Source organism: Streptomyces zhihengii, from assembly GCF_016919245.1.
Classification (GTDB): domain Bacteria; phylum Actinomycetota; class Actinomycetes; order Streptomycetales; family Streptomycetaceae; genus Streptomyces; species Streptomyces zhihengii.
The window spans coordinates 681018-792960 of record NZ_JAFEJA010000001.1; the positions used below are offsets into that span (position 1 = coordinate 681018).

Below are 111943 nucleotides of genomic sequence, written 5' to 3' on the forward strand. Positions count from 1 at the left end.
GTCCACCCCTCGGACGTCCCCGCCCGGCTGCCGGCACAAGGCACCGCGTCGTCAGATCCGGCCCCGCGAGAGCCGGGTGATCGGGCCCATCTGCGGCTTGGCCGTCGAGCGGCCCACGGCGAACGCCGCACCGGCCACACCCGCGACACCCGCCGCCGCACCCGCGGCGATGGCCTTGCGGTTCTTGATGACCGTCCACGCGGTGCCCGCGACCGCGGCGACCTTGGCCGCGTTGGCGGTCACCGCCTGCTGCCCGCTCTGTATCCCGGCGGCCGCCATACGGGAGACGCGCTGCGTGGCGTCGCCCGCCGACTGCGCGGTGGCGGCGGTGGTCTTCTTCGCCTCCTTCGCCGTGCTCTTGGCGTCCCCGGCCGTCGTACGGGCCGCCGACGCGGTGGACGCCGCCGCCTTCTTGGCGGTCGTGGCGGACGAATTCCTGGTGTTCTTGCTCTCGGTACTCATGATGCTCCTTCTGTCCTGTCGCTCTGCGATGAAACGAAATTGACGCGTTCTCAGTTGTCGCGCGGCAGCAATGACCCCAGCGGGCCGAGATCCAGATTCAGGTCGTCCATCGTCAGGCCGTACCGGTCGCACAGTTCTTCCATGCGGTCCTGGAGAATCATCAGCGTCATACCGATGCGTTCCTCCTGGTCCTCGCTGAGGTCGCCCTGGTCCACCCGGTGTATCGCGGTGCGTTCCATGAGCTGGCGCAGCAATTCGACGATGGTGAGGACCAGTTTGATGAGATCCCGTTCCACGGTGTCGGGGTCCGTCGCCAGCCGCTGGTGCAGATTCGCGTTCCCGTTCGCCTTCCCGCTCGCGGGTCCGGCGGCCATGGTCACGGCATCGCGGACATGGGCGGCGAGATCGCCGGCGGTGGTTTCTTCCGGCATGGTTCAGAGCTCCTCGGGATGCGACCGCACGGGCGCGCAGAGGGGTGCGGGCTCGTCGGACGTGATGGAGCGGATGACGGCCCGGAGATTGATGTGCACCAGGTCGACGTCGGCGATGCTGAGGACGAGGTCGCCGGTGAGCACCGCCCCGCCGTTCAGCAGCCGGTCCAGCAGGTCGATCAGCGCGATCTGCGGCCCAGGCACGGGCTCCGTCCCGTCTCCGCCGTACACGGTCATACCGCCGCCCCGCCCGTGGCCGCCTCGGTCGCGAAGGAGTACGGGGCCCACGGCCCCGTCACCTCCAGGGCGACACCGGGTGTGTCCCCCGCGAGGGCGCCCACCTCCGCGCGGAACCGCTCCGCCTCGGAACGCGGCACCAGATAGGCCTCGTTGGCCACGTTCTCGCCCCGGCCGCCGGACCACTCGCCCTGCTGGGGCCGGTGGACGCTGCGGGCCGACGCGATCGCGCTCGCCAGCCGCGCCGCGGCCTCCGCCGTGGCGGCCGCGGCGCGGTAGCTGTCCTGGGTGGAGCGCCGCGCGGCCCGGCGCCGTTGCAGATAGGCGCGGCCGGGGCTGCCGGCCTCCCCCTCCGGGGGCTCCGCCGGCGCCGGTGCCGCCTGCGGCACCGCGTACACCTTGACGCCCAGTTCGACGTGTCCGTCGAGCATGCGCAGCAACGCGTCGAAGGCGGCGTGGCGTTCCTCCAGCACGGCGGCGACGCGTGCCTCGTCCCGGTACACCGTGGCCAGCCGCATCGGCAGCACGGTGGTCTCGGCGAAGGCGGTGTCCACCACCGTGTGGTGGGCCCGGGCGACGGCCTCCAGCCTGCCCAGGTCCTCCAGCTGCGCCGCGAGGCCCTCCTCGCCGAACCGCTCCCGCGGGACGGCGGAGACCAGCGCGGTCAGCCCGCGGTGGCTGCTGACCGGCCGCAGGGCACCGCCGTCGACGCCGGCCGTCAGCGACGTCACCCGGTCCAGGGCGTTCCCGTCGAAGCCGACCACGTAGACGTACAGGAGCGGCTCCTCACTCATCGCCGCTCCTCTCCCGCGACCCGCGGGACGCCGTGCCCGGGGCGGACTCCGCCGGCGCGGCCTCCCGCGGGGCGCCCGCGTCGGCGTCCGCCGGCGGCAGCCCGGCCGTCTCCCGCAGCCGGGCTATCTCGGCCCGCAGCCGCTCGTTCTCCTCGCCGAGCGAGCTGTCGGCGGCGGGGGCGCGCCCCGGCGGAACGGCGCGCGACGACAGGGAGGGATCGTGCTCCCACCAGTCGATGCCCATCTCCTTCGCCTTGTCGACGGAGGCCACCAGGAGGCGGAGCTTGATGGTCAGCAACTCGATGTCGAGCAGGTTGATCTGGATGTCGCCCGCGATCACGATGCCCTTGTCGAGGACCCGCTCCAGGATGTCGGCCAGGTTCGCCGTGGATCCCTGGCCGCCGTAGGACGGCGCGGTGCGCGGAGGGGCCGGCATACGACCGGCGAGTGAATCGGACACGTTGTCATCCCTGTCTTCCGGGTCTTCCGGGTCTTCCGGGTCTTCCGGCCTGCTCCCGGCTCACGCCCGGGCGCGGGCGGTGCGCCGGCGGCGGGAGGAGCGGGGAGCCGGCTCCTCGTCGGCCTCGTCCTCGGGGGCGTCCTCCTCCGGGGCCTCGTCGGCCTCGTCCTCGGGAGCGTCCTCCTCCGGGACCTCGTCGGCCTCCTCCTCGGGAGCGCGGTCGTCGTCGGCCGCCTCGGCGTCCTCGTCCTCGTCCTCGTAGGGCTCGTCGGCGTACTCGTCCTCATAGGACTCGTCCGCCTCGTCGGCCTCCTCGGCCTCGTCGGAGGGCTCCTCGTACTCGTCCTCGACGTCCTCGACGGCCTCTTCGTCCTCGGGCTCGCCGGGCTCCCCGGACTCGTCGTCCTGCGCCTCGGTCTCGTCCTGCTCGTCGTGCTCGTCGTGCTCGTCGGTGTACTCGCCGGCTTCGTCCTCCGGTCCGTACTCCTCCTCGCCCTCGGCCTCCGCCTGCTCCCGCTCGACGGCCTCGTCGTGCTCGACGACCACCTCTCCGTCGCGGATCTCGCCGCGCCAGCCGTCGGTGGCCTCACCGCGCATCATGATGAACTTGCGGTAGAGCTTGAGGTCCAGCCGGGCCCGGCGGCCCTGGGCGCGCCAGATGTTGCCGGTCTTCTCGAAGAGCCCCTTCGGGAAGTACTCCAGCACCAGCAGGACCCGGGTGAGGTCGTCCGTGACGGCGTGGAAGGTCACGACGCCCTTGACCGTCCCCTTGGCGCCCTCGGTCGTCCAGGTGATGCGCTCGTCGGGGACCTGCTCGGTGACGTTCGCCTTCCAGCTCCGGGTGGACTTGGCGACCTTCACCTTCCAGTTGCTGGTGGTGTCGTCCGCCTTCTCGACGCTCACCACGCCCTTGGCGAACGTGGAGAACTCCTGGAACTGCGTCCACTGGTCGTACGCCTCGCGCACCGGCACGCCGACGTCGATGTCCTCGACGATGGTGACGCTCTTGGACTTGCCGCCGCCCGACTTCCGGCCCTTGCCGAACAGGCCCTTGACCTTGTCCTTCATGGTGTCCTTGACGTGGGAGGCCGCCGCGCTCATGGCGGCCTGGGCGGGGGACTTCCCCTCCGAGAGCGCCTGGCCGCCCTTGGTGAGGCTCTTGAGGGCGCCGCCGGCGCCGTCGCCGGGCTGGGCGAGCTTGCTGACGCCCTCTCCCAGGCGGTGCCCCAGCCGGGTGACCGTGTGTTCGGCGCGGGCCCGGAGGTAGTTCTGGAGCTCGTCCTTCAGGCGGTCGGCGGCCGGGCTGCCCAGCACGTCGTTCCTGACCTTGCCCAGTGCGGAATCAGGCATTGCCGTCACCGCTCTTCTTCCGGGCCGGCGCCGTCCGCTTCTTCGCGGTGCCGGCGCGCGAGGAGGCCGACTTGGCGGCGCCCGACGCGGCGGAGCCCGTCCGCTTGCGGGCGGGGGCGGAGGCCTTGCGGGCGCCGTCCGAGCCGGAGCGGGCCTGCTTGGCGGGGGCGCGCCGGGCCCCGGAGGACGCGGCGCGCTTCTTGGCGGCGCTCGCCCGTGCCGGTGTCCGGCCGCCGCCGTCGCCCGCGTCGTCCCCGCGGTCCTCGGCGTCCTCGGCGTCCCTGACGTCTTCGGCCCGGTCCGCCTCCTCGGGCTCCTCGGCCTCGTCGCGGCGGTCGTCCGGCGCGTCGAGCGCCTTGGTGCGCTGCGCCAGGGAGTCCGCCAGGCCGGTGGCGCGCTGGGTGAGCGCCTGCGTGGCCGCCGACTTGGTCGCCTCCACCAGCTCCTTGCGGACCTGGTCGCTCAGGCCGCCCAGGGCGGGCGTCTCGGCGATCAGCTTGCCGATCCGCCGGGGATCGAGGTCGAGCTTCTTGCCGGCCAGGAACATGCCCAGCCCGATGGCCATCTTGGCCTTCTTCGTACGCCCCAGCAGGTATCCGCCCACCAGAGCCACGGCTATCTTCGCGTTCTTCGTCATGCTGTGTGCACCTCGGTCTCTCCCCGCCGTCGGTCGCTGTGCTCGGTCATGTGGTGCCGCCGCTCCCCTGCCGGTGGTTCTCGATCTCCTCCAGCCGGTCGAGCAGCTCGTCCTCCCGGCGGTCGTACTCCTCCTCCGAGATCCGGCCGCTCGTCAGCTCGCGTTCGAGTGCGGCCAGTTCCCGCATCACGGGCTCCGGGTCGTAGTACTCCTGCTCCGCCGCCGTCAGCACCTGGTCGACGACCCAGGCGGTCCCTCGGACGGGGGCCAGCGGGAAGGTCACGATGCTGGTGATGAGGCCCATGGCTCTCCCTTCCGCCGGGAGCGTGCCGGCGTGCCGCCGGTGCTCGCGGGCGTGTGGACTCCCGGAGGCCGCGCGTCAGACGAAGCTGTACGGCGGCAGCGGTCCGGTGAGGGTGAACGTGTAGGCGTCCCCGCGCAGGTCGGCCTCGCGCTGGACGGCGCGGGCGAAGGCCTGCGCGTCCTTCTCGGGGACGAGGAACGACAGGCTGGCGATGTGGTTCGCCGCGGCCTCGCCGACCGACACCCGCTTCGCCGACGGCGCCAGGGCCGCGGTCAGCAGCTCGGCCTCGGCGCTGCGGCGCGCGGACACCTCGTGCGAGATGACCTCGCCGAGCGCCACGCGCTCGTCGTGGGCGCCCGGGTCCGCGATCGTCCGCTCGCGGAGTTCGCGCACCTGCTGGGACTCGGTCACGATCTCGCGCAGCAGGTCGTCCTCGTCGCGGGCGACCTTGACGTTGTACTCGACGTGGCCGTCGAGGTCCGCCAGGCGGGCGCGGTAGGTGTCGTCCCCCGCGTCCAGGGCGGTGGCGACCTGGTCGTCGTCGGGGGCGAGGAGCCCGAACCGCATGGGAAGGGTGGCGCCGTCGGCCATCAGGGCCTCCAGCACGCCCTGGTGGGCCCGGACGTCGCGGCGCTTGGCCCGCAGGCCCTCGGGCGCGTCGCTGACGACGGCGGTCAGGGAGCCGGTGCGGACCGCGCGCAGCGGTGCGGCGGGCTCGCCGACCCCGTGGACGCCGTCGAGGCGCAGGGGGTGGTCGGCGGCGGTGATGCCGTAGACGTAGGTGGACACGGGCTACTCCTCGCGACGCTGGGCGGACTGACGGCTGGAGGTCGACTTGCGGGCCGTGCGCTTGCGCGGCTGCTCCTCCTCGGGCTCCTCGCGCTTGCCCTGGAGGGAGTCGGTGAACGCCTCGACGGCGCCGGTCAGCGCTCCTTTCGACTTCCCTTTGGCACCGCTCTCGGTCATGTCGCCGACGAGGTCGGTGAGCTGGCTGGGCGCCTTGCGCCCAGCCTCCAGGTCGAGGCGGTTGCACGCCTCGGCGAAGCGCAGGTAGGTGTCCACGCTGGCGACGACGACCCGGATGTCGATCTTGAGTATCTCGATGCCCACCAGGGAGACGCGGACGAAGGCGTCGATGACGAGTCCGCGGTCGAGGATGAGTTCGAGGACGTCGTAGAGGTTTCCGCCACCGCCACCACCCGTGCGGGAGGGGGCGGCGCTGCTCTGCTGGACGATGGTCATGATGAGCTCTTTCCGTTGATCCGTTCCGGGCGCCCGGTCCCGTGGGGGCCTCGGGCGCCCGCCTGATTCAGCGGCGGTCTATCTGGCCCCTGGCGTATCGGCGCACGCGTTCATAGGCGACGAGTGAGCCTTCCGAGTCCAGTTCCACGTGGTAGGAGGCCATGACGCTCATGGTGTCCGGAACCCTTTCGAGTTCGAGCACTTCCACGTCGGCGGACCACCCGTTCTCGTTGGCTTTGATGGCGGAAACCGCACCCACTTCGCATTGCACCAGATCGGCGAGTTGTTCACTTGCCTGCCGCATCACGGCCGGAAGACTCAGGCGTTTTCCGGAGCCTTCCCGGCCGTTGCTTTCTCTGCTGTCATCGCTTGTGCTCATGATCTCCGCCCGTCACGCCGGAATTCCCTGAGAAAATTTCTTCGTCCGTCATCGACGGCTGCGCTTCGCCTGCCCGAGGGGCCGGGACGTATGCATGGACGCCGTAATCCGGCAAGGGCGTTGTGATCGGCCTTTCTTGAGCGCCGCGCCACCGGCTCTTGAGCGCCGCGACACCGGGCGGATCCCGTCGCGGCGCCGCCGGCAGGGCGGGATCCGCACGCGGGGCACGCACGTGGGCTCCTGCCGCGACGGGGGAGACACGGCAGGAGCCCTGCCATCCGTCTGCCCCGGCCGTCGCGGCTCACACCCCCGATCCGCGCCGGGTTCCGACGCGTTCCCCTCGGCCTCCCGCCGGCTTGCCGCCGCCGGCCGGCGGCGCTGGATCGGGCGGTGGCGGGTAGGCGGTAGGAAGAAGAGACCGGACGGCCGGAAGCAGGCGGTATGCGAAGCGTGGGTGTGGAAGAGGAGCTGCTGCTGGTGGACGCGGACAGCGGCGCGCCTCTGGCGGTCTCGGGAGCCGTGCTGGCCGCGGCCGACCGGAAGTCCTGGCAGCCCGGCGGGCCGGGTGTGCAGGATCACCGGTTCGAGTCCGAACTCCACAAGGAGCAGCTGGAGTTCGCGACCCGACCGGTGACGGAGATGGGCCGGCTCCAGGAGGAGATCAGCCGCAGCCGCCGGGAGGCGGCCCGGCACGCGGACACCGTCGGCGCCCGGGTGGCCGCGCTGGCCACCTCCCCGCTGCCCGTGCAGCCGTCGCTGAACACCGGTACGCGCTACCGCTGGCTGGGCGAGCAGTTCGGCTTGACCACACAGGAGCAGCTCACCTGCGGCTGCCATGTGCACGTGTCGGTGGACTCGGACGAGGAGGGGGTGGCCGTCCTCGACCGGATGCGGCCCTGGCTGTCCGTGCTGACGGCGATGAGCGCCAACTCCCCCTTCTGGCAGGGCCAGGACAGCGAGTACGCGAGTTACCGCAGCCGGGTGTGGAACCGGTGGCCGTCGGCCGGGCCGGTCGACGTCTTCGGCTCCGCCGACCGGTACCACGAGCAGGTGGACGCGATGGTGGCGACCGGCGTCCTGCGCGACGAGGGGATGATCTACTTCGACGCCCGGCTCTCCGCCGCCTACCCCACCGTGGAGGTCCGGGTCGCGGACGTGTGCCTGGACGCCTCGACCCCGGTCCTGCTGGCCGCGCTCGTCCGCGGCCTGGTCGAGACGTCGTCCCGCGCCTGGCAGGAGGGGGTGCCGCCGGCCAGGGTCGGCACCGGGCTGCTGCGCCTCGCCTCCTGGCGGGCCGGCCGCTCGGGACTCGACGGCCCCCTGCTGCACCCGGAGACCATGCGCGAGACCTCCGCCGCCGACGCCGTCCGGGCGCTGTGCCGGCACGTCGGCGACGCGGTGGCCGACCACGGCGACGACGAGCTCGTCCGGGAGGGCGTGGCACGCCTCCTGGAGACCGGCAACGGCGCCCGCGTCCAGCGCCGCCTGCTGGCGGAGGAGGGGAGCCTCGGCCGGGTGGTGACCCGCTGCGCCCTGATGACGACGGGTGGCCTCCACCAGCCCCGCTGACACCGGTCCCGGGGCGCGGCGGTCTCCGGCGCCCGCCCCCACGGCCCCTCCGGCGGTGGCGTCCGGCGTGCCGGGCGTGAAAGTTACCGGCGCGTCCGGCCGTCTTCGCAGCTCCGGGGAGACGCCAGAGGTCTGTACCGGCGGGAGTTCCTGGAAGCCCTTTACGCCTCGCACGGCCCATGCGTTACTCGTGACGTGTCCATGACCCGACGCGGTCGGCCGGGCACCCCCTCACGTCCCCCCACCCCCAGCCGGAGGCAGCCATGTCCTTACCCCGCCGCGCATCCGTCCGCCGTGCAGGGACGAGGGCGCTCACGCTCCTGGGCGCCCTGTCCGCGACCACCGCACTCCTCCTGACGGGCGCGGGCACGGCCGCGGCCGCCCCGCCGCCCGCCGGCGAGACCGTCAGACCGGGCCAGGCCTGGATGGGCGCGGGCACCCGCATCGAACAGCCCGCCGCGGGCCGCGCGGCCGTGACCCCCCTCGACACCAGCGGCGTCCAGGGCATCGACGTCTCGCACTGGCAGGGCGCCATCAACTGGAACTCGGTCAAGGGCGCCGGCATCGACTTCGCCTACATCAAGGCGACCGAGGGCACCACCTTCAAGGACTCCCGCTTCAGCGCGAACTACCTCGGTTCCTACAACGCCGGGCTGGTCCGCGGCGCCTACCACTTCGCCCGGCCGAACGCCTCCAACGGCGCCACCCAGGCCAACTGGTTCGCCTCCAACGGCGGGGCCTGGTCCCGGGACAACCAGACGCTGCCCGGCGTCCTCGACATCGAGCACAACCCCTCGGGGGCGATGTGCTACGGACTGTCGTCGGCCCAGATGCGCACCTGGATCAACGACTTCCACGCCACCTACAAGGCGCGCACCGGCCGTGACGTCGTCATCTACACGACCGCGAGCTGGTGGAACTCCTGCACCGGGAGCTGGACGGGCATGGCCGCCAAGGCGCCGCTGTGGATCGCCCACTGGGGTGTCAGCAGCCCCAGCATCCCCGCCGGGTTCCCCACGTGGACCATCTGGCAGTACACGGCCACCGGCCGCGTCGCCGGTGTCTCCGGGGACGTCGACCGCAACAAGTTCAACGGCTCGATGAGCCGTCTGCTGGCGCTGGCGAACAACACCGCCTGACCGGCTGCCCGTGCCCGTGTGGTCCGGCCCGTGCCGGGTACCCGGCACGCGGCGCCCGCTCTTCGGGGCGCCGCCATCGGACCGGAGGTGACGGGCACATGGAACAGGGCAGCGTGATGGACACACCGGCGGCCGGGGGCCCGCACGGGCGGGCCGCGGTGTTCGACGTGGACGGAAGCCTCGTCGACACCAATCATCTGCACGTGGTCACCTGGTGGGAGGCGTTCCGGCAGGCCGGCCACCGGGTGTCCACCCACGCGATCCACCGCGCGATCGGACTCGCCTCGGGCGATCTCGTCGCGCATCTGCTCGGCGGGGAACGGGCGCGCGAGGAGGCGGACGCCGTCTCCGCGGCCCACAAGGCCCTCTACGGCCAGTACCTGGAGCGCCTGGCCCCGATGCCGCACGCCGGGCGGCTGCTGCGGCGGCTGGCCGGCGACGGCTGGAAGGTCGTCCTCGCCACCTCGGCGGGCGGCCACGAGCTGTCGGCGCTGCGCCGGGCCATCGACGCGGACGACGCCATCGCCGGGACGGCGAGCGCCGACGACGTCTCCGAGGGGAAGCCCGCGGCCGAACCGGTCGAGCGGGCGCTGGAGCTCGTGGGCGTCGCCGCGGAACACGCCGTGTTCGTGGGGGACACGGTGTGGGACATGCGGGCGGGCCGCAACGCCGGGGTGCGGTGCGTGGGCCTGCTCTGCGGGGGCATCCCCCGGGCCGACCTGGAGGACGCGGGCGCGGACTCCGTCTTCGACGACCCCGCGCACCTGCTCGCCTCCCTGACCCGGGACCCGGCGGGGTGAACCGGGACCCGTACGCGGCACACGGCCACCCCGGCGGAGTGAGCCCGGACCCGTAGGTGACACACGGCCGCCCGCCCCTCGGTCGAGGGGCGGGCGGCCGTGTGGCGCGGTTCCCGCCGGGAAGCGGGCACGGGTGTCAGCAGAACCGGCCCCGTGACCTGCGGGAGGCGCGTGACCTGCGACCCAGCAGCAGGGCCAGCGCGAGCACGGCGACGCCCGCGCCGACGACCACCGGCTTCCGGTTGCGGTTCGCCGCGGACACCGCGTGGGACGCCGTCTCGCGCACGGGCTCGGGCGTGCCGTCCCTGGCGGAGCGCAGCAGGACGGCCGCCTTGTCCTGCGCGCGGTGGGCGGCGTCGGCCGCCTTCTCCTTGGCCGCGGCCGCCTTCTCCTGGGCCTGGGCCTTCACGTCGGCCTTCGCCGCCAGCGCCTCGACCGTGCGCCCGAGCTCCTCGCGCGTCCCCTCGATCCGCTGCCGCAGCTCCTCGGGGGTGGCGTCGTGCCCGTCGTCCCCCGGAGTCTGCGGCGGCTGTCCCGTCTGCCCTGTCATCGGTGCGCACTCTCCTTGATCTGTGCGATGTCCGCCTGGACACCACGGACGGCCTGCTGGGGAGCCATGGGCGTGGCCGCGCCGACCTCCTTCCTGCCCAGCGCCGCGAGGACGCCCGCGACGACGAACAGGACGGCGGTGACCACCAGGGCGGACAGCCACAGCGGCCACACCAGGGCGAGGGCGATCACCGCGGTGGCGACCAGCGCCTGGAGCGCGATGATCCCGATCAGGCCCGCGCCGCCGAAGAGCCCGCCACCCCTGCCGAACCGCTTGCCCTTCTGCTTCATCTCGGCCTGTGCCAGCGCCAGCTCCTCGCGCAGCAGTCTCGATATCTGCTCGGACGCCTGCTTCACCAGCTCGCCCACCGGCTCCTGGTGTTCGGACGTCCTGGGGTGGGATGAGTCCATCGCTCCGCTCCCTTTCCGGCCTTCGTGGCGTCGTGGCCTGTTGGGGCGCGAGTACCCGAGGTCGCCCGTGACATGCGTCGCGTGACCGCGCGCCGGGGCTCTCCGGGCCGCCCCGGCCGCCCCGGCCGCCCCTCACGGCGGTCCGGGAGGCAGCCGGAGGCAGGCGGGGGCAGGCGGGGGGCTGCTCTGATCGTGCGCCGCGGCAGCGCGTCACGGCGGCCTCGGACACCGCGGCGGCGGCCCTCCGTATGATCCGGCCATGGCTGAGCGATCTTCCCCTCCCCCCGACGACCTGGTGCGGCTCCAGCGCGACGCGGACGCCGCCCGGCACGAGGCGGAACGGCAGGGCCACGCCCCGGAGGCCCGGCGGGTGTGGCAGGAGGCGACGGCGGTGGTGAAGAACGCCGTGGCGGAGCACGCGGCGGCCGGGAACCTGGACCCCGTGGAGCTGGAACGGGACGTGCAGCGGGCCGCGCGCGAGGCGGACGGGAGCGGCGGGGACTGACGGCGGCCGGCCGCGCGCCGCCCGCGGCGGAGCGGGGACGTCAGAGCAGACCGGGGACGGTCGGCTCCGGGTCGTGCGGGGGACGCCACTCCACCAGCAGGATCGTCGCGTCGTCGGTGAGCTGGTGGTCGTGGTGCTCCAGGATCGCGTGCATCAGCCGGCGCAGGGCCTCGTAGGCGGGCTCGCCCGCGGCGGTCGCGCGGATCAGGAACTCGGTGAAGGTCTCCAGGCCGAACCGGGTCCCGGCCCGGGTGCGCGCGTCGGTGACGCCGTCGGTGTAGAGCAGGACCCGGTCGCCGGGCCTGAGCTGCTCGTGGTGGACGGTGGGCACCTGGCCGGACAGCCGGGCCAGCCCGAGCGGGAGCTGCACCGGACGCTCCAGGGCGTCGGGCAGGATGCGGTGGCCCCGGATGAGCAGCGGGGGCGGATGTCCGCAGTTCGTCCAGGTCAGCTCCCCGCTCTCCAGGTCGAGGTGCAGGAAGACACCGGTGCAGTACCGGTCCGGGAACGCGTCGGCGATGGCGTGGTCGACCAGCGTGGTCAGATGGCTGAGCCCGGCACCGGTGCGCCGGGCGTTGCGGCACCCGGCGAGCGCCACCGACGAGGTGAGCCCTGCGGGCAGGTCGTGGCCCATGGCGTCGAGGACGGCCGCGTGCAGCGTGCGGTCGAACAGGGTGTGGTCGAAGGCGTCGCCGCCGACCTGGTACGCCGGCTCCAGCACGGCCGACGAGGTCACCTCCGGCGCCCGCAGGGTGCGCGGCGGGAGGAACGCCCACACCAGCTCGGCGGGGAGGTCCATCGGCCGGGCGCGCTGGACACGGGTGTAGCTGTCGCTGTGGGCGCCCTTGGTCAGCACGATCAGTGTGAGCAGCGCGGCCAGGGAGCGGCAGAACCGGAGCAGCGCGGCGTCGAGCCGGTCGCAGGAGAGGCCGAGGACGCCGACGCGCTCGATGCCGTCCTGGAGCGGCAGCCACACCGCCATCCCGCCGTCGTCCGCCTCCGCGACCCGCAGGGAGCTGGTGCGGTACGCCCACCCCGGCAGGCTGTGGTCGATCGGCCACACCGGCTGCTCGGGGGTGCTCGTGTCCGGCAGCGGTACCAGGACCTCCTGCTGGACGTCGGCGAGGTACAGCGTCACGCTGCGCAGGCCGAGGGACAGGGTCACCTCGTTGACCAGTTCCGGGAGGCGGGCCGGGTCCACCGTCTCGGCCCGGCGGAGGATCTCCTCCAGCGCCTGCTGCCCGGCGGTGCTCATCTCGTCCACGGCCACTCCCCCACGGGGACCCGGAGGCGTCCGGGGGCGACGGTGCCGCCGGGAGCCGCCACGGGGCTGACGGGCCGGAACGGACGGGGCATGCGCACACCTCCACCGTGATCGCCGGGCACAGCCAGCCTACGAGCGCGGGTGTCCGTCGGCACCCGGCGCACACCCGCCCCGCGCCCCGGGCGCGGTCCGGTGTCCTGCGCGGGTGTCCGGCGGGACTGCGTGCAGGATCCCCGGCGGGTTCGCGCGCGGGGGTGTCCCGAGGGCTCGCGTAAGGGGGGTGCCCGGCCGGTTCACGTGCGCGGGTGTCCCGGGGGCTCATCCGGGGTGGTCGTCCGGGGGCAGGGCCGTGTGGTCGGGGTGGTTCCTGGTGCGGCGGGCCTCCTTCATCCCGGCCTCGTACAGATGGTCGCGGCCGTCGGCCAGTTCCCCGCGGATGTCCGCCTCCAGCTCCTGGAAGGGCCGGTAGTAGGTCGCGTTGTACGCCTCGACGATCTGGAAGGTCCAGTGGCCGGGGATGACGTTGCGACCGAGGATCTCCCGTTCGACGCGCTCCGCCTGTTCGTGGTGGCCGGCTTCGCGGAGCAGGCGGACGGCGTCGTCCAGGGTGAGGTCGGCGCCGCCGGTGAGCTGGTGGAAGGTGTAGAGCGCGCCGCGGGCCCGCTCGACCGTCTCCAGGGCCTCGGAGAGCGCCCCCAGGGCGCGGACCGTTGCGTCGGACACGCCCTCCGGACGCCGGTGTGCCTCGTCGGGCGGCTGCGGGTCGGATGTCATGCCTGCTTCTGTTCCCCCGGACACCGGTCCGCAGACTGCGGCATCCGGGTCGGCGCGCGCCCGGCCCGCGGACCGGGCGTCCGCGTCGCCGACGGCCGTTCCGCCGACCGGCGGATCCGGTCGCCGCGGAGCCGGATCGCGCCGACAGGCGTAGCCCGCCGTGGCGCGGGAAAACCTCAACTGCCCACCGGGCAGCATGAGTTCACCGACATGCTCCCTCCCACGCGCCCGGATCCGCATCGGACCCGGGTCCCCCCACCAGCGAAGGGACAGCAATGCCGAACCGCACATGGACGACGTGGACCGGCGCCGCGGCGGCGATCGTGCTCGCCGTGGCACCGGCCGCGGACGTCGCGGCCGCGCCACAGCAGGAGCAGAACGCCGCGGCCGTCGTGACCTTGCGCTACGACGACAGCCGCGCGGCGGGCTGGGAGGCGGCGATAGCCGCCGGAGTCGCCAACTGGAACGCCTCCGTCAGCACCGTCCGCCTGGTCGAGGCCGCGCCCGGCACCACGGCCGAGATACAGATCGTGGCCACCACCGGCTGGCCGCAGGCCACCCTCGGCCCGGTCCGCCCCGGCGGGCGGGCCCGGGTGGAGCTCGGCAGCCAGGCCGTCACCGACGGGCACGACAAGACCCGGATCGCCGCCCACGAGATCGGCCACAACCTGGGGCTGCCGGACACCAAGCCGGGGCCGTGCTCCCAGCTCATGTCGGGCTCCAGCGCGGGCACTTCCTGCCGCAACGCGGTGCCGAACGCGACCGAACGGGCCCGCGTGGCGGCGTTCTACGCCCAGAGCCTCGCACGGACACCGGCCGACGGACGCCTGCTGGTGGACGCGCCGTAGGCCCGTGGCGCACCCGGCCGGCCGCCGTCCGCACACGGGCGGCGGCCGGCCTCCGTCCTTCCACGGCGGCCCGCCGCCACGGGAGTTCACGGCCCCGTCACACCCGCCTCTTGCCGCCCGCTCGGGCGGTCGTTCATGATCTGCGCCATGTCAGCAGACGCCCCGGCCGCTTCCCCCCGGCCCGTGCCCGTGCCCCTGCCGCGCCGGGTGCGGATCGGGTACGGCCTGGGATCCCTGTGCACCGGCACGTTCGCCACCGTGCCCGGGCTCATCCTGCTCTACTACCTGACCGATGTGCTGGCCGTCCCCGCGGCCGTCGCCGGCTTCGCCGTCTTCCTGCCCAAGGCGTGGGACGTGCTGGTCAACCCGCTCGTGGGGGCGCTCTCCGACCGCAGCAGGCTGCGCGGCGGGCCGCGCCGGCCGTTCCTGCTCGCCGGGGCCTGCACCCTGCCGCCGCTGTTCGCGCTGATCTTCGCCGCGCCCCCGCTGCGCGGAGCGGCCGCGGCCGGGTACGTGGCGGTGCTGTTCCTGCTCGCGGCCACCGCGTACGCCGTCTTCCAGGTGCCGTACGTGACGATGCCCGCGGAGATGACCGAGGACCCGGCCGAACGGGGCCGGGTGCTCGGCTGGCGGGTCGGCTTCCTCGGGGTCGCGATCCTGCTCTCCGGCGCGCTCGCGCCGGCGATCGCCCACGCCGACGGCGGCGGGCCCGGCGGCTACCGGCTGATGGGGGCCGCCGTCGCCGTGCTGCTGGCCGTGGGCATGTTCGGCGCCTGGTTCACCACCCGGTGGGCCCCGGCGGTCGCCCGCAGCGAGGCCGAGCCCTCGCTCCGCGCGCAGCTCGCCGCGGCCCGCTCGAACCGGCCCTTCCTCTTCCTCGCCGGCATGTGGACCCTCCAGGCGCTCGCCGTGGGCGTGATGCTCGCCGGGGTCCAGTACTTCGCCACGTACACTCTGGGCTCGCCCGCCGCGGTCACCCCGCTGTTCGCCTGTCTGATCGGCCCGCTCGTCCTGGTGATGCCGCTGTGGCACCGGCTCGCGGACCGGCTCGGGGTGAAGGGGGCCCAGTGGTGCGCCTCGCTGCTCTTCCTCGCCGGTGCGCTGCTCCTCGCGCTCACCCGGACCGCCGGTCCCGTCGTGGGCTACGCCGCCGTCGTGCTGATCGGCGTCGCCTACGCGGGGCTCCAGCTCCTGCCGCTGACCATGCTCGCGGACACCCTCGCCGCCGACGTGGTCCGCACCGGGCGGCGGCGGGCCGCCACCTTCACCGGGCTGTGGACCGCCGCCGAGACACTGGCGTTCGCCCTGGGGGCGGGGGTGTTCGCGGCGGTGCTGGCCGCGACCGGGTTCCGCTCGTCGGACGCGGAGCACCGGGTGGCGCAGCCCGCGGCGGCCCTGGACGGCATCGCGGCGGGCATGAGCCTGCTGCCGGCCGCGCTGGCCGCGGCGAGCCTGTGGCTGCTGCACCGTTACCGCGAGGACGGCGGCGGGCCGGGAGCCGGCGGCTCATCCGTACCGGCCGTGCCGCACCAGGCGGCACGGCGGCAGGAACCGAAGGGCGACCATGCCGACTGAACCCACCCGCGCCCCGGGCGCCGGGCAGAGCGCCGACGCGATCCTCGCCGAGCTGCGCGGACTGCGGGAGGCCGACGCCCCCACCCGGGGCGGGCGGACCTTCGCCTACGTCTACGACGCCGGACTGGACGGGCTCGACGAGCTGGCCGCCGCCGCCTACACGGCGTTCGCCACGGTCAACGGCCTGGACCCGACCGTCTTCCCGAGCGTGGCCAGGCTGGAGAACGACGTGGTGGGCGCCGTCGCCGCGCTGCTCGGCGCGCCCGGCGCGCAGGGCACGTTCACCAGCGGCGGCACGGAGAGCATCCTGCTGGCCGTCAAGACCGCCCGTGACCACGCCCGGGCCGAACGCGGCGTGCGGGCACCGGAGCTGGTCCTGCCGTCGACCGCGCACGCGGCGTTCCACAAGGCCGCCCACTACCTGGGCCTGGAGACGGTCGTGGTCCCCGTCGACCCGCTCACCTTCCGCGCCGACGCGGCGGCGATGGCCGCCGCGATCACCGACGACACCGCGCTCGTGGTCGCCTCGGCCCCCTCCTACGCGCACGGGGTGATCGACCCGGTGGCGGCGATCGCCGCGGCCGCCGCCGCCCGCGGGGTGCTCTGCCATGTCGACGCGTGCATCGGCGGCTGGCTCCTCCCCCATCTGCGGCGGGCCGGACGCGCGATCGAGCCCTTCGGTCTGTCGGTGCCCGGCGTCACCTCGGTCTCCGTCGACCTCCACAAGTACGGGTACGCCGACAAGGGCGCGTCCGTGGTGCTGTACCGGGACGCCGGGCTGCGGCGCCACCAGTACTTCGCGCACGCGGGCTGGCCCGGGTACCCGGTGGTCAACCCCACCGTCCAGGGCACCAAGCCGGGCGGGCTGCTGGCGCAGGCGTGGGCCGTGCTCCGGTACGTCGGCGACGACGGCTACGCGGCGCTGGCCGCCCGGGTCGCCGAGGCCTCGGACCGGCTGCTGGCCGGGCTGGGGACGATCGGCGGCCTGCGGGTGCTGGGCGACCCGGTCCCCGGGCTGGTCGCCGTCACCGCCGTAGGCGGGACGGGGGCGGACGGGGGCGGCGAGCCGGATCTGAGCCTGCTGCTGCACCTCGCGGACGAGATGCGCGAACGCGGCTGGTACCTCCAGCCCCAGCTCTCCTTCGACGGCCTGCCGCCCAATCTCCATCTGACGCTCACCCCGGCCACCGCGGACCGGGTGGACGACCTGCTGGCGGACCTCCGGGCGGCGCTCGGCTCGGCCCGCGCGCTGCCGCCGGTGTCCGTCGATCCGGGCCTGGCCGAACTCGCCGCCGGACTCGACCCGGACACCCTCGGCCCGGACGAGGTCGCCGCCGTGCTGGCCTTCGCCGGACTCGGCGGCGACGGCGGCCTGCCGGCCCGTACGGCCCCCGTGCTGGCGCTGCTCGACGCCCTGCCCCGGGCGCTGAAGGAGCGGCTGCTGACGGAGTTCATCGGCTCGGTCTTCCGCATCTGAGGCCGGTCCGCGCGGGTGCGGCAGGTCCGCGCGGGTGCGGCAGGTCCGCGCGGGTGCGGCAGGTCCGCGCGGGTGCGGCAGGTCCGCGCGGGTGCGGCAGGCCGGGCCGGCCTGCCGCACCCGCACCCGCACCCCGACGCCCCACACCCGGCGCCGCACCCGCGCACGCCCGCACGCGCTCGCGCGCCACCACCTCGCCTCCGCACGGCCGCCCGGACATCGGGGACCTCGACGCGCCCTGATGTCGGGGGTGTTGCAGTCGTACGGCGAACCCCGCGCGAGGGCTCCTCGCCGGGCCCGCGGGCCACTACTCTTCCCGCGCCCCCCACGGTCCGTTCCGGTATCCCTTCGTCGAAGAGGCCACGGTGACCCCTCCCCCCGTACCACCCCCGCCACGCCGCCGCCGGGCGAGGCTCCGCTCGGCGCTGGTGAGCGTGCTCGCGGCGTCCGCCCTGCTGGCCCCGGCGGGCGTCGCGGCCCCCGCGCACGCCGCCGCGGGCACCGATCCCGTGCCGGCGGCGGGCGACCCCTGCCTCGGCCAGTGCCAGGACATCCTCCCGGCGGGCCAGAACGGCCACGCCACGCTCGCCGGCATCCTGCTGCACCAGACGGTCGGCACCCGCCCCAAGCACTCGGCCGACCAGATCGAGCCGTACGACAACCTGCTGCACGACTACTCCGGGCTGACGCCCGATCAGCTCGCCGACTACTTCAACGACGCCTCCCTGGGCGTGCCCGCCGGGCAGGCGGAGAGCACCGTGTCCCCGCGCGCGGACGTCACCATCACCCGCGACAAGGCCACCGGCACCCCGCACGTCAAGGGCACCACCCGCGCGGGGACCGAGTTCGGCGCCGGATACGCCGCCGGCCAGGACAAGCTGTGGCTGATGGACGTCCTGCGGCACGTGGGGCGCGGCGAGCTGTCGTCGTTCGCGGGCGGCGCGGCGGGCAACCGGGCGCTGGAGCAGAGTCTGTGGGCGGTGGCCCCGTACACCGAGGCCGATCTGACCGCCCAGCTCGACCGGGTCCGCGCCTCGGGCCCGAAGGGCGCGCAGGCGTACCGGGACATCGGGGACTACGTCGCCGGCATCAACGCGTGGATCGACGACACCCTCGCGGCGGGCTCCTACCCGGGCGAGTACGAACTGACCGGCCACGGACGGGCGATCGAGGACTTCACCGCGACGGACGTGGTGGCCATCGCCTCGGTCGTCGGCGCCATCTTCGGCGGGGGCGGCGGGGGCGAGGTCGAGAACGCGCTGGTGAAGCTGGAGTTCCGGCAGCGCTACGGCGCCGCCGCCGGTGACGCCGCGTACACCGCGTGGCGGGCGCAGGACGACACCGAGGCGGTCACGACCCAGCACAGCGGGACGTTCCCGTACGCCAACACCCCCGCCTCCCCCTCGGGTACCGCGCTTCCGGACCGCGGCTCGGTGCGGGCCTTCGCCCATGCCCGCAACGGGACCGGCACCGGCGCGACCGGCTCCGCGACCGCCGCCTCGACCGCCGCCGAAAGGGCCGAAAAGGCCGACGGCGTGCTGCCCGGTGACCTGATCACCGCCAGGAAGGGCATGTCCAACGCCCTGGTGGTGTCGGGCGAGCACACCGCCTCGGGCCACCCCGTCGCCGTCTACGGGCCCCAGACCGGGTACTACGCCCCCCAGCTCCTGATGCTCCAGGAGCTGGACGGCCCCGGCCTGCGCGCCCGCGGGGCCTCGTTCCCCGGGCTGAGCTTCTACGTGGAGATCGGCCGCGGCCTCGACTACTCCTGGAGCCCCACCTCGGCCAACCAGGACATCACCGACACCTTCGCGACCGAGCTGTGCGAGCCGTCGGGCGCGACGCCGACCACCGCGTCGGACCACTATCTGCTGCGCGGGGTGTGCACCCCCTTCGAGACGCTCACCCGGCACAACTCCTGGCAGCCCACCACGGCCGACTCCACGGCGGCCGGATCGTACGACCTCGTCACCCGGCGCGGCGCGTACGGACTCGTCACCCACACGGGCACGGTGGGCGGCAGGCCGGTCGCGTACAGCGCGCTGCGCTCGACCTACCACCACGAGCTGGACTCGGTGATCGGCTTCCAGCAGTTCAACGACCCGGCCGAGATCACGTCCGCGCGGTCGTTCCAGGCCGCGGCTCAGAACGTCGGCTACACCTTCAACTGGTTCTACGCCGACGCCGACCACACCGCGTACTACAACTCCGGGACCAACCCCGTGCGGGCCGCCGGGACGGATCCGGACCAGCCGGTCTGGGCGCGCCCCGCGCACGAGTGGCGGAACTGGGACCCGGCCGCCAACACCTCGGACGTGACCCCGCCCGCCGCGCATCCGCAGTCGGTCGACCAGGACTACTACATCAGCTGGAACAACAAGCAGGCGAAGGGGTTCGCCTCGGACTGGGGCAACGGGGCGGTCCACCGGGCGGACATCCTCGACACCCGGGTCGCCGCCCTGGTGGCGGCCGGCGACGTCACCCGCACCGGGCTGGTGAAGGTCATGGAGGAGGCCGCGACCGTCGACCTGCGCGCCGACACGGTGCTGCCGGTCCTGCTCGACGTCATCGGCACCGCCGAGGTGACCGATCCCGCGCAGGCCGCGGCGGTGGCGAAGCTGCGCGCCTGGCTGTCCGACGGGCCCGTCCGCCGGGAGACCGCGAAGGGCTCACGGGTCTACGCCCACGCGGACGCGATCCGCGTCCTGGACGCCTGGTGGCCGCTGCTGGTCGAGGGCTCGTTCACGCCCGCGCTCGGCGACGACCTCTACCGGGCCCTGACGGCCGTCGCGCCGATCAACGAGTCCCCCTCGGGCGGCCAGAACGGCAGCGGGGCGGCCGGCTCCGGCATCGCGGCGGGCGAGGCGCACAAGGGGTCGGCGTTCCAGCACGGCTGGTGGGCCCAGGTCCACAAGGACCTCCGGTCCGTGCTCGGCCGGCCGGTGAGCAGCCCGCTCGACCGGACGTACTGCGGCGGCGGCTCGCTCGCCGAGTGCCGCCGGATCCTGCTCACCACCCTGGCCGCCGCCGCGGCGACGCCCGCGAGCGCCGTCTACCCGTCCGACAAGCACTGCGGCGCGGGCGAGCAGGTCTGCGCCGACTCGATCGTGCACCGGGCGATGGGCGGCATCACCGTGCCGCGCATCGCGTGGCAGAACCGCCCCACCTACCAGCAGGTGGTCGAGTTCCCCGCCCGCCGCACCGACGACCTCACCGACCTCGCCGCCGGCGCGAGGGCCACGGCCTCCGACCACCAGGACGCCGTCGTCGTCTCCTATCCGCCGCGCAACGCGGTGGACGGCGATCCGTCCACGCGCTGGGCGAGCAGGACGGTCGCCACCGCGTGGATCTCCCTCGACCTCGGGGCGGTCCGCCGGGTGGGCCGGGTGACGCTCCGCTGGTCGGACCAGTACGCGCGGAGGTACCGCGTCGAGGTGTCGTCGGACAACGCGGTCTGGCGGACGGTGCACACGACCACGGCGGGCCGGGGAGGTGTGGAGAACCGCGCCTTCGATCCGGTCGACGCCCGCCATGTACGGATCGTCTGCCTCGAACGCGGCACCGAGAACCGGTACTCGCTGAGCGAGATCGGGGTCTTCGGGCGCTGACCGCGCCGCGGGTCGCCGGGGTGGCGCGGGCGTACGGCGTGTCCGGCGCCGCCCGTGCCGCACCCGGACGTGCGGGGTGCGCGGCCGCCGGCCGCCGGGCCCCCGTACGCTCGGTGCGGCGACATGGAGTGCCGGTGGGTGTGCGCCGCGGGGCGCGCTCCGCCGGCCGCGGTGCGAGCGGGAGAACGACGATGACCGAGCCGTCCGGGCACGGGGCGGGTCCGTACGCGGGCCCCGGTGCGGACACCGAGCGGCGCGCCGCGACGACCCGGGTCTTCATCGCCCTCGCCCCGCCCGACGAGGCCAAGGACGAACTGGCGCGGGCGCTGGCCCCCGCCTGTGCGGCGTACCCGAACATGCGCTGGAACCGCATCGAGGACTGGCACATCACCCTGGCGTTCCTCGGGGAGCTCCCGACGGCCGCCGTGCCGTCGCTGCGCCCGCCGCTCGCGGAGCTGGCGGCGGCGCGCCCGCCGCTGGAGCTGTCCCTGCGCGGCAGCGGCCACTTCGACGACCGGGTGCTGTGGAGCGGCGTCGACGGGGACCTCGACGGGCTGCGGCTGCTCGCCGCCGAGGTCCGCGCCGCGGTGGAGGACGGCGGCGTCCCCTACGCCGGCCGGCCGATGCGCCCCCATCTCACGCTCGCCCGCGCGCGCCGCGCCGACACGGCCGCCGTGCCGGACGCGGCGGCCGGCCTCGCCGCCTTCACCGGCGGCACCTGGCGGGCCGCCCGCCTTCACCTGGTCGGCAGCGACTTCGGCCGCGGCCCGGGGCCGATACGGTACGGCGACATCGCGTCGTGGCCGTTCGAGGGCGCCTGACGCCGGCGCCCTCGGCGCCCCTCCGCCGCCTTCCACGGCACGGAACGCGGATGTCCGCATGATGGACCGCTGTTGTCGGTGCGGTGGCACCGCCGTCAGGATGCGGGCATGCGCCCCGAGCTCGTCCGCCGCCGCCCTGTGGACCTCATGCGTGTCGCGGGGATGCTCTGTCGGTCCGGCCGCCCGCACGCCGTCTGCCGCTGACCTTCCGCGCCCCGCCGGGCCGGCCCCCGGACACCGGTTCCGCCGTCCGGGACGGCCGCCCGCGCCGCGGTGGTCACCCCGCCGTGTCCCGACTCCCGTGAGGTGGCTCCCCGCATGCCCTCGTCCGCCGCGCCCGTACTGCACTGGTTCCTGCCGACCGGCGGGGACGGCCGCGACCCCGGCGGTGTCACCGCCGTGCAGGGACGCACCGCCGCCGCCACCCGGCGCCGGGCCGATGTCGGCTATCTCGCCCAGGTCGCGCGGGCGGCCGAACGGGCCGGGTTCGACAAGCTGCTGACGCCGGTCGGGCTGGGCTGCGTCGACCCCTGGGTGCTGACCCCGGCGCTGGCCGCGCAGACCGAGCGGATCGGTTTCCTCGTGGCCTTCCGCGCCGGGCTGTCCCAGCCCACCCTGATCGCCCAGCAGGCCGACACGTTCCGGCGTCTGTTCGGCGACCGGATCGCCCTCAACATCGTCACCGGCGGCGACCCGGCCGAGCAGCGCGCCTACGGCGACCTGCTGCCGAAGGACGAGCGGTACACGCGCAGCGGTGAACTGATGCACGTGGTCAGGGAGTTGCTGGCGGGCCGGCAGGTGGACCTGGCGGGCCGTCATGTGCGGGTGGAGAACGCCCGGCTGCACGAACCTGCCCTCGACGCGCCCGTCCCGCTGTACTTCGGCGGCGCGTCACCCGCCGCCGAGGAGGTCGCGTCCCGGCACGCGGACGTGCAGCTCCTGTGGGGCGAGCCGCCGGCCGCCGTGGCCGAGCGGATCGGCAGACTGCGCGAGAAGGCGGCCCGCCACGGCCGTGCGCCGCGCTTCGGGCTGCGCCTGCACGTCATCAGCCGTGACACGGCCGAGGACGCCTGGCGGGAGACCGAGCGCATCCTCGCCGGACTGGACCCCGAGGCGGTGCGCGCCTCCCAGGAGCGCTTCGCCCGGATGGAGTCCACCGGACAGGCCAGGATGACGGCGCTGCACGGCGGCTCGGCCGGCCGGCTGACCGTCGCGCCGAACCTGTGGGCGGGGATCGGCCTGGTCCGCGAGGGGGCCGGCACCGCGCTGGTCGGCTCGCACGACGAGGTCGCCGCACGGCTGTGGGAGTACCGCAATCTGGGCGTCGAGGAGTTCGTGCTGTCCGGCTATCCGCATCTGGAGGAGGCCTACCGGGTCGGCGAGGAGGTCGCGCCCCGGCTGCGCGCCCTGGCCGCGGCCGCCGCGTCCGTCCCCGCGTCCGCATCCGCTTCCGGTCCCGTCCCCGGACCCGCATCCCCCGCGGCATCCGCCCTCTGAACTGCCCGTTCGTCCCTTCCGTTCCCTTGACGGAGATTTCCCGTCCGGGCCCGGGAGGCGTACCGTCTGGTCGGACGGGGGTGTCCGAGTGCACTGGGCGAACAGGGGGAGCACCGTGATCGAGACACTCGCCTTCCACAGCAATCGGCTGGACGTGACGGAGGACTTCCTCTGCCGCGCGTACACGCCCATGCGGATCGGCGGCCGGCCGCGGAAGACCGGGGCGCGGATCGAGCGGAGCGCGGCCGACGGGCTGCTGGTCGACAAGCTGGACTTCGACTACACCCTGTCGTACGACGCGGGGCCGCTGGACAAGATCTGTCTGATCACCATGCACCGCGGCGTCGTCCGGGACACCACCGGCGGCCGCGACGAGCTGCACGGCCCCGGTGACACCTTCATGGTCGCGCTGCCGGACCGGGCGTACGCGGGCGAGGTGCGCGCCGCCCGGTACACGATCACGATGTTCGACACCGCGCTGCTGGACGAGGTCGCGGGCACCGCCGGCGGGCACGACGTCCCCGTCCGGTTCACCGGGCAGAGACCCGTGGACGCCGAGGCGGGCCGGCGCCTGGGCAGAACGGTGGCCTTCCTGCGCGACACCGTGCTCGGCGGTCCCGCGCCGGCGGTCGACGGCCTGGTGGTGTCCACCGCCGCGCGGCACCTGGCGGCGGTCGCCCTCGCCGCCCTGCCCAGCACGCTGCGGGACGACGGGCCGCGGCCTGCGGACAGCCGGGACGCGGGGACGGCGACGCTGCGCCGGGCGATGGCCTTCATCGAGGAGAACGCGCACCGGGACATCGGCCTCGCCGACATCGCCACGGCCGTGTGCGTGACCCCCCGCGCGGTCCAGTACGCGTTCCGGCGGCACGCGTCCACCACTCCGCTCGGCCATCTGCGCCGGGTGCGCATGGCCCTCGCCCACGGCGACCTCAGGGCGTCCGCGGCGGACGCGTCGAGCGTCCAGGGCATCGCCACCCGGTGGGGCTTCGCCCACCGGGGGCGTTTCGCGGCCGCCTACCGGGACGTCTACGGGGTGTCGCCGTCCGACACCCTCCGCACGTACCCCTGACCTGCCGGGTCGCGGGGCGGCGGCATGCGTGGCGCCGGGCCCCGGGGGTACCCGCTGTCATCGGACGGGGCCGTGGCACCGCGGGGTCCGCGGGTGTGCGGCCGGCACGCGACGGCACAGACGGCGGTACGGGCATGAGCACCGAGAAGCGCATCCGCGCGGGGCGGCGCACGGTGGCCGTCAGCCGTCCGGACAAGATCCTCTTCCCCGACGACGGGATCACCAAGGCCGGGCTGGCGGAGTACTACCGGCGGGTGGCCGGTGCGATGGTCCCCCACCTCGCCGGGCGCCCGCTGATGCTGGAGCGCCGCCCCGACGGTGTCACGGGGCAGGTGTTCATGCAGAAGGAGGTGCCGGCGTACTTCCCCGAGTGGTTCCACCGCGTCGAGCTGCCGAAGGAGGGCGGCACGGTGGTGTACCCGGTGTGCGACGACGCGCCCTCGCTGGTCTACCTCGCCGGGCAGGCCTGCATCACCCCGCACCGCTTCCTCTCCCGGGCGGACCGCCCCGACCACCCCGACCGCATGGTCTTCGACCTCGATCCGGCGGACGAGGGGTTCGGCCCCGTCCGCGTCACCGCGCTCCGGCTGCGGGAACTCCTGGACGGCATCGGCCTGCCCTCGGCCGTGATGACCACCGGGTCGCGGGGCCTGCACGTCGTCGTCCCGCTGGACCGGCGCGCCCCGTTCGACGAGGTGCGGCGGCTGGCACGGGCGGCGTCCGAGGTGCTCGTCGCGCGCCATCCGGACGAGCTGACCACCGCCGCCCGCAAGGAGGCCCGCGGAGACCGGCTCTATCTCGACGTCCAGCGCAACGCCTACGCCCAGACGGCGGTGGCCCCGTACGCCGTGCGCGCCCTCGACGGCGCGCCGGTGGCGGCGCCGCTGCGGTGGGCGGAGGTGGCGGACGGCGGGATCGACGCCCGCAGCTTCACGATGTCGGGCGTCCTCGACCGGCTGGACGACGGCCCCTGGCGGGGCGCCTTCCGGCGTCCCCGTTCCGCGCGCGCCGCGCTGGGGCGGCTGGAGCGTCGTGAGCCGTCCGCGCGGGACGACGGCGGCCGGTGACCGGGCGCGCCGCCCCCGGACCGCCCGCCCGCCGGCCGGGCCGGGGGCGGACCGGGCGGGCCGTCACGAGGCCAGGGCGTCCGTCACCGGGGACCAGTCGAGGTGGGCGCTCTCGCCGCCGAGGTCGACCAGGGCGTACGTCTCCCTGAGCAGTCGCACCAGCGGGCCGCGTTCCATCATGATCAGCGCCAGGTGCCCGTCCCGTTCGAGGCTCAGCAGGACGTGGTCGGCGTGCGCCGGGGAGACCCGGACGTCCCCCGTTCCGGCGGGCGCGTCGACGCCCGCGTGCAGCATGCCCCGGTCGACGTACCAGACGACGTCCATGCCCCGTGCGACGTGGAAGGTGAACTCGATCGCGTACGGGTCGCGGGTGTCGTAGCGGAGCGTGGTGGACACCGGGATCCGGCGGCCCTCCCGGACCTGATGGGCCATCACCCGCCGGGCGACCCACCGGCGGTCCGGCAGCACGCCGTCGCTGAACGTTGTCATATGGCTCTCCCTCGACGGTGGATCACAACGGCTGTCGGCCCGTCCCCCGGTCTCCTCACCCTGAATCCCCGCGGCACACCTGCTGTTCGTCCAGCGGCCTGCCGGGGCCCGCGGTGCGGTCCGGGCGGCCGCGGAACGAAACACGGAACGAAACACGGGACGGAGCACGGAACGAACGCCGCGGCGTCGACGGCGCGGTGGCACGTTCGGCGGGGACGGTGCGGCGGGAGGGCACGGCGGCACCCGGCGGGGCAGGGGACGCACGTCGCGACCGGGCACCCGGCGGGGCGGGGGAAGCGCGGCGCGACCGGGCACCGCAGGGGCCCGGAAATCCCGGTGACGTGCCGCGGGCGAGGGTGCAGACTCGCCCCATGGCTGATGTGCGCGCGTTCCGGGACGCGGTCACCGAGTGGGCGGCGGCCGGTACGGCCCCGCGGGCCGCGGAGTGCGCCGCGCGGGCTCGTGAACTGGCGGCGCGCCTGCGGGTGCGGACGGTGGTGCTCCTGGAGGGGCCGAGCGACTTCGCGGCCGTGGAGACGCTGGCCCGGCGGCGGGGGCGCGACCTCGGGGCCGAAGGGGTGTGCGTGCTGTCCATGGGCGGGGCGATGAGCGTGGGCCGCTACGCGGACATCCTCGGGCCTGCCGGACTGGACCTGCGCCTGACCGGGCTGTGCGACGAGAACGAGCGCCCGTACTACGGCCGCGCCCTGGAGCGGGCCCGTGCCCCGCGCCGGGACGTGTTCGTGTGCGCGAAGGACCTGGAGGACGAACTCATCCGCGCGCTGGGCACGGCCCGGGTCGAGGAGATCGTCCGGACCGAGGGCGATCTGCGCCCCTGGCTGACCTTCACCCGGCAGTCGGCCCAGCAGGGCCGGCCCGTGCACGAGCAGCTCCGGCGCTTCCTGGGCACGAAGAAGGGCCGCAAGATCCGCTACGGCCACCTCCTGGTGGACGCCCTCGGCCCGGGGCCGGTCCCCGCACCGCTCGACGAGCTGTTCGCTCGCGTGTGACGTACGGGCAGCGGCCCCGCGGGGCTCGTATTCGGGCCGCGCGCGGCGGGCGGCTCACCCCCTGAGTGCGTGCTCCCGCACGGCGATCCTGGCCAGCTTGGTCAGCATCATGCCGTTGCGGATGGCGACGAGGTAGTCCACGGGCAGGCCGTGCATCCGGGTGCCGGGGCCGCGGAGCGCGTGCCAGTCGAGGGTGAAGAGGGTGTTCCCGCCCCAGGGGAGCAGGCGCATGGCGATGCGGGCGGCCCCGAAGGGGTCGGCCTTCGCCTCCAGTTCGAGCCGCCGCTCCGGCTCGCTGATGCGCACCACGCAGGTGTCGTCCAGTGTCAGCGGCCCGACGCCCACCCGTACGCTCAGCCGCGCACCGACGTCCGGCCAGTGCGGGTCCGCGCGCGTCACCTGGCGGGTGCCGGTGACCCACTCGCCGTAGCGGTGGCCGTCGGAGAGCAGACGCCAGACCTCGGCGGGCGTGCTGAGGATCAGACGGCGGGTACGGGCCATGCCGCTCACGCTCCTTGCGGGGACGGGGGCTCGGACGGCGGCGCCGCGCACGGCGCACCGGGTGCGCCGGCCGCTCCGGCATCCGCCTCGGTGCCCTTGGCACCCTACGCACCGCCGTTCCCGCCCCGGCCGCGACACCCCGGGCCGGGGCGGCGGGGCGGTGGCTTCAGGAGCGGGGTGCGTCGCGGCTGCCGGACCAGGCGCGCCAGAGCGTCGCGTACGGACCGTCCGCCGCGCGCAGTTCGTCGTGGGTGCCGCTCTCGACGACGCGGCCCGCCTCCATGACGACGATCCGGTCCGCGGCGGCGGCCTGGGTCAGCCGGTGGGCGACGACGAGGGCGGTGCGGCCGGCCAGGGCCGCGGCGGCCGAGCGCTCCAGGTGGCGGGCGCCCGCGCTGCCCGCCTCGGCGGTCGCCTCGTCGAGCACGGCGACCTCGGGGTCGGCCAGGACGAGGCGGGCGAGGGCGAGTTGCTGGGCGCGCGCCGGGTCGAGGCGGTGGCCCCCCTCGCCGACGGCGGTGGCGAGCCCCCCGGGCAGGGCCTCGGCCCAGGCGAGGGCGTCCACCGTGGCGAGCGCGGCCCGCAGTTCGGCGTCGGTGGCGCCGGGGCGGGCGAGCCGGAGGTCGTCGGCGAGCGTGCCGGTGAACACATGGACCTCCTGCGTCACCAGCGCGACGGAGGCGGCGCCCGCGGTGCCGGCGGTGACGGTGCCCGAGGTGGGCCGCTGCACGCCCGCGACGAGCCGGGCGAGTGTGGACTTCCCGGCGCCGCTGGTGCCGACCAGGGCCACGTGCTCCCCGGCGGCGAGGGTGAGGGAGACGTCGTGCAGCACGGGGCGGCCCGCGCCGTACGCGTGGCCGACGGCGTCCACGGTGACGGCCACGGACCGGGGCGCGGGTTCGGAACCGGGAGCGGCCGCGGACCGGGGCGCGGGCCCGGGAGCGGACGCCGCCTCGGGTCCGGGGCCGGTGCGCTGCGCGGGGACGGCGGCGGGGGCCGGGCCGTCGCCCGGGGCAGAACCCTCACCCGGGGCCGAGCCATCAGCCGGCGCGGAGCAGCCACCCGGGGCAGCGCCGTCCCCGGCGGCCCGGCCCAGGTCGGTGACGCCGACCAGGCGGGCGAGGCAGGCGGCGGCCGACTGCGCGTCGTCCAGGAGCACCAGCGCCGCGTTGACGGGGCCGAAGAGGCTGTGGAAGTACAGGGCCGCGGCCGTCGCCGTGCCCACCGAGACGGCTCCGTCGCCGACCAGGAGGTATCCGGTGACGAGCACGGCGGCGAGACCGATGTACTCGGCGACGTGCAGACGGCCGTAGAAGCCGAGCACCAGGTTCACGCTGCGCATGGTGAGGCCGACGGCCGTGCGCGAGCGCGCGGCGCTCCGCTCGGTGTGCTCGTCCTCCAGCCGGTGGCCGCGAACGGTGGCGGCGCCGCCGATGGTCTCCAGCAGTTGCTGCTGCTGGGCTCCGTTGGCGACGCGCTGGTCCGCGTAGAGGGTCAGGGCCCGGCGCACGTACCAGCGGGCGGTGAGGAGCTGGACGGGCACGGCGAGGAGCGCGGCGAGCAGGAAGCGGACGTCCAGCAGGGCCATCGCCACCAGGGTGAGGACGATGGTGAGGACGGAGCGCGCCATCTCGGGGAGGGCGGAGCGGACGGCTTCGGCGACACGGGCGACGTCCCCGGTGACACGGGCGGTCAGATCGCCCGCTCCGGCGCGTTCGAGCCGGTCCGCGGGCAGGTGCAGGGCGCGTTCGACGAACTGCTCGCGCAGCCGGGCGAGGACGGTCTCGCCGAGGCGGGCGACCTGGGTCAGCCCGTAGGTGGTGGTCGCGCCCTGGGCGACGGCCACCAGCAGCAGGAGCACCACCGGGAGGGTGAGCGCGGCGGCGGGCCGGCCGTCCGCGACGATGTCGACGACGCGGCCCAGCAGCGGCTGGACGAGCAGGCCGACCGCGGTGGCCGCGACCAGCACGCCGAGGCCGGCGGCGGCGCGTGCGCGGTCCGGCCGGACGAGGTCGCGCAGCGCCGCCCGGGTGCGGGCGGCCGTGGCGACGGGCAGCAGTTCCCTGCCCTCGCCGGCGGGCGTGTCCTCGGCGGTGGGCGGACCTCCGGCGCCGGGGGCGTCGGAGGCGTCCGGTATGCCGGAGACCGTGGTCATGTGAGCACCGCCGCGCGGTAGACGGGATGGGAGCGGACGAGTTCCTGGTGGGGGGCATCGGCCGTGACGGTGCCGCCGTCGATCAGGACCACCCGGTCCGTGGCGGCGAGCAGCGCCGGGCTGCTGGTGACCAGGACGGTGGTGCGTTCGGCCCGGGCGCGGCGGATGCCGGCGGCGATCCGTGCCTCGGTGGCGGCGTCCACCGCGGTGGTCGGGTCGTGGACCACCAGGACGCCGCGGTCGGCGGCCAGGGCGCGGGCCAGGGCGACCCGCTGGCGCTGGCCGCCGGAGAGGGAGCTGCCGCGCTCGCCGATCTGTGCCGCGGTGCCGCCGGGGAGCGCGGCGGCGACCTCGTCGACGGCCGCGGCCTCCATGGCGGGCCGCGGGTCGGTGTCCGGCGGCGCGGCGGCGGTCACGTTCTCGGCGAGGGTGCCGGCGAAGAGCTGGGCGTCGTGCTCGGCCACCAGCAGGACGGACCGCAGGGCCTCGGGGGCGAGCCGGGTGAGCGGTACGCCGTCGAGCTCGACGCTGCCCCGGTCCGGGTCGCTGCGCCGGGCCAGGCAGTGCAGCAGGGCGGCGGCGTGGGCGGGGTCGGTGACGACCACGCCGAGGTGTTCGCCGGGCCGCACGGTGAGGTCGACGGCGTCGAGCCCTCCGTGGCCGAGCCCGCGCAGGCGCAGTTCGCCGGCGGCGGGGGTGACGGGCCGGCCGGTGCCGCCGCCGGTCTCGCCGGGCGAGGCGAGCACGTCGGCGATCCGCGCGGCGGAGGCGCGGCCCCTGGCGAACTCGGCGCCGACGCGGGCGAGCACGCTGATCGGGCCGGGCAGGAAGAGCGCGAGGCCGACGGCCGACACCAGGGCGCCCAGGCCGATGGAGCCGCTCAGCACGAGCCGTCCGCCGACGAGGGCGACCAGGGCGATGAAGGCGCCGGTCAGGGTGAGCATCAGGCCGGTCTGGAGGGCCTCGGCGCGGGCGGCGCGCACGTTCGCGTCCCGCGAGGCCCGGCTGGTGGCCCGGTAGCGGCCGACGGCGGTGGCCTCGGCCCGCAGGCCCTTCAGCACCCGGACGCCGGCGACCAGGTCGGCGGCGACGCCGGAGGCGTGCGCGGCGCGTTCCTGCTCGGCCTCGCTGCGGTGCTCCAGCGGACGGGCCAGCAGGTGCCCGAGGGCCATCAGCACCGGGGCGCCCACCAGCACCAGCAGTCCGAGCGGGAGGGAGGCCCGGAGCAGCAGCACGGCTCCCGCGACGACGCCGACGACGGCGGAGATGCCGAGGGTGAGGGCCATGTTGAGCGAGCCCACCCGGCGGGCGTCCTCGGTCGCCACGTTCACCAGGGCGCCGGGCGGGCGGCCGGTCTCGGCGCCGGCGTGCGGTGCGAGGACCCGGCCGACGACGTCCATGCGCAGCCGGTGGGCGGCCTGTTCGGCGGCGCGTTCGCCGGCCCGGGCACCGAAGCGGAAGCCGAACGACAGCATGGCGTAGACGACGGCGAGCACCACGAGCCAGCCGGCGAGGGCCGCCCCGTCGGGCCGGATCACGGCCCGGTCGACGATCAGGCCGATGAGGACCGGGACGAGCGCCTCGCCGATCTGGTGCGCCGCGCCGAGCACCGATCCGACGGCGACGTCGCGGCGCTGTCCGGCGACGGCGCGGCGGATGACGCCGCGCCCGGACCTGTCAGCCTCAGCCTGCACGGCCGGCCCCCCGAAACGGTGTGGACGAATGGCTTCGGCCACCCCTCCGACCGAAACGAAGGCAAGGCTAACCTAATTCGGCGATCACGGGGGCGCCGCCCGCCGCCGCGCCCCCGCGCCGGCGGGCTACCAGCGGTGGTGCACCCCGGCGCGGATGCGGCGGTCGTACAGGTCCCGCACGGCGTCCAGCGTCTCCCCGGGCAGCGGCGGCGCCGCGGCGGCGGCCGCGTTGGCGGGCTACCAGCGGTGGTGCACCCCGGCGCGGATGCGGCGGTCGTACAGGTCCCGCACGGCGTCCAGCGTCTCCCCGGGCAGCGGCGGCGCCGCGGCGGCGGCCGCGTTGGCGCGGGCCTGGTCGGCGGACCGGGCGCCGGGGATCACGCTGGTCACGCCCGGCTGCTGGACGATCCAGCGCAGCGCGGCGGCCGCCGGCGCCCGCTCGGGGCCGGTGATCTCCGCGAACTCGGCCGCCGCAGCGACACCGGTGGCGAAGTCCACGCCGGAGAACGTCTCCCCCTGGTCGAACGCCTCGCCGTGGCGGTTGTACGTCCGGTGGTCGTCGGCCGCGAAGACGGTGTCCACGGTGTACCTGCCCGACAGCAGACCGGAGGCGAGCGGCACCCGCGCGATGATGCCGACACCGGCGTCGGCGGCCGCCGGCAGCACCTCGTCGAGCGGCTTCAGCCGGAACGGGTTGAGGATGATCTGCACGGAGGCGGTACCCGGCCTGGCGATCGCGGCGAGCGCCTCCGCGCAGGTCTCCACACTGACGCCGTACGCCGCGATCCGGTCCTCCGCGACCAGCGTGTCCAGCGCGTCGAAGACCTCGTCCGACGAGTACACGGCGGTCGGCGGGCAGTGGAGCTGCACCAGGTCGAGCCGGTCCACACCGAGGTTCGCGCGCGAACGGTCGTTCCAGGCGCGGAAGTTGTCCAGGACGTAGTTCTCCGGGACCTGGTCGGCGCGCCGGCCCATCTTGGTGGCGACGAACACCCCCGCGTCGGGGCGCTCGCGGAGATAGCGGCCGATGAACTGCTCGCTGCGTCCGTCGCCGTAGACGTCGGCGGTGTCGAAGAAGGTGACACCCGCCTCGACCGCCGCGTCGAGGACGCCGAGCGCGTCGCCCTCGGCGACGTCACCCCAGTCGGCGCCCAACTGCCATGTGCCGAGCCCGACGACGGAGACGTCGCGGCCGGTCCTGCCGAGTACCCGCTGTTCCATGCGCGCATCCTATGCGGCCCGCCGCCGCCCGACCGGGCCCGGGTCGCGCGCGTCGCCGCACGTCACACGGGGTCGACGCCGCTCCGCGGACGGCCCCGCGCACGGCTCAGCGGCGCATCGGCAGCTCCGTCAGTCCGGCGAGTTCGGCGTCGGTCGCCGGGCGCAGCAGCGACAGGATGCGGCGGGCGGCGGCGAGGTCCGCCCCGGGGCCGTCGAGCGTCACCGTGTGGACCAGACCGCCCGCGTCCAGGCGCAGTTCGCGGTACGGCCGGTCGCCTCCCCAGGCCACCAGCAGGCGTCCTCCGCCGTCGTCGGTGCAGACGACCGGGTCGCCGAGGGGGACGGGGCAGCCCGCCGCGTCGGCGCGGCGGTGGTCCTGCCCCGCGCGGGCCACACCGAGGTGGAGCCGTGGCGAGCCGGCCCGCTCGTAGTCGGCGCCGAAGCCGTCCTCGCTCGCGCCCAGCACCTGCACGGTCCAGCCCGGCGGCGGGTCCCCGAGCCGCAGCATCGCCCGGTCCACGCCGTTGGCGGCGATCCACTCGTCGAGGGTGGGCGGCCGGGTGGCGTCCAGGGCCGCCCAGCCGCCGCCCGCGGCGAGCGCGGCGGCCGTCCCGAGGGCGCCCAGCCGGACGCGCGCCCCGGGGACGAAGAGCGCGGCGGCCACCGCGTAGCAGGCGCCGCCGGCCAGGTGGACGGGCAGTGCGGTCTCCAGGTGGTCGACGCGGTACCCGACCACCACCGCGGCCGCGCCGAGGGTGCCCAGCGCCCAGACGCCCGCCGCCCAGGCCCAGAGCCCGGCCCGGCCCGCCGTGAGCGGCACCCCCGCGCGGACACGGGCGCCTGGGGCGTCTTGCGCAAGTCCCTCCCGGCCCGCCGCAGGCCCAGCCCTTCGGGCGGACGGAGCTACGTTCGCCACACGCCCCAGCAGTGCCAGCAGGGCCACCGCCAGGGCGGCGACCACCGCGAGGAGACCGGCGGCCCACGGCAGGCTCCCGGCGAACAGGCCGACGAGCACGGCCTGCGACTGGACGGCGCTCAGGGCGCAGCCGGCCAGCCAGACGGCGACGAGATGGACGGCGACGGGCACGGTGTCGTTCCTGCGGGTCACGGAAACGATCACGCCGCCCCGGCCGTCCCGGTTCCGGCGGGGGCGCCGGCGCCCGCATGAGGTGTGCCACAACCGCGGGCCGCGCCTGTCGTGCGCGCCGCCCGCTCTGGTACATCTGGCAGAACCCGTTCGATTTCACCCGGAAGCACCGCCATGAACCAGCGCCCCGACCCCGACCACCTGACCTTCACCGTCGACCTCACCGTGGAGGAGGCCCGCAGGCGGGCCGAGGTGGTCGCGGCGCTCGGACCCGACTGGGACCCGGTGGCCGTGCTCCGCGCGGAGCAGGAGGCGCACGCCCTGCTCTACTCGGGGCTCGACGCGGAGCAGCGGCGGATCCACTCGATGCTGGTGGCGGCGGGTGTGCTGCCCGGACAGGAGCCCGGCCGTGCGGCTTCCCATTGATCCGCACGCCGACCGGGCCCGCCGCGCCTGGGTGGCGTGTCCCGGGTGCGACGACACCCGTGGCTGCGAGCCGTGCGAGCAGCGGCGCAACTGCCCGGAGCACTGGCGCTACCTGATCTCCAACCAGGGGCCGAGGGTCCATCTGCAGTGCCCGAACTGCACCCACACCTGGACCCTCGACACCGGCCGCGGCGCCTGGGGCTGACGCTCAGCAGATCCGCGGGAGCTGCTCGCCGAGCGGCATGTCCACCACCCGGGTGCCGCCGAGCGCGGTCCGCGCGACGACCATCCCCGGGTGGGCCTCGACCGCCTCCCCGATCACCGCGGCACCCGCGCCCAGCGGGTGGGCCCGCATGGCCGCCAGGACGGCGTCGGCGTGCTCGCGCGGGACGAAGGCGACGAGCTTGCCCTCGTTGGCCACGTACATCGGGTCGAGGCCGAGGACCGCGCACGCCCCGGCCACGGGTGCGGGGACGGGCACGGCGCGCTCCTGGACGACGACTCCGGTGCCCGAGGCGGCGGCGATCTCGTTGAGCGCGGCGGCCAGCCCGCCGCGGGTGGGGTCGCGCAGCACATGGAGGTCCGGCGTCACCGCGAGCATCGCCCCGACCAGGTCGCCGAGCGCCGCGCAGTCGCTCTCGACGGCGGTCCCGAACTCCAGGCCCTCGCGCACGCTCATGATCGCGACGCCGTGCACGCCGATGTCGCCGCTGACGATCACCACGTCACCGGGGACGACGCGCTCGGGGCGCAGGTCGACGCCGTCGGGGATCAGCCCGATCCCGGAGGTGTTGATGTAGACGCCGTCCCCGTGCCCGGCCTCGACGACCTTGGTGTCGCCGGTGACGACCCGGACCCCGGCGGTGCGGGCCGCCGCGCCGAGGGCGTCGGCCACCCGGGCGACCGTCTCGATGCCGACGCCCTCCTCCAGGATGAAGCCGCAGGAGAGGTAGGCGGCGCGGGCCCCGCTCATGGCGAGGTCGTTGACGGTGCCGTTGACGGCGAGGTCGCCGATGCTGCCGCCGGGGAAGAACAGCGGGCGCACCACGAAGGAGTCGGTGGAGAACGCCAGCCGGGCGCCGCCGAGTTCGAGGGCGGCCGCGTCGGTGGTGGCGCTCAGCCCGGGCCCGCCGTAGGCGGGCGCGAAGACCTGCTCGATCAGTTCGGCGGACAGGGCCCCGCCGCCGCCGTGGCCCATGACCACCCGCTGCTGGTCCCTCAGGGGCGCCGGGCAGGTCCAGGAGAGCATGTCGGGCGCCTGGGGGCGCACGGCGGCTCCGGTGGTGTCAGACAACGGAACTGCCCTCCAGGGACGCGGTCTTCTGCGGATCGGCCGTCTGCGGCCGTGTGCTCCGAGGCTCGGTGCCGCGCGGCGCGGTGTCGTACGACTCGGTGTTCTGTGCCCCGGTCCTCTGCGCCCGGGCTCCCGGCTTCGTCGCGGGAAGGTCGAGCCGCCGGTAGAGGTAGTAGGCGGCGCAGGCGCCCTCGCTGGAGACCATGGTGGCGCCCAGCGGGGAGCGGGGGGTGCAGGTGGTGCCGAACGCCTCGCACTCGTGGGGCTTGAGCAGGCCCTGGAGGACCTCGCCGCTGCGGCACTCGGCCGGCTCGCGGGTGTCGATCCCCTCGACGGAGAAGCGGTGTTCGGCGTCGTACTCCCGGTAGCGTCCGCTCAGCCGCCAGCCGCTGTCCGGGATCGTGCCGATGCCCCGCCAGGCCCGGTCGGTGACCTCGAAGACGTCGTCCAGCATGGCGCGGGCCGCCGGGTTGCCCTCGGCGGGGACGGCGCGGGGGTAGGCGTTCTCGACGCGGTGCTCCCCCCGTTCGAGCTGGAGCACGGTCCGGCGCACCCCTTCGAGGATGTCCAGCGGCTCGAAGCCGGTGACGACGATGGGCACCCGGTGGCGGGCGGCGAGTCCGGGGTACTCCTCGGTGCCCATGACGCTGCACACGTGCCCGGCGGCGAGGAAGCCCTGGACCCGGCAGTCCGGCGACCCCATGATCGCCTCGATCGCCGGGGGGACCCGGACGTGGGAGACGAGCAGGCTGAAGTTGCGGATGCCGAGCCGGCGGGCCTGATGGACCGTCATGGCGTTGGGCGGGGCCGTGGTCTCGAAGCCGATGCCGAAGAAGACCACCTGGCGGTCCGGGTTCTGCTCGGCGATCCGCAGCGCGTCGAGCGGCGAGTAGACCACCCGGACGTCGCCGCCCTGCCCGCGCACCTGGAAGAGGTCGCGGCCGGTGCCGGGCACGCGCAGCATGTCGCCGAAGGAGCAGAAGATCACCCCGGGCCTGGAGGCGATCTCCAGGGCCTTGTCGATGACCTCCAGCGGAGTGACGCACACCGGGCAGCCCGGTCCGTGGATCAGCTCGATCTCCGGCGGGAGGAGCTGGTCGATGCCGTGCCGGATGATCGAGTGGGTCTGGCCGCCGCACACCTCCATCAGCGCCCAGGGCCGGGTCACCGCCGCCCGGATCTCCTCGATCAGCCGCCCGGCCAGCGCGGGGTCCTGGAACTCGTCGATGTACTTCACCGCTGCACCTCTCCGGCGGTGCCGTCGGGCACCTGCCGCTCGAACCCGTCCTCCCCGGCGGCCGCCTCCCACGGGTCGCCGAACTCCTCCTGGAGCATGCCGAGGGTCTCGAACAGCTCCAGCGTCCTGCGGGCCGACTCCTCGTCCAGGCGCTGGAGCGCGAACCCGACGTGGACGACGGCGTACTCACCGGGCTTCAGGTCCGGCAGGTACTCCAGGCAGACCTCCTTGACCACTCCGCCGAAGTCGACGGTGGCCATCCGGGTGCCGTCCCGGTCCTCCACCTCCAGGACCCTTCCGGGTACCGCAAGGCACATGCGTCTCTCCTCACTGTCGCTCCGCGGCTCCCGGGGCGGGGGCCGTCCGGGCCGTGGTGCGGGCGGCGACGACGAGCTGCCCGAGTGCGAGTCCCCCGTCGCCCGGCGGCACCAGGCGGTGGCGCAGCACACGGAAGCCGTCCTGCCGCAGACCGCGGGCGCAGGCCGAGGAGAGCACGGTGTTGGCGAACACGCCCCCGGTCAGCGCCACGGTCCCGGCACCGGTGGCCTCGCGGGCGGCGGCGCACACGGTCCGCACCAGCCGGGCGAGGGCGTGGTGGAAGCGGGCCGCGACCACGGCCGCCGGGGTGCCGCCGAGCACGTCGTCGAGGACGGCGGCGAGCAGCGGGGCCGGGTCCGCGGTGTACGGGCCGCCGTTATCGGGCCGGTCCAGGCGGAAGGTGTAGCGGCCGTCCTCGCCCGCGTCCGGCGCACGCAGGGCCGCGGCCTCCAGTTCGATCGCGGCCTGTGCCTCGTAGCCGGCGTGGTGGCAGATCCCGGCGAGCGAGGAGACGGCGTCGAAGAGGCGTCCCGCGCTGGAGGTGGGCGCGCAGTTCAGGCCCCGGTCCATCTGCCGCCCGATCAGGCGCAGTTCGCCGGGCGGACAGGCCCGGACGCAGCTCAGCCGGGGGTCGGCGGGCAGGCCGGCGGCGCGCAGATGGGCGAGGGCCATCCGGTAGGGCCGCCGTACGGCCGCGTCGCCGCCGGGCAGGGGCACGTAGGCGAGGTGGGCGAAGCGCGCGAAGCCGGTGTAGTCGGCGAGCAGGAACTCGCCGCCCCACACGGCGCCGTCGGTGCCGTGGCCGGTGCCGTCGAAGGCGACGCCGAGCACGGGGGTGCTGCCGTCGAGGCCGTGTTCGGCCATGGCGGAGGCGATGTGCGCGTGGTGGTGCTGGACGGGGACGACCGGCCGGCCGGCCGCGTGGCGGCGGGCCCAGTGCGCGGAGCGGTAGCCGGGGTGGCCGTCGGCGGCGAGCAGCGCGGGCCGTACGCCGGTGATCGATTCGAGCTGCCGCTCGGCGGAGGCGAAGGCCTGCTGGGTGGCGAGGTCGTCCATGTCGCCGATGTGGGCGGAAAGCCAGGCGGTGCGTCCCTCGCCGAGGCAGAAGGCGTTCTTCAGGTCGCCGCCGACGGCGAGCGCCGGGCCGACGTCGAAGGGGAGCCTCACGGGCAGCGGGGCGTACCCGCGCGAGCGGCGCAGCACGAGCGGCTCGCCGTCGCAGACGCGGACGACGGAGTCGTCGCAGGGCACATGGATGGGTCGGTCGTGCAGCAGCCAGGCGTCGGCGAGGCCGGCGAGCCGGGTGAGCGCCTCGGCGTCGTCGGTGACGATCGGTTCGCCGGAGAGGTTGCCGCTGGTCATGACCAGCAGCCGGGGGCCGCGTCCGGCCGGTGCGCCCAGGCCGAGGAGCAGATGGTGGACGGGCGTGTAGGGCAGCATCACGCCGAGGTCGGGGCTGCCGGGGGCGACGGCCGGGGCGGGCACGGGGCCGGAATGCGGCCCGGGGTCGTCGCGGCGGCGCAGCAGGACGACGGGCCGGACGGTGCCGGTGAGCAGCTCGCGCTCCTCGGGGCCGAGGTGCACCAGGGGTTCGACGTCGGCGGGGGCGGCCGCCATGACCGCGAACGGCTTGTCGCCGCGGGCCTTGCGGCGGCGCAGTCCGGCGACGGCCCGGGCGTCGGTCGCGTCGCAGGCGAGGTGGTAGCCGCCGAGGCCCTTGACGGCGACGACCGCCCCGGCGGCGAGCATCCGGCGCGCGGCGGCCACCGGATCCTCGCCGGGCCCGGGGGGCGGGCAGGGCCCGCCCGGCGCGGTGACCAGGCGCAGCCGGGGGCCGCAGCGCGGGCAGGCGACGGGCTGCGCGTGGAAGCGCCGGTCCGCCGGGTCCTCGTACTCCCGCGCGCAGTCGGGGCACAGCGGGAAGCCGGCCATCGTCGTGTGGGCCCGGTCGTACGGGAGCGAGGTGACGATGGTGAACCGGGGGCCGCAGTGGGTGCAGGTGACGAAGGGGTGGAGATGGCGGCGGTCGGCGGGGTCCGCGAGCTCGGCGAGACAGGCCGCGCAGGTGGCGGTGTCGGGCGGGACGAGGGTGCGGCCGGAGCCGCCCTCCCGGGAGGGCACGATGGTGAAGCCGCTGCCGCCGGTGACGGCCAGATCGGCCGCCTCGACGGAGTCCACCCGGGCCAGCGGCGGCGCGCCGGGGGCGAGGCCGGCGCAGAAGGCGGCCACGTCCGCCGGGTCGCCCTCGACCTCGGCGACGACGCCGTCGGCGGTGTTGGTGACATGGCCGGACAGGCGCAGCCCGGTGGCGAGGGCGTAGACGTGGGGCCGGAACCCGACGCCCTGGACGACGCCCCGGACGACCACCCGGCTGCGCCGGACGGCCGTCCCGGCGGCGGGCCGCGCTGCGCTCACGCGCCGGCCCGGGCCATCACCGGGGCGTGGGCCGAGCCGCCGGCCGCGGCCAGGGCGCGGTCCAGCAGGACGCCGGCGCCGGTGCCGTCGCGCACCGAGCTGAGGACGACCTCGACGCCGGGGTTGACCTGTTGGACGTTGGCCCGGAAGGCGGCCTCGTCGAACTCGGCGGCCCGGGCGAGGTCGGTCTTGGTGACGACGACGAGCTGGGCGAGCCCGAAGGCGGTGGGGTACTTCAGCGGCTTGTCCTCGCCCTCGGTGACGGAGGCGAGGACGACGCGCAGCGTTTCGCCGAGGTCGTAGCCGGCGGGGCAGACGAGGTTGCCGACGTTCTCGACGAAGAGCAGCCGGGTGGCGTCGGGCAGCCAGTCGTGGAGGTGCCGGGCCACCATGTCGGCCTCCAGGTGGCACAGTCCGTCGGTGTGGACCTGCTTGACGGGGAGGCCGGAGCGGGCGAGGCGCCGGGCGTCGTTCTCGGTGGCCAGGTCGGCGGTGAGCGCGGCGGCGGTGACGTCCCGTTCGGCGGCCAGCCGCAGTTCGCGCTCCAGCAGGGCGGTCTTGCCGCTGCCGGGGCTGGAGAGCAGATTGACCACGGTGGTGCCGCGGGCGGTGAGTTCGGTGCGCAGGATGTCCGCCGCGGCCTCGTTCTTGGCGAGGACGGCACGCTGGAGATCGACGGCTCGGCACATGCTCAGTTCTCCTCGGTGATCGGTTGGGGCCGGCGTGGTCCGCCGGCCGCGGCGGGGCCGGCCCAGCGGACCTCGCGGATCAGCAGTTCGCGGCCGGAGACGAGCTCGACGGCGGCGGCTCCGCAGCGGGGGCAGAGCAGTTGGGGCGGCATGCCGACGTCCCAGTCCCCGGCGCACGGTTCGCAGCGCGCGGTGCCGGGGACGGTGCGGGTGATCAGTTCGGCGCCCTCGACGACGGTGCCGGCGCAGGCGAGTTCGAAGCAGAAGGCGAGCGATTCGGCGACGACGCCCGCCAGTTCGCCGACGTCGAGGCGGACGCTGAGCACGCCCGGGGCCCGTCGGCCGCGCGCGGCCGTCTCGACCTGGTCCACGACGGCCAGCGCGAGGGACATCTCGTGCATCGGTCTCCGTCCGTGCGCGGGGGGTGGTCATCGCCCCGGGCGCGTGTTCCGCCGCCGTCGCCCCGATGGCCCGGGGCGGCTTTCCGGCCGCCATTGAAGGACGGGCGCGGGGCGGGGGGCGGCCCGGCACGCCGGGGGGCCGGACGGAGTCGTCCGTTCGGTGCAGCCGCGCCCACCGGGGGCCGGTGGGCGCGGGCGGGGTCACATCCTGCTGATGCGCAGATAGCGCCGCACGTCGGGGAGGACGGCCACGACGACGGCGACGGCGGCGACCGCGGTGAGGGCGGCGCAAGCGGTGGCGAGGGTGCTCTTGTTCTTCACGGTGTTCTCCGTATCGGGCTTGGGAGGGCGGATTCCCGGTCGACCAGTTCGGTCACCATGCGGACCGCGCCGGGCACCGCGGCGGCGACCTGCGGGCTGAGGCCGATGCCCTCGTCGAGACAGGCCGGTTCGCAGCCGACGAGGGCGATCCGCCGCGGCGGCGTGGCGCCCGTCCCGGCGCACAGGGTGTCCAGCAGGGCGAGGACGGCGTCGGGGGTCATCCGGTGGCCGTCGAGCGGTACGCCCGCCCCGCCGGGCAGCGCGCGGTCGGCGGTGGCGTCGATCAGATGGAGCGTCCCGGGCGCGGCACCCCGGCCGACGGCGTCGACGAGGACGAGAACGTCCCAGCCGTCGAGGACCTGGTAGGCGAGGTGGACGCCGCGGACGCCGATGTCGGCCACCTCGACGTGCGGCGGCAGGTCCTCGCCGGCGAGGCGCCGCACGGTCTCGACGCCGAAGCCGTCGTCGCCGAGGAAGATGTTGCCGATGCCGGCCACCAGGATGCGGGCGGCTCCGTCGCCGTTCCCGCTCACGCGTCCTCCGTCACGCCGGCCGCGCCGGCCCGGTCGGGCCCCGCGTCGACCTCGTCGGGCTGGAAGTAGAGGAACCTGCCCTGCTCCCGGCGGATGTCGGCGCCGGGGTCGTCGTCGACGGTGACGGCGATGTGCACACCGCCGTCGACGTCGTGCAGCACGGCCTCGACGAGGGCGCTGCGCCCGTCGAGGAACAGGTCCTGTGCGTCGGTGCGGCGCAGCCGGGGCCGCAGTACGACGCGGCTTCCGGCGCGCACCGGGTGCCCGCCGACCAGGACGTGGTCCGTCGCCGGGTCCACGCCGGTGTCGCCGCCCGGGTCCCACCAGGGGGTGTCCGGCAGGGGGCAGGGGCCGGGCCCGGCCGGCTCCTCGGGGCCGGTGACCTCCCGCAGGCCGCGCACCGCGCCGTGCAGCCGCTCCAGGACCTCGGGCGGCATGGTGTCGGCCAGTTCGATGACGGCGGCGGCGCGGGCGTCGGTGCCCCGGGCCTCGCGCTTCTCCTCGTCGGTGAGGGCCGCGGTGCGCAGGGCGAGGATCTCGTCGATCTCGGTGGCGTCGTAGAGGGCGCCGGGGCTCTCCGGTGCGATGGCCGGGTGGTCCTCCAGGATGATCGGCGAGGACAGCACCAGGTCGCCGCGTCCCGCCTCGCCGGCGAGGACGGGCCAGGTGTGGAGGTTGCGGCAGTCCGCGACGGCGCCCCGGGCCCACTCGGGCGGGTCGGTCATCGACAGGAACGCACCGGCGTCCAGGCGCAGCAGGGTGTGGGTGGCGACCAGCGAGTACGGCAGCGCCGCGTGCCGGTCCGCGCCGGGCGGCGGCGTCCAGGCGCTGGTGTTCTCCACGGTGACGGTCAGCCGGCGCACCCGGTACGGGCCGTCGAGCTCGGCGGCCGAGATCCGCAGCACCCCGCTGATCTCCTCGCGGCGGCGCAGCAGCCGCCCGACGACGGCGCCGTCGGCTCCGGTGACCTGCTCGGTCTCCTCGGCCGCCGGGCGGGTGAAGGGGAACTCCACGCCGTCGCCGTCGAGTCCGGCGACCGGGACGGCCAGGGTGACGGTCTCCTCGACGCCCTCGTCCCAGGCGACCAGCACCCGGTCGGGCAGGCGCAGTTCGGCGGCGGGCGTGAACGCGCCGTCCTCGCCGCGCCGTTCGACGGTGCGCCGCCGGGCGCGCAGGAAGCGCACCTCGACGGCGAGTTCGGCGCCGGCCCGCGGTTCCATCAGGCATTCGGTGTGCTGGAAGTCGTGCTCCTCGGCGGCGGCGCTCCACGAGGGGGGCACCAGGACGCCGAACTGCCAGCGGAGCCGGTTCTTGGCGGCCGACGCCCGGTACGGGTAGAGGACGTAGCCCTCGAAGAGGACGGCGTCGGCGACCTGCCGGGCGACGGCGAGGCGCTCCTCGGTCCCGGGGCCGAAGGCGGCGGCGGTCACCGGGCCCCCTCCCCCGCCTCGTCGAGCAGCCGCTCGACGGTTGCCTGCCAGGACGGGAGGGCGTGGCGGGACCGGTAGGCGAGCAGGGCGTCCATGGCGTCGCCGGGGAGCCTGATCCACCCGCAGCCGGGGAAGTGCTGGTCGATCATCTCCCGCCAGGTCTTCACGGGCATCCGGTGGGAGATCTCCTTGTCCCAGGGCACCGGTTCGACGTGGAAGCCGGCGGCGCCGGTGAACGCGGTCCCCGAGAACAGCAGCAGCAGGGGGACGTCGCCGCCGGTGAGGGCGCGGAAGTAGCGGGAGGCGGCGATGTCGGTGTCGTAGGTGCAGGGCACGGCGAGGTCGGTCTCGATCTCGCCGGTGAAACCGGGGACCATCACGGACACCTGGGCGAACTGCACGGGGTTGAGGCTGCTGCCCCAGCGGGAGCGTTCGCCGAACAGGTCGCCGAGGGCGGCGGCCTCCTCGTCGTCGTATCCGCGCCGGGCCGGTTCGATCCGGATCTGGCAGCGCAGGGCGAGGGCGTGCACCCGGGTGCCGGGGGAGGCGGTGATCCGCAGCCGGAACACCAGGGTCGGTCCCGCCGCGTAGGCGTCGGCACGGACGCCCAGGCAGCTGAAGGAGAATTCGGTCACGGCAGGCTCCCCTCGGGTTCGCGTGCCCGGTCGCGCACCCGGGCGAAGAAGTCGTCGAGGCCGGCGCGGGCCTCCGCCCCGCCGTCGAAGCCCTGCCAGCGCAGCCGCATCCGGCCGACCAGTTCGTAGCAGAGGTCGACGGGCACCAGGAAGCACTCGCTGCGGCCGTCGTGGCGGCGCATCAGCAGCGCTTCGGTGTCGGGTTCGAGGAGGCCGGCGAGACGGGTCGCGTCGGTCACGGTGTGCCAGGCCGGCTCGTCGAGTTCGCTCTCGGTCGCCCCGGCGGGGCTCGGGTAGAGGGCGACGGGGCGGCCGAGGGCGGAGTTGCGGAAGAAGAACGCGACGGAGACGGGGACCCGCAGCGCCTCCCACACCCGGTCGTCGACCCGGTGGCGGGTGTCGGTGAGGACGCGTCCGGGGACGGTGCGGAAACGGCCCCGCGGTCCCGGGTCGCGGTCCATGACCGGGTCGCGGTCCATGAGCTGCGCGCAGGGGCCGCAGGCGCAGACCAGGGCCCGCTGCTCGGTGTCGACCAGGTGGCGGTGGTCCTCGCCGGCGAGCCGCGCCCCGCACAGTTCGCAGCGCTCCTCGCGCGGCGGGCGCGGTGCGGTGAAGCGGCGCAGGCCGGTGAGGGCCCCAGCGCCCGGCGGGCGGCCCGCGGCGGGCGGCCGCGCGCTCACGGGGCGGTGGCCGGCGAGCGGCCGCCGGAGCCGGCGAGCGGCGGGCGGGTGCCGATCTGGAGCAGCGCGGGCTCGCGGGGGCCGGGCGGCTCCACCTCGACGCCCGTCACCTCGGGCGCGAAGCACGCGAGCGCGTCGGCCGCCGCCCGCCGGACGGACTCCGGGTCGCCGGAGCAGCCGCAGCCGGACCCGGCGGACTGACGCAGCGTCAGCACGCCGCCGGCCGGGTCGAAACCGGCGTTCTCCACGGGCTGCGGCAGAGTGGCCAGGGCGCGTGCGATGCGGGTGGGCGCGTCCTCGGGGTGGAGCCCGTGCAGGGTCAGCAGGCTCGCGACGAGTTCGTCCCCGAGGAGCGGCTCCAGCGGGTCGGCGGGCGGCCGGGCGCCGGGGCGGCCGAGGAGTTCGACGACGCGGGCCAGCCCGCCGCCGTAGAACTCCATCAGGGCGCGCACGATCTCCTCGGCAGCGGCGCGGGCTTCGGCGTCCGCGGGGCCGTCCAGCCGGGCGAGGACCTCCTCGACCCGCCGGCCGGCCTGTTCGGCGGCGGCGCTCATCCGCCCAGTCCGCTCAGGCCGGTGGGCACGTGCATCGACTTCACGGTCCGGCCGTTGCCGGTGTACATGTGGACGCCGCACGGCAGGCAGGGGTCGAAGCTGCGCACGGCGCGCATGATGTCGATGCCCTTGAAGTTCTCCGGGGTGTTCTCCTCGAAGATCGGGGTGTTCTGCACCGCGTCCTCGTAGGGGCCCGGGGTGCCGAAGGTGTCGCGGGTGGAGGCGTTCCACGGGGTGGGCGGGTACGGGTGGTAGTTGGCGATCTTGCCGTCCCGGATGACCATGTGGTGGGAGAGGACGCCGCGGACGGCCTCGGTGAAGCCGACGCCGATGGACTCCTCGGGCACCTCGAACTTCTCCCAGGTCTGGGTGCGTCCGGCACGGACCTCCTCCAGGCCCTTCTCGGCGCAGTGCAGGGCGACGGCCGCCGCGTACGCCTGGAAGTAGGTGCGGGCGCGGTTGCGCTCCAGGGCGTTGCTCCACTGCGGGATCTTCCACTCGAAGGTGGTCTCCGGCTTGGTCATCGTGCGGGGCAGGTTGATGACCACGCTGTGGCCGGTGGCCTTGACGTAGCCGATGTCGACGAGGCCGGACAGGGCGGTGGACCACAGGCGGGCGATGGGGCCGCCGCCGGTGTCCAGCGCCAGGTGGTCCTTGCCGTCGAACCAGCGCGGGGACATGACCCAGCTGTACTTGTCGTCGAAGTTCCGCTTCTGCGGGGCCGGGATGGTGTGCTGGTTCCACGGGTGGCGCGGGTCGACCGGGTTGCCCAGCGGGTCGTGGGTGACGAACTGCTCCTGGCCCTGCCAGTCCTCGTAGTAGGAGCTGCCGAGCAGGATGCGGATGCCGAGGTTGATCTCGGTCAGGTCGTTGGTGACGAGCTTGCCGTCGACGACGACGCCGGGGGTGACGAACATCCGCCGGCCCCAGTCGGTCATGTTGGCGTAGGTGAAGTCGCAGTACTCGGGGTCGTTGAGGGCTCCCCAGCAGCCGAGCAGCACCCGGCGGCGGCCGACCTCCTCGTAGCCCGGGAGGGCCTCGTAGAAGAAGTCGAAGAGGTCGTCGTGGAGCGGGACGACCCGCTTCATGAACTCGACGTAGCGCATCAGGCGGCTGAGGTAGTCGGTGAAGAGCTGCACCGAGGCTACGGTGCCGACGCCGCCGGGGTAGAGGGTGGAGGGGTGCACGTGGCGGCCCTCCATCAGGCAGAACATCTCCCGGGTGTAGCGGCTGACCTGGAGCGCCTCGCGGTAGAACTCGCCCTCCAGCGGGTTCAGCGAGCGCATGATGTCGGCGATGGTGCGGTAGCCGTGCTCCCCGGCGTGCGGGGCCTCGGTGCGCTCGGCGAGCTCCAGGACCCCGGGGTTGGTCTCGCGGACCATCTTCTCGCAGTAGTCGACCCCGACCAGGTTCTCCTGGAAGATGTTGTGGTCGAACATGTACTCGGCGGACTCGCCGAGGTTGATGACCCACTCGCCGAGGTGCGGCGGCTTCACGCCGTACGCCATGTTCTGCGCGTACACCGAACACGTGGCGTGGTTGTCGCCGCAGATGCCGCAGATGCGGCTGGTGATGAAGTGCGCGTCGCGGGGGTCCTTGCCCCGCATGAAGACGCTGTAGCCGCGGAAGACGGAGGACGTGCTGTAGCACTCCGCGACGCGCTTCTGCTTGAAATCGATCTTGGTGTGGATGCCGAGACTGCCCACGATCCGGGTGATGGGGTCCCACGCCATCTCCACCAGACCAGTGCCGTCACCTGTCGTCTTCGCCGGAGATGCCATGGTGTGTTCGGTGCCCTTCGTCGACTCGTGGACTGTGTGCGGTGGAGGAGGGAGGGTGGTGCGGGGCGGGCCCGGTCACCAGGGGGGCCGGTAGCCGGTGGTGATGCTCTCGCCGGTGTGCCGCCACTTCGGCTCCTTGTCCACGGTCCGCGCGGTGATGTCGCGGAGCCTGCGGATGACCGAGCCGTACACACCGCTCGCGGTGCTGGAGACCTTGCCGCCGGGGGGCTCGTCCATGAACGGCATGAACTTGTCCGGGAAGCCGGGCATGGTGCACGCGATGCAGATGCCGCCGACGTTGGGACAGCCGCCGATGCCGTTCATCCAGCCGCGCTTGGGGACGTTGCACTTGACGACCGGTCCCCAGCAGCCCAGCTTCACCAGGCACTTGGGCGAGTCGTAGGTCTCGGCGAACTGGCCCTGCTCGTAGTAGCCGGCCCGGTCGCAGCCCTCGTGGACCGTCGCCCCGAACAGCCAGGTGGGGCGGAGCTTGTCGTCCAGCGGTATCATCGGCGCCGATCCGGCGGCCTGGTACAGCAGATAGGTCAGCGTCTCGGCGAAGTTGTCCGGCTGGATGGGGCAGCCGGGCACGCAGACGATCGGGATGCCGGCCTTGGACTTCCAGTCCCAGCCCAGGTAGTCCGGCACGCCCATGGCGCCGGTGGGGTTCCCGGCCATGGCGTGGATGCCGCCGTAGGTGGCGCAGGTGCCGATCGCGACGACGGCGAGGGCCTTGGGCGCCAGCCGGTCGATCCACTCGCTGGTGGTGATGGGCTGGCCGGTCTCCGGGTTGTCGCCGAAGCCGCACCAGTACCCCTCCTGCTTGATCGCCTCGTTGGGGATCGAGCCCTCGACGACCAGCACGAACGGGTCGATCTCACCGCGCTCGCCCTTGAAGAACCACTCGATGAACGTGTCGGCGCCGCCCACCGGCCCGCACTCGAAGTCGATCAGCGGCCAGTGGACCGCGATCCTGGGGAGCCCCGGCAGACCGGCCAGGGCGATCTCCTCGATGCTGGGCTGCATGGCGGCGGTCAGCGCGACCGAGTCGCCGTCACAGCTCAGTCCCGCGTTGATCCAGAGGATGTGGATCGGCTTCTCTTCGCTGCCGGGGGCGGCGCCCTGTTCCTCGACAGGGGCCGGCGTCGCTGCGTTCATGGGGTCGCCTCCTGGGGAGGGTGCGGCGGGGCCGTCGTTCGGGCCTTCGTTCTTGCTAACAGTCGGCCGGAGCGGTCGCCCCCGCACCTGGGCCGTCCGGGGACCCCGCCCGGGGGGCCTCCTTGCGCGCGAACGCGCGGCGCAGCGCGTGGTACGGCGCCTCGGGGTCGCAGAACGTGCGCCGCATCCGGGAGAGCTCCTGCTCCCGGTAGGAGGCCAGCGGGGTCCGGGCCTCTCGGCGCTCGTACTCGGCCTTCTTCGCGGCGATCCTGGTGCGGGCGGCCGGGTGGGAGGCCAGCCGTGCGGCCAATCGGGTGACCTCCGCGGTGAACGCGCCGGGGGCGCAGTCGACCACCCGGTCGGCCAGTCCCATGCCCAGCGCTGCGGCGGCCGAGACGGGCCGGGCCTCGTCGGTGAGCCGTACCGCCATGTCGGCGCCCACCTTGCGGGGCAGGGTGTACGTCCAGTACTCGGAGCCGTAGAGGCCCATGCGCCGGTAGTGGGGGTTGAGGACGGAGCCGGAGCGGCACCAGACCTCGTCGGCGGCGAGGGCCAGCATGACGCCGCCGGCCGCCGCGTTGCCGCCGATCGCGCTGACGACGAGCCGGTCGGTCGTGCCGACGACCGCCTCGACGAGGTCGTTCATCGCGTTGATGTTGGCCCAGGACTCGGCGGCCGGGTCGGCGGCGGCCTCGATGACGTTCAGATGGATGCCGTTGGAGAAGAAGTCGCGCTGCCCGCCGAGCACCAGCACCGAGGTGGGCCGGGTGCAGGCCGTCCGCCAGGCGTCCAGCAGCCGGCGGCAGTGGGCGGTGCTCATCGCGCCGCCGGGGAACGTGAACGACAGCACCCCGACCGGGCCCTGCTCCCGGTAGCGGATGTCGGACCAGGTCCGGACGCCCGGGACGGGTGGCGGCGCGGGCACCTCCGGGAGCAGCGGCAGCCGGCCGGCGAGCGCCAGGGCGGCGGGGAGCTTGCAGGCGCGGGCCTCGCCGGGGGCCGTCCGGGCGCGGATCTCGGGGATCCAGACCGCGCCGTCCGCCGTGGCCCGGCAGACCGCGCCCGCGCGGGTGGCCAGCAGCTCGCCGGGGCGGCCGCGCAGGACGTCCTCGGGGTGGCCGCCGTGGAGGAACCACTCGCCGCCGAGCAGCCGGTCGCGCACACCGGGCTGGGAGTCGGCGGCCCGCAGGGTGCGCACGACCCGCTCGGTGGTGTCCTCCTCCCAGACGATCCGGCGGTTCTCCTGCCGGCAGGGCGGCCGGGTGCCGGCCGGGCCGGTCTGCGGGACGGGGGCCTCGCCGGCGGCGACCCGCTCGACGGCGAGGTGCACGGCGGCCACGGCGGCGTCGGCCAGCTCGTTGCGGTAGAGGTCGCTCTTGCCCGTCTCCGGGAGGTGGAACGCGGCGGTGGCCCAGACGTCGCCCGCGTCCATCTCCTCGTCGGCCTGGAGGACGGTGACGCCCCACTCGCCGGCGCCCTCCTGGACGGCCCAGTCCAGCGAGGACGGCCCGCGGTCGCCGACCGGTCCGGGGTGCACGATCAGGCAGTGGTAGGCCGTCCACACGTCCTTCGGGACGACGGCTCTGAGCAGCGGGGCGACGACCAGGTCGGGCCGGTGGCGCCCGACGGCCTCGCGTACGGCCGGGGTGTCGGGCGTGATCTCCACGGGGACGGTGTGCCCGCGGTCCCGCAGCTCGGCGCGGACCCGCTGGGTGAGGCTGTTGTAGCTGCTGGCGATGAGCAGAATGCGCATGGCGGCCCTTCCGGGGTTGCTGTGGAATCCGCCCTCGGGGCGGTCCACCCGGCCGCCAGCGATCGTGGCCGCGCCACCGCCCCGGGCACCGGCGGCGCAGCGCTCACCTCACCCGATCGGGGCGCGTTTGACACCACTTGGCGGCCATCCGGGCGGGGGCCCGGCGAGGTCCGGCCGCCGGGCCTCGCGACTGGGGCCGCCGGGGCGCGCGGAGCGGCCCGCTCCCCGGGGCCGTCCCGGCGCGCGCGGCGCGGACGCGCATGGGGCGCGGACGCGCGGCGCGGCCACGCACGGAGCAAGGCGGCGCGCACGGGGCGCGGGACAAGGCGGCGCGCTCGCCGCTCCGGCGGCCGCCCGGGGCGATCCGGCAGGCCACGCGGGCAGCCGTCCCGCCAGGGGGCGCGGCGCTCCGGGCGGGCCGACCCGCTGTGCCGGTTGGCCGTGACGGGACTGTGTACATCGATGTAAACCCGCCCTACTCTGATGCTCGCCGAACGGCCGGACACCTCGCCGTGGGCCTTCGCCTGCCCGGGGACAGCGGCCGTCGTCCTTCAGCGCGTCCGTGACTGCGGAGAGGAACCCCCATGCCCGCGCGCCGCCCAGCGACTCCCCCGGCTCCGGCCGGCACCCCCGCCCCGTCCTTACCCGGTCCGGTACGCCCGCCGGCCCCGGCCCGGCGCACCGCGCGGCACGCGGTGCTCGCCGTGCTGGCCATGGCCGCGGCGGCCGTGCTCGGTCTCGCGGCCCCGCCGCCCGCCGCCGCCGTGCCCGGGGCCGCACCGGCTCCGGTGGCCGCCGCCGCCACGGGCACCCCGCTGGGCCAGGGCACGGGTCTGTACCCGCGCGCCGTCCGGCTCGCGCACAACGGCGCGGCCAACGGGCGGGTGCTGGCGAGCACGGTCACCTTCGGCGGCAGCAACGGCCTGGGCGCGATCCACGAGAGCACCGACGGCGGCGCCTCGTTCCGGCAGGTGGGCACGGTCGCCGATCCCGAGTCGGCCGGCGGCCAGGGACTGTGCTGCGCCACGCTCTTCGAACTCCCCTCCCGGGTGGGGAACCTGCCGGCGGGCACCCTGCTGTGGGCCTCGTCCGCCGGCCAGGACGAGGCGGGCCGGCGGATGGCGCTGCGGGTCTGGCGCAGCAACGACGTGGGACGGTCCTGGTCCTACCTCTCCTCGTGCGCCACGGCGGGCAACACGGGCGGCCTGTGGGAACCGGAGTTCTCCGTCGCCGCGGACGGGGCGCTGGTGTGCACCTACGCGGACGAGACCGATCCGGGGCACAGCCAGAAGCTGTCGTCGGCGCGCAGCTACGACGGGGTGCGCTGGCAGGACCACCGGGACACGGTGGCGAGCACCTGGTCCGCGGACCGGCCGGGCATGCCGGTGGTGCGCAGGCTGCCGAACGGCACGTACATGATGAGCTTCGAGATCTGCAATCCCGGCGGCCAGTACCAGTGCGTGGTGCACTACCGGACCTCGGCCGACGGCTGGAACTGGGGCGACCCGGCCTTCCTCGGGTACCGGCCGCAGACCGTGGACGGCAAGTACTTCCGGGCCGCGCCGACCCTCGCCTGGGCGCCCGCGCCGGACGGCGGCCCGAACGGCAGGCTGCTGCTCGTCGGGCAGCAGCTCCTCAACCGCGACGGCACCCCGGCCGCGGACAGCGGCCGCACCCTGCTCGCCAACACCGAGAACGGCACGGGCCCCTGGTACGAGGTCGAGGCGCCGGTGCGGGTGCCGGGCCCGACGGCCAACTACTGCCAGAACTACAGCTCCCCGCTGCTGCCGTCGGCCGACGGCCGTCAGGTGCTCCAGATCGCCACGGACTGGGACGGCGGCGTGTGCCGCCCCTATGTCGGCACCGGCCTGGTCACCGGCACCGCGGACGCGGCGGGTGTCGTGGACGGCGGCCGCTACCGGCTGCTGAACGCGAACAGCGCCCACTGCCTGGACGTCGCCGGTGACTCGCGGGTGCCGGGCGGCGCGGTCCAGCAGTGGACGTGCAACGGCCTCGGCCCGCAGGAGTGGATCCTGCGGGCCCGCGGGGAGGGCCGCTTCACCCTCACCGGCCGCAACAGCGGCCACTGCCTGGATCTGGAGAACGGTTCCTCCGTGCCGGGCGCCGACGTCCGGCAGTGGGGCTGCAACGGTGCGCCCGCGCAGGACTGGCGGCTGGTGAACGCCGGCCGGAACGCGTACCGGCTGGTGTCCGCCGCGAGCGGGCAGTGCCTGGACGTGTCCGGGGGCTCGCGGGAGCCGGGCGCGGACGTGCGGCAGTGGACCTGCAACGGTCTTCAGCCGCAGCTCTGGGTGCTGCAACGGCTCTGAGCGGCGCCGGCGTCGGGACGGTGGTCGCCGGCGCAGAGGATGCCGGTCCTCCGGCGGTGTCCGCCGTGTGCGGAACGCCCCCCGGCGGGGGCGTTCCGCACACGGGACGGCGGTCAGCCGGCCGGCGGACGCTCGATGGCCGCGGGCCGGGACTGGGCCTCGCGCAGCCGCGCGATGTCGAGCTTGGTGCCGCGGTCGAAGCGGTACACGCCGTTCTGTTCCTGGAACACGTCGGTGAGCTGGGTGTAGCAGTAGCCGAACATGTCCGGGTCGTCGAGCAGGACGCCGACGAGCCCGGCGAAGCGCTCGTGGAACTCGTCCTCGTCGCGCACCCGGTCGCCGTAGCCCCAGGAGGCCGTGCGGTCCGCGCCGGACTGGCCGGCCGCGGCCTCCGGGTCCCACCAGATGCCGCCGAACTCGCTGACGAAGTAAGGCTGTCCGCGGTACGGCTGGGAGTAGGCGGCGCCGTTCTCGTGGGTGTTGGCGAACGGCTCGCCCTTCGCGAGGCCGGACATGAGCTGCCGGAAGGCGGCCGGGTCCTGCTCGTAGCTGTGCGCGTCCCAGACGTCGGTCTCCAGGACGCGGTGGGAGTAGCCGGAGGCGTCGACGACGGGCCGGGTGGTGTCCAGGGCCTTGGTGGCGAGGAACATCGCCCGGGTCACGTCGTCGAGCACGGTGATCCGGTCGTGGAGCTTCTGGTAGGTCTCGTTGAGCGGGCACCAGCCGATGACCGAGGGGTGGGAGTAGTCGCGTTCGACGGCCTCCAGCCACTGGGCGACGTAGGAGGCGTCCGGGCGCTGGTTGTCACCGGACGAGCCGCCCGTCTCGCAGCCCCAGTCGCCGAACTCGCCCCAGACCAGGTAGCCGAGGCGGTCGGCGTGGTGGAGGAAGCGCTCCTCGAAGACCTTCTGGTGCAGCCGCGCCCCGTTGAAGCCGGCTGCCATGGACAGTTCGATGTCGCGGATCAGGGCCTCGTCGCTGGGCGCGGTCATCAGCCCGTCGGCGTACCAGCCCTGGTCGAGCACCAGGCGCTGGAAGCGGGCCCGTCCGTTGAGGGTGACGGCCTTCCCGCGGATGCCGACGGCCCGAAGCCCGGCGTAGCTCTCGTAGGAGTCGCTCACCGTGCCGTCGGCGGCGACGAGTTCGATCAGCAGGTCGTAGAGGAAGGGGTCCTCCGGGCTCCATTCGCGGCGGCGGTCGCCGGGCAGGGCGAGATGGAGGCGCGGGGCGAGGTCGAGGTCGGCGCGCGACTCGGCGCGGCAGACCTCTCCCGCGCCGTCGCGCAGCACGGCGCGCACCCGGTGGCCGGGACGGTTCCCGGACAGCGGCAGTTCGAGGTGGAAGGCGCCGCCCGCCAGGTCGGGGGTGATGCGCGGGCGGCGCAGATGGACCTCCGGCACCGGTTCGGCCCAGACGGTCTGCCAGATGCCCGTGGTGCGGGTGTAGTTGCAGTCGTGGTTGGCGTACCGGACGGCCTGCTTGCCCCTGGCCTGGGGTCCGGAGCGCGGGTCGCGGGCGCGGACGGTGATCTCGACCTCGCCGCCCGCCGCGGCGACGTCGCCGAGGTCGGCCGTGAAGGGGGTGAAGCCGCCGCGGTGGCGGACGGCCTCGGTGCCGTCGACCCACACCGTCGTGTCGTGGTCGACGGCGCCGAAGTGGAGCAGCACCCGGCGGCCGGCCCACTCGGCGGGCGGGGTGAAGCGGCGCCGGTACCAGACGGCTTCGAGGAAGTCGGTGACGCCGACGCCCGACAGCTCGGACTCGGGGGCGAAGGGGACGAGGATCTCCCCGGACAGGTCGCGCCCGAGCAGTCCGCGGTCGAGTCCGCTGTCCCCCTGGTCGGTCTCGAACTGCCAGACGCCGTTCAGGTTGAGCCAGTCGCGGCGCACGAACTGCGGGCGCGGGTACTCCGGACGGGGAACGGAGGGGGTGTGCACGAGAGCTCCAGTCAGGTGGTGGTGGCGCGGCCGGCGCGGTCGCCGGGCGCGTCGGGACGCGGTGGCGCGGTGGACGCCCCGCAGGTCAGCTGCCGCCGAGGCCGGTGGTGGCGACCGAGGCGACGATGCGCCGCTGGAAGACGAGGAAGACGACGATCAGCGGGAGCGCGGCCAGCAGCGCGGACGCCATGGACTGGGCGTACTGGATGCCGTAGGCGTCCTTGACGGTGGCCAGTCCCACCGGGAGCGTCATCAGACCGGGGTCGTTGGTGACGACGAAGGGCCACAGGAAGTTGTTCCAGGCCCCGATGAAGACGAAGATCGCGACGGCCGACACGATCGGCCGGGAGAGCGGCAGCACGACGGAGAGGAAGACCCGGGTCTCCGAGGCGCCGTCGATCCGGGCCGCGTCCTCCAGCTCGCGGGGGATGCCGTCGAAGAAGCGCTTGAGGATGAAGACCATCATGGGCGCCACGACCTGGGGCAGGATGATGGCCGCGTAGGTGTCGACCATGCCGAACATCAGCATCTGGTCGAACAGCGGCACGACGAGGAGCTGCGGCGGCACCATGATCGCGGCGACGGTGACGGCGAGCAGCGCGCGCCTGCCGCGGAAGGTGCCCCGCGAGAAGCCGTAGGCGGCGAGCGTGGACACGGCGACCGTGATCAGGGTGACGAGCCCGGCGACGAGGAGGCTGTTGAACGCCCAGGCGGGCACGTTCCCCCGCTCCAGGATCTGACGGTAGGCGGCGAACGTGAGCGCCCCCTTGACCGGGGACAGCCCCGACGAGGAGACGTCCTGCTCGCTCTGGAGCGAGGTGAGGACGGCCCACAGGAACGGCAGCAGCCACAGGGCCGCGAGGACGGTCAGCGCGGTGCCGGTGAGGAGGCGGGGCAGCCGTCCGTGGCCGAGCAGCAGCGGGGATCCGGCCTCCCGGTGCCGCGGGCGGCGCCGGGGGCGGACGGCGGTTGCGGTGGCGGACACGGTCAGTCCTCCTGGCGGAACAGGCGCAGTTGCGCGACGGAGACGACGATGACGATCGCGAAGAAGACGTAGGAGACCGCGGAGGCGTAGCCGAGCCGGTAGCCGGTGAACCCGACGTCGTAGACGTACTCCAGGATCGGCCGGGTCGATCCGTTCGGGCCGCCCTTGGTGAGGATGTAGATCTGGTCGAAGACCTTCAGCGAGGCGAGCACCTGGAGCATCGCGACCAGCGCGGTGGTCCGGCGGAGCTGGGGCAGGGTGACGGACCACAGCCGCCGCCAGGCGCCGGCGCCGTCGAGGGCGGCGGCCTCGTCGTAGGTGGCGGGCAGCGACTGGAGGGCGGCCAGGTAGAGCAGGAAGTTGAAGCCGACCGTCCACCAGACGGTGAGCGCGGCGACGGACCACATGGCGACGGACTCGTCCGACAGCCAGCCGACGGGCTCCATGCCGAGGGCGCCCAGCAGTTGGTTGCCGAAGCCCAGATCGGGCTGGTAGAGCCAGGTCCAGATCAGTGTCACCACGGTGACGGGCAGCAGGTACGGCGCGAAGTAGGCCAGGCGCCACACCCACTGGCCGGCGAGGCCGCTGTGCACCAGAAGGGCCATGGCGAGGGCGATCAGCACGAGCGGCACGGACGAGATCGCGGTGAAGAAGAAGGTGTTGCCGAGGCTGCTCCAGACGTCCGGGTCCCCGAACGCCTCGGCGTAGTTGGCGAATCCGACGAACCGGGTCTCGCGCAGGGTGAGCGAGGCGTCGGTCAGGCTCATCCAGAGGCCCTGGACGACGGGCCACACCAGGAACAGCCCGAACAGCGTCAGGAACGGCAGGACGAAGAGTCCGCCGTTGCCGGCGCCCCGCGCGGGGCGCCGGCGGGGCGGCGCGGGCGGGGAGGGCTCGGGGGGCGCCGGGGCGGCTGCGCCGGCGGGCACGGTGGTGGTCACGGTGGCGGCTCCTTCGGCTGTCGTCAGGCGACCGGGTTCGGCCGGCGCAGCAGGCTGTCCGCTTCCCGGATCATCTGCCTCACCGCCTTCTCGGCGGAGGTGTTGCCCAGCAGCGCCGACTGGAGCGGCTGGCACATGCGGTTCTGGAAGTTCGACCCGGCCCCGGCGAACCAGTTGGGCGGGTCGAGCACGGCCGCCTCGCCGGCGGCGGCGTACGACGACTGCGGTGCGAGCGCGCGGTACTCGGGACGGTCCAGCACCGGCCGGTAGGCCGGAATGTGGCCGGCCCCGGCCCAGGTGAGGCTCTCCTTCACGATCCGCGCCACGTACCGGTGCGCCTCGCGGCGGCGGGCCGGATCGGGGTCGTCCTGGTGGGGCAGCACGAAGCTGTGCGAGTCGGTGTAGACGGCGGGACGGCCGAAGACCTGCGGGAACGGGGCCGCGCCGAGGTCGATGCCGGAGGCGCGGAGCGTGGGCAGTTCCCACTCCCCCAGCATCACCATGCCGCCGCGGCCGTCCATGAAGGCGGCCATCGCGCCGTTGTAGTCGAGGTTGTTCGGGTTGGTCCGGCCGTCGAACAGCCGCTGCATGAAGGTCACGACCTCGACGGCGGCGTCGGTGTCGATCTGCGGCGGCCCGCCGTCGGGCAGGGTGAAGGCGGCGCCGGTCTGCGCGTACAGGGCGGCGAACTGCCGCCAGCTCTGGGCGGTGTCGGTGACGTGCCCGAAGAGGACGCCCGCGTGGCCGGTCGCCCCGGCGAGCGCCCGCCCCGCGTCGAGGAACGCCTCGGGAGAGCCCATCGGGGCCAGTTCGCCGCCGGCGTCGAGGAGTCCGGCGCGGTCCGCGGCGCCCCGGTCGTAGAAGACGATGAACGGGTGGACGTCCAGCGGGATCGCGTAGACCGTGCCCCGGTGGCGGGTGCGCTGCCAGACGGCGGGCGCGAAGTCGCGTTCGGTGACGCCGAACTCGGCGAGCAGATCGAGGTCGAAGGGGTCGAGCAGGCCGCCGGGGGCGTAGCCGGCGAGCCGGGACAGGTGGAGCACGGCGACGTCCGACGCGCGGCCGCCCGCCGCCGACATGGCCAGCTTGGTGTAGTAGGAGGGGCCCCAGTCCAGGATGGTGCGCTCCACGTCGAAGCCGTCCGGCCCCCGGGAGACGGCCGCGATCATCTCGTCCATCAGCAGCCCGTCACCGCCCTGGAAGAGGTCCCAGACGCTGAGGGACGAGGGCTCGCCGGCCCGCGCCGGTGAGGCGCAGCCGGTCAGCGGGCCGGCCGCCAGCACCGAGGCCGCCCCTGCCGTGCCGCAGCGCAGCAGCCGCCGGCGGCTGACACCCGGCGCCCAGGCCGCGGCGCGGGGGCGGGGTGACCCGCGGAAGGAGGACGCAGAACCCATCGGGGACCTTTCTCAGCCGGGGCCGACATGCCGGCGGACAGCGTCCACCGGCGGGGCGGCGGGGGCCGTCCCGTGCACATCGGGAGTGGTCCGCACCGGTCCCGCCGGTGCGGTGACCCTGTTTTTACATCGATGTACATTGGCTGTAAAGAGGTGCGGCACGGCGTCCGTCCTCCCGGTCCCCCGCGCGGCGGGCACGGGCCCCCCGGCACCGCCGGGGGGCCGGACGGCCGTGCCCCGGCGGGCCGTTGCCCACGGCCCGCCGCAGCTCACGGCATAGACTCGCCGCACGCGAGGGGCAGGGGAGGAACCGGTGGCACGCCCAACGATCAAGGACGTCGCCCGGCACGCCGGGGTGTCGGAGAAGACGGTGTCCAACGTCCTCAACGACTACGTCCACGTCTCGGACCGGACGCGCCGCACCGTGCGCGAGGCGATCGACGACCTCGGCTACCGGGTCAACCTCGCCGGGCGCCATCTGCGCAGCGGCCGCACGGGGATCATCGCCCTGGTCGTGCCGGAGCTGGAGGTGCCGTACTTCGCGGAGCTCGCCGGGCATGTCGTCGAGGAGGCCGAACGGCGCTCGCTGACGGTGCTGATCCACCAGTCCGGGGCCGACCGCGAACGGGAGCGGGCGGCGCTGGCCGGCTTCGGTTCGGACTTCGTGGACGGGGTCATCCTCAGCCCGCTCGCGCTGGCGCCCGAGGACCTGCGCGCGCACACCGGGATGCCGCCGACCGTGCTGCTGGGCGAGCTGCTCACGGACGGCGCGGACCATGTGGCGATCGACAACGAACGGGCGGCCCGCGAGGCGGCGGAGCACCTGCTCGGGCTCGGCCGCCGCCGGATCCTCACGGTGGGCGGGCAGGACGGTCCCGGTGTGGGCACCGCCCAGGCCCGTACCCGGGGGATCCGGTCCGCGCTGGCCGCCGCGGGGATCGCGCTCGACCCGTCCTGGCTGCTGCCGGTCGGGGCGTTCCACATGGCCGACGGGGCGGCCGCGGTGGGCCGGGCGCTCGGCGGGGGCCTGCGCCCCGACGCGCTGCTCTGCCTCAACGACCAGCTCGCGCTGGGGGCGTTGCGCGCACTGCACGAGCACGGTGCGCGGGTGCCCGAGGACGTCGCCGTCATCGGCTTCGACGACGTGGAGGCGGGCCGCTTCAGCGTGCCGACGCTGAGCACGGTGGCCCCCGACAAGCGGGCGGTGGCGACGGTGGCGCTGGACATGCTCCAGCACCGGATCGGCGAGACGTCCCGCGCCGGGACGGCCGCCGCGCCGTCGGGCGCGGTCCCGCGCGACCGGATCGTGGCGCACCGCCTGGTGATCCGCGAGAGCACCGGGGGCGCGCCGGACCGCGTCTCCTGACACCCCCCGGGCGGGGCGGGGCACGGACGCGCGCGCCCGGGGCGCCCGGCGACGGCTTTCGGGCCGGGGCCGCCGGGCCCCGGCCACAGCCGGTCTCGCCGCCGCTGCGGGGCAGGGCGCACCCGGGACCCGCGGGCTCGTGCCCGGCGGACCTGCCGGGCACGGGCCACCGCGCCCGGGCCGGGCGAGACTCTCACCGGGCGGGCTCGCGACGGCCCGGGGCCGGTACCCGGGGCCGCCGCGGAGGGTCAGGCGCCCGCGGCGCCGACGGCTTCGTCGCCGAGCGCCGGGGTGGGCGCGCTCGGCGGGCGGGGCCGGGACCGGGCGAAGGCGGTGGTCAGGAGGGCGAGGGCCGCCGTGTAGGTGGCCATCACCAGGACCGGGCGGCCGGGGAAGTCCGCTCCCGCGGCGCCCGCGCCGATCAGCGCGTCGGAGACGACGAACACCGCGCCGCCCCAGGCGGCCCGGCGGCCCAGGGCATGGGCCGTCAGCGCCATCACCACCAGGGCCAGGCTGTACACCCCGATCGCCACCGCCATCGGCGGACCGAGGAGCGGGGCGAGCACCGCGTTGGCGGCGGCCCACACACCGAGCCAGAGGGCGCACAGCGGGCGGTGCGCGCGCAGATGGGCCACGGCACCCGCCCGGACGAAGGCCGACGTCCAGCAGAGCTGCGCCCCGAGGAAGAAGCCGATGCCCACCGCGAACGCCACCGCCCCCGGCACCAGCAGGGTCACGTCACCGGCCGTGGCGAAGCCGAGGCCGGCGAGGACGCGGGCGTGCCGGGTGCCGGTCGTCCGCCACAGGTACGCCGCCAGCACCGGGGCCAGCAGCGGCTTGGTCGCCCACTCCAGCGGCAGCGCACCGGTGCCCACCGCCACCACGTTCACAGTCGCCAGCAGGGCGAACACCCCGAGCAGCGGCGGCACTCCGGCCGGTCCTCCGACGCGCGGCGTCGTCGCGCGGGCGCTCACCGGGCCCCGGCCTTCGGGGTCCAGCCGGGCGGGCCGACGAGATGTCCGGCCCGGTCCCGCCACGTCCGGGCGGCGCGGACGTCACGCCAGACGGCCGCGTACTCGTGGAAGGCGACCCGCAGGGGGTTGTACGTCGCGATGTTCTTCGTCAGGCCGTAGACGACCCGCTCCCCCTCCGGCTCGAAGGTGCCGCCGAGCCGGTCCCAGACGATCAGGATGCCGCCGTAGTTCTTGTCCAGGTAGCGGTTGTTGGAGCCGTGGTGGACCCGGTGGTGCGAAGGCGTGTTGAAGATCCACTCGACGGGCCGCCAGAGGGTGCCGACCCGCTCGGTGTGCAGGAAGAACTGGTAGACCAGACTGAAGGACTGCTGGAGCAGGATCATCCACGGCGGGATCCCGAGCAGCGCCAGCGGCAGCCAGAACGGCAGGGTGGTCATCGGCGTCCAGCTCTGCCGCAGGGCGGTGGAGAGGTTGAAGCGGACGCTGGAGTGGTGCACCACATGGCTCGCCCACAGCACGCGCACCCGGTGGTGCGCCCGGTGGAAGACGTAGTACGCCAGGTCGTCGGCGAAGAACAGCAGCACCCAGGTCCACACCGACGACGGGGAGAGCTGCCACGGCGAGAGGGTGTAGACACCGGCGTACGCCAGCACGGCGAACACCTTCCAGGGCAGGCCCACGACCTGGCTGCCGGCGCCCATGGACATGCTGGTGACGGTGTCGCGCAGCTCGTAGCCCTGCTCCTCGTCGTCCGGGAGGAAGCGGTACGAGAGCGCCTCGACGACGACGAGCAGCACGAACGCGGGTATCGCGTACACGATGGCGGGGATCATCTCAGCGCACCGCCCTGTCCGCGGCGGCGGGCACACTGCGGCTGAGCAGCGTCCGGGCCAGTCGCTCCGCGGCCTCGGGCTCGCGGCCCGCGATGTGCGCCGCGAGCCGCACATGGGCGTCCACGTCGAGGAGTTCGGCGGTGCGCAGGTCCATGGGGACGTCGGCGACCGGGAGCGCGCCGTTCACCAGGGTGTTGAAGCTCAGCAGGTACGCGAGGTTCCCCGAGCCCTCCACGATCAGCCGCCACCAGGCGACGTCGGCGGCGCCGAGCGCGGCGAGGTCCGGGCCGGCCTGCGCGTAGCAGCCGGCGGCCTCCACGATCGCCGCGGCGGTCCGCGCGGAGCGGCGCTCGGCGCACAGCCGCGCGGCGTCGGCGCCGATGCAGGCCCGCATCTCCATCGCGTCGCGGGTGAGTCCGTCGACGGTGAGTCCGGCGTCGGCGCCGACGATGCCGACGGCGAGGTCCAGTCCGGCGGTGAGCCGCCAGTCGAGGACCGCGGTCCGGCCGCCGTGGCTCACCTCCACCAGCCGTGCCTGCTGGAGGCGTTTGACCGCCTCGCGGACGGCGTGCCGGTTGACGCCGAACTCGGTGGCGAGTTCGCGTTCGGGGGTGAGCGCGTCGCCGGCGGCGAGGTCGCCGCCGAGGATCCGGTCGCGCAGGGCGGCGTAGACCTGGTCGGAGACCGCCTCGCGCCGGATGGGCTGTCCTGTCATGGCGATCAGAGTGGGCCCCGGAGCGCCACTGGTCAACTGGTTGGACCAGATGAATTCGCCGGGACGCGCACCGGCCCGGCGCCGCCGATGGCGCCGGGCCGGTCGTGGTGCCGGTGTCGCGGGCGCGGGAGACGCCGGAGCCGGACGCCCGCGACACCGGGCTTCGGGAGGACGGTCAGCCGTCCCACTTCATGCCGCCGCGGACCGCGAGGGCCCCGGCCGCGGCGATCAGTCCCGCGCCGGCCCAGGCGTACCAGGGACCGGCGGCGATGCCGGCGCTGTCGGCGTTGGGGCTGGCCTTCGCCAGCGCGACGGACTGCGTCGCGAGCTTCAGGTTGTTGTCGTCGGCACTGCCCCAGGCGTAGACGACCGTGCCGGTACCGGACTTCAGGTCCAGGTCGGCGGGGCCGATCGCGACGGTGTCGGTGCCGGCGAGCACCACATCGGCGGAGACGGTGCCCGCGTCGACCTCGGTGGTGGCCTCCTTCGGGTTCACGAGATCGCTGACGATCGGCGTCCCGCCGGCGCGTACGTCCACGGCCGGGGCGGCGGCGACATGACGGACCGTCAGCCGCGCCTTGCCGGAGTCGGTGGCGGAGGTGTCGTTGGTGTAGGCGGTCAGCTCCGGTGTGCCGTCGGCCGACAGATGGGCGGCGACGGTCGCGTTGCCGCCGGCGGGCACCTCTATCTTCCTCTCGATCGCGGGAGTGCCGTTCGGGTCGCTGCCCGCCTTGAACACCTGGATGTCGTAGGTGCCGGCGTCGAGTTCCTGCGGTTCGGTCACGGTGCCCGGCTTGAAGTCGCCGAGCAGCTCGTCGCCGTTGGCGTAGACGTCCACGTCCAGCCCCGGCACTCCGTGGAACAGCGACACCATGGCCTTGTCCTGCTGCGCCTGGGGGGCCGCGACGGCCGGGGCCGCGGTGCCGAGTCCGATGGCGCAGACTCCGGCGGCGGCGGCCACGGCGAGAGGGGTCCGAGAGGTCATGGTGATCAGTCCTTCGGGGGTACCTCCGCCCGGTGCGGGGTCTCACCGGCTCTTCGCCGCCGGGGGCCGTCCCGGATGCGGCGCGGCCCCGGGCGGTGTGGTCGGGGCGGTGTGCCGCGGGGGTGCGCCGGGGGTGCGCCGGGGGCGGTGTGCCGCACGCGGGCGTTGTGCTCGGGGCGGTGTGCTCGGATCGTTGTGTTCAGGGCGGTGTGTCGCCCCGGGCGTGCTCCTGCCGGCGTACCTCGGCGAGGTCGGCGATGCGGTCCAGTCCGCGCACCACCGCGCCGGTGCGGTGGTTGTGCGAGAGGCGCGTCCGGTGGCGGTCGAGGAAGGTCCAGTAGCCCGCGGTGTACGGGCAGGCGTGCTCGCCGGTCCGGTCGCCGGGGCGATAGCGGCAGGGGCCGCACAGGTCGCTCATCCGGTTCACGTAGGCGCCCCCGGAGGTGTAGGGCTTCGTCGTCATCCGGCCGCCGTCGGCGTACTGGGACATGCCGACGACGTTGGGCAGCATGACCCAGTCGTAGCCGTCCACGAAGCAGCGGTGGAACCAGTCGGTGACCTGCGCCGGGTCCCAGCCTCGCTGGAGGGCCCAGCTCCCGAGGATCATCAGCCGGGGGATGTGGTGGGTCCACCCGGTGTCGCGGACCTGCGCGAGCACCGTGTGCAGACAGCGGGCGCGCACGTCGTCCGCGGCCAGCTCGTTCCACCAGTCGGGCAGCGGTTCGGTGTGGCGCAGCACGTTGGAGTGCCGGTAGTCCTCGCCGAAGTACCAGTAGAGCTGCCACGCGTACTCGCGCCAGCCGGCGATCTGCCGGACGAACCCCTCGACGCTGTTCAGCGGGGCGTCTCCGGCGCGCCAGGCCTCCTCGGCGCGGGCCACGCACTCGGCCGGGTCCAGCAGGCCGAGGTTGAGGGACGACGACAGCAGGCTGTGGCTCATCACGGGGTCGGCGGCCAGCACGGCGTCCTCGTACGGGCCGAAGGAGGACAGCCGCCGCTCCACGAAGCGCCCCAGCGCGGCGCGGGCCTCGGCGCGGGAGGCGGGGAAGAGGCGGGGCCCGTCGCGCCCGACGAAGGACACGTCGCCGTCGCGCTCCCAGCGGTCGAGGTCGTGGCGGACCTCGTCGTCGATCTCGTCCTCGCGCGGCCGGTACGGGCGGGGGACGTCGAGGGTGGGGGTGCGCGGCGGCGGCTGCCGGTTGTCGTGGTCGAGGTTCCAGGTGCCCCCGGCCGGGCGGTCGGCGTCCATGAGGAGGTCGTGGCCGCGCCGGACCCAGCGGTAGAAGTCCTCCTGCCGCAGCCGGGCGCCGTCGCGCCGGTCGGCCCAGGCCGCGAAGTCCTCCTGCGGCACCAGGAATCCGCGGGCAGGTCCCACGGTCACCTGCGGCAGGGACCGGACCAGGCCGAGCGCGGCGCGGGAGGTCGGGTGGTGCACGGTGACCGGCCGGGAGCCGGCCGCCTCGGCCAGCCCCTCGCGGTAGGTGCCGGCGCGGACATAGGTGACCCGGTCGCCGAGTTCCGCGGCCCGGTGGCGCATCGCGGAGAGCACCAGATGGGCCTTGGCGCGGTGGAACCGGCGGCGCCGGAAGACCGCGCGGGACTCGATCATCAGCAGCGGTTCGGAGCGGGAGGGGCCGTCCTCGCCGGGGGTGAGGAAGTGCGGCCCGAGCTGGTCGCCGAAGAGCCAGTGCACGCGAGGGTCTCCTCCGTGGTGGGCGGCCGGGACGCGGGCCGGCCCGGTGGCGGGGAGTCGCTCCCCGCCACCGGGACCGGCCCACCGCGCCCACCGTAGGCGCGGGCGCCCACGGCGCCCGGCGCGGCGCGCCGGGGTGCGCGGCGCGGGGGTGCGCGGCGCGGGGGCGGTGGGGGTGCGCCCGCGCGCGCCCGGTGGTCCGCGGTGACACCGCGGACCACCGGGCGCGGACCCGCGCGGAGCGTGTCCGCGGTGTGCACCGCGGACGCGCTCCGCAGGCACGGGCCAAAGCGGCGTCCGGCAGCGCCCCCGGCGGCGGCACCGCGACGGCGGGCTCACCGCCGCTCCCGGCGGCGGCACCGCGACGGGGACCGTCTCCGCCACCTCTCGACGTGCACCATGCCCGGCGGGCGCGGACCCGAAGCGGCGTCCGGCAGCGCCCCCGGCGGCTGCACCGCGACGGCGAGCTCACCGCCGCTCCCGGCGGCTGCACCGCGACGGGGACCGTCTCCGCCACCTCTCGACGTGCACCGTGCCCGGCGGGCGCGGACCCGAAGCGGCGTCCGGCAGCGCCCCCGGCGGGCCCGCCCCGCCCGCCCCCGGCGGCTACACCGCGGCGGGAGCCTTCTCCGCCTCCTCGCGGTGGGACTCGCGGGCCAGCCTGCTCGGCCACCACGCCTTCGGGCCGATGTCGACGACCAGCGCCGGCACCAGCAGCGACCGGACGACGAGGGTGTCGAGCAGGACGCCGAAGGCGACGATGAACGCGATCTGCACCAGGAAGGCCAGCGGGATCACCATCAGTGCGGCGAAGGTGGCGGCGAGGACGACGCCCGCGGAGGTGATGACCCCGCCGGTGGTGGTCAGCCCGCGCAGCACACCCAGCCGGGTGCCGTGGGTGAGGGTCTCCTCGCGGACCCGGGACATCAGGAAGATGTTGTAGTCGACGCCGAGGGCCACCAGGAAGACGAATCCGTAGAGCGGGACGGAGGCGTCCGTGCCGCTGAAGCCGAGCAGATGCTCGAAGACCAGGGCCGACACCCCCAGCGTGGCGAGGAAGTTGAGGGCGACCGTGGCCACGAGCAGCACCGGTACCAGCAGGGAGCGCAGCAGCATCACGAGGATCAGCAGGATGATCGCGAGCACGACGGGCACGATGATCGTCCGGTCGCGTGCCGCGGTCTGCTGGGTGTCGTACTGCTGGGCCGTGTAGCCGCCGACGATCGCGCCCGCGTCCGGTACGGCGTGCACCTGCTCGCGCAGCCGCTCCACGGTGTCCTTGGCCGCGTCGCTGTCGGCCGCCGCCTCCAGCGTGGCGTCGATGCGCACCCGGCCGTCAACGACCAGCGGGTCGCCGGTGCCGGGGCGCCCGGCGGCGGAGACCGCGGCGGCCGACGCGACACCGTCGGTGCCCTCGGCCGCGGCGGTGACCTGCTCGGCCCGGTCGGCGGAGGCGATGATCACGGCGGGGTTGCCCGAGCCGCCGGGGAAGTGCTTGCCGAGGGTCTCCTGCGCGGCCACCGAGGGGGCGTCGTTGACGAAGATCTCGTCCAGGGGCACGCCCTTGGAGGAGAGCGCCGGGGAGAAGGCGGCGAAGGCGGTCAGGACGAGCGCGGTGGACACCCACACCTTGCGCGGCGCGCGGTCGACGACCGCGGCGACCCGGCGCCACACGCCGTGCCCCTCGGCGGTGGCGTCCGAGGGCTTCGGCTTGGCGGGCCAGTACGCGGCCCGGCCGAGCAGGGCCAGCACGGCGGGCAGGAAGGTCAGGGTGGACAGCACGGCGCAGACGATGCCGATGGCGCCGACGGGGCCGAGGGCCCGGTTGTTGGTGAGGTCGCTCGCGAGGAGGGCGAGCAGGCCGAGGGCGACGGTCGCGGCGCTGGCGGTGATCGCGCCGAAGGAGCGGCGCACCGCCGCCATGGCGGCCGCGGCCCGGTCGCCGCGGACCGCGAGTTCCTCGCGGAAGCGGGCGGCGAGCAGCAGCGCGTAGTCGGTGGCGGCGCCGATCACGAGGATGGAGAGGATGCCCTGCACCTGCCCGTCGACCCGGACGACGTCCCGGTCGGCGAGCGCGTACACCACGGCGCAGGCGAGGCCGAGCGCGAAGACGGCGCCGAGGATGATGACGAACGGCAGCAGCACGCTGCGGTAGACCAGGAGCAGGATGAGCAGCACGGCCGCGAGGGCCACGCCGAGGAGCAGGCCGTCGATGCCGGCGAAGGCGTCGGAGAGGTCGGCCTGGCTCGCCGCGGGTCCGGCGAGCTGCGCCTCGGTGCCCGTGACGGCGCCCGCCGCCTCGCTCACCTCGCCGAGGACGGTGGGCAGTTCCTCCCCGAGGTCGGGCTGGAGCTGGACGACCGCCTGCAGGGCCTCGCCGTCCTCGGAGACGAAGGCGGGCGAGGGCTGTCCGACGACGCCGGGGCGGTCGGCGAGTCCGGCGATCGCACGGGTCGCCTCGGCCTGCTGCGCCTCGGTGACCTTGCCGCCGTCCGCCGTCCAGACGACGATCGCGGGCACGGTCTCGCCCTGGTCGAACGCCTCGCGTGCGGTGAGCACCTGGGTGGATTCGGCGTCCTGCGGCAGGAACGCGGCCTGGTCGTTGGTGGCCACCTCGCCCAGCTTGCCCGCGTACGGTCCGAGCGTGCCGCCGACGCCCAGCCAGACGACCAGCAGGACGAGCGGTACCAGCCACCGGGCCCAGCGCGGTGTGTTCCTCATGGGATCCCCAAGCATCGCGGAGTGTGTCACTCACTAAGAATGTCAATCGTCGAGACACTTTATCGTGCGAAAGCCCGTGCCCGGCACACCCCCGCTCCCTGCCCTCCCCTTCTGCCCCGCACGGCACCCCGGATGCGCCGGCCGGGACGCAGCCGGAACACGGTGCCGGGAGCACCGCCGCCCCGGGACGGAAAGGGCGCGGCCCCGCCTCGGGGGAAGGCGGGGCCGCACCGGTTCCGCCGCCCGTCACGGGCGGCCTGCCGAGAGGTCAGGACTTGGGCATCAGGACGGTGTCGACGATGTAGACGGTGGCGTTGGCGGTGGGGACGTTGCCGCAGACGACCTTGGAGGTGTCGTTGACGGTGTAGTTCTCGCCGGAGCCCTTGGTCGTCAGGGTGGACTTCTGGAGGGTCGGGTAGGTGCCGTTCTCCAGCTGCTGCGGCGTGAGCTTCTCGCCGACCACGTGGTACGTGAGGATGTTGGTCAGCATCTCCTTGTCGGCGAGGACCTTGTCGAGGTCGGCCTTCGGGATCTTGGCGAAGGCGTCGTTGGTCGGCGCGAACACGGTGATGTTCTGCGCGTTGTTGAGGGTGTCGACGAGACCGGCCTTCTTGACGGCGGTGACCAGGGTCGACAGCGCCGGATTGTTGGAGGCGGCGGTGGCGACGGGGTCCTTGGCCATGCCGTCGAACGAGCCCGCACCGTCCTTCGGCACCGAGGCGCACGCCGGGCCGAAGGGAGCGTCCGTGGCGGCCGAGGCGTCCATGGACGGGCTGGCCTTGTCCTCGGCCGGGGCCGAACTCGCCGTGTCGGAAGCCGAGTCGGAGGAGCTGCCGTCGCTCCCGCAGGCCGTCAGGGCGAGCGGCAGGACAGCGGCGGCGGCAACGGCGACAGCGGCACGGCGGAAACGGAACGCGTTCATCGATATCTCCTGGGGTGTTCACTTCGTCACACAGAGTGACTTGATGGGGGTGCGGGAGGCGGAGGGCCTCGCACGGAGGGTCGGTTCGGGGGCTACGCGGTGACGACCGCCGGAGGTCTCCCGCCCACCGGGCGGGCGGCCCGCGCGCCGGCGCGTATCGCGCCCGGGGCCGGGACACGGCCCGGAGCCGGGCGGCCGCGGCGGGCGGTGGCTGCTCTCTCGATCGTCACAACCCTTATTCGGCGCTCGGGCGGCCTTGGATTGGTGTGTCCCTCGAAAGAGTGATCAGCCCGTGTCGGCCCGACGGACCGGAAGCCGCGGCGGGCCCCTTGGCGCAAGGTCTGAACAGTGCTTCACTTCTTTCATGGCCTACCGCAAGACCCCCGCCGAACTGCGCCGCCTCGAAGCCGCCCGCGAGCATCTGGTGGCCCGCGCCACCGAGGTCGTGGCCGAGGTGGGGTGGGCGCAGGCGTCCGTGACCGCCGTCGCCGACGCCGCGGGCATCGCGGCCGGTTCGGTGTACCAGCACTTCCCGTCGAAGGCGGCCCTCGGCGTCGAGGTCTTCCGGCGGGCCGCGGGGCGGGAGGTGGAGGTCCTCGGCGAGGTGCTGCGCGGCTCCGGCTCGCCCGTCGACCGCCTCGCCGCCGGGGTCGGGGTCTTCGCCCGCCGGGCACTGGAGAACCGGGGACTCGCCTACGCGCTGCTCGCCGCACCGGCGGAACCGGCGGTCGGCGCCGAGCGCCTGGAGTACCGCCGCCGCTACCGCGCCCTGTTCGCCGAGGTGATCGCCGAAGGCATGCGCGAGGGCCTGCTGCCGCCGCAGGACGGGGAGGTGACCGCCGCCGCGCTCACCGGGGCGGTCGGCGAGGTGCTCGTCGACCCGCTGGCCGCGCCGGACGGCACCGGCCCGCGCACCGGCACCGGCACCGGCACCGGCACCGATGGCCTGCTCGCCGAACTCGTCGCGATGGCGCTCCGCTGCTCGGGCGCCCCGTCCGCGGCGCCCCTGACCTGACCGGCGCCACCCACCCGCCCGCCACCCCACCCCGGAGGGACACATGTCCGCACCGTCCAGCAGCCCGACCGCCGTGACGCACGAGGTCACCAACCAGCCCCCGCCGCTCACCGGCCACGACGTGGCCGACGACCCGGTGCTCCTCGAAGGGGTCCGCCGGGAGGGCGCCGCCTGGTACCTGGACGAGCTCCATCTCCTCGGCCGCCGGGCGGGGAGCGAGGAGGTCCGGCGCTGGGCCGAGGAGGCCAACCGCTACGAGCCGGTGCTGCGCACCCACGACCGGTACGGCCACCGGATCGACGAGGTCGACTTCCATCCCTCGTACCACGCGCTGATGGACGTGGCCGTGGGCGCCGGGCTCGCCGGCGCCGCCTGGGCCGACGAGCGGCCGGGCGCCCATGTCGCCCGGGCCGCCGGCTTCATGGTGTGGAGCAGCGCCGAGTCCGGTCACGGCTGCCCGGTGTCCATGACGTACGCCGTGGTGCCCGCCCTGCGCCACTCCCCCGGCCTCGCCGAGGTCTACGAGCCGCTGCTCACCGGCCGCGTCTACGACCCCGGGCTGCGCGCCCCCGCGGCGAAGCGCGGACTGCTCGCCGGCATGGGGATGACGGAGAAGCAGGGCGGCACCGACGTCCGCGCCAACACCACCACCGCGACGGAGCAGGCCGACGGGACCTGGCGGCTGCGCGGGCACAAGTGGTTCACCAGCGCCCCGATGAACGACCTGTTCCTGGTGCTCGCGCAGGCGCCCGGCGGGCTGTCCTGCTTCCTGGTGCCGCGGGTGCTGCCCGACGGCAGCCGCAACACCTTCCGCATCCAGCGCCTCAAGGACAAGCTCGGCAACCGCTCGAACGCCAGCAGCGAGCCCGAGTTCGACGACACCGTGGCCTGGCTCGTGGGCGCCGAGGGCAAGGGGGTGCGCACGATCATCGACATGGTCACCATGACCCGGCTCGACTGCGTCCTCGGGTCGGCGTCCGGCACCCGGGCGGCGCTCGCCGAGGCGGCCCACCACGCGCGCCACCGCAGGGTGTTCGGCGCCGGGCTGATCGACCAGCCGCTGATGCGCAACGTCCTCGCCGACCTGGGCCTGGAGTCCGAGGCGGCGACGACGCTGGCCCTGCGCCTGGCGGGCGCCGTCGACCGGGCCCGGCGGGGCGACGACGGGGAGCGCGCGTTCCTGCGGCTGGCGACGGCCGTGGGCAAGTACTGGGTGTGCAAGCGGCAGCCCGCGGCCGTGGCCGAGGCGCTGGAGTGCCTCGGCGGCAACGGCTACGACGAGGCGTCGGGGATGCCGCGTCTCTACCGGGACGCGCCCCTCAACGGCATCTGGGAGGGGTCCGGCAACGTCAACGCCCTGGACCTGCTGCGCGCCCTCGCGCGGGAGCCCGCCTCGCTGGAGGCGTTCCACGCCGAGATCGGCGCCGCCGCGGGCGGCGACCGCCGGCTCGACACCGCCTGGGCCGCCCTCAAGGACGAGCTGGTCCTCACCGAGGACGCCCCGCTGCGGGCCCGGCGCGTCATCGAGCGCGCGGCGCTGGTGCTCCAGGGCTCGCTGCTGGTGCGTCACGCCCCGGCCGCCGTCGCGGACGCCTTCTGCGCATCGCGGCTGGCGGGTGACCGGGGTCTGGCCTTCGGCACCCTGCCGCCGGGCACGGACTTCGCGGGGCTGCTGGAGCGCCTGCCCGGCTGAGCGTCCCGCCGTCCCCGGCCGGACGGCGCGGGCGCGGGGGCGGGTGCGTGCGGCTCGGCCGCGCCCGGGCGGACCGGCCCCGGCCGCCGCCGGGCGGTGGAGGTGCAGCGGTCCGGCGGGCGGCAGACCATGGGACGGGGGCCGGTCCCGGGAGGCGCGCCGATGCACATCCACAACCAGTACACCGTCGACGTCCTCGTGGCCGGCGCCGGCCCGGTGGGGCTCACGGCCGCCGGTGAGCTGCGCAGACGCGGCGTCTCGGTCCGCGTCGTCGACCGGCTGCCCGCCCGGCTGCCGTACGCGAAGGCGGTGGGCATCCAGCCGCGCACCCTGGAGCTGTGGGACCGCGCGGGGCTCGCCCGGCAGATGCTGGAGGCGGCCGTGCCCATGCTCGGCCAGCTCCTGTACGTCGACGGCGCCGAGCGGCAGCGGTTCGACCTGGTGCTGCCGCCCGAGGTGCCCTACGGCTTCGCCGCGCTGCCCCAGTACGAGACCGAACGCATCCTGGAGGAGCACCTCGACGGCTTCGGGACGCGCGTCGAACGCGACACCGAGCTGGTCTCGTTCGAGCAGGACGAGGACGGGGTGACCGCGCGTCTGGCGCGCACCGGGGTGGACGGCGGCGGCGCGGAGGAGGTCCGCTGCCGCTACCTGGTGGGCTGCGACGGGGCCCACAGCGTGGTGCGCAAGGGGCTGGGGCTGACGTTCGAGGGCGGCGCGTTCCCCGACGCGTACATGCTGGGGGACGTGGAGGTCGACTGGGACCTGCCGCCCGGCTACGGCGTGCGCTCCCTGCGCCGGGGCGCCGACGGCACCGCCGACGACACGCTGGTGTGCATCCCGCTGCCCGGCGCGGGCCGCTACCGCGTGTCGGCGACGGTACCGCCGGAGCTCGCGGCCCCGGGCGGGGGCGGTGCCCCGGGCGACGGCGTCGCGCACGGTCTCCAGAACGGCCGCGCCCCTTCGCTCGCCCATGTCCAGGCGGTGCTGGACCGGCTGTCGCCGCGCCCCGCGACCGCGTCGGCCCTGCGCTGGTCGTCGGTGTTCCGCATCAGCCACCGGCTGGTGGACCGGTACGGCCGCGGCCGGGTCTTCGTCGCGGGCGACGCCGCCCACATCCATCCGCCCACGGGCGCCCAGGGCATGAACACCGGCATCCAGGACGCCTGGAACCTGGCGTGGAAGCTCGCCCTCGCCGTGGCCGGCCGCGCCCGTCCGGGGCTGCTGGGCAGCTACGACGCCGAACGGCGGCCGGTGGGCGAGGAGGTCGTGGGCCGGACGGTGCGGCACGCGGCCGAGGGTGTCCAGGCCGACCCGGCGGATCCGGCGACGGTGATGCTGCGCGAGGCGCAGCTCCTGGTCGGCTACCGGGGCAGCCCGGTCGTCGACGGCGAGGTCCCCCGTGACGGGGCGGGCCCGGGTGCCGGGGACCGGGCGCCCGACTGCGGCGGCCTGCGGGGTCGGATCGCCGCGTATCCGCTGCGGCTGTTCGACGTGCTGCGGGGCCGGGGTCATGTGCTGCTCGTCTACCGCCCCGACGCACCGGATGCCCCCGATGCCCCGGACGGCGGGCTCGAACGGCTGGCGGACCGCGCGCGGGAGGCTTCCGGCGGGCTCGTCGCGACCCTGGCCGTCCTCGCGGGCGACGGCGCCCCGCCCACGGGGGCGGGCCCGCCCGCGTACCGGGACGCCGGGGGCGAGTTCGCCCGGCTGTACGGGGTGCGGGAGCCGACCGCCTTCCTGGTGCGGCCCGACGGCTACCTGGGCGCCCGGCTCCCGCTCCCGGCGGAGGAGTCCCTCACGGCACACCTCGCCCGGGTCTTCGCCGGGTGACGGCTCCCCGGGGCGACGGCGGGCGACGGCCCCGGGGGTCGTGCCGTCACACGCTGAGAGCCTCCCGCACGGTGTGCTCGGCCGCGGTCCCGCCCTCCCCGCAGGACGTCACCCGGCCCGCCTCCAGCACGTGGTAGCGCTGGGCCGCGCGCATCGCGAAGCCCACGTGCTGCTCGACGAGGAGGACGGACAGGCCCCGGCGGTGCGACAGGGCGATGACCGTCTCCTCGATCTCGGCGACGACGGACGGCTGGATGCCCTCCGTCGGCTCGTCGAGCAGCAGCAGCCGCGGCCGGAGGACCAGGGCACGGGCCAGGGCGAGCTGCTGCCGCTGGCCCCCGGAGAGCAGCCCGGCCCGGCGCCGGGCGAGTTCGCGCAGCACGGGGAAGAGGTCCATGGCCTCGGCCACGGCCTCCTTCCCGCCGGGGCGGCCGTCCGCGACGAGGAGCAGGTTCTCGGCGGTGGTGAGGTGCGGGAAGGACTGCTGCCCCTGGGGGACGTACGCCATGCCGCGGGCGACCCGCTCGTGCGGGGCGAGCCGGGTGATGTCCTCGCCGTCGAGGAGCACCGTGCCGCCCGTCGGCCGGATCAGGCCCATGGCGGCGCGCAGCAGGGTGCTCTTGCCGGCGCCGTTGTGGCCGAGCACGGCGGCGACGCCGTCCTCGGGGACGGTGACGTCCACCCCGTGGAGCACGGTGGTGCGGTCGTAGCCGGCCCGGACGTCCTTGATCTCCAGCACGGGTCTCATGCCTCCTCGGCGACGGTTGCGGGGACGGCGGCCGGCTCCGGACCGCCGGCCGGCTCCGGTTCGGTGGCGCGCCCGAGGTAGACCTCCTGGACCCTGGCGTCGGCCTGGACCTCGGCGACGGTGCCCTGCTTGAGGACCTTGCCGGCGTGCAGCACGGTGACGCTGCGGGCGAAGGAGCGCATGAAGTCCATGTCGTGCTCGATGACGACGACGGTGCGGTCCTCGCCGATCCTGCGCAGGAGTTCGCCGGTGGCCTCGCGTTCGTCGTGGCTCATCCCGGCGACCGGTTCGTCGAGCAGCAGCAGGCGCACGTCCTGGACGAGCAGCATGCCGATCTCCAGCCACTGCTTCTGACCGTGCGCGAGCACGCCCGCCGGGCGGTCGCGCAGCCCGGTGAGGCCGGTGGTCTCCAGTGCCCGCACCACCGGCTCCGGGACGTCCCTGCGGCGGCGCAGCATCGTCAGCGCGGAGCGGCCGGCCCCGGCGGCGATGTCGAGGTTCTGCAGGACGGTCAGTTCCTCGAAGACGGTGGCCGTCTGGAAGGTGCGGCCGATGCCGTTCCTGGCGATGCGGTGGACGGGCCGGCCGAGCATCTCCTCGCCGCCGAAGCGGACCGAGCCGGTGGCCTTCACCAGGCCGGTGACGGCGTCGACGACGGTGGTCTTGCCCGCGCCGTTGGGGCCGATGAGGAAGCGCAGGTCGCCCGGGAGGATGTCCAGGTCGACGCCGTCGACGGCGGTGAAGCCGTCGAACGTCACACGCAGGTCGCGGACGGTGAGCCCGTCGCCGTTCATGCCGTCTCCCCCTTCGGGTTCGCAGTGGCCGGGACCGGGGTGGCCGGGACCGGGGTGGTCGGGACCGCGGTGGCCGGGACCGGGGTGGTCGGGACCGGAGTGGCGGTGGTGGCCGTGCGGCGTCGGCGCAGCACGGCGCCGAGGGAGGCGAGGCCGCCCGGGAGGAAGCCGACGGCCAGCACGAACAGCAGGCCCTGGGCGTACGTCCAGGCGGCGGGGAAGGACTCGGAGAGGGTGCTCTGCGCCCAGGCGACGGCGACGGCTCCGAGCACGGCGCCCACCAGGCTGGCCCGGCCGCCGACCGCGGCGCCGATGACGAAGCCGATGGAGGGCACGATGCCGATGAGCGCCGGGGAGATGATGCCGACGGCCGGTACGAACAGGGCGCCGGCCAGGCCCGCCATGCCCGCAGCGACGACATAGGCGACCAGCTTCACGTCGGCCGGGTTGTAGCCGAGGAAGCGGACCCGCTCCTCGGAGTCCCGCACGGCGACGAGGAGTTCGCCGTAGCGGGAGACGAACAGCATGCGCGCGAGGGCCATGGTGAGCAGCAGGGCGACGGCGATGACGACGTACACGGTGCGCTGGTTGACCGGGTCGCGCAGGTCGTAGCCGAAGAAGCCCTGGATGTCGGTGAGGCCGTTGGTGCCGCCGGTGGTGGCCTGCTGGCCGATCAGCCAGATGGCCAGGGCGGCGGCGAGCGCCTGGCTGAGGATGGCGAAGTAGGCGCCCTTGACCCTGCGCCGGAAGACGAGGAAGCCGAGCAGGGCGGCGACGGCCATCGGCAGCAGCACGGTGGCGGCCAGCGCGAAGACCGGGTCGGCGAAGGGCTGCCACCACCACGGCAGGGTGTCGCCGCTGCCGTAGAGGAGCATGAAGTCCGGCAGCGTCTCCCCGGCCGCGGCGGCGTCCGCGAGCTTGAGGTGCATCGCCATGGCGTAACCGCCGAGGCCGAAGAAGACGCCCTGGCCGAGGACGAGGAGTCCGCCGCGTCCCCAGGCCAGGCTCACGCCGACGGCGACGATCGCGAAGCAGAGGTACTTGGCGAGCAGGCTGAGCCGGAAGTCGGACAGGGCGAGCGGTGCGACGCCGAGCAGGAGCACGGCGCCGGCGAGGAAGGCGGCGGGCACCCGCAGCCGGGCGCTCCGGTCCTTCCCGGGCGGTGCGGCGGGGGCGGTCTCGGGCGGTGCGGCGGTCGTCGTCATGCCAGGCTCCGGGTGCGCAGTGTGTACAGGCCCTGGGGTCGCCACTGGAGGAACGCGACGATCGCGACGAGCACGACGACCTTCGCGACGCTGACCGTGGTCGAGTACTCCAGCACGGACTGGAGCACGCCGAGGGCGAAGGCCGTGATGACCGCGCCCTTGAGCTGGGCGATGCCGCCGACGACCACCACGAGGAAGGCGTCGACGATGTAGTTGGTGCCCATGGTCGGGCCGATGGGGCCGACGAGGGTGAGGGCGACGCCGGCGAGGCCGGCCAGTCCGGAGCCGATGAAGAAGGTCGTCCGGTCGACCCGGCCGGTGGCGATGCCGGACACCTTGGCGAGGTCCCGGTTCTGCACCACGGCGCGGATCCGGCGGCCGAGCGGTGTGGACCGCATGACGACGGTGAGGCCGAGGACGCACAGCAGGGCGAGGCCCAGGATGAACAGCCGGTTGGTGGCGAGGGTCGTGCCCGCGAAGCCGATGTTGCCGGTGAGCCACTCGGGGGCGCGGGTCTGGACGTTGGGGGCGCCGAAGATGTCGCGGGCCAGTTGCTGGAGCATCAGCGATACGCCCCAGGTGACGAGCAGGGTGTCCAGCGGTCTGGTGTACAGGCGGCGGATGAGCAGCCACTCCAGCAGCGCGCCCATCGCGCCGGCGACGAGGAAGGCGGTGGGCAGGGCGACGAGCAGGGAGAACCCGGCGTCGCCGATGGCCTGCTGGAGCAGGTAGGCGGTGTAGGCGCCGGCCATCATGAACTCGCCGTGCGCCATGTTGATCACGCCCATCTGACCGAAGGTCAGGGTGAGGCCGAGCGCGATGAGGAGGAGGACGGCACCGATGCTGATGCCGGTGAAGGACTGGTTGAGGACGACCGTCATGGAGCGGCTCCGGGGGAACGGGCGGGGTGCGGGTACCGGGCGGGTCCGGCGCCTTCGGGGGCCGGACGCGCCGTGTGCGGGGCCGGGCCCGCCCCGGGGACCGGGGCGGGCGCCTGCTCAGGAGAGGCCGGAGGCCCAGTCGTAGCCCTTGAGGTAGGGGTCGGGTGCGACGGGGCCGCCGGAGTTCCACACCTCGGTGATGCGGCCGTCGGCGCCGACCTTGCCGATGCGGGCGGTCTTGTGGACGTGCTGGGTGGCGCCGTCCACGGTGACCTTGCCCTCGGGGGCGTCGAAGGCGATGCCGTCCGCGGCGGCCTTGACGGCGGCGACGTCGAAGGAGCCCGCCTTCTCGACCATCCGCTTCCACAGGTGGACCGAGACGTAGGCCGCCTCCATCGGGTCGCTGGTCGGCTTGTCCTTGCCGTAGGCGGCCTGGTAGGCGGTGACGAAGCCGGTGTTCGCCGCGCCCGGGGTGGTCTGGTAGTAGTTCCAGGCGGTGAGCTGGCCCTCCAGGTACTGGGTGCCGATGCTCTTGACCTCCTCCTCGGCGATGGAGACGGAGAGCACCGGGAGGCTTCGCGCGGTGAGGCCGCCGGACTTGTACTCCTTGAAGAAGGCCACGTTGCTGTCGCCGTTGAGGGTGTTGAAGACGGCGTCGGCCCCGGCGTCCTTGACCTTGTTGACGATGGTCCCGAACTCGGTGGAGCCGAGCGGCGCGTAGTCCTCGCCGACCACCTTCATGCCGTTGGCCGCCGCGTACGCCTTGATGATCTTGTTGGCGGTGCGCGGGAAGACGTAGTCGCTGCCGACCAGGTACAGCCGGGTGTGGCCCTGCTTCTTGAGGTAGTCGAGGGCGGGCACGATCTGCTGGTTGGTGGTGGCGCCCGTGTAGAAGATGTACGGGGACTGCTCCAGGCCCTCGTACTGGACGGGGTAGAAGAGCAGCGCCTTGTGGCGTTCGAAGACGGGCTTGACGGCCTTGCGGCTGGCCGAGGTCCAGCAGCCGAAGGTGGCGGCGACCCGGGTGTCGGTGATGAGGGCCTCGGCCTTCTCGGCGAAGGTGGGCCAGTCGGACGCGCCGTCCTGGCTGACCGGTTCGAGCTTCTTGCCGAGGACGCCGCCCGCCGCGTTGATCTCCTTCACGGCGAGCAGCAGCGCGTCGCGGACGGTGACCTCGCTGATGGCCATGGTGCCCGAGAGGGAGTTCAGCAGACCGACCTTGACGGTGTCCCCGGACGTGTCCGCCGTGGCGCCGGAGCCGGTCGACGTCGTGCCTCCGGTCTTGGCGCCGCAGGCGCTGAGCGCGGCGGTCGCACCGAGGGCGGACACGCCCGTCAACAGGCCGCGTCTGCTCAGGATGAGCTCGGACATGCACTACCTCCTGGCCCGTACAGGGCGTTGCGAAGTGGAGCGTGAGGAAAGGGGGAGGAAAGAGAGAACAGCGGGCGCTTCAGGGGCGGCTGCGTCGGCGCACGGGGTGCCGGCCGTTTCGCTGTGGCGTCCGGGCCGGTCGCTGAAGTGCGTCCACAGCCTGCGCGCGAACTGTTTCCCGCATGTTTCTGCGCAATTGAAGAACAGTTTCCAGCGGAAGTTTTCACGCAGGCAACTTCGCCGTATTGCGGCGCTTGCCAACGGATATGACGGCACGTCGGATGCCGTTTTCGATGCTTCCGGTGGAAAGGATGTGATTCCTGAATTCTCTTGTCACGCATGTGCCGGTCGGCGGTAGGCTCCTGCCGTTCCCGACGCGGGGACGCGCACGGACGCGAACCGAGGAGAGCGATGGCGAGGCGGTCTGTGGAACTGCTCGACCTGCTGACCCGGGCGGAGCGGCTCGCCGCACGCCGGGTGCAGTCCGTGCTCGCGGAGTTCGACTGCTCCGTGGAGGCGTGGCGGGTGCTGGACCTGCTCGCGGACGGCGAGGGGCACCATATGACGGCCCTCGCCGACCACGCCTTCCTGCCGGCACCGACGCTGACGAAGCTGGTGGATCAGCTCGTCGACCAGAATTTCGTCTTCCGCAGGATCGACCCCGCCGACCGGCGCCGGGTGCTGGCCCATCTCACACCGCGGGGCCTGGAGCGCCGGCGGCTGCTGGCCGAGGCGGTGCGCGCCGACCGCGGCGCCTGGGAGCCGCTGCTCGCCGCGGAGGACGGCAGACGGCTGGCCGTGCTGCTGGACCGCCTGGCCTCGGCCCTCCGCGAGGAGGACGGCGTCACCCCGCCTCGTGCGGAGCGCTCAGCTGGGCGAGCACGTTGAAGTCTAGCCCGTCGGCCTCGGCCAGATAGATCCGCTGGCGCGCGTGCCGGCCCTCCAGGCCGATCAGACCGCGCGGGCCCTCGTACCGCACGGACTCGGCCGCCGCCCCGATCGCGGACACGTCCAGGGTGCGTGCCCGTTCGACGAGCGCCGCGAGCAGCAGCACCCCTTCGTAGCAGGACTCGCCGAGGCTGCCGGGCGTCGGGGCCTGGATGCCGAACCGGGCGGCGTAACGCCCGTGGAAGTCCAGGGTGTTGCCGTCGGCGAGCGAGGCGAAGAAACCGGCCGTGCTGTACAGGTCGGCGGTGGCGCCGGGGCCGCTGCCGAGCAGCATGTTCTCGTCCATCAGGGTGCTCAGGCGCAGGCAGCGCTGGTCGAGCCCACAGGCGGCGAAGGCCCGGTTGAAGCGGACCGCGTCGCTGCCGACCAGGAGCATCAGCACGGCGTCCGCGTCGGCGTGCTCGATCCGGCGCAGCACCTCGCGGAAGTCCTCGGTGCCCAGCGGGAGGTACGCCTCGCCGCAGACCCGGCCGCGCGCGGTGCGGGCGTAGCGGCGTGCGGCACGGGCGGTGTGCCGCGGCCAGACGTAGTCGTTGCCGACGACGAACCAGCGCCGCACCCCGCGGGCGTCGCCGAGCAGCCGCATGGCGGGCAGGAGTTGCCCGGCCGGTGTCTCGCTGGTCATGAAGACGCCCTCGGTGCGCTCGCCGCCCTCGTACAGGGCCGTGTAGACGTACGGCACCCGGTGGGCGACCCGTGGGGCGAGGGCCCGCCGGACGGAGGAGATGTGCCAGCCGGTGACGCCCTGCACGGTGCCGGTCTCCACCAGGGCCTCGACCTCGGCCGCCACCCGCCGCGGGTCCGCGCCGCCGTCGACCTCCAGCAGCCGCAGCTCCCTGCCGAGCACCCCGCCCGCCTTGTTGACCTCGTCGGCGGCGAGCCGTGCGCAGGTCAGACAGGTGGGGCCGAAGATCCCGGCGGGCCCCTGCTGGGGGTACACGAGGGCGACGTCCAGGGTCGATTCGTCGGGGACGAACCACTCGGGGACGCGGACCGGGGGCGGCGGACGGTGCATGGCCTCATGATTGCCGCACCGCATCCGCCGTCCAAGCCGCGGCCGGGATCGAGACCGATTCGTGGACTTGGCCGCCTCGGGGACCGTGCCGCGGGGCCGGACCCGGCACGGGTGCCCGCGCCGCGCCGGGCGGGTCCGGGCGAAGCCGATCCGCGCGGGTGAGGGGGTGCCCGCGCCGGGCGGGCCCGGGCGAAGCCGAACCGCGCCGGGCGGGTACTGGCGAAGGCGAACCGCGCCGGCAAGGGCGTGCCCGCGCCGGTCCGGGCGAAGCCGATCTGCGCGGGTGAGGGAGTGCCCGCGCCGGCCCGGTCCGGGGGCGGCGGCGCCCCGCCCCGGGCCGGCGGCGCGACGGGTCAGCCGACGACGCGGCCGGCGCGCAGCTCCAGGCGTTCGCCCGGGAAGAGCCGCTGGAAGCGGGGGTCGTGCGACACGGCCACCACGGCGCCCGCGAAGCCGGCGAGCGCGGTCTCCAGTTCCTCCAGCAGGTCGAGCGCCAGATGGTTGGTGGGCTCGTCGAGGACCAGCAGATCGGCCGGACGCGAGACCAGCCGGGCGAGCTCCAGCCTGCGGCGCTGCCCCACCGAGAGGCCGGCGACGGGGACCTCCAGATCCTCCTCGCGGAAGAGCCCGAGGGCGAGCAGCTCCGCCGCGTGCTCCTCCGGCGGCCCGGACCGGCCGCGCGCGTAGGCCGTGAGCAGCGGTTCGGGCGCGGGGACGGCGTCCAGTTCCTGGCGCAGCCGGCCGACGCGCGCGACCCGGTGGACGGTCCCGGTGTCGGGGGCGAGGTCGCCGGCGAGCACCCGCAGCAGGGTGGTCTTGCCGGCCCCGTTGGGCCCGTGCACCAGCAGCCGGTCCCCCATGCCCACGCGCAGCCGCGGGACGGCGAGCCGGTCGCCGACCGTGACACCGCTCAGCTCGGCGAGCACGGTGCCCGCGGCGGCGCCGGCGTCCCTGAACAGGGCGCCGAAGCGCAGGGGTTCGGGCGGTGCGGCCACCGGTTCCCGGCGGAGCTGCTCCAGCCGCGTGCGGGCGGCGCGCACCTGGCCGGAGAGCTTGTTCTCGTGCGAGCGGCGGTGTTTGCCGAAGCCCTGGCCCGGGTCGGGCGCGCTGACGGCGAGCCGCTGCCCGGCGGCCGTCACCAGCTCCTCGGTGCGGGCGAGTTCGTCGAGCCACTCCTGGTGCTCCTGCGCGCGGCGGCGCCGTTCGGCCGCCTTCGCCGTGCGGTAGCCCTCCCAGCCGTCGCCGTAGCGCCGCACGGAGCGGGTGTCGCGGTCGACCTCCAGCACGGTGGTCGCGACGGCTTCGAGGAACTCCCGGTCGTGGGTGACGGCGAGCACGGTGCCCCGGTGTGCGCGCAGCCGGTCCTGGAGCCAGCGGACCGCGTCCCGGTCGAGGTGGTTCGTCGGCTCGTCGAGCAGCAGCAGTTCGGCGCCCGAGGCGAGCACGCAGGCGAGCGCGAGCCGGGACTGCTCTCCGCCGGAGAGGGTGCCGACCCGGCGGTCACGGGTGACATGGCCGAGTCCGAGGCCGTGCAGGGCGGCGTCGACGTCCGCGTCGGCCCGGTAGCCGCCGCGCTCCTCGTAGCGGTCGAGCAGGGCGCCGTAGGCGGCGAGTTCGGCCGGGTCCGCGTCGGCGAGGCGGGCCTCGCTCTCGCGCAACCGGGCTTCGAGGGAGCGCAGTTCGGCGAGCGCGGCGTCGACGGTGGCCCGGACGGTGTCCTCGGGGCCGACGCCGAAGGTCTCGGCGAGGGTCTGGGCGAGGTGGGCGGTGGCACCGGGGAAACGGACGGTGATCTCCCCGCCGTCCGGTGCCTGGACGCCCGCGATCAGGCGCAGCAGGGTCGACTTGCCGGAGCCGTTCTCGCCGACGACGGCGGCCTTCTCGCCGGGCCGGACGGTGAAGCCGACCCGGTCGAGCACGGTGCGGAGGCCGTAGGAGGTGCTGACGGAGTGCAGGCTGAGTTGAGCGCGGTCGCGCATGGGATGTCCCTGGGGGTTCGCCGGATTCGGGCACGGAGGGACGACGGAGCAGGCCGCTGCCGCACGGCGGTCAGCGGTTCAGGCCGTGTCCGTGGCCGGAATCAGAGAAAGAAGTAGTACGAACCCATGGGCGCAACGGTACCAAAGCCACCGGGAGCCGCGCCGGGCGGAGCGGGCCGCGGTCGCGCGGTGCGGGGAGACGGGACGGGGCGGTGTCCGGCACCGTACCGGTGCCGGACACCGCCCCGTGCGGGCCCGGAGACGATCAGACGGCCGGAGCCGGGAAGGTCGGGTACTCCACGCCGGAGACGTGCTGCACGACCCGGATGACCTGGCACGAGTAGCCGAACTCGTTGTCGTACCAGAGGTAGAGGATCGCGTTGTCGCCGTCGACCTTGGTCGCGCCGGCGTCCACGATGGAGGCGTGGCGGGAGCCCACGAAGTCCATGGAGACCGCGTCCGGGGCGGTGGTGAAGTCGATCTGTCGCTTGAGCGACGAGTGGAGCGAGACGTCGCGGAGGTACTCCAGGACCTCGTCGCGGGTGGTCTCGCGGCCCAGGCGCAGGCTGAGGATCGCGATCGACACGTCCGGCACGGGCACGCGGATGGAGCTGCCGGTGATGGGGGCCTTGAGCTCGGGCAGCGCCTTGGCGACGGCGGAGGCGGCGCCGGTCTCGGTGATGACCATGTTGAGCGGCGCGCTGCGGCCGCGGCGGTCGGCCTTGTGGTAGTTGTCCAGCAGGTTCTGGTCGTTGGTGAACGAGTGGACGGTCTCCACGTGACCGCGCAGCACACCGTACTCGTCGTTCATCGCCTTCAGCGGCGGGACGATCGCGTTGGTGGTGCAGGACGCGCAGGACAGGATCCGCTCGTCCGGCTTGATGTCGCCGTGGTTCACCCCGTGCACGATGTTGGGCACGTCGCCCTTGCCGGGCGCGGTCAGGACGACCTTGTCGATGCCGGGGCGCAGGTGCGCGGACAGGCCCTCGCGGTCGCGCCACTTGCCCGTGTTGTCGATGAGGATGGCGTTGTCGATGCCGTACGCCGTGTAGTCGACCTCGGACGGGTCGTTCGCGTAGATGACCTTGATCTCGTTGCCGTTGGCGCTGATCGTGCTGGTGGCCTCGTCGACCGTGATCGTGCCCTGGAACTGGCCGTGGATCGAGTCGCGGCGCAGCAGCGAGGCGCGCTTGACGATGTCCTGGTCGCCGCCGCGGCGGACGACGATGGCGCGCAGGCGCAGACCGTTGCCGGAGCCCGCCTTCTCGATGAGCAGCCGCGCGACCAGGCGGCCGATGCGGCCGAAGCCGTAGAGGACGACGTCACGTCCCTCACGACGCTCGATCTTGTTGTCACCGGTGGCGCCGGCGACGGCCTCGGCGGTGAACTCCGCCACCGACAGGCCGCGGTCGTCGGCGCGGTAGGCCTCGGCGAGCAGGCCGAGGTCGATCTGGGACGGACCGAGGTCGAGCGTCGTCAGCGCCTGGAGGAACGGGAACGTCTCGGTGATCGAGAGCTCCTCGCCGGCGATCTGCCGGGCGAACCGGTGGGTCTTGAGGATGCTGACCACCGACTTGTTCACCAGGGAGCGGCTGTGCAGCAGGACCGTGACGTCCTGCTCGCGGTGCAGCTTCCCGATGATCGGGATCATCGACTCCGCGATCTCCTCGCGGTGCATCCAGTTGGTGAACGAGTCGTCGTTGACAGTCACGTATTTATCTTTCGAGCTAGGCGGCGCTCATATGCTAACCCCACGGTGTTTTGATCTTCCAAGCGGTCCTCGTCACATCCGCCCGGTCAGGCGCCTCCAGGGCGCCCACATCGCCCGCGACCAGGCAGTGTGTGCAGACGCACACACCCGTGGCCGGGGCCGCCCCCGGACCCGCCTCCGCGGGACACCCCTGTGCCGTGACCGCCCTCACCCTCGCAGCACCCCCTAGAAGGACAAGGCGCCCTCATGCCGTCCACCAGCGTGGATCAGCTCCCCCAGCCCGCTGCCACCCCGCCGGCCCCACCCGCGGGCGGCAGGCGGGCCAATCCGTGGCCGACCCTGCTCGCGGTCTCCTTCGGGCTCGTCATGGTCCAGCTCGACGCCTCGGTCATGGCGATGGCGAACCCCGAGATCGGCCGCTCGCTCGGGGCGTCGACCGCGGACCTCCAGTGAGTGACCGACTCCTGCCCGCCGGCGCTCGCGGCCTCCCTCATCCCGGGCGGCAGGCTCGGCGACCGCTTCGGGCGCCGCACGTACCACCTCGTCGGTGTCGCCGGCTTCACCCTCGCCTCCGTCGCCATCGGACCGGCGGGCTCGGTCGAGGGGGTCACTGACCGGGAGGGCCCGGGTGTCCGGCCAGGCCGGACACCCGGCCCGCGCCCCGTACGGGACCGCCGGAGGCGGGGACGGGGGAGCCGGACGGTTCGCCGCCCGGCACCCGGACACCTCCCTCAGAACGCGCCGTAGTTGACCTGCCAGGTCGGCAGGCCCATCCGGCGCCAGACGGCCACGACCCGGTCGCGGTCGTCCAGCGAGACCCGCACCGCGAAGCGGTGGCGGACATGGCGGTCGAAGAGCTCCGCCTTCACGACGTCGTCGCGCCTGCCGTCGTCCGCCGCGCGCATCCACAGCTCGTCGTACGGCACCTCGTGGCGCCGCAGCCACGCCTCGGTCATCTCCCGGTGGTCCTCGCTGCGGCCGGAGAGCAGCACGACGGCGTCGCCGTCCGCGCGGCGGAACGAGGAGAGGGCCTGCCGCACGGAGATGTTGAGGGTGTCCTCGTCGCAGCGGGAGAAGTCGAACGGGCCCCGGTCGCCGCGCAGGGCGAGCGTGCCGTCGATGTCGCACATGACGGCCGAGGGCAGCGCCGGGTCCGCGACGTAGGGCAGCACGGGCTGCCGGTCGTTGAACCACGCGTCGGTCAGACGCCAGCCGCCCTTGCGGGACTTGAGGTGCTTGTCCGCGAGCAGCCGGATGATCTCCTCCCCCACCGGCCGCTCCCGCACCGCGTCGCGCCGTACGCATTCCTCCACGTCGACGTCCGTGAGGTCGTGCACCACGAACACGGCCCGGCCCGCCACGGCGGCCTTGAGCCGCTTGGGGATGTGCGGCGTCAGATGGGTGTTGTCGACGACGATGCGGTTCTCCGGGTACAGGATCTCGGCGAGGTAGGTGACACCGGGCTCCAGCGCGGAGGTGTCCCCGGCGTCCAGCCGGCGCTGCGCCCAGCGGGCCTGGGTGCTGGTGAAGGAGCCCTTGGAGGCGGCGTGCCAGCGGTCCGCGTAGTGGAAGACCACGGCGAGCGAGCCGTCGACCTTGTCGTACACCTCGAACGGCTCGTCGGGCAGGGCCGGCGCGTACGGCTGACCGGACGCGTGCTCCCCGGCGTTGAAGAACTTGGGCAGCGGCAGGGCGACGATCCGGCCGGTGGCGTCGTCGGCGACCAGCCCGCGGCAGCGGACGGTGACCCGGTTCCAGCGCCGCTCGTACTGGCAGGTGCGCGTGTACGTGTAGATCGACAGCGGCAGTTCGGGGTGCGCCTTGCGGGTCACGTGCCCGGCGTCGAGGGCGTCCGCCAGTTCGTGCGCCGGCAGCAGTTCGTGGAGAGTCAGGTGTGCCTGGCCCATGGTTCCTCCGTTCGAGATGCTGCATTCTCACCTGGGGGAACGGCCGTGCGACACCGGATATCGGCCGCGCGGGCGGGCTGCAACATGCCCGCAACGTGCCGTGTGCTGTGCTCGGGGGATGGACGAGACCGCGAGTGTACGGCTGACCGACGCCGCCGCCGGACTGCTGAGCCGGCTGGCGTCGGTGCACGGGCCGCTGATGTTCCATCAGTCCGGCGGCTGTTGCGACGGCAGCGCGCCGATGTGCTACCCGGCGGGCGAGTTCCGCACCGGGGACAGCGATGTGCTCCTCGCCGAACTGCGGGTGGAGGGGATGGACGAGCCGGTGCCGTTCTGGATGTCACGCGGCCAGCACGACCTGTGGCGGCACACCCGGCTCGTCGTGGACGTGGTCGAGGGCCGGGGCAGCGGGTTCTCGCTGGAGGCGCCGGAGGGGGTGCGGTTCCTGATCCGGTCGCACCTGGTCTGACCGGGCGGGCCGGGTCGGGACGTCCTGGCCTGACCGGGAGGGCGGGCAGGCCGGCCGGCCGCGGGGCCAAGGGCCGGTCAGGGCTGGAGACTTCCGACGACACCGGCCGTCGCGGCGATGCCGTCCTGGATGGTCGGCGCCATGCTGGTGCCGGCGAGGAAGAAGCCCAGCAGGGCGCAGACCACCGCGTGGGAGAGCTTCAGCCCGCCGTTGCGCAGGAAGATCACCGCCAGCACCGTCAGCAGCAGCACCACAGAGATCGAAATGGCCATCGCCAACCTCCTTCGCCGCGCGGGGACGTGCGGCATCCGCGTGCCGCTCGTGCGGCGTCCGGCGGTCAGTCTGGCGCAGCGCGGGCCCCGTACGGCCGACTGGCGTGTCCGCCGTACGGGTGGGGTCCGTTCAGCGTCCCCGGGCGCGCAGGAAGGCCGCGAGACCTACCAGGTCATCGGTGTTGAGGTGGTCGGCGCCGGCGTCGAGGAGTGCGGTCCACAGGGCGTCGCGCTCCGGTCCCGGCGTGTCGGGGGTGGCCCAGAAGCGGATCCGCTGCCGCCGCGCGTGGGCGGTGGCCACGATCGCACGCAGCTTCTCGCGTTCCGCGGCGGGGAATTCACCGGCCCCGCGCCAGCCGAAGCTCTGCGTCCAGTTGGCCGAGACCAGGGGGACGAAGGAGGCGGGGGCGGGGACGGGAGCGGCGAGGTCGTCGAGCCGGCCGTCGTAGAAGGCGTACCGCCTGCGCTGCGCCTCCATGGGGAGGCGGGCCGTCCGGTCGCCGGAGACCACCGGGGTGACGGCGCCCGTGCGGACCCGTCCGTCGGTGCAGCTGCTCAGCATCCGCCGGTAGTCGCGCAGTTGGCGGTCGAGCTCGCGGTAGGCGGCGACGCCGTCGGCCTTGATGTCCACGAGGAGCTGCACCGTCGTGCGGTGTCCGGGGTGGACGCTGCCGTGGCCGGCGCGGACGCGGGCGAGGAGGGGGTCGAGGTAGAGCGAGCGCAGGGTGCGGGACGGGTCGAGCCCGGCGGGCTCATGGGCGACCAGCAGGTCGCCGTCGACCAGGAAGACATCGGCCTCGACGCTGGTGAAGCCGTGCGCGAGGGCGTCGTGCAGGGGGCGCGGGTGGAGGTAGTCGTTGTGGGCGTGCGCCTGGCGCAGCGGCACGGGCCCCTGCGGCGGACGGGCCGCTCCGTCCGCGCTGCCCTTCTCCGTCAGGGCGACGGCGCCCACCAGCGCGGCGGCGATGGTGGTGACGGCTCTGCGACGACTGGTGGGCACGGTGCCTCCTGGCTCGGCGTGAGTCCGGACACCGGCGAGTATCCGCGCGCCGGACCTCAACGGACAGACGCACGGCAAGAGTTCGGCCAATCGTCACCGGGCGCGGAGTCTCCCTCCCGGGAGTGCCTGAGGCCGGGGCGCGGCACCGACCGCCGCGCGACCGGCGTCCGGCGAGGCATGCGGGCGTGGCCGCCGGTGGTCCGGGGCGCCCGGCGGCGGAATCGCCCGGGCCACGAGGCCGGTCGCCGCGCGGCTGACCGGCGGGGGCGCCGGTCGGGCCCGCCGGCGGTCCCGGACACGTACGGGCACCGGCGGCACGACCCCGGCGGGCGTGACCCCGGCCGCAGGGACAGCGGCCCCGCCCCTGCCCCGCCGGCCCGCCCCCGGAGTTCACGCCCCCGGAGTGGCCGCCTCGGTGGGGGCGGGGGCCGCGGTGATCTCGTTCCAGTCGGCCGTCCGGTCGCACCACCGCTCCAGCAGGACGCGGTCGTGGCCGACCGCGAGCAGGCCGGCGCCCTCCTCGCGGCGGTAGGACTCGACCACCGCGACCAGGGCCGCCGTGGTGGAGGCGTCCAGCATGGCGGTCATCTCGTCGCAGACCAGCCAGCGCGGGCGGAGCGTCAGCGCCCGGGCGAGGCAGGCGCGCTGGAGCTGGCCGTCGCTGACCTCGTGGGGCCTGCGGCCCAGCAGTTCGCCGCCGAGGCCCACGTCGCCGGCGAGGCGGGCCACCCGCTCGGGCACCTCGTCGCGGCGGCCCGTCGCCCGCAGCGGTTCGGCGATCAGGTCGTGGAGGGTGAGCCGGGGGTCGGCCGCGAGGCGGGGCTGCTGGAAGACGACGCCGATGGCGGTGCGCTGCTCCCGGGGGGCGCGGTGGCGCCAGCCCACCACCGGGCGGCCGTCGACGCGGACCCGGCCGGCGTCGGGCCGGTGGAGCAGGGCGGCGACCCGGGCGAGCGTGGACTTGCCGCAGCCGCTGGGCCCGAGGAGCCCGACGGACTCGCCGGGCGCCAGGCTCAGCGAGACGTCCCGTACGACGGGGTGGCGCCGGTCGTACCCGGCGGTGATCCGCTCCAGTTCAAACACGCTGGGTCTCCTCGGCGTGATGGCAGGCGACGCCTCCGGTGAGGGCCGGCACGGCCGAGCAGCGGGTGTCGGCGCGGGGGCAGCGCGCGGCGAAGGCGCAGCCGTCGGGCAGGTCGCCGAGCTCGGGGGGCATGCCCGGGACGGGGGTGAAGCCGCGTTCGGGGAGCGCGTCGAGGAGTCCCCTGGCGTACGGGTGCCGGGGGCCGGGGCCGTCGAAGAAGTCCTCGGCGCCGGCGATCTCGACGATGCGGCCGGCGTACATCACGGCGACCCGGTCCGCGGTGCGCCGGGCGGCCGCGAGGTCGTGGGTGATCAGCAGCAGGGCGCGGCCCTGGTCGGCGTGGCGGCGCAGTTCGGCGGCGGTGTGCTCGACGAGGTCGCGGTCGAGTCCGGTGGTGGGTTCGTCGGCGAGCAGCAGGGGCGCGTCGCCGACCAGGGCGAGCGCGGTGGCCGCGCGCTGGGCGAGGCCGCCGGAGAGTTCGTGGGGGTAGCGGTCGAGGTGGTCCGCGGGGAAGGCCGCGCGGCCGGCGGCGTCGCCGGCCGCCTTGTCCGCGGCCCGGCCGCGTGCGCCGGTCAGGGCGCGCACGGTCTCGGTGAGCTGGGAGCCGACCGTGCGCACGGGGGTGAGGTGGGCGGCGGGGCTCTGCGGGACGAGGCCGATGCGGCGTCCGCGCACGGTGCGGGCGAGGGTGCCCTCCCCCGCGGTGAGCACGTCGACGCCGTCGACGACCGCCGAGCCGGCGGTCTGCGCGTTGCCGGGCAGCAGGCCGAGCAGGGCGGAGGCGAGGACGGACTTGCCGCAGCCGCTCTCGCCGACGAGGGCGAGGCATTCGCCCGCCGCGAGGTCGAAGGAGGCGTCGGTGACGGCGGCGACGTGCCGGCCGCCGCGCATCCGGAACCGCACGGACAGCCCCCGCACGGAGAGCACCGGTGTCGCGGTCACAGCATCAGCTCCGATCGGCGGCGGGGGTTGATCCGTTCGCGCCAGGCTCCGGCGAGGCCGGCGATGGCGAGGGTGGGCACGATGAGGAACAGGCCGGGGAAGAGGGTGGGCCACCAGTCGCCCGCGAGGAGCGAGCCGCGGGCGCTCTGGATCAGATTGCCCAGGCTGGCCTGGTGGGTGGGCAGGCCGAGGCCGAGGAAGGAGAGCGCGGACTCGTGCCACATGGCGTGCGGCACCATCAGCACCGCCGCCAGCCCGGCCTGGGGCAGCACACCGGGCAGCAGGTGCCGGACGGCGACCCGCCACCGGCTCGCGCCGCCGCTGACGGCGGCGTCGATGTAGGGGCGGGAGCGCAGCGAGAGGACCTCGGCGCGCACGATGCGGGCCGTGGAGAGCCAGTGGGTCACGGCGACGGACACGATGACGGGCCACACGCCGGGGCGGAACAGGGCCACGATGAAGATGCCGAGCAGCAGGTGCGGCACCGAGGAGAAGGTGTCGACGAGCCGCATCAGCAGCCGGTCGGTCCAGCCCCCGAGGGCGGCCGCCGCGGCGCCGACGGCGGTGCCGATGACGGTGGCGACGAGCGCGGCGACCAGTCCGACGAGCAGCGAGACGCGCAGCCCGTAGACGCAGCGCAGCAGCAGGTCGCGGCCGACGTCGTCGGTTCCGAAGGGGTGGGCGAAGGACGGCGGGCGGAGCTTCATCGACAGGTCCACGGCCTGCTGGTCGAGCTGGACCAGCGGCGGGACGAGGAGGACGGCGAGGGCGACGGCCGCGGTGATCGTCCAGGAGACGGTGACCCGCACGGTGCGGGTGGAGCGGCGGGTGCGCCCGCGGCTGGTCCAGGCGAGGTCAGCCATCGAAGCCCACCCGGGGGTCGGCGAGCCCGTAGAGCAGGTCGGAGAGGAGGTTGCCGAGCAGGACGGCGGCGGTCGCCAGCACGGTGAGCGCGGCGAGCAGCGGGAAGTCGACGGCGGTGGCGGCCTGGACGGTCGCGGCGGCGATGCCGGGCCAGCTGAAGACGGTCTCCACGAGCAGGGCTCCGGTGATCAGTTCGGGGACGCGCGAGCCGATGAGCGTGAGCATGGGCAGCATGCCGGCGCGCAGCGCGTGGCCGGTGAGGACGGTGCGTTCGGCGAGGCCGCGGGCGCGGGCGCCGCGTACGGCGTCCTCGTCGAGCGCGTCGCCGACCCCCTGGCGGGTGTAGAGGAAGAACCACGGTGTCTGGCTGACGCCGAGGACGGCGGCGGGCAGCACCAGATGGCGGGCGACCTGGTCGAAGGTGACGGTGTCGCTGGCGGTGTCGGTGAGCCCGCCGGCGGGCAGCACGCCGAGCTGGAGGGCGAAGAACCAGATGGCGAGCAGGCCGAGCCAGAACGCCGGGGCGGCTTCGAGGGTGTAGGCGGCCGAGCAGGCGCACCGGTCGAGCAGTCCGCCGCGGCGGCGGGCGGCGAGCACGCCGAGCGCGGTGCCGAGCAGCACGGCGACGGCGAAGGCGGTGACGGCCAGCAGCACGGACCAGCCGAGGCGTTCGCCGATGACGTCGGCGACGGGCATCCGCATCACCGAGGAGTCGCCGAGCTCGCCCCGCAGCGCGCCGGTGATCCAGTCCCACCAGCGGGTGACGAGCGGCTGGTCGACGCCGAGGTTGGCGCGGATCTGGTCGAGGTTCTCCTGCGAGGCGGTGAGCCCGGCGGTGCCGGTGTAGGCCTTGACGGGGTCGAACGGCGAGGCGGCGGCGACCGCGAACACACCGAAGGTGACGACACCGAGGACGGGGACGGCGAGCAGGGCCCGCCGTCCCGTCATCCGTGCGAGCGCGCCCCAGGGAAGGCGCCGCTTCACTTGCCGGCGTCCTTGGGGGCCCACTTCTCGATGTTCCACCAGGGGCCGGAGGCCAGGCCGTGGTCGTGGGGCTCGATCTGGGTGCCGAGGCCGTCCCACTTGTCGGCGAGCACGTACACGTGGTCGATGTGGGTGAGGAAGGTGTAGCCGGGGTTCTTCACCAGTTCGCGCTGCACGGTCTCGTAGGCCGTGAGGCGGGTGGCCTTGTCACCGGACTTCCGGCCCTCCTCCAGGGCCTTGTCGACGGCCGGGTTGTCGTACCAGCCCATGTTGTTGAAGCCGTCGCCGGCGAGTTCGGACTTGAGCAGGAGGTACTGGTCGAAGTCGGGGTCGCCGGGGGCGCCGCCGCCGGCGAGGACCGCGTCGTGCTCCATGCGGGGCTCGATGACCTCCCAGGTGCCGGCCTGGGTGGTGATGTCGATGCCGGCCTTGCGGGCGTCGGAGGCGTAGGCGAGGGCGTGGTCCTGGCGCAGCTTGTCGCCGGTGAGGTACCAGAGCGGGAAGGCGGCCCGGACGCCGTCCTTGACGCGGATGCCGTCCTTGCCGGGCTTCCAGCCGGCCTCGTCGAGGATCTTCTTCGCCCCGGCGAGGTCGTGGCGGCGCTCGGTGCCCGCGGCGAACCACTCGCTGCCGGTGGGCACGGGGCCGTAGGCGGGCTTGCCGGCGCCGTTGAGGATGGAGTCGACCATGACCTGCCGGTCGACGGCGATGTCGAGGGCGCGGCGGATCGCGGTGTCGCCGGCGACCTTGTTCGGGGTCGGCAGGGTGACGGTGCGGTAGTCGTAGGTGGTGGCCCGGTGGGTCCTGCGTCCCTCGTCCTTCGCGAAGCCCTCGGCGAGGTTCGGCGGCAGGATGGCGCCGTCGAGGTCGCCGGCGCGCAGCCGGGTGGCGCGGACGTCGTCGTCCTTGATGATCGCCATGGTGAACTTCTTCACCTCCGGCTCGCCGCCCCAGTAGGTGGGGTTGGCCTTGAAGCTGAGCTTCTCGCCCTTGGACCAGCCGGTGAGGACGTAGGGGCCGGTGCCGATCGGCTCGGTGGTGAACGCGCCGGTGTTGACGTCCTGGCGGCCGGCGACGTGCTCGGGCGCGATCGGCAGGACGGTGCGCTGGGCGAAGGGCGCGTAGGGGTACTTGAGGGTGAAGACGACGGTGTCGTCGCCCGCCTTGCCGACGTCCTTCAGGGCGTCCAGCTCGGTGCGGGAGGGGTTGTTCGTCTTCTCGTCCAGGATGGTGCGGTAGGTGAAGACGACGTCGTCGGCGTCGAAGGGCTCGCCGTCGCTGAACTCGACGCCCTCGCGCAGCTTGTACGTGTAGGTGAGGCCGTCCGCGCTGACCTCGGGGAGCTCGGCGGCGAGCGCCGGACGCAGCTTCATGCCGGCGTCGTGGGCGAGCAGTCCGTCGAAGATCTTGGAGTTGCCGTCCTTGCCGTACCCGAGCAGCGGGCTCAGCGTGTCGGGCTCGTAGGCGATGCCGACGACAGCGGTGTCGCCCGCGCCCTGCCCGTCCGTGCCGCCGGACGGATTGGCGCAGGCCGCCGCGCCGAGTACCAGCGCGGCGACCGGCGCCACGGTCCGTATGGATCGGGCCGTCATGCTCCCACCCCTGTTGAAGATCAGCCGTTATTGCAAACCGGTGGCAATTAAACAGCACGTAAAGGGTGGTCCGGAACAGGGGGTGTTACGGGTGGGACGGGCGGTCCGTCCCACCCGCCGCTACGGGGCGTCGAGGCCGACGAGCCCGGCCAGCCGCTCCTTGTGCCGGCCGGGGGTGCCGTAGGCGATCTCGTCGGCCTTGGCGCGCTTGAGGTAGAGGTGCGCGGGATGCTCCCAGGTCATGCCGATGCCGCCGTGCAACTGGACGCACTCCTCGGCCGCGTGCACCGCCACCCGGGAGCAGTACGCCTGGGCGACGGCGGCCAGCAGCGCCGCCTCCCCGCTGCCGGTGGCGAGGGCGTCGGCGGCGGCCCGGGCGGCCGCCCGGGCCGACACGACCTCCAGCCACAGCTGGGCCATCCGGTGCTTGAGGGCCTGGAAGGAGCCGACGGGACGGTTGAACTGGTGGCGCTCCCGGGTGTGCCGGACGGTCTCCTCCAGGCACCACTCGGCGATGCCGAGCTGCTCGGAGGCGAGCAGCCCCGCGCCGGTGAGCAGTCCGCGGCGCACCGCGGCCTCGCCGTCCGCCCGGCCGGCCAGCAGCGTGCCCGTGCCCTCGGACACGGTGACGGCGGCGAGCGGCCGGGTCAGGTCGAGCGCGGTCTGCGGCTCCACCCCGGCGTCCGCGCGGTCCACCGCGTACAGCCCGTCGCCGCGGAGCACCAGCAGCACATCGGCTCCGGCGGCGTCCGCGACCCCGGTGACCCGTCCGGCCGCCGGCAGCGGCCCGTCGGGGGCCGTGGACAGCGGCACCGCGAGCACGGCGGTGCGCCGCCCTGCGGCCAGGTCGCCGAGGAGCGCGGCGGCGGCGTCCGCCTCGTCGCCCAGCGCCAGCAGGGCCGCCGTCGCCACGACCGAGCTGGTCAGGAAGGGGGCGGGCACACAGCCTCGGCCCAGTTCCTCCAGGACGACGGCGGCCTCGCGGTGGCTCGCCCCCTGGCCGCCCCGCTTCTCGGGCACCAGCAGCCCGGCGGCGCCGACCTCGGTGGCGAGCGCCTGCCAGAGGGCCCCGTCGACGGGGCTGCCGCTCTCGGCCCGTCCGCCGGTGAGGGCGGCCGGGTCGGCGCGGGCGGTGAGCAGGGAGCGCACGGCGGCCCGCAGGTCGCTCTCGTCCTCGGTGTAGAGCAGGTCGGTCATCGGGCGAGGTCCTTCCAGGCGATGTCCTTGTCGTTGCGCGGTTCGGCGGGCAGCCCGAGGACGCGTTCGGCGACGATGTTGAGCAGCACCTCGGTGGTGCCGCCCTCGATGGAGTTGCCCTTGGAGCGCAGGTAGCGGTAGCCGGCCTCGCGTCCGGTGAAGTCGACCAGCTCGGGCCTGCGCAGCGTCCAGTCGTCGTACAGCAGCCCCTCCTCGCCGAGGAGTTCGACCTCCAGGCCGCTGATCTCCTGGTTGAGGCGGGCGAACGCGAGCTTCATCGCGCTGCCCTCGGGGCCGGGCTGCCCGGCGACGAGCTGCTGGCGCAGCCGCTCCCCCGCGAGGCGGGCGACCTCGGCCTCGACCCAGAGGGTCAGCAGGCGCTGGTGCAGGTCGTGGGTGCGCAGCTCGGGGCGTTCGCGCCAGGTCCGGGAGACGGGGCCGATCATGCCGCCCTCGCGCGGGATGCGGCTGCCGCCGATGGAGACCCGCTCGTTCATCAGCGTGGTCTGGGCGACCTTCCAGCCCTCCCCCACCGCGCCGAGCCGGTGGGCGTCGGGGATGCGCACATCGGTGAGGAAGACCTCGTTGAACTCCGCCTCGCCGGTGATCTGGCGCAGTGGCCTGACCTCGACGCCCGGGTCCGTCATGTCGCAGACGAAGTAGGTGATGCCGCGGTGCTTGGGGAGGTCGGGGTCGGTGCGGGCGATGAGGATCGCCCACCGTGCGACGTGCGCGCTGGAGGTCCACACCTTCTGGCCGTTGACGATCCAGTCGTCGCCGTCGCGGACGGCACGGGTGCCGAGGGCCGCGAGGTCGGAGCCGGCGCCGGGCTCGGAGAAGAGCTGGCACCAGACCTCGTCGCCCACCCACAGCGGGGGCAGGAAGCGGCTCCTGACCTCGTCGGAGCCGTACTGGAGCAGCGTCGGCGCGGCCATGCCGAGGCCGATGCCGATGCGGCGGGGGTCGTTGTCGGGGGCGCCGGCGGCGGCGAGTTCGGCGTCGACGACGGCCTGGAGGGAGCGCGGGGCGCCCAGGCCGCCGAGGGCCTGCGGGTAGTGGACCCAGGCCAGTCCGGCGTCGAAGCGGGCGCGCAGGAACTCGGCGCGCCCGGTGGTGGCCGGCGGATGGGCGGCGAGCAGGTCCGCGACGCGGGTGCGCAGGTCGGCGGCGTCGGTCATCGCGCTTCTCCTTCTGCCGGTGCGGCGGGGGCGCCCGCCGGGAGGACGACGAGGCGGCCGGTGGTCGTGCCGTCGGCGACCCGCTGGACGGCGGACGGCGCGTCGGCGAACGGGACGCGTTCGCTCACCAGCGGCTTGATGAGGCCCTTGGCCGCGTACTCGGTCAGGGTGCGGTGGCAGCGGCCGATGGAGGCCGGGTCCTTGAGGGCGTACAGGCCCCAGTGCAGGCCGAGGATCGAGTAGTTCTTGACGAGCGCGTGGTTCAGCGCCGGCGCGGGGATGTCGCCGCTGGCGAAGCCGACCACGACGATGCGGCCCTCGAAGGCGACGCACTTGGCGGACTTGGCGTAGGCGTCGCCGCCCACCGGGTCGTAGACCACGTCCGCGCCCCGGCCGCCGGTGGCCTCCTTGACCGCGGCGACGATGTCCTCGGAGCGGCGGTCCACGACCACGTCGCAGCCGAGTTCGCGGGCGACGGCCGCCTTCTCGGGGCCGCCGACGACGCCGATGACCCGTGCTCCGGCGGCCTTGCCGAGCTGGACGGCGGCGCTGCCGACGCCGCCCGCGGCGGCGTGCACCAGGAGGGTCTCGCCCTCCTTCAGGGCGGCCCTGCGGTGCAGCCCGAACCAGCCGGTCTGGTAGCCGATGTGCAGGGCCGCCGCCTCCGCGTCGTCCAGGGCGTCCGGCGCGGGCAGCAGCGCCGCGCTGTCGGCGACGACGTACTCGGCGAGGCCGCCGTGCGGCAGCGCGGGGTTGGCGATCACCCGGCGGCCGTCCTCGGTCTCGCCGCAGATCTCGACGCCGGGGGTGAACGGCAGCGGCGGGCGGACCTGGTACCGGCCGCGGCACAGCAGCGCGTCGGGGAAGTTGATGTTCGCGGCGCGCACGCGCAGCAGTTGCTGCCCCTCGCCGGGCACCGGCCTGTCCACCTCGTCGAGCTGCATCACCTCGCTCGGCTCGCCGTTGCGGTGCACTCGCCATGCCTGCATTTCGGGGCCTCCCACCAGCCATAGGGCAGTACGGGCAGTACTGTGCTGCGCTCCGCATACTAAGCGGTCGCTTGCCACCCCGTGAAGCCCCCGGCCCGCCGGGGGCACCACAACCCCGTCTACCGCTCCTTCGCCGGGCGGGCCCTGACGTGCATCCGCTCGCCCTGGGGGCCGAAGAGGCTGAGAAACTCCACCGGCGCGTCGTCGGCCGTGCCGAACCAGTGCGGCACCCGGGTGTCGAACTCGGCGGCCTCCCCCTCCGTCAGCACCACGTCGTGGTCCCCGAGCAGCAGCCGCAGCCGCCCGGAGAGCACGTAGAGCCACTCGTAGCCCTCGTGGGTGCGCTGCTCGCACGGCTCGGACGTGGGCCGGTAGACCCCCTTGTACGCCTGGAGCCCGCCCGGGCGGCTGGTGAGCGGGTACAGCGTCCGGTGGCCGCGCACGACCGGCTTGGACCGCACCCGCGGGTCCCCCACCGGCGGCGCGCCGACCAGTTCGTCGAGCGGCACCTGGTGGGCCCTCGCGATGGGCAGCAGCAGTTCCAGGCTCGGCCTGCGCCCGCCGGACTCCAGCCGGGACAGGGTGCTCACGGAGATCCCGGTGGCCTCGGAGAGCGCGCCGAGGGTGGCGCCCCGCTCGCGGCGGATCCGGCGGAGCCGGGGGCCCACCTCGTTCAGTACGGCGTCGAGCCGCGCGTCGTCTTCGTCGTTCATGCGCCCATGGTCACGCCATCCTTGCCGGAACGGCAAGCACGGTTGTCGATCCCGCACGCGGGCCCGCACCCGGGCAGCGGGCCGCCCGCCCGGCCGTCAGCGCGGGAAGAGCTCGAAGGCGACCGCGGGACGCCCGCCGAACCGCGGCGCGGTGGCCTCGGCCATGGACGTGAGGAACGAACGGCAGTACTCCTGCGGGTCCTGCTCGGTCAGGCCCTCGATGTAGGCGCGGTGCTCCAGCAGCGAGCGCACCGAGCGGTCGAGGCCGGGCCGCGCGTCCACGGCGTGGGTGGGCGTCGTCGAGCCGGCCACCGCCACCCAGCGGACCCCGTCCCAGGGCTGGAGCCCCTCCTCGGCCGCGAGCTCCGGGAAGATCCAGCGGTTGCCCGCGTCGGACGCGGCGTCGAGCGCCGCCCGGCCGACGGCACGGTGGTCGGGGGTGTTCCACGCCGTGCCGCCCCAGGTGTCCCGGTGGTTGAGGGTGATGACCAGCTCCGGCCGGTGCCTGCGGACGGCCGCCGCGATGTCCTTGCGCAGCGCCGTCCCGTACTCGACGACGCCGTCCCGGTGGTCGAGGAACTCCACGGCGGACACGCCGACGACCGCCGCGCTCGCCCGCTGCTCCCGCTCGCGCAGCGGGGCGGCGACGGCGGGCGCGACGGAGTCGATGCCCGCCTCGCCCCGGGTCGCGAGCAGGTAGACCACCTCCTTGCCCTGGTCCGTCCACCCGGCGATCGCCGCCGCGCAGCCGTACTCCAGGTCGTCGGGGTGGGCGACGACGGCCAGGGCCCGCTGCCAGTCGCCGGGCATCTCCGCGAGCTGTTCGGTGACATGTTCGGTCATAGGCGCAGAATACGCCCGAAGCACGCCGCCCCACGGCCCGTGCCGCACCTCCACCCGGGGCCGGGCGCCCCGCGGCCGAGGCCGGTCCCACCGCCCGCGCGCGCCGACCGGGGCCGGGCCACCCGCACCCCTCACCGCGCCGGCGCCCCGCCGGACGACCCTCGCCCGGGGCCGCCCCGCCGGACAGCCCGCGGCCGGGGGCCGCCGGCGTCCGCCCGCCCGGGGCCGCCCCGCCGTCTCGTCAGGCCTCGTCGCGGGCCAGGGAGATGAGCCGGTCCAGCACCCGGGTGCCGCTCGCCCGCACCCCGTCGTGCTCGTACTCGTCGGTCACCCACGTCCGCAGTCCGCGCACGGCGCGGGCGGTGCGCAGGGAGTCGGCGGTGTCGACGTACATGTCGTCGTGGTAGACCGCCGCCGCGACCGGCACCTCGTTGGCGGCGAGGCGCCGCGGGTCGTACAGCGCCGGCCAGTCGGTGCGCGCGGCGAGCAGCTCGGCGCACTCGCGCAGCGGGCGCAGCGCGGGGTCGGTCTCGAAGTGCCAGGGGTGCACGGTCTCGCCCGTGAACAGCAGCGGTTCGCCGCCGTCGTACGCCCGGGCCGCGTCGAACTCGGGGAACTCCGCGCGCACCCGCTCCGCCGCCCAGCCGGTCGGCCGGCCGCCCTGCGCGTAGATCGCCTCGTGCAGCACGGCGTAGAGCGGCCGGGCCGCGAAGGAGAGCACCGGGCGCACGGCCTCCAGGAAGGCGTCCGACAGCTCGTGGCCGGCGGCGGTGGGGACGAAGGCGTTCTCCAGCAGGTAGTGGAGCTGGTGGCTGCCGTCGCCGCCGCCGAGCACGATGCCGAGCGACTGGAACGCCTCGGGGGTGAGGGTGTGGCCGCCGGGCAGCGTCGCCGGCCGCTCGGCGAGGTGGGTGACGATCCGCCGGGCGCGCTCCACGTCCTGCGGGTAACGGGCGTAGTGGGCCTCCACCTTGCGCCGGATCCGCGGATACGCGGCGCGGTAGACGTCGTCGGCGTGGGCGTCGAGGGACGGCAGCCCGCCGGTGATCAGCACGGTGGACAGGCCCTCGGGCGCGGTGGACAGGTAGTGGGTGGCGCAGAAGCCGCCGAAGCTCTGGCCGAGGACCGTCCAGGGCGCCCCGCCGGTGAGCCGCCGCCGGACGGCCTCGCAGTCGCGGACGATCGCGTCGGCGCGGAACAGCGCGAGGTGGGCGGCCTGCTCGGCCGGGCCGCCGCGCAGGGGGAGCGTCTGGCGGTTCAGCGGGGTGGACCGCCCGGTGCCGCGCTGGTCGAGCAGCAGGACGCGGAAGTCGCGCACGGCCCGCGCGAGCCACGCCTGCGCCCCGGTGAACCTGCGGGCGGCGCTGCCCGGCCCGCCCTCCAGGTAGACCAGCCAGGGCAGTTGGTCCGCGTCCCGTCCGGTGCCGGTGACCTCCCGGGCGTAGAGCTCGATCTGCTCGCCGGCCGGCTCGTCGTGGTCGAGGGGGACGGTGAAGCGGTGGTCGGTGAGGACGACCCCCGGCTGCCGGTAGCTTGCCACTGCTGCTCCTGATGTGCCCTGTGTCCGGTACGCCCCCGCCCGCCCAGTGGATCACACCGGGCGGGCGGGGGTCACGGAGGGCCGGGGCCCGCGGGTCAGCCGGTGGGGAAGCTGTCCGGGGTCCTGATCCGGTCGCGGACCCACACACCGGCGGGCTTCAGCGAGGACGTGCCCGTCCAGGGGCCGTTGTTCGCGCACGTGCCGGTCTTGAACACGGCGCCGGAGCGGTGGTCGTCGGAGAAGTTCCAGTTGACCCAGGAGATCTTCTTGCTCGCCATCAGGTCGAGGTAGCGCTGCGCCATGGCGAAGTCGTCGGCGTCCTCACCGGCGTAGTTCTGGGTGCCGAACTCGGTGACGAAGACCGGGAGCCGGTCGGCGGCCCGGGAGAGGGTGTTCAGGTACTCCTCGCGGTGGGACGCCGCGTAGAAGTGGAAGGTGTACATGATGTTCGCGGCGGCCACGGGGCTGTTGACCACCTCGTTCTCGTCGCTGCCCTCGGACACGCCGAAGGACGACCAGGCGCGGGTGCCGACGAGCACCGGAGTCTCCGGGTCGTGCTGCCGGATGACGGGGATGAGCTGCTCCGCGTAGCTCTTGATCCGCGACCAGCTCACGCCGCTGGGCTCGTTGGCGATCTCGTACAGCAGGTTCGTCTTCGTGTTGTGCCGCTGGGCGATCTCGGTGAAGAACGTCCTGGCCATGGCGAGGTTGTGGTGGGGGTCGCCGGGGCTGAGCATGTGCCAGTCCACGATCACGTACATGCCGCGCGCGGTGGCCTGGTCGATCAGCGAGTGGGCGAGGTCGGTGAAGCGGCGCGGGTCGGTCTCGTAGCCGTCCTCCTGCACATAGGTGGAGACCCGCAGGACGTCGGCGTTCCAGTCGGTGGCGAGCGCGTTCAGCGAGCCGCCGGTGAGGCACTGGCCGTACCACTGGGTGCCGTGGCTGCTCATGCCGCGGAGCTGGATCGGCTTGCCGTACTGGTTGCAGAGCTTGGTGCCGCAGACCCGGAGCTGTCCGTTGACGGCGGCGGGGGTGGAGGCCACCGGGCCGCCGGTGTCGACCGAGAGGTGGTCCACGTTGGGGCCGCCGGCCGAGGTGGTCGCGGTGGCGCGGACGGTGTTGGCGCCCGCCTTCACGTCGGTGGTGAGGGTCACCGTGGACCAGGACGCCCAGGAGCCGGTGGAGGGGAAGGCACGGTCGTCGGCGACGAGGACGCCGTTGACGGTGATGTCCATCGGGCGGGACGCGGCCGTGCCGTTGGCGTACCGCAGGGTGAGGGTGGCCCGTCCCGCCTGGGCGGTGTCGACGGCCCACTGGACGTGGCCGCCCTGCACGTTGTCGTAGTTGACGAAGCCGCTGCCCGTGTAGCCGGCGTGGTTGGACTCGACGACGCCGCGCGAGACGACGGCGTTCTCCGCCTCGTGGGCGACGGCGGCCGCGGGGGCGGCGGCCGGGGATGCGGGCGCGGCGGTGGGGGCGGACGCCGGGGCGGCCGGGGCGGTGACCAGGGTCAGGGTCAGCGCGGCGGCCAGGACGCCGACGCCGCTGAACGGGCGGGTGAAGAACCGTGCCGGTCTCATGGGGGGTCTCCGTTGGCTGGGCGGATGGGGCCGGACAGAACCGATGCATCGGAAGCCAGACGGACGGCCGGGGCCGGGCGCCTGATTGGAAGGAAACTTTCCTAACGGAATGGAATAGCAGGGGTGCACGGCGCTCGGCAAGGGAGTCGGCGAATCCCGTCGTCGGAGCCCGGGGCACCGGACCCGTACGGTCCGGGCCCGTGTGCGCCGCCGCACGGGCGCTCGTAGCGTGGGGGCGTGATCCGGTTCGAGCAGGTCGGCAAGGTGTACGCGGACGGCACGACCGCCGTCGACGGCCTCTCCTTCGAGGTCGCCGAGGGCGAACTGGTCACCCTGGTGGGCCCGTCGGGCTGCGGCAAGACGACGACCATGATGATGGTCAACCGCCTCATCGAGCCGACCACCGGCCGGATCCTGGTCGACGGCTCCGACATCGCCACCGTCGACCCGGTGGAACTGCGCCGCCGCATCGGCTACGTGATCCAGCAGGTCGGCCTCTTCCCGCACCGCACCGTGCTGGACAACACCGCGACCGTCCCTGCCCTGCTCGGCTGGAAGCGGGCCCGCGCCCGCGCGCGGGCGGCCGAGCTCCTGGAACTGGTCGGCCTCGACCCCGCCGTGTACGGCGGGCGGTACCCGGCGCAGCTCTCCGGGGGCCAGCGCCAGCGGGTGGGCGTGGCCCGCGCGCTGGCGGCGGACCCGCCGGTGCTGCTGATGGACGAACCCTTCGGGGCGGTGGACCCGGTGGTGCGCGAGCGCCTCCAGAACGAGTTCCTCGCCCTCCAGTCGGCCGTCCGCAAGACGATCCTGATGGTCACCCACGACATCGAGGAGGCGGTCCGGATGGGCGACCGGATCGCGGTGTACGGGCAGGGCAGGATCGAGCAGCTCGACACACCCCGCGCCGTGCTCGGCACCCCGGCCACCCCGTACGTCGCCGGCTTCGTGGGCGCCGACCGCGGGCTGAAGCGGCTGTCGGTGACCGCCGTGGAGGCCGCCGACCTGGAGCAGCCGCCCGTCGCCCCGCTCGGCGAGTCCGCCTCCCGCGCCGCCGCCCGGCTGCGGGACGCGGGCGCCCGCTGGGCGGTGGTCACCGACGGCGGCGGCGCCCTGCACGGCTGGGTGTCGGCCGGCGCCCTGGCCCACGCGGGCGGGCGGGGCACGGTCGGCGACCTCGCCCGGCGGATGGACGCGTGGGTGCCCCTCGGGGCGCCGCTGAAGCAGGCGTTCAGCGAGATGCTCCAGCACGACGCCGGCTGGGTCGCCGTCCTGGACGGCGACCGCTTCCTCGGCGTCCTCACCCCCGCCCGCCTGCACGAGGCGCTGCGCCGCTCGGTCGACGCGGATGCCCGGGGCCTGGCCCGCGACGAGGTCGCGTTCGACTCCGTCCCGGAGTCCTGAGCCGCCCGCGGCCGCGGACGACCGTCACCCGGACGGCACTTGCCCCGGCGCCGGGAGCCGTGTTGATCTGCTCCTTCGACCCACCGAAGGCGGTTTTCCATGGCCCTGTTCGATCTCCCCCTCGACGAGCTGCGCGAGTACCGCAGCACATCGGCCGCCCCGGCCGACTTCGACGCGTTCTGGACGAAGACGCTGGACGACGCCCGCTCCCACGACCTCGCGGCGCGCTTCGAACGCGTCGACTCCCCCCTGAGATCGGTGGAGGTGCACGACGTCACCTTCGCCGGTTTCGGCGGACACCCCGTGAAGGGCTGGCTGGTGCTGCCCGCGGGGACCACCCGCCCGGTGCCCGTGGTCGTCGAGTTCCTCGGCTACGGCGGCGGGCGCGGGCTGTCGCACACCCATCTGCTGTGGGCGTCGGCGGGCTTCGCGCACTTCGTGATGGACACCCGCGGGCAGGGCAGCGGCTGGGCTCCCGGGGACACCCCCGACCCGGTCGGCAGCGCGCCGTCCGTCCCCGGCTTCATGACCCGGGGCATCGAGGACCCGCACGACTACTACTACCGCCGGGTGTTCACGGACGCCGTCCGTGCCGTCGAGGCTGCGCGGTCCCACCCGCTGACGGACGCGGCGCGGACGGCGGCGGTGGGCGAGAGCCAGGGCGGCGGCATCTCGCTCGCCGTCAGCGGCCTGGTCCCCGACCTGGCGGCCGTCGCCCCGGACGTGCCGTTCCTGTGCGACTTCCCCCGCGCCACCACGCTCACCGACCGCCACCCCTACCGGGAGGTGGGCAACTGGCTGAAGACCCACCGGGGCCGCTCCGAGCGGGCGGCGCGCACCCTGGCGTACTTCGACGGCGTGCACTTCGCGGCCCGGGCGAACGCCCCGTCGCTGTTCTCGGTGGCGCTGGAGGACGAGACCTGCCCGCCGTCCACGGTGTTCGCGGCGTTCAACGCGTACGCCGCCGCGGACAAGTCGATCGAGGTCTACGACTTCAACGACCACGAGGGCGGCGGCGTCTTCCAGGAGGCCGCACGGCTCGCCTGGCTGCCGGGGCGTCTCGGCGCCTGACGCGCCGGGGCCCGCGAGGGCCCCTTGACCGAGGGTGCCGCCGGGCCTAGATTGCCGGTGCGAAAGCGCTTTCTACGGCGCGGCGGCGCCTGCCGAGGAGACCTGTGGTGACTGCGCACACCCTGCCCCTCCCTTACGACGGCCTGCCCGGCGGCACCGGGATCTCGCGGCTGCGGGTCTACGACTGGCCCGCCGCCGACGGCCTGAGCGGCGGCACCCCGCACCTCCACCTGACCTGCTCGGAGGCGTACGCGGTGACCGGCGGCCGCGGCGCCGTGCAGACGCTGACCGCGGCCGGCTTCACCCGCACGCCCCTGGAGCCGGGCTCGCTCGTCTGGTTCACCCCCGGGACCATCCACCGGCTGGTCAACGAGGGCGGTCTGACGATCATCGTCCTCATGCAGAACTGCGGACTCCCCGAGGCGGGCGACGCCGTGATGACGCTCCCGCCGCCCTGCCTCGCCGACCCGGAGCGCTACCGGAAGGCGGTGGCGCTCCCCGCCGGGGCGGACGAAGAGGAACTCGCGGCCGCCGCCCGGCGCCGCCGCGATCTGGCGATGGAGGGGTACTCGGAGCTGCGCGCCGCCACCGAGGCGGGCGACCCGGAGCCGCTCGCCGCGTTCCACCGCGCCGCCGGTGAGCTGGTGCGGGCGCTCGCGCCGGGGTGGCACGAGCGCTGGCGGCAGGGGGCAGCGGCGGCCTCGGCGGCGACCGGGGCGCAGCTCGACCGGCTGGCCGCGGGCGACACGTCCTATCTCGCCGACGCCCGGGTCCGTGCCGAACGGCCCGTGCCCGGCGGGCGATTCGGCATGTGCGGGCGGCTGGACGTCTACGACCTGGACGGGCCGCCCACCGGCTGACGGGCACCGGGGCCGGACAGCGGCACGGGCACGGACCCGGGAGCGGGAACGAACCCGGCAACGGGCACGGGAACGGGTACGGGCACGAACACCGGCACGAACACGGGCCCCGGCACCCGGGCGCACCGGCACGAACACGGGCACGGGCACCGGCACCCGGGCGCACCGGCTCAGTCCAGCAGGCCCTTCGAGGTGAGGTAGTTCCTGGCGACGTCCTCGGGGAGCCGCCGCCAGCTGTCGACCTGTTGGTTGAGGCGGGCCAGGTCGGCGGTGGTGAGCACGGTGTTGAGACGGTCCAGCACACGGGTCGGACCGCTGCCGCCCGCCCGCGCCCGGTTGACCACGGGCACGATGTGGTCCGCGTTCTGGAGGCGCTTGTCGTCGGCGAGCAGCACCAGGCCGAACTCGTCGAGGGTGGCGTCGGTGGTCGTGGTGAGCACCATCTGGTCGTCGCCGCGCCGGACCGCCTGCTTGGCCTGGGTGGTGCCGACGCCCTTGGGGTCGACGGCCGTGACGTCGATGCCGTACGTCCTGCGCAGACCCGGGGCGCAGTAGGGGCGGCGGACGCACTCGTCGCCGGCCGCGAGCCGCACCGGCTGCCCCGAGCGCCCCAGATCGCTGAGGGTGCGCAGGCGGTGCTTGGCGGCGTACTCGCGGGTGACGGCGAAGGCGTTCTGGTCCACGGCCCGTCCGGGGTCGAGCACGGTGAGGCCGCGCGGTGCGGCGAGGGCGCGCAGCGCGGTCATGGTGGCGCCGAGGTCGGGTGAGCCCGCGGGCGGCGCGTCGGGGCCGTGGACCTTGGCGGCGAGCCAGTCGGCGAAGGTGGCGGCGTACTCGGCCACCACGTCGATCTGCCCGTTCTCCAGGGCCGGCTCGTACAGTTCGCGGTTGGTGACGGACAGGATCTCGGTCCGGTACCCGGCGTCGCGCAGCAGCAGGGAGTACATCCGGGCGAGCAGCTCGCTCTCGGTGAATCCGGCCGTCCCCACCGTCAGCCGCCGGCTGTCGCCGGGGGCGGCGGTGATCTCGCCCCGGTTCTCCAGCGACGGGCCGGTGGCGCAGGCGCCGGCCGCGAGGAGCGCCGCCGCCGCGAGCGCGAGACGCGCTCTCACGCGGCACTCCCGCCCCGGCGCGGGGCCAGCCGCCGCGCCGCCTCGAACAGCGCCTCCACGACCAGGGCCAGGGCCGCCACCAGCACCGCTCCGGCGACGACCTGCGGGGTGGAGGCGAGGTTGAAGCCCGCGGTGATGACGCGGCCGAGTCCGCCGCCGCCGGCGAGCGCCGCGATGGTGGCGGTGGCGACGAGCTGCACGGCGGCGATCCGCAGTCCGGTGACGATCAGCGGCATGGCGAGCGGCAGTTCGACACGGACGAGGGTCTGCGTACCCGTCATCCCCATGCCCCGGGCGGCCCGGACGACGTCCCGGTCGACGCCGCGCATGCCGACGTAGGCGTTGGTGAGCAGCGGCGGCACGGCGAAGAGCACCAGGGCGATGACGGTGGGCCAGGAGCCGTAGGCGCCGACGGGGCTGAGCAGCAGCAGCACGAGGACGGCGAAGGTGGGCACGGCACGGCCGGCGTTGGAGATGTTGACGGCGAGCGCGCCGCCCCTGCCGAGGTGCCCGAGGACGAGGGCGACGGGCAGGGCGATCAGGCAGCTCAGGGCGAGGCAGACGGCGGTGAGGTAGAGGTGTTCGGCCAGCCGCTGCCCGATGCCGCCGTCCCCCGCCCAGTTGGCGCCGGTGGTGAGCCAGTCCCAGGTGTCCGCGAGGGTGTTCACGCGGCGCCCTTGCGGGTCCACGGCGTCAGCGCCCGCTGGATCAGCAGCAGCACGAGGTCGGCGGCGACGGCGATGACGACGCAGAGCACGGACGCGGTGAGCACCTGGGCCTTGAAGTAGGTGTTCATCCCGGCGTAGATGAGATTGCCGAGCCCGCCGTGTCCGACGATGGCCCCGATGGTAACCAGGGAGACGGCGGAGACGGTGGCGATGCGCAGTCCGGCCATGGCCGCGGGCAGCGCCAGCGGCAGTTCGACCGCGCACAGCAGGCGCACGGGACCGTAGCCCATGCCGCGCGCGGCCTGCCGGGTCTCCTCCGGCACGGCGCGCAGTCCGGCGAGGATGTTGCGCACCAGCAGGGTGAGCGAGTAGAGGACGAGGCCGGCGACGACGAGCGCGGCGGAGAGCCCGTAGACGGGCAGCAGCAGCGAGAACATCGCCAGCGAGGGGATGGTGTAGAGGATCGTCGTGAGGCCGAGGACGGGGGCCGCGGCCCATCCCCAGCGGCGTGCGGCGACGGCGAGCGGGACGGCGAGGACGAGCCCGATGAGCACCGCGAGGAAGGTGAGCCGCAGATGCTGGAGCACCGCGTCGGTCAGGATCTGGCCGCGGCTGGACAGATAGTCGCCGCAGATCCATTCGTTGCGCGCGAGGCAGTCGTCGGGGGGCGCCGTCATCTGTCCATTGCAGCGTCGGCACGGCGGGGGCGCGCGCTGGGTTGCGCCTTTCCAGGAGCAATGAAAGGCCGGAGGGAGGTCACCGGAGCCGGCGCGGAGGGAAATGCGGCCGGGGCCTTTCCGCCGACGTGTGCGTCGGCGGAAAGGCCCCGGTGCGGTGCGGCGGCCCGTGGGCCGTCGGGTCCGGTCAGTAGGGACCGTTCACGTTGTCGATCGAACCGTAGCGGTCGGCCGCGTAGTTGCAGGCGGCGACGATGTTGGCGACCGGGTCGTACTGGTCGTTCGCGGTGCCCTCGACGTGGTAGGCGTCGAAGGTCGGCTTGATGACCTGGAGCAGACCCTTGGACGGCACGCCGTTGACGGCGTTGATGTCCCAGTTGTTGATCGCCAGCGGGTTGCCGGAGGACTCCCGCATGACGTTGCGGTGGATGCCCTCGTAGGAGCCGGGGATCCCGTGCTTCGCCATGATGTCGAGCGACTCGCGGATCCAGCCGTCGAGGTTGTCGGCGTAGGTCTTGGCCGCGGCGGGCTTCACGGCCGGGGCGCTCTTGCCGGCGACGGCGGGGACGGCGCGCTTCTCGGAGCGGTCGGCGCGCGCGGTGTCGGCGGTGCGGTCCGCGGGCGCGGCCTTGGCGCCGATGGTGAGCTGCAGGCCGGGGCGGATCAGCGACGGGTCCGCGCCGATGTTGCGGCGGTTGTCGTTGTAGAGCTTCTTCCAGCCGCCGGAGACCGACTGCTTCTCGGCGATCTTCGACAGGGTGTCGCCGGCGACGACGGTGTACGTCTTGGCGGCCTTCTTGGCGGGCGCGGGGGCCGTGACGGCGGCCTTGGCGGCGGCCGGCTGGGCGGCGCTCGCGGAGGTCGCGGCGATCACGGGCAGGACGAGCGCGGCGCCGCCCGTGCCGGCCACGAGAAGGCCACGGGTGAGACGGCGGGACCGGTTGCGGCGGTGCTTGCCGATTGCAGGCATGACGAATTCCTCTCCGTCGCCTGCGAGGTGAGCTGTCGGGTTCGGGCTGGAGATGCCCGGCCGCGCGGTGCACGGCTTCACCCCGAGCCGTGGCGGCGTCGGGCCCGGATGTCTCCGGGCCGTCCTCCGTCACGGCGGCCTACCTGGTTCCCCCGCTCCTGCCGTCGAAGTCTCTGGTCGGGTGTCCGGACAGCGGCAGGATTCGGCGTCCTGTCCGGAATGCCGTGACCGTAGGCGAGAGGGACGCAAAGGAACAAGCCTGGAATTCACAACCGCAATGCGGCACACCCCGATGAGCCCGGCAAATGATGTTGAAGCAATTCCGACGGCCCATCAATTCACGCAGGGGGATGGGGAAATGCGGCCGGGAAGATCAGCTTTCACGGCCCTTCGCGTGACGGATGTCACCAGCCGCGACACAACCACACGACATCATGCCAATGCTCAACGAAACGGACATCAGGGGCGAGTGGGAAACCCGGGGATCAAGGTCCGGCATTCGCGGGACTTTTGGGAATTAATGCCCGATTTGCACTACATCGTGCCGGGTGCGCCGCGCACCAGGATGCGCCGGCCGGTGACCCGCTCCGCCGACAGGGCGATCCACAGGTCCCGCTCCCCGCCCGCCCAGGGCTCGGAGTACGCGAGGCCGTCCAGCCGGCTCACCCCCGCCTCGTCGGTGACCGTCCGCGCCGTGCCGACCACCAGCACGCTCCAGCCCTGGCTGAACGCCTCGTCGATGTGGTCGACCTCGAACGCCGTCTCCCCGCCCGCCGCCCTGCCGGGCAGCGCGCCGGAGGAGGTCCGGAAGGCCACCTCGCGGTCGGCGACGACATAGTTCACCGGCAGGATCGCGGGGCCGTCCGGCGCGGTCACCGCGACCCGGCCGACACCGTGCGTACCCAGCAGCGTCCAGCACTCGTCCGTCTCCAGCTCGACCAGCCGCGGGTGGTACCCGGCGCGCCCCACTCCCCCGGTCAGCTCCGCGTCCCCGCCCGTCAGCGCCGTGACCGTGGTCTCCAGGGCGTCGGCGAGCCGCAGCAGGAAACCCATCCCGGGGGCGGCGGGCTTCTCCTCCAGGTACTCGATGTACCCGGGCGCCGACGCGGCCCGCAGGGCCAGCTCCTCCCGGGAGAGCCCGAGCTGGCGCCGCCGGGCCGCCACCCTGCGGCCGATGTCGCCGCTCGTGCGCCCCCCGTCCGGGCCGGCCGCTTCCGAGTGCGCTTGTCCGGACATGGTCGTGCCCTTCCCTCTCGGCGTACGGGTACCGGGGGCGCCGCGCCCCGGGCCCACCGTAGCCAGCACCCGACCGCCCCGCACGGCGGCACACGCCGGTCGCACCCCGCCCGACCAGGCCGGGACAGACTCGGAATACTGGACTCGACAGGACCGCCGGATCATGGAGGTGCCGAATGAACCGCTGGACCGGTGCGCGATGAGACACCGCTCCGTGGCCGATCTGATGACCCCCGAGGCCGTGGTCGCCCAGCGCGGCACGGCCTTCAAGGAGATCGCCCGGCTGCTCGACGAGTACGGGATCACCGCCGTGCCGGTGATCGACGACGACGGCCGCCCCGTCGGCGTGGTGTCGGAGGCCGACCTGCTGCGCCGCCACACCGGCGGCACGGGCTCGGACACGGCCGAGGGGCTGATGACCAGCCCGGCCGTCGTCGCGCGGCCCGGGTGGAGCGCGGTGCGGGCGGCCCGGGTGATGGAGGAGCGCCACATCAAGCGGCTCCCGGTGGTCGACGACCACGGGCACCTGATCGGGGTGGTCAGCCGCAGCGACCTGCTCCAGCTCTTCCTGCGCCGGGACCGGTCCATCCAGGAGGAGATCGTCGAGGACGTGCTCGCCGGCACGCTCGGGGTCTCCCCCGCCGCGGTGAACGTCCAGGTGGACGACGGGCGGGTGACGCTGAGCGGCACGGTCGAGCGGCGGTCGCTGGTGCGGATCGTGGACCGGATGTGCCGCAGCGTCGACGGCGTCGTGGAGGTCGTCAACCGCCTGGACTTCGACCGGGAGGACACGGAGGACCGCCACGGCCGGGACGGCCGCGACGACCGTGCCGACCACGACGGCCACGACGGCCACGACGGCCACGACGACCGTGCCAGCCGCCCGGAGGAGCCGGCCTGAGCCGGCCCGCCCGGCCGGGGGGCCCCGGCCGGGCGGTCTCAGGTCTCCGGAAGCGGCAGCACGCAGGACGTGCCCGGTTCCAGGACGACCGAGCGCCCGCCCAGCCGTACGCCGATGGGCAGGCCGTCGGCCGACGGCGGCAGCCCGATCCGCAGCTCCCCCGGCCGTACGGCCACCCGGACGCCCCAGTGCCCGTGGTAGCGCATCGTGAAGCCGTACTCGGACAGCCCGGGCGACGGCACCGGGTCGAACCACAGCGAGCCGGACCGGGTCTCCATGCCCGTCAGCCCGCGCTGGACCAGGTCGAGGGTGCCCGCCATGGCCCCCAGGTGGACGCCCTCCTCCGTGGTGCCGCCCTGGAGGTCGGCGATGTCGCCCTCCAGGGCCTCCCGGCAGTAGGCCCACGCGTCCTCCCGGCGCACCCGGGAGAGCACCCAGCCGTGGACCAGCCCGCTGAGGGTGGATCCGTGGCTGGTGCGCCGCAGGTAGTAGTCCACGGTGCGCTGCCAGGTCGCGTCGTCCAGCTCGTAGCCGAGCCGGGCGAACAGGGCGCGCAGCTCGGCCGGGGAGAACAGGTACCCGAGCATCAGCACATCGGCCTGCTTGGACGCCTGGTAGCGGTTGACGGTGTCGTCCTCGGCCTCCAGCACCCGGTCCAGCCGGCGGATGTCGCCGTGCCGGGAGCGCAGCCCCTCCCAGTCGAGCTCCGCCAGCTCCCCGTAGCCGTGGAACTGGCTGATCACCCCGTCGTGGAAGGGCACGTACAGCCGGGTCGACACCTCCTTCCAGTGCTCCAGCTCCCCCGGTCCGAGCCCGGTGCGCTCCAGCAGGTCGACGCGCCGGGGCTCGGGCAGGTCGCGCACCAGGTCCAGGGCGCGGGAGATCACCCAGGCGGCCGTGACGTTGGTGTACGCGTTGTCGTCGAGACCGGGCCGGTCGGCGTCCGGGTACGCCTCGTGGTACTCGTCGGGCCCCACGACGCCCCGGATCCGGTAGCGGCCGAGGTCCGGGTCGAAGTCGGCGAAGTCCGCCCAGAAGCGCGCGATCCGGGTGAGCATCTCGGCGCCCTTGGTGTGCAGGAACTCCGCGTCGCCGCTGGCCTCGCAGTACTGCCAGACGTTGTAGGCGATGGCGGAGCCGACATGGTGCTGGAGCCTCGAATGGTCGGGGAGCCAGCGGCCCGAGCGCGGGTTGAGATGGAGCTGCTGGGTCTCCTCCCGCCCGTCGCTGCCGCTCTGCCACGGGTACATCGCGCCCCGGTGCCCGGCGTCGCGGGCGAGGACGCGCGCCTGGTCGAGCCGGCGGTAGCGGTAGGTGAGCAGGGCGCGGGAGACCTCGGGGAACCGGAGGTTGAGGTAGGGCAGGACGAACAGCTCGTCCCAGAAGATGTGGCCCCGGTACGCCTCGCCGTGGAGCCCGCGCGCGGGGACGCCGACATCGAGGTCCGCCGTGTGCGGCGAGAGGGTCTGGAGCACATGGAAGAGGTGCAGCCGCAGGATGCGCCCGGCCTCCCCCGGCACGTCCAGCGCCGCCCTGCGCCAGAGCTGGCGCCACGCGGTGCGGTGCGACTCCAGGAGCTCCTCGAAGCCGGGCGCCCGGCGGACCCGGTCGGCGGCGGCGTGCAGCGGGTCGCTGATGGCCGTGTCCCGCGAGGTGTGCAGCGCGACGATCTTGTCGACGGTGCGCGGCTCCCCGGCGGCGAGCGACAGCCGCAGCCGCTGGACGGCGCGGTCCGGCTCGTGGTCGGCGCGCGGGCGCTCGTGCCCGGCCGCGCCGTCGGCGGTGGTGCGGGCCGCCATCCCGACGCGGATGTCCGAGGTCCGGGTGCGGCAGCGCAGCCAGACGACGTCCGCCGCCCCGTCGTCCCCGCCGCCGGAGCCGTCGTCGCCGTCGCCCGGGTCGACATGGACGAGGTGGGCGCCGTCGAGACGGCGGTAGCGGGCGACGCCGCTGTTGGTGACCCCGCCGTCGACGGCGGCCTCCACCTCGATCCCGCCCGACCAGCCCTCGGCCGTGAACTCGGTGCGCAGGGCGGCGAGATGGGGGTCGCCCATGTGCACCAGGCGAAGCTGGCGCACGAGCAGCACCCGTCCGTCGGGGGTCGCCCAGCGCGCGGTCCGCTCCAGCGTCCCGCCGAACAGGTCGAGCCGCTGCCGGTGTTCGCGCAGGCCCTCGCCGTCCGGGGTGAACCAGGGCGCCGGGCCGTCCTCGCCGGTCGTCCGGAAGCGCAGCGGCAGCCAGTTCGGCAGGTTGACGATGTCCTCGTTCTCGACCTCGCGGCCCGCGACGGTGGACGTCAGGCGGTTGTAGCAGCCCGCGGCGTACGTCCCCGGGTAGTGCGCCTCGCCGGCCGTGCACTCGGGGGCCGCGCCCCGGGTGGCGAAGTAGCCGTTGCCCAGCGTGCACAGCGCCTCCCGCAGGCGCTCGGCGGCCGGGTCGTAGCCCTCGTACTCCCACAGCCAGTCCGTCATGCGCCCTCCCGCGTCGGTTCGTCGTCGAGCAGTTCGGCGAGGTCGCGCACGACCAGGTCGGCGCCGTGGTCCCGCAGCGCGGCCGCCGTCCCCGGTCCGCCGGTCCGGTCGACGCCGACGACCAGACCGAAGCCGCCCCGGCGGCCGGCCTCCACACCGGCCAGCGCGTCCTCGACGACGACGCAGTCCTCCGGGGGCACCGCGAGCCGTGCCGCCGCCTCCAGGAAGAGCGCCGGGTCCGGCTTGCCGGGCAGGCCCATCCGGGCCGCCTCGCCGCCGTCCACGAGCGCGTCCAGGTACGGCAGGACACCGGAGGCGGTGAGCAGTTCCCGGGCGTGGCGCGAGGCGGACACGGCCGCGGTGGGCACGGGTCCGGCGCGCAGGCGGCGCAGCAGCCGCAGGGTGCCGGGGTAGGCGTCGATGCCGTCCTCCGCCAGCCGCCGGGTGAACAGCTGCTCCTTGTACGCCGCGACGGCACCCACGGTGCCCGTGCCGGGCGGGTCGTCGGGGCTGCCGGCCGGGAGGGGCACCCCGCGGGCGGCGAGGAAGGCCGCCGCGCCGTCCTGGCGGGACCTGCCGTCGACATGGCGCAGATAGTCGGCCGTGACGTCGAACGGGCGCCGGTCACCGGGCTCGTCCGGCGGCCGGTCGCGCAGGGCGGCGTCGAAGGCGGCCTTCCAGGCGGCGGCGTGCACCCGGGCGGAGTCGGTGATCACGCCGTCGGTGTCGAGGACGACCGCCTCGAAGCTCCGTCGTCCCGTGGCAGGTGCCCCGTGCGGCCACCACGTCCTCGCGTCGGTCATGCCGGTCCCTCCTCCACGGCGGCCCCCTCGCCCCCGGTGCAGGGTGTGCGGCGGCCCCGTCACGTCCGGTGCCGCGGCGCGGCGCCGGTGGGCGGAGCCACCTGATCAGGATGGCCGGGTACCCCGCGGGGCGCCTGCCGAACGCTTCCGCGCGACGTGCGGGGCCCGGCGGGGCGAACCTGGAATCGTGGCCGCCGCCGGGCGGTCCGAAGGAGGCCGGTGATGCCCCGCCATGTGACCGCCGGGGTGGACAGCTCCCCGGAGAGCCTCGCCGCTGCCCACTGGGCGGCACGCGAGGCCGCGCTGCGCGACGCGCGGCTGCTGCTGGTGCACGTCGAGGAGTGGCCGCTGCCGCTGGCCGTGGCCGCGCCCACGATCGACCGCGACGACCACCGGCGCTGGGCGCACCGGCTGCTGGACGCCGCGGCCGCGGAGGTGCGCGCCCGGCATCCGGATGCCGAGGTCACGACCCGGCTGCTGTCGGGGCGCCCGCCCGCCGCGCTGGCGGTCGAGGCGGCCGGGTCCGAGCTGCTGGCCCTGGGCTCCCGGGGCCTCGGCACGGTGGCGGGCGCCCTG

104 protein-coding genes, 2 pseudogenes and 1 riboswitch (1 of these 107 running past the window's edge) are annotated in these 111943 nt (G+C 74.6%); of the genes and pseudogenes, 28 read left to right on the forward strand and 78 right to left on the reverse strand.

Translation table 11 applies throughout. The features are described from left to right. Positions 1-51 precede the first annotated feature (51 nt). The 11 genes from JE024_RS02880 to JE024_RS02930 form a co-directional block, all read right to left on the reverse strand. Positions 52-462 carry a hypothetical protein gene (locus tag JE024_RS02880; protein WP_205372046.1) on the reverse strand — a complete coding sequence of 137 codons (411 nt, stop codon included), beginning with the start codon at positions 460-462 and terminating at the stop codon, positions 52-54. A gap of 50 nt (positions 463-512) precedes the next feature. Beyond that, complete coding sequence (locus tag JE024_RS02885; protein ID WP_205376342.1) at positions 513-836, reverse strand: gas vesicle protein K; 324 nt, start codon at positions 834-836, stop codon at positions 513-515. A gap of 60 nt (positions 837-896) precedes the next feature. Beyond that, on the reverse strand, positions 897-1097 hold the full coding sequence (locus tag JE024_RS02890) for a gas vesicle protein (RefSeq protein WP_372449758.1): 201 nt from the start codon (positions 1095-1097) through the stop codon (positions 897-899). Positions 1098-1126: 29 nt separating this feature from the next. Further along, positions 1127-1924, reverse strand: a complete 798-nt coding sequence (locus tag JE024_RS02895) for a GvpL/GvpF family gas vesicle protein (RefSeq protein ID WP_205372048.1) — start codon at positions 1922-1924, stop codon at positions 1127-1129. Further along, on the reverse strand, positions 1917-2384 hold the full coding sequence (locus JE024_RS02900; RefSeq protein ID WP_244882557.1) for a gas vesicle protein: 468 nt from the start codon (positions 2382-2384) through the stop codon (positions 1917-1919). Before JE024_RS02900 ends, JE024_RS02895 begins: the two co-directional genes overlap by 8 nt. A 60-nt stretch (positions 2385-2444) precedes the next feature. Further along, complete coding sequence (locus tag JE024_RS02905) at positions 2445-3734, reverse strand: SRPBCC family protein (protein WP_205372049.1); 1290 nt, start codon at positions 3732-3734, stop codon at positions 2445-2447. Further along, positions 3727-4371: a hypothetical protein gene (locus tag JE024_RS02910; RefSeq protein ID WP_205372050.1), complete on the reverse strand. Its 645-nt coding sequence runs from the start codon at positions 4369-4371 to the stop codon at positions 3727-3729. Before JE024_RS02910 ends, JE024_RS02905 begins: the two co-directional genes overlap by 8 nt. 46 nt (positions 4372-4417) lie before the next feature. Then, complete coding sequence (locus JE024_RS02915; RefSeq protein ID WP_205372051.1) at positions 4418-4675, reverse strand: gas vesicle protein GvpG; 258 nt, start codon at positions 4673-4675, stop codon at positions 4418-4420. A gap of 75 nt (positions 4676-4750) precedes the next feature. Further along, the gene (locus tag JE024_RS02920) at positions 4751-5464 is read right to left on the reverse strand and encodes a GvpL/GvpF family gas vesicle protein (protein ID WP_205372052.1); all 714 of its coding nucleotides are present in this window, start codon (positions 5462-5464) and stop codon (positions 4751-4753) included. Positions 5465-5467: 3 nt separating this feature from the next. Further along, the gene (locus JE024_RS02925) at positions 5468-5917 is read right to left on the reverse strand and encodes a gas vesicle structural protein GvpA (RefSeq protein ID WP_205372053.1); all 450 of its coding nucleotides are present in this window, start codon (positions 5915-5917) and stop codon (positions 5468-5470) included. Between the two features lie 67 nt (positions 5918-5984). Then, positions 5985-6296 carry a gas vesicle protein GvpO gene (locus tag JE024_RS02930; RefSeq protein WP_205372054.1) on the reverse strand — a complete coding sequence of 104 codons (312 nt, stop codon included), beginning with the start codon at positions 6294-6296 and terminating at the stop codon, positions 5985-5987. Positions 6297-6737: 441 nt separating this feature from the next. Here JE024_RS02930 and JE024_RS02935 point away from each other — a divergent pair, with 441 nt between their 5' ends. From JE024_RS02935 to JE024_RS02945, 3 genes are all read left to right on the forward strand, one after another. Continuing rightward, positions 6738-7865, forward strand: a complete 1128-nt coding sequence (locus JE024_RS02935) for a glutamate--cysteine ligase 2 (protein WP_205372055.1) — start codon at positions 6738-6740, stop codon at positions 7863-7865. Between the two features lie 263 nt (positions 7866-8128). Further along, positions 8129-9004: a lysozyme gene (locus tag JE024_RS02940; protein WP_205372056.1), complete on the forward strand. Its 876-nt coding sequence runs from the start codon at positions 8129-8131 to the stop codon at positions 9002-9004. A 98-nt stretch (positions 9005-9102) separates the two neighbouring features. Beyond that, positions 9103-9804 carry an HAD family hydrolase gene (locus JE024_RS02945; RefSeq protein ID WP_244882559.1) on the forward strand — a complete coding sequence of 234 codons (702 nt, stop codon included), beginning with the start codon at positions 9103-9105 and terminating at the stop codon, positions 9802-9804. Between the two features lie 136 nt (positions 9805-9940). Here the strand turns inward: JE024_RS02945 and JE024_RS02950 are convergent, their stop codons facing one another. Both JE024_RS02950 and JE024_RS02955 read right to left on the reverse strand, forming a co-directional pair. Continuing rightward, entirely contained in the window at positions 9941-10354 is a 414-nt protein-coding gene (locus tag JE024_RS02950) for a DUF3618 domain-containing protein (RefSeq protein ID WP_205372057.1), read from the reverse strand. After that, on the reverse strand, positions 10351-10764 hold the full coding sequence (locus JE024_RS02955; RefSeq protein WP_205372058.1) for a phage holin family protein: 414 nt from the start codon (positions 10762-10764) through the stop codon (positions 10351-10353). The genes JE024_RS02950 and JE024_RS02955 overlap by 4 nt, the downstream gene beginning before the upstream one ends. Positions 10765-11023: 259 nt before the next feature. Between JE024_RS02955 and JE024_RS02960 the strand changes: the two genes are divergently transcribed. Continuing rightward, positions 11024-11269: a hypothetical protein gene (locus JE024_RS02960; protein WP_205372059.1), complete on the forward strand. Its 246-nt coding sequence runs from the start codon at positions 11024-11026 to the stop codon at positions 11267-11269. A gap of 40 nt (positions 11270-11309) precedes the next feature. Here the strand turns inward: JE024_RS02960 and JE024_RS02965 are convergent, their stop codons facing one another. Both JE024_RS02965 and JE024_RS02970 read right to left on the reverse strand, forming a co-directional pair. Then, positions 11310-12524 (reverse strand): PP2C family protein-serine/threonine phosphatase, encoded by a 1215-nt coding sequence (locus JE024_RS02965; RefSeq protein WP_205376345.1) that lies wholly within the window; start codon positions 12522-12524, stop codon positions 11310-11312. A 327-nt stretch (positions 12525-12851) separates the two neighbouring features. After that, positions 12852-13307 (reverse strand): hypothetical protein, encoded by a 456-nt coding sequence (locus JE024_RS02970; protein WP_205372060.1) that lies wholly within the window; start codon positions 13305-13307, stop codon positions 12852-12854. A gap of 275 nt (positions 13308-13582) precedes the next feature. Between JE024_RS02970 and JE024_RS02975 the strand changes: the two genes are divergently transcribed. From JE024_RS02975 to ligD, 8 genes are all read left to right on the forward strand, one after another. Further along, positions 13583-14155 (forward strand): snapalysin family zinc-dependent metalloprotease, encoded by a 573-nt coding sequence (locus JE024_RS02975; protein WP_205372061.1) that lies wholly within the window; start codon positions 13583-13585, stop codon positions 14153-14155. Positions 14156-14302: 147 nt separating this feature from the next. Beyond that, a complete protein-coding gene (locus JE024_RS02980; RefSeq protein WP_244882561.1) occupies positions 14303-15730 on the forward strand; it encodes an MFS transporter in 1428 nt (475 codons plus the stop codon). After that, entirely contained in the window at positions 15720-17207 is a 1488-nt protein-coding gene (locus tag JE024_RS02985) for a pyridoxal phosphate-dependent decarboxylase family protein (protein WP_205372063.1), read from the forward strand. Before JE024_RS02980 ends, JE024_RS02985 begins: the two co-directional genes overlap by 11 nt. A 428-nt stretch (positions 17208-17635) precedes the next feature. Beyond that, the gene (locus tag JE024_RS02990; RefSeq protein WP_244882562.1) at positions 17636-20815 is read left to right on the forward strand and encodes a penicillin acylase family protein; all 3180 of its coding nucleotides are present in this window, start codon (positions 17636-17638) and stop codon (positions 20813-20815) included. A 191-nt stretch (positions 20816-21006) separates the two neighbouring features. Further along, positions 21007-21636: an RNA 2',3'-cyclic phosphodiesterase gene (thpR, locus tag JE024_RS02995; RefSeq protein ID WP_205372065.1), complete on the forward strand. Its 630-nt coding sequence runs from the start codon at positions 21007-21009 to the stop codon at positions 21634-21636. A 318-nt stretch (positions 21637-21954) separates the two neighbouring features. Continuing rightward, on the forward strand, positions 21955-23133 hold the full coding sequence (locus JE024_RS03000; protein ID WP_205372066.1) for an LLM class flavin-dependent oxidoreductase: 1179 nt from the start codon (positions 21955-21957) through the stop codon (positions 23131-23133). A 115-nt stretch (positions 23134-23248) separates the two neighbouring features. After that, entirely contained in the window at positions 23249-24205 is a 957-nt protein-coding gene (locus tag JE024_RS03005) for a helix-turn-helix transcriptional regulator (protein WP_244882563.1), read from the forward strand. A 134-nt stretch (positions 24206-24339) separates the two neighbouring features. Beyond that, complete coding sequence (gene ligD / locus JE024_RS03010; RefSeq protein WP_205372067.1) at positions 24340-25272, forward strand: non-homologous end-joining DNA ligase; 933 nt, start codon at positions 24340-24342, stop codon at positions 25270-25272. Positions 25273-25335: 63 nt separating this feature from the next. Here ligD and JE024_RS03015 read toward each other — a convergent pair whose 3' ends face one another. Next, positions 25336-25761: an SsgA family sporulation/cell division regulator gene (locus tag JE024_RS03015; RefSeq protein WP_205372068.1), complete on the reverse strand. Its 426-nt coding sequence runs from the start codon at positions 25759-25761 to the stop codon at positions 25336-25338. A gap of 371 nt (positions 25762-26132) precedes the next feature. On the opposite strand from JE024_RS03015, the gene JE024_RS03020 reads away from it, so the two are divergent. Further along, positions 26133-26771 (forward strand): TOPRIM nucleotidyl transferase/hydrolase domain-containing protein, encoded by a 639-nt coding sequence (locus JE024_RS03020; protein WP_205372069.1) that lies wholly within the window; start codon positions 26133-26135, stop codon positions 26769-26771. A 54-nt stretch (positions 26772-26825) separates the two neighbouring features. Here the strand turns inward: JE024_RS03020 and JE024_RS03025 are convergent, their stop codons facing one another. The 5 genes from JE024_RS03025 to JE024_RS03045 form a co-directional block, all read right to left on the reverse strand. Then, a complete protein-coding gene (locus tag JE024_RS03025) occupies positions 26826-27272 on the reverse strand; it encodes an SRPBCC family protein (protein WP_205372070.1) in 447 nt (148 codons plus the stop codon). Positions 27273-27438: 166 nt separating this feature from the next. Then, a complete protein-coding gene (locus JE024_RS03030; protein WP_205372071.1) occupies positions 27439-29427 on the reverse strand; it encodes an ABC transporter ATP-binding protein in 1989 nt (662 codons plus the stop codon). Further along, positions 29424-31121, reverse strand: coding sequence for an ABC transporter ATP-binding protein (locus JE024_RS03035; RefSeq protein WP_205372072.1), 1698 nt, complete (start codon positions 31119-31121; stop codon positions 29424-29426). The genes JE024_RS03030 and JE024_RS03035 overlap by 4 nt, the downstream gene beginning before the upstream one ends. A 237-nt stretch (positions 31122-31358) precedes the next feature. Continuing rightward, complete coding sequence (locus JE024_RS03040; RefSeq protein ID WP_205372073.1) at positions 31359-32342, reverse strand: aldo/keto reductase; 984 nt, start codon at positions 32340-32342, stop codon at positions 31359-31361. Positions 32343-32448: 106 nt separating this feature from the next. Further along, positions 32449-33450 carry a hypothetical protein gene (locus tag JE024_RS03045; protein WP_205372074.1) on the reverse strand — a complete coding sequence of 334 codons (1002 nt, stop codon included), beginning with the start codon at positions 33448-33450 and terminating at the stop codon, positions 32449-32451. Between the two features lie 153 nt (positions 33451-33603). Here JE024_RS03045 and JE024_RS03050 point away from each other — a divergent pair, with 153 nt between their 5' ends. Both JE024_RS03050 and JE024_RS03055 read left to right on the forward strand, forming a co-directional pair. After that, positions 33604-33855: a DUF6400 family protein gene (locus JE024_RS03050; RefSeq protein ID WP_205372075.1), complete on the forward strand. Its 252-nt coding sequence runs from the start codon at positions 33604-33606 to the stop codon at positions 33853-33855. Further along, positions 33839-34060 (forward strand): hypothetical protein, encoded by a 222-nt coding sequence (locus JE024_RS03055; protein ID WP_205372076.1) that lies wholly within the window; start codon positions 33839-33841, stop codon positions 34058-34060. The genes JE024_RS03050 and JE024_RS03055 overlap by 17 nt, the downstream gene beginning before the upstream one ends. Before the next feature lie 3 nt (positions 34061-34063). Here JE024_RS03055 and hypE read toward each other — a convergent pair whose 3' ends face one another. From hypE to JE024_RS03125, 15 genes are all read right to left on the reverse strand, one after another. Then, positions 34064-35149 (reverse strand): hydrogenase expression/formation protein HypE, encoded by a 1086-nt coding sequence (gene hypE, locus JE024_RS03060; RefSeq protein WP_372449760.1) that lies wholly within the window; start codon positions 35147-35149, stop codon positions 34064-34066. Next, positions 35142-36386 carry a hydrogenase formation protein HypD gene (gene hypD / locus JE024_RS03065; RefSeq protein WP_244882564.1) on the reverse strand — a complete coding sequence of 415 codons (1245 nt, stop codon included), beginning with the start codon at positions 36384-36386 and terminating at the stop codon, positions 35142-35144. The genes hypE and hypD overlap by 8 nt, the downstream gene beginning before the upstream one ends. After that, on the reverse strand, positions 36383-36703 hold the full coding sequence (locus tag JE024_RS03070) for a HypC/HybG/HupF family hydrogenase formation chaperone (protein WP_205372077.1): 321 nt from the start codon (positions 36701-36703) through the stop codon (positions 36383-36385). The genes hypD and JE024_RS03070 overlap by 4 nt, the downstream gene beginning before the upstream one ends. Positions 36704-36713: 10 nt before the next feature. Beyond that, a complete protein-coding gene (gene hypF, locus JE024_RS03075; RefSeq protein WP_244882565.1) occupies positions 36714-39119 on the reverse strand; it encodes a carbamoyltransferase HypF in 2406 nt (801 codons plus the stop codon). After that, a complete protein-coding gene (gene hypB, locus JE024_RS03080) occupies positions 39116-39808 on the reverse strand; it encodes a hydrogenase nickel incorporation protein HypB (protein WP_205372078.1) in 693 nt (230 codons plus the stop codon). Before hypB ends, hypF begins: the two co-directional genes overlap by 4 nt. A 2-nt stretch (positions 39809-39810) precedes the next feature. After that, complete coding sequence (locus JE024_RS03085) at positions 39811-40209, reverse strand: hydrogenase maturation nickel metallochaperone HypA/HybF (protein WP_205372079.1); 399 nt, start codon at positions 40207-40209, stop codon at positions 39811-39813. Positions 40210-40410: 201 nt separating this feature from the next. Further along, a complete protein-coding gene (locus tag JE024_RS42245; RefSeq protein WP_372449761.1) occupies positions 40411-40530 on the reverse strand; it encodes a DUF6893 family small protein in 120 nt (39 codons plus the stop codon). Then, positions 40527-41063, reverse strand: coding sequence for a hydrogenase maturation protease (locus tag JE024_RS03090; protein WP_205372080.1), 537 nt, complete (start codon positions 41061-41063; stop codon positions 40527-40529). The genes JE024_RS42245 and JE024_RS03090 overlap by 4 nt, the downstream gene beginning before the upstream one ends. Continuing rightward, a complete protein-coding gene (locus JE024_RS03095) occupies positions 41060-42493 on the reverse strand; it encodes a hypothetical protein (RefSeq protein ID WP_205372081.1) in 1434 nt (477 codons plus the stop codon). The genes JE024_RS03090 and JE024_RS03095 overlap by 4 nt, the downstream gene beginning before the upstream one ends. Beyond that, the gene (locus tag JE024_RS03100) at positions 42490-43128 is read right to left on the reverse strand and encodes a DUF6084 family protein (RefSeq protein WP_205372082.1); all 639 of its coding nucleotides are present in this window, start codon (positions 43126-43128) and stop codon (positions 42490-42492) included. The genes JE024_RS03095 and JE024_RS03100 overlap by 4 nt, the downstream gene beginning before the upstream one ends. Further along, on the reverse strand, positions 43125-43808 hold the full coding sequence (locus JE024_RS03105; RefSeq protein ID WP_205372083.1) for a DUF5947 family protein: 684 nt from the start codon (positions 43806-43808) through the stop codon (positions 43125-43127). The genes JE024_RS03100 and JE024_RS03105 overlap by 4 nt, the downstream gene beginning before the upstream one ends. After that, the gene (locus tag JE024_RS03110; RefSeq protein ID WP_205372084.1) at positions 43805-44362 is read right to left on the reverse strand and encodes a NifU-related iron-sulfur-binding protein; all 558 of its coding nucleotides are present in this window, start codon (positions 44360-44362) and stop codon (positions 43805-43807) included. Before JE024_RS03110 ends, JE024_RS03105 begins: the two co-directional genes overlap by 4 nt. Next, positions 44359-46143, reverse strand: a complete 1785-nt coding sequence (locus tag JE024_RS03115) for a nickel-dependent hydrogenase large subunit (protein WP_205372085.1) — start codon at positions 46141-46143, stop codon at positions 44359-44361. Before JE024_RS03115 ends, JE024_RS03110 begins: the two co-directional genes overlap by 4 nt. A gap of 75 nt (positions 46144-46218) precedes the next feature. Continuing rightward, positions 46219-47301 carry an NADH-quinone oxidoreductase subunit B family protein gene (locus JE024_RS03120; RefSeq protein ID WP_205372086.1) on the reverse strand — a complete coding sequence of 361 codons (1083 nt, stop codon included), beginning with the start codon at positions 47299-47301 and terminating at the stop codon, positions 46219-46221. A gap of 55 nt (positions 47302-47356) precedes the next feature. Continuing rightward, positions 47357-49054 (reverse strand): hydrogenase maturation protein, encoded by a 1698-nt coding sequence (locus JE024_RS03125; RefSeq protein WP_205372087.1) that lies wholly within the window; start codon positions 49052-49054, stop codon positions 47357-47359. Positions 49055-49638: 584 nt separating this feature from the next. On the opposite strand from JE024_RS03125, the gene JE024_RS03130 reads away from it, so the two are divergent. Next, positions 49639-51384, forward strand: a complete 1746-nt coding sequence (locus tag JE024_RS03130; protein WP_372449762.1) for an RICIN domain-containing protein — start codon at positions 49639-49641, stop codon at positions 51382-51384. Positions 51385-51497: 113 nt separating this feature from the next. Here the strand turns inward: JE024_RS03130 and JE024_RS03135 are convergent, their stop codons facing one another. The 4 genes from JE024_RS03135 to JE024_RS03150 all read right to left on the reverse strand — a co-directional run bounded on the left by JE024_RS03135 (position 51498) and on the right by JE024_RS03150 (position 56641). Next, positions 51498-53321, reverse strand: a complete 1824-nt coding sequence (locus tag JE024_RS03135; RefSeq protein WP_205372088.1) for a glycoside hydrolase family 2 protein — start codon at positions 53319-53321, stop codon at positions 51498-51500. A gap of 85 nt (positions 53322-53406) precedes the next feature. Beyond that, entirely contained in the window at positions 53407-54306 is a 900-nt protein-coding gene (locus tag JE024_RS03140; protein ID WP_205372089.1) for a carbohydrate ABC transporter permease, read from the reverse strand. A 2-nt stretch (positions 54307-54308) separates the two neighbouring features. Then, positions 54309-55247 (reverse strand): carbohydrate ABC transporter permease, encoded by a 939-nt coding sequence (locus JE024_RS03145; RefSeq protein ID WP_205372090.1) that lies wholly within the window; start codon positions 55245-55247, stop codon positions 54309-54311. A 23-nt stretch (positions 55248-55270) separates the two neighbouring features. Beyond that, positions 55271-56641, reverse strand: a complete 1371-nt coding sequence (locus JE024_RS03150; RefSeq protein ID WP_205372091.1) for an extracellular solute-binding protein — start codon at positions 56639-56641, stop codon at positions 55271-55273. 313 nt (positions 56642-56954) lie between these two features. Between JE024_RS03150 and JE024_RS03155 the strand changes: the two genes are divergently transcribed. Beyond that, entirely contained in the window at positions 56955-58007 is a 1053-nt protein-coding gene (locus tag JE024_RS03155; RefSeq protein WP_205372092.1) for a LacI family DNA-binding transcriptional regulator, read from the forward strand. Positions 58008-58255: 248 nt separating this feature from the next. Here JE024_RS03155 and JE024_RS03160 read toward each other — a convergent pair whose 3' ends face one another. The 7 genes from JE024_RS03160 to JE024_RS03190 form a co-directional block, all read right to left on the reverse strand. Continuing rightward, positions 58256-58981, reverse strand: a complete 726-nt coding sequence (locus tag JE024_RS03160) for a lysoplasmalogenase family protein (RefSeq protein WP_205372093.1) — start codon at positions 58979-58981, stop codon at positions 58256-58258. Continuing rightward, positions 58978-59814, reverse strand: coding sequence for a sterol desaturase family protein (locus JE024_RS03165; RefSeq protein ID WP_205372094.1), 837 nt, complete (start codon positions 59812-59814; stop codon positions 58978-58980). The genes JE024_RS03160 and JE024_RS03165 overlap by 4 nt, the downstream gene beginning before the upstream one ends. Position 59815: 1 nt before the next feature. Continuing rightward, entirely contained in the window at positions 59816-60529 is a 714-nt protein-coding gene (locus JE024_RS03170; protein WP_205372095.1) for a FadR/GntR family transcriptional regulator, read from the reverse strand. A 175-nt stretch (positions 60530-60704) separates the two neighbouring features. Beyond that, a complete protein-coding gene (locus JE024_RS03175; protein WP_205372096.1) occupies positions 60705-61514 on the reverse strand; it encodes a DUF4397 domain-containing protein in 810 nt (269 codons plus the stop codon). A gap of 199 nt (positions 61515-61713) precedes the next feature. Continuing rightward, entirely contained in the window at positions 61714-63207 is a 1494-nt protein-coding gene (locus JE024_RS03180) for a cryptochrome/photolyase family protein (RefSeq protein WP_205372097.1), read from the reverse strand. Positions 63208-63813: 606 nt separating this feature from the next. After that, complete coding sequence (locus JE024_RS03185) at positions 63814-65928, reverse strand: MMPL family transporter (RefSeq protein ID WP_205372098.1); 2115 nt, start codon at positions 65926-65928, stop codon at positions 63814-63816. A 268-nt stretch (positions 65929-66196) separates the two neighbouring features. Beyond that, positions 66197-66850 (reverse strand): fasciclin domain-containing protein, encoded by a 654-nt coding sequence (locus tag JE024_RS03190; protein ID WP_205372099.1) that lies wholly within the window; start codon positions 66848-66850, stop codon positions 66197-66199. 364 nt (positions 66851-67214) lie between these two features. Between JE024_RS03190 and JE024_RS03195 the strand changes: the two genes are divergently transcribed. The 3 genes from JE024_RS03195 (at position 67215) to JE024_RS03205 (ending at position 71391) form a co-directional block, all read left to right on the forward strand. Beyond that, on the forward strand, positions 67215-67865 hold the full coding sequence (locus JE024_RS03195; RefSeq protein WP_205372100.1) for a TetR/AcrR family transcriptional regulator: 651 nt from the start codon (positions 67215-67217) through the stop codon (positions 67863-67865). A 43-nt stretch (positions 67866-67908) separates the two neighbouring features. Continuing rightward, complete coding sequence (locus tag JE024_RS03200; RefSeq protein WP_205372101.1) at positions 67909-69558, forward strand: acyl-CoA dehydrogenase family protein; 1650 nt, start codon at positions 67909-67911, stop codon at positions 69556-69558. Between the two features lie 162 nt (positions 69559-69720). Then, positions 69721-71391: an FAD-dependent monooxygenase gene (locus JE024_RS03205; RefSeq protein ID WP_205372102.1), complete on the forward strand. Its 1671-nt coding sequence runs from the start codon at positions 69721-69723 to the stop codon at positions 71389-71391. Positions 71392-71437: 46 nt separating this feature from the next. Here the strand turns inward: JE024_RS03205 and urtE are convergent, their stop codons facing one another. The 5 genes from urtE to urtA all read right to left on the reverse strand — a co-directional run bounded on the left by urtE (position 71438) and on the right by urtA (position 76390). After that, positions 71438-72139 carry an urea ABC transporter ATP-binding subunit UrtE gene (gene urtE, locus JE024_RS03210; protein WP_205372103.1) on the reverse strand — a complete coding sequence of 234 codons (702 nt, stop codon included), beginning with the start codon at positions 72137-72139 and terminating at the stop codon, positions 71438-71440. Beyond that, entirely contained in the window at positions 72136-72933 is a 798-nt protein-coding gene (gene urtD, locus JE024_RS03215; RefSeq protein WP_205372104.1) for an urea ABC transporter ATP-binding protein UrtD, read from the reverse strand. Before urtD ends, urtE begins: the two co-directional genes overlap by 4 nt. After that, entirely contained in the window at positions 72930-74138 is a 1209-nt protein-coding gene (gene urtC, locus JE024_RS03220; RefSeq protein ID WP_244882566.1) for an urea ABC transporter permease subunit UrtC, read from the reverse strand. Before urtC ends, urtD begins: the two co-directional genes overlap by 4 nt. After that, positions 74135-75019 (reverse strand): urea ABC transporter permease subunit UrtB, encoded by an 885-nt coding sequence (urtB, locus tag JE024_RS03225; RefSeq protein WP_205372105.1) that lies wholly within the window; start codon positions 75017-75019, stop codon positions 74135-74137. The genes urtC and urtB overlap by 4 nt, the downstream gene beginning before the upstream one ends. A gap of 117 nt (positions 75020-75136) precedes the next feature. Continuing rightward, positions 75137-76390, reverse strand: a complete 1254-nt coding sequence (gene urtA / locus JE024_RS03230) for an urea ABC transporter substrate-binding protein (RefSeq protein WP_205372106.1) — start codon at positions 76388-76390, stop codon at positions 75137-75139. 411 nt (positions 76391-76801) lie between these two features. Between urtA and JE024_RS03235 the strand changes: the two genes are divergently transcribed. Continuing rightward, positions 76802-77278: a MarR family winged helix-turn-helix transcriptional regulator gene (locus tag JE024_RS03235; protein ID WP_205372107.1), complete on the forward strand. Its 477-nt coding sequence runs from the start codon at positions 76802-76804 to the stop codon at positions 77276-77278. Here JE024_RS03235 and JE024_RS03240 read toward each other — a convergent pair. The 3 genes from JE024_RS03240 to JE024_RS03250 all read right to left on the reverse strand — a co-directional run bounded on the left by JE024_RS03240 (position 77235) and on the right by JE024_RS03250 (position 82043). After that, positions 77235-78353 carry a substrate-binding domain-containing protein gene (locus tag JE024_RS03240; protein ID WP_205372108.1) on the reverse strand — a complete coding sequence of 373 codons (1119 nt, stop codon included), beginning with the start codon at positions 78351-78353 and terminating at the stop codon, positions 77235-77237. The two genes, JE024_RS03235 and JE024_RS03240, sit on opposite strands and share 44 nt — an antisense overlap. Positions 78354-78706: 353 nt before the next feature. Then, a complete protein-coding gene (abc-f, locus tag JE024_RS03245; RefSeq protein ID WP_205372109.1) occupies positions 78707-80332 on the reverse strand; it encodes a ribosomal protection-like ABC-F family protein in 1626 nt (541 codons plus the stop codon). A 265-nt stretch (positions 80333-80597) separates the two neighbouring features. Continuing rightward, on the reverse strand, positions 80598-82043 hold the full coding sequence (locus JE024_RS03250) for a glyceraldehyde-3-phosphate dehydrogenase (protein ID WP_205372110.1): 1446 nt from the start codon (positions 82041-82043) through the stop codon (positions 80598-80600). Between the two features lie 246 nt (positions 82044-82289). Here JE024_RS03250 and JE024_RS03255 point away from each other — a divergent pair. Beyond that, positions 82290-82652, forward strand: a pseudogene (locus JE024_RS03255) (MFS transporter); the annotation flags it as partial. 122 nt (positions 82653-82774) lie between these two features. Here JE024_RS03255 and JE024_RS40855 read toward each other — a convergent pair. After that, positions 82775-83950: a phosphatase domain-containing protein gene (locus JE024_RS40855; protein WP_244882567.1), complete on the reverse strand. Its 1176-nt coding sequence runs from the start codon at positions 83948-83950 to the stop codon at positions 82775-82777. Between the two features lie 118 nt (positions 83951-84068). Between JE024_RS40855 and JE024_RS03270 the strand changes: the two genes are divergently transcribed. Continuing rightward, positions 84069-84419: a DUF779 domain-containing protein gene (locus tag JE024_RS03270; RefSeq protein ID WP_205372111.1), complete on the forward strand. Its 351-nt coding sequence runs from the start codon at positions 84069-84071 to the stop codon at positions 84417-84419. A 77-nt stretch (positions 84420-84496) separates the two neighbouring features. On the opposite strand, the gene JE024_RS03275 is transcribed toward JE024_RS03270, so the two are convergent. The 15 genes and pseudogenes from JE024_RS03275 to JE024_RS42250 all read right to left on the reverse strand — a co-directional run. Then, positions 84497-84691 (reverse strand): hypothetical protein, encoded by a 195-nt coding sequence (locus JE024_RS03275; protein WP_187743870.1) that lies wholly within the window; start codon positions 84689-84691, stop codon positions 84497-84499. 130 nt (positions 84692-84821) lie between these two features. Next, a complete protein-coding gene (locus JE024_RS03280) occupies positions 84822-85691 on the reverse strand; it encodes a phosphatidylinositol-specific phospholipase C/glycerophosphodiester phosphodiesterase family protein (RefSeq protein WP_205372112.1) in 870 nt (289 codons plus the stop codon). 390 nt (positions 85692-86081) lie between these two features. Continuing rightward, the gene (locus JE024_RS03285) at positions 86082-86774 is read right to left on the reverse strand and encodes an ABC transporter ATP-binding protein (RefSeq protein ID WP_205372113.1); all 693 of its coding nucleotides are present in this window, start codon (positions 86772-86774) and stop codon (positions 86082-86084) included. After that, positions 86767-87666, reverse strand: coding sequence for an ABC transporter ATP-binding protein (locus JE024_RS03290; protein ID WP_205376350.1), 900 nt, complete (start codon positions 87664-87666; stop codon positions 86767-86769). Before JE024_RS03290 ends, JE024_RS03285 begins: the two co-directional genes overlap by 8 nt. 47 nt (positions 87667-87713) lie before the next feature. Further along, positions 87714-88580, reverse strand: a complete 867-nt coding sequence (locus JE024_RS03295; protein ID WP_205372114.1) for an ABC transporter permease — start codon at positions 88578-88580, stop codon at positions 87714-87716. Continuing rightward, positions 88573-89529 (reverse strand): ABC transporter permease, encoded by a 957-nt coding sequence (locus JE024_RS03300; RefSeq protein ID WP_205376351.1) that lies wholly within the window; start codon positions 89527-89529, stop codon positions 88573-88575. Before JE024_RS03300 ends, JE024_RS03295 begins: the two co-directional genes overlap by 8 nt. Before the next feature lie 32 nt (positions 89530-89561). Further along, positions 89562-91157, reverse strand: a complete 1596-nt coding sequence (locus tag JE024_RS03305) for an ABC transporter substrate-binding protein (RefSeq protein WP_205372115.1) — start codon at positions 91155-91157, stop codon at positions 89562-89564. A gap of 120 nt (positions 91158-91277) precedes the next feature. Next, positions 91278-92354, reverse strand: a complete 1077-nt coding sequence (locus JE024_RS03310; RefSeq protein WP_205372116.1) for an acyl-CoA dehydrogenase family protein — start codon at positions 92352-92354, stop codon at positions 91278-91280. Further along, complete coding sequence (locus JE024_RS03315) at positions 92351-93532, reverse strand: acyl-CoA dehydrogenase family protein (RefSeq protein WP_205372117.1); 1182 nt, start codon at positions 93530-93532, stop codon at positions 92351-92353. Before JE024_RS03315 ends, JE024_RS03310 begins: the two co-directional genes overlap by 4 nt. Next, entirely contained in the window at positions 93529-94521 is a 993-nt protein-coding gene (locus tag JE024_RS03320; RefSeq protein ID WP_205372118.1) for an NADPH:quinone oxidoreductase family protein, read from the reverse strand. Before JE024_RS03320 ends, JE024_RS03315 begins: the two co-directional genes overlap by 4 nt. A gap of 119 nt (positions 94522-94640) precedes the next feature. Further along, positions 94641-95234, reverse strand: coding sequence for a helix-turn-helix transcriptional regulator (locus JE024_RS03325; protein ID WP_205372119.1), 594 nt, complete (start codon positions 95232-95234; stop codon positions 94641-94643). A 96-nt stretch (positions 95235-95330) separates the two neighbouring features. Beyond that, the gene (locus JE024_RS03330; protein ID WP_205372120.1) at positions 95331-96077 is read right to left on the reverse strand and encodes a PIG-L deacetylase family protein; all 747 of its coding nucleotides are present in this window, start codon (positions 96075-96077) and stop codon (positions 95331-95333) included. A 241-nt stretch (positions 96078-96318) separates the two neighbouring features. Beyond that, positions 96319-97617, reverse strand: a complete 1299-nt coding sequence (locus JE024_RS03335; protein WP_205372121.1) for an alpha/beta fold hydrolase — start codon at positions 97615-97617, stop codon at positions 96319-96321. A 95-nt stretch (positions 97618-97712) separates the two neighbouring features. Beyond that, positions 97713-98753, reverse strand: a complete 1041-nt coding sequence (locus JE024_RS03340) for a cellulase family glycosylhydrolase (RefSeq protein WP_372449853.1) — start codon at positions 98751-98753, stop codon at positions 97713-97715. After that, positions 98733-99197: pseudogene (locus JE024_RS42250) on the reverse strand (CBM35 domain-containing protein); the annotation flags it as partial. The gene JE024_RS03340 and the pseudogene JE024_RS42250, both read right to left, overlap by 21 nt. Before the next feature lie 237 nt (positions 99198-99434). Between JE024_RS42250 and JE024_RS03345 the strand changes: the two are divergent. The 3 genes from JE024_RS03345 to JE024_RS03355 all read left to right on the forward strand — a co-directional run bounded on the left by JE024_RS03345 (position 99435) and on the right by JE024_RS03355 (position 102529). Continuing rightward, on the forward strand, positions 99435-100598 hold the full coding sequence (locus JE024_RS03345; RefSeq protein ID WP_205372123.1) for a betaine/proline/choline family ABC transporter ATP-binding protein: 1164 nt from the start codon (positions 99435-99437) through the stop codon (positions 100596-100598). 99 nt (positions 100599-100697) lie between these two features. Then, on the forward strand, positions 100698-101669 hold the full coding sequence (locus JE024_RS03350; protein ID WP_205372124.1) for an acetylxylan esterase: 972 nt from the start codon (positions 100698-100700) through the stop codon (positions 101667-101669). 104 nt (positions 101670-101773) lie between these two features. Further along, on the forward strand, positions 101774-102529 hold the full coding sequence (locus JE024_RS03355; RefSeq protein ID WP_372449763.1) for a cupin domain-containing protein: 756 nt from the start codon (positions 101774-101776) through the stop codon (positions 102527-102529). 170 nt (positions 102530-102699) lie between these two features. On the opposite strand, the gene JE024_RS03360 is transcribed toward JE024_RS03355, so the two are convergent. The 5 genes from JE024_RS03360 to JE024_RS03380 form a co-directional block, all read right to left on the reverse strand. Then, entirely contained in the window at positions 102700-103641 is a 942-nt protein-coding gene (locus JE024_RS03360; protein WP_205372125.1) for an ABC transporter substrate-binding protein, read from the reverse strand. Then, positions 103638-104309, reverse strand: a complete 672-nt coding sequence (locus JE024_RS03365) for an ABC transporter permease (protein WP_205372126.1) — start codon at positions 104307-104309, stop codon at positions 103638-103640. The genes JE024_RS03360 and JE024_RS03365 overlap by 4 nt, the downstream gene beginning before the upstream one ends. After that, positions 104306-104986: an ABC transporter permease gene (locus JE024_RS03370; protein ID WP_205372127.1), complete on the reverse strand. Its 681-nt coding sequence runs from the start codon at positions 104984-104986 to the stop codon at positions 104306-104308. The genes JE024_RS03365 and JE024_RS03370 overlap by 4 nt, the downstream gene beginning before the upstream one ends. 187 nt (positions 104987-105173) lie before the next feature. Beyond that, positions 105174-105956: a LysM peptidoglycan-binding domain-containing protein gene (locus tag JE024_RS03375; protein WP_205372128.1), complete on the reverse strand. Its 783-nt coding sequence runs from the start codon at positions 105954-105956 to the stop codon at positions 105174-105176. Between the two features lie 4 nt (positions 105957-105960). Then, positions 105961-106174, reverse strand: a riboswitch (cyclic di-AMP (ydaO/yuaA leader). Positions 106175-106490: 316 nt separating this feature from the next. After that, entirely contained in the window at positions 106491-107192 is a 702-nt protein-coding gene (locus JE024_RS03380; protein WP_205372129.1) for a helix-turn-helix domain-containing protein, read from the reverse strand. Positions 107193-107391: 199 nt separating this feature from the next. Here JE024_RS03380 and JE024_RS03385 point away from each other — a divergent pair, with 199 nt between their 5' ends. Continuing rightward, entirely contained in the window at positions 107392-108093 is a 702-nt protein-coding gene (locus tag JE024_RS03385; protein ID WP_205376353.1) for a CBS domain-containing protein, read from the forward strand. Positions 108094-108131: 38 nt separating this feature from the next. On the opposite strand, the gene JE024_RS03390 is transcribed toward JE024_RS03385, so the two are convergent. Together JE024_RS03390 and JE024_RS03395 are read right to left on the reverse strand one after the other, a co-directional pair. Then, positions 108132-110564, reverse strand: a complete 2433-nt coding sequence (locus JE024_RS03390) for a glycoside hydrolase family 65 protein (protein ID WP_205372130.1) — start codon at positions 110562-110564, stop codon at positions 108132-108134. Then, positions 110561-111367, reverse strand: a complete 807-nt coding sequence (locus JE024_RS03395; protein WP_205372131.1) for an HAD family hydrolase — start codon at positions 111365-111367, stop codon at positions 110561-110563. Before JE024_RS03395 ends, JE024_RS03390 begins: the two co-directional genes overlap by 4 nt. A gap of 222 nt (positions 111368-111589) precedes the next feature. On the opposite strand from JE024_RS03395, the gene JE024_RS03400 reads away from it, so the two are divergent. After that, positions 111590-111943: the beginning of a universal stress protein gene (locus tag JE024_RS03400; RefSeq protein ID WP_205372132.1), read on the forward strand. It continues 495 nt past the right edge of the window; the window shows 354 of its 849 coding nt (coding positions 1-354); it begins with the start codon at positions 111590-111592; the stop codon falls past the right edge of the window.

Excerpts from the sequence above, each read along its gene's own strand:
- JE024_RS03040 (WP_205372073.1), bottom strand. The coding sequence starts at position 32,342 with ATGGAACAGCGGGTACTCGGCAGGACCGGCCGCGACGTCTCCGTCGTC.
- JE024_RS02930 (WP_205372054.1), bottom strand. The coding sequence starts at position 6,296 with ATGAGCACAAGCGATGACAGCAGAGAAAGCAACGGCCGGGAAGGCTCC.
- JE024_RS02910 (WP_205372050.1), bottom strand. The coding sequence starts at position 4,371 with ATGACGAAGAACGCGAAGATAGCCGTGGCTCTGGTGGGCGGATACCTG.
- JE024_RS03240 (WP_205372108.1), bottom strand. The coding sequence starts at position 78,353 with ATGCACCGTCCGCCGCCCCCGGTCCGCGTCCCCGAGTGGTTCGTCCCC.
- JE024_RS03330 (WP_205372120.1), bottom strand. The coding sequence starts at position 96,077 with ATGACCGAACATGTCACCGAACAGCTCGCGGAGATGCCCGGCGACTGG.
- JE024_RS03020 (WP_205372069.1), top strand. The coding sequence starts at position 26,133 with ATGGCTGATGTGCGCGCGTTCCGGGACGCGGTCACCGAGTGGGCGGCG.
- JE024_RS02925 (WP_205372053.1), bottom strand. The coding sequence starts at position 5,917 with ATGACCATCGTCCAGCAGAGCAGCGCCGCCCCCTCCCGCACGGGTGGT.
- JE024_RS02915 (WP_205372051.1), bottom strand. The coding sequence starts at position 4,675 with ATGGGCCTCATCACCAGCATCGTGACCTTCCCGCTGGCCCCCGTCCGA.
- JE024_RS03275 (WP_187743870.1), bottom strand. The coding sequence starts at position 84,691 with ATGGCCATTTCGATCTCTGTGGTGCTGCTGCTGACGGTGCTGGCGGTG.
- JE024_RS02945 (WP_244882559.1), top strand. The coding sequence starts at position 9,103 with ATGGAACAGGGCAGCGTGATGGACACACCGGCGGCCGGGGGCCCGCAC.
- JE024_RS03205 (WP_205372102.1), top strand. The coding sequence starts at position 69,721 with ATGCACATCCACAACCAGTACACCGTCGACGTCCTCGTGGCCGGCGCC.
- JE024_RS03350 (WP_205372124.1), top strand. The coding sequence starts at position 100,698 with ATGGCCCTGTTCGATCTCCCCCTCGACGAGCTGCGCGAGTACCGCAGC.
- JE024_RS03125 (WP_205372087.1), bottom strand. The coding sequence starts at position 49,054 with ATGCGCATTCTGCTCATCGCCAGCAGCTACAACAGCCTCACCCAGCGG.
- urtD (WP_205372104.1), bottom strand. The coding sequence starts at position 72,933 with ATGAACGGCGACGGGCTCACCGTCCGCGACCTGCGTGTGACGTTCGAC.
- JE024_RS03200 (WP_205372101.1), top strand. The coding sequence starts at position 67,909 with ATGTCCGCACCGTCCAGCAGCCCGACCGCCGTGACGCACGAGGTCACC.
- JE024_RS03320 (WP_205372118.1), bottom strand. The coding sequence starts at position 94,521 with ATGCAGGCATGGCGAGTGCACCGCAACGGCGAGCCGAGCGAGGTGATG.
- JE024_RS03295 (WP_205372114.1), bottom strand. The coding sequence starts at position 88,580 with ATGGCTGACCTCGCCTGGACCAGCCGCGGGCGCACCCGCCGCTCCACC.
- JE024_RS02955 (WP_205372058.1), bottom strand. The coding sequence starts at position 10,764 with ATGGACTCATCCCACCCCAGGACGTCCGAACACCAGGAGCCGGTGGGC.
- JE024_RS03305 (WP_205372115.1), bottom strand. The coding sequence starts at position 91,157 with ATGACGGCCCGATCCATACGGACCGTGGCGCCGGTCGCCGCGCTGGTA.
- urtC (WP_244882566.1), bottom strand. The coding sequence starts at position 74,138 with ATGACGACGACCGCCGCACCGCCCGAGACCGCCCCCGCCGCACCGCCC.
- JE024_RS03300 (WP_205376351.1), bottom strand. The coding sequence starts at position 89,529 with ATGACGGGACGGCGGGCCCTGCTCGCCGTCCCCGTCCTCGGTGTCGTC.
- JE024_RS03390 (WP_205372130.1), bottom strand. The coding sequence starts at position 110,564 with ATGACGGACTGGCTGTGGGAGTACGAGGGCTACGACCCGGCCGCCGAG.
- JE024_RS03115 (WP_205372085.1), bottom strand. The coding sequence starts at position 46,143 with ATGGCATCTCCGGCGAAGACGACAGGTGACGGCACTGGTCTGGTGGAG.
- urtE (WP_205372103.1), bottom strand. The coding sequence starts at position 72,139 with ATGAGACCCGTGCTGGAGATCAAGGACGTCCGGGCCGGCTACGACCGC.
- JE024_RS03050 (WP_205372075.1), top strand. The coding sequence starts at position 33,604 with ATGAACCAGCGCCCCGACCCCGACCACCTGACCTTCACCGTCGACCTC.
- JE024_RS03120 (WP_205372086.1), bottom strand. The coding sequence starts at position 47,301 with ATGAACGCAGCGACGCCGGCCCCTGTCGAGGAACAGGGCGCCGCCCCC.
- JE024_RS02960 (WP_205372059.1), top strand. The coding sequence starts at position 11,024 with ATGGCTGAGCGATCTTCCCCTCCCCCCGACGACCTGGTGCGGCTCCAG.
- thpR (WP_205372065.1), top strand. The coding sequence starts at position 21,007 with ATGACCGAGCCGTCCGGGCACGGGGCGGGTCCGTACGCGGGCCCCGGT.
- JE024_RS03000 (WP_205372066.1), top strand. The coding sequence starts at position 21,955 with ATGCCCTCGTCCGCCGCGCCCGTACTGCACTGGTTCCTGCCGACCGGC.
- JE024_RS02880 (WP_205372046.1), bottom strand. The coding sequence starts at position 462 with ATGAGTACCGAGAGCAAGAACACCAGGAATTCGTCCGCCACGACCGCC.
- JE024_RS03085 (WP_205372079.1), bottom strand. The coding sequence starts at position 40,209 with ATGCACGAGATGTCCCTCGCGCTGGCCGTCGTGGACCAGGTCGAGACG.
- JE024_RS02905 (WP_205372049.1), bottom strand. The coding sequence starts at position 3,734 with ATGCCTGATTCCGCACTGGGCAAGGTCAGGAACGACGTGCTGGGCAGC.
- JE024_RS03185 (WP_205372098.1), bottom strand. The coding sequence starts at position 65,928 with ATGAGGAACACACCGCGCTGGGCCCGGTGGCTGGTACCGCTCGTCCTG.
- JE024_RS03070 (WP_205372077.1), bottom strand. The coding sequence starts at position 36,703 with ATGTGCCTTGCGGTACCCGGAAGGGTCCTGGAGGTGGAGGACCGGGAC.
- JE024_RS02980 (WP_244882561.1), top strand. The coding sequence starts at position 14,303 with ATGTCAGCAGACGCCCCGGCCGCTTCCCCCCGGCCCGTGCCCGTGCCC.
- JE024_RS03370 (WP_205372127.1), bottom strand. The coding sequence starts at position 104,986 with ATGACGGCGCCCCCCGACGACTGCCTCGCGCGCAACGAATGGATCTGC.
- JE024_RS03325 (WP_205372119.1), bottom strand. The coding sequence starts at position 95,234 with ATGAACGACGAAGACGACGCGCGGCTCGACGCCGTACTGAACGAGGTG.
- JE024_RS02965 (WP_205376345.1), bottom strand. The coding sequence starts at position 12,524 with ATGAGCACCGCCGGGCAGCAGGCGCTGGAGGAGATCCTCCGCCGGGCC.
- JE024_RS03235 (WP_205372107.1), top strand. The coding sequence starts at position 76,802 with ATGGCGAGGCGGTCTGTGGAACTGCTCGACCTGCTGACCCGGGCGGAG.
- JE024_RS02895 (WP_205372048.1), bottom strand. The coding sequence starts at position 1,924 with ATGAGTGAGGAGCCGCTCCTGTACGTCTACGTGGTCGGCTTCGACGGG.
- JE024_RS02970 (WP_205372060.1), bottom strand. The coding sequence starts at position 13,307 with ATGACATCCGACCCGCAGCCGCCCGACGAGGCACACCGGCGTCCGGAG.
- JE024_RS03165 (WP_205372094.1), bottom strand. The coding sequence starts at position 59,814 with ATGATCCCCGCCATCGTGTACGCGATACCCGCGTTCGTGCTGCTCGTC.
- JE024_RS03175 (WP_205372096.1), bottom strand. The coding sequence starts at position 61,514 with ATGACCTCTCGGACCCCTCTCGCCGTGGCCGCCGCCGCCGGAGTCTGC.
- JE024_RS03030 (WP_205372071.1), bottom strand. The coding sequence starts at position 29,427 with ATGACCACGGTCTCCGGCATACCGGACGCCTCCGACGCCCCCGGCGCC.
- JE024_RS03195 (WP_205372100.1), top strand. The coding sequence starts at position 67,215 with ATGGCCTACCGCAAGACCCCCGCCGAACTGCGCCGCCTCGAAGCCGCC.
- ligD (WP_205372067.1), top strand. The coding sequence starts at position 24,340 with ATGAGCACCGAGAAGCGCATCCGCGCGGGGCGGCGCACGGTGGCCGTC.
- JE024_RS03110 (WP_205372084.1), bottom strand. The coding sequence starts at position 44,362 with ATGAGCGCCGCCGCCGAACAGGCCGGCCGGCGGGTCGAGGAGGTCCTC.
- JE024_RS03310 (WP_205372116.1), bottom strand. The coding sequence starts at position 92,354 with ATGACCGACCTGCTCTACACCGAGGACGAGAGCGACCTGCGGGCCGCC.
- JE024_RS03380 (WP_205372129.1), bottom strand. The coding sequence starts at position 107,192 with ATGTCCGGACAAGCGCACTCGGAAGCGGCCGGCCCGGACGGGGGGCGC.
- urtA (WP_205372106.1), bottom strand. The coding sequence starts at position 76,390 with ATGTCCGAGCTCATCCTGAGCAGACGCGGCCTGTTGACGGGCGTGTCC.
- JE024_RS02885 (WP_205376342.1), bottom strand. The coding sequence starts at position 836 with ATGGCCGCCGGACCCGCGAGCGGGAAGGCGAACGGGAACGCGAATCTG.
- JE024_RS03130 (WP_372449762.1), top strand. The coding sequence starts at position 49,639 with ATGCCCGCGCGCCGCCCAGCGACTCCCCCGGCTCCGGCCGGCACCCCC.
- JE024_RS03170 (WP_205372095.1), bottom strand. The coding sequence starts at position 60,529 with ATGACAGGACAGCCCATCCGGCGCGAGGCGGTCTCCGACCAGGTCTAC.
- JE024_RS03315 (WP_205372117.1), bottom strand. The coding sequence starts at position 93,532 with ATGACCGACGCCGCCGACCTGCGCACCCGCGTCGCGGACCTGCTCGCC.
- JE024_RS03015 (WP_205372068.1), bottom strand. The coding sequence starts at position 25,761 with ATGACAACGTTCAGCGACGGCGTGCTGCCGGACCGCCGGTGGGTCGCC.
- JE024_RS02940 (WP_205372056.1), top strand. The coding sequence starts at position 8,129 with ATGTCCTTACCCCGCCGCGCATCCGTCCGCCGTGCAGGGACGAGGGCG.
- JE024_RS03385 (WP_205376353.1), top strand. The coding sequence starts at position 107,392 with ATGAGACACCGCTCCGTGGCCGATCTGATGACCCCCGAGGCCGTGGTC.
- JE024_RS03270 (WP_205372111.1), top strand. The coding sequence starts at position 84,069 with ATGGACGAGACCGCGAGTGTACGGCTGACCGACGCCGCCGCCGGACTG.
- JE024_RS02935 (WP_205372055.1), top strand. The coding sequence starts at position 6,738 with ATGCGAAGCGTGGGTGTGGAAGAGGAGCTGCTGCTGGTGGACGCGGAC.
- urtB (WP_205372105.1), bottom strand. The coding sequence starts at position 75,019 with ATGACGGTCGTCCTCAACCAGTCCTTCACCGGCATCAGCATCGGTGCC.
- JE024_RS02950 (WP_205372057.1), bottom strand. The coding sequence starts at position 10,354 with ATGACAGGGCAGACGGGACAGCCGCCGCAGACTCCGGGGGACGACGGG.
- JE024_RS03375 (WP_205372128.1), bottom strand. The coding sequence starts at position 105,956 with ATGCCTGCAATCGGCAAGCACCGCCGCAACCGGTCCCGCCGTCTCACC.
- JE024_RS03150 (WP_205372091.1), bottom strand. The coding sequence starts at position 56,641 with ATGGGTTCTGCGTCCTCCTTCCGCGGGTCACCCCGCCCCCGCGCCGCG.
- hypB (WP_205372078.1), bottom strand. The coding sequence starts at position 39,808 with ATGTGCCGAGCCGTCGATCTCCAGCGTGCCGTCCTCGCCAAGAACGAG.
- abc-f (WP_205372109.1), bottom strand. The coding sequence starts at position 80,332 with ATGCGCGACCGCGCTCAACTCAGCCTGCACTCCGTCAGCACCTCCTAC.
- JE024_RS02975 (WP_205372061.1), top strand. The coding sequence starts at position 13,583 with ATGCCGAACCGCACATGGACGACGTGGACCGGCGCCGCGGCGGCGATC.
- JE024_RS03290 (WP_205376350.1), bottom strand. The coding sequence starts at position 87,666 with ATGCGCGGCGGCCGGCACGTCGCCGCCGTCACCGACGCCTCCTTCGAC.
- JE024_RS02985 (WP_205372063.1), top strand. The coding sequence starts at position 15,720 with ATGCCGACTGAACCCACCCGCGCCCCGGGCGCCGGGCAGAGCGCCGAC.
- JE024_RS03395 (WP_205372131.1), bottom strand. The coding sequence starts at position 111,367 with ATGACCGACGCGAGGACGTGGTGGCCGCACGGGGCACCTGCCACGGGA.
- JE024_RS03190 (WP_205372099.1), bottom strand. The coding sequence starts at position 66,850 with ATGAACGCGTTCCGTTTCCGCCGTGCCGCTGTCGCCGTTGCCGCCGCC.
- JE024_RS40855 (WP_244882567.1), bottom strand. The coding sequence starts at position 83,950 with ATGGGCCAGGCACACCTGACTCTCCACGAACTGCTGCCGGCGCACGAA.
- JE024_RS03025 (WP_205372070.1), bottom strand. The coding sequence starts at position 27,272 with ATGGCCCGTACCCGCCGTCTGATCCTCAGCACGCCCGCCGAGGTCTGG.